The sequence below is a fragment of the Paenibacillus beijingensis genome (assembly GCF_000961095.1).
In the GTDB taxonomy this organism is placed as follows: domain Bacteria; phylum Bacillota; class Bacilli; order Paenibacillales; family Paenibacillaceae; genus Paenibacillus_O; species Paenibacillus_O beijingensis.
On record NZ_CP011058.1, the window covers coordinates 765,172 to 880,514 of the forward strand.

At 52.4% G+C, this 115,343-nt stretch carries 104 protein-coding genes, 2 pseudogenes and 2 riboswitches (2 of these 108 only partly in view); of the genes and pseudogenes, 27 read left to right on the forward strand and 79 right to left on the reverse strand.

From position 1 onward, the window contains the following. The 8 genes from VN24_RS03630 to VN24_RS03670 form a co-directional block, all read right to left on the reverse strand. A protein-coding gene (locus tag VN24_RS03630) for a GH32 C-terminal domain-containing protein (RefSeq protein ID WP_052702766.1) crosses the window boundary here: on the reverse strand, positions 1-1,735 show its start. 2,084 nt of this gene lie to the left of the window's left edge; 1,735 of the gene's 3,819 nt are visible here — the first part of the coding sequence; it begins with the start codon at positions 1,733-1,735; its stop codon lies beyond the left edge, outside the window. 1,380 nt (positions 1,736-3,115) lie between these two features. Further along, the gene (locus VN24_RS03640) at positions 3,116-3,955 is read right to left on the reverse strand and encodes a carbohydrate ABC transporter permease (RefSeq protein WP_045669304.1); all 840 of its coding nucleotides are present in this window, start codon (positions 3,953-3,955) and stop codon (positions 3,116-3,118) included. A 12-nt stretch (positions 3,956-3,967) separates the two neighbouring features. Continuing rightward, positions 3,968-4,900, reverse strand: a complete 933-nt coding sequence (locus VN24_RS03645; RefSeq protein WP_082083601.1) for a carbohydrate ABC transporter permease — start codon at positions 4,898-4,900, stop codon at positions 3,968-3,970. 33 nt (positions 4,901-4,933) lie between these two features. Then, a complete protein-coding gene (locus VN24_RS03650) occupies positions 4,934-6,790 on the reverse strand; it encodes a GH32 C-terminal domain-containing protein (RefSeq protein ID WP_045669305.1) in 1,857 nt (618 codons plus the stop codon). Then, complete coding sequence (locus VN24_RS03655) at positions 6,787-8,265, reverse strand: glycoside hydrolase family 32 protein (protein WP_045669306.1); 1,479 nt, start codon at positions 8,263-8,265, stop codon at positions 6,787-6,789. Before VN24_RS03655 ends, VN24_RS03650 begins: the two co-directional genes overlap by 4 nt. Before the next feature lie 194 nt (positions 8,266-8,459). Further along, positions 8,460-10,088, reverse strand: coding sequence for a response regulator transcription factor (locus VN24_RS03660; protein ID WP_045669307.1), 1,629 nt, complete (start codon positions 10,086-10,088; stop codon positions 8,460-8,462). Between the two features lie 4 nt (positions 10,089-10,092). Beyond that, complete coding sequence (locus VN24_RS03665; protein ID WP_045669308.1) at positions 10,093-11,874, reverse strand: cache domain-containing sensor histidine kinase; 1,782 nt, start codon at positions 11,872-11,874, stop codon at positions 10,093-10,095. Between the two features lie 161 nt (positions 11,875-12,035). After that, positions 12,036-13,373: an ABC transporter substrate-binding protein gene (locus VN24_RS03670; RefSeq protein WP_238590819.1), complete on the reverse strand. Its 1,338-nt coding sequence runs from the start codon at positions 13,371-13,373 to the stop codon at positions 12,036-12,038. 234 nt (positions 13,374-13,607) lie between these two features. Between VN24_RS03670 and VN24_RS03675 the strand changes: the two genes are divergently transcribed. The 3 genes from VN24_RS03675 to VN24_RS03685 are packed head-to-tail and all read left to right on the forward strand — an operon-like array spanning position 13,608 to position 15,965. Next, positions 13,608-14,111, forward strand: a complete 504-nt coding sequence (locus VN24_RS03675; protein ID WP_045669309.1) for a copper amine oxidase N-terminal domain-containing protein — start codon at positions 13,608-13,610, stop codon at positions 14,109-14,111. A 49-nt stretch (positions 14,112-14,160) separates the two neighbouring features. Continuing rightward, a complete protein-coding gene (locus VN24_RS03680; RefSeq protein ID WP_045669310.1) occupies positions 14,161-14,919 on the forward strand; it encodes a response regulator transcription factor in 759 nt (252 codons plus the stop codon). Beyond that, on the forward strand, positions 14,916-15,965 hold the full coding sequence (locus VN24_RS03685; RefSeq protein ID WP_045669311.1) for a sensor histidine kinase: 1,050 nt from the start codon (positions 14,916-14,918) through the stop codon (positions 15,963-15,965). The genes VN24_RS03680 and VN24_RS03685 overlap by 4 nt, the downstream gene beginning before the upstream one ends. A gap of 37 nt (positions 15,966-16,002) precedes the next feature. On the opposite strand, the gene VN24_RS03690 is transcribed toward VN24_RS03685, so the two are convergent. The 6 genes from VN24_RS03690 to VN24_RS03710 form a co-directional block, all read right to left on the reverse strand. Further along, complete coding sequence (locus VN24_RS03690; protein ID WP_045669312.1) at positions 16,003-17,331, reverse strand: TrkH family potassium uptake protein; 1,329 nt, start codon at positions 17,329-17,331, stop codon at positions 16,003-16,005. Positions 17,332-18,119: 788 nt separating this feature from the next. Next, complete coding sequence (locus VN24_RS28670) at positions 18,120-18,266, reverse strand: hypothetical protein (protein WP_420798597.1); 147 nt, start codon at positions 18,264-18,266, stop codon at positions 18,120-18,122. A gap of 14 nt (positions 18,267-18,280) precedes the next feature. Continuing rightward, a complete protein-coding gene (locus tag VN24_RS03695; RefSeq protein ID WP_148505189.1) occupies positions 18,281-18,775 on the reverse strand; it encodes a hypothetical protein in 495 nt (164 codons plus the stop codon). Positions 18,776-18,937: 162 nt separating this feature from the next. Then, positions 18,938-19,267: a hypothetical protein gene (locus VN24_RS03700; RefSeq protein ID WP_148505190.1), complete on the reverse strand. Its 330-nt coding sequence runs from the start codon at positions 19,265-19,267 to the stop codon at positions 18,938-18,940. A 103-nt stretch (positions 19,268-19,370) separates the two neighbouring features. After that, positions 19,371-19,595, reverse strand: a complete 225-nt coding sequence (locus VN24_RS03705; RefSeq protein WP_045669314.1) for a CorA family divalent cation transporter — start codon at positions 19,593-19,595, stop codon at positions 19,371-19,373. Next, positions 19,592-20,236, reverse strand: a complete 645-nt coding sequence (locus VN24_RS03710; protein WP_148505191.1) for a magnesium transporter CorA family protein — start codon at positions 20,234-20,236, stop codon at positions 19,592-19,594. The genes VN24_RS03705 and VN24_RS03710 overlap by 4 nt, the downstream gene beginning before the upstream one ends. Before the next feature lie 233 nt (positions 20,237-20,469). Here VN24_RS03710 and VN24_RS03720 point away from each other — a divergent pair, with 233 nt between their 5' ends. Further along, entirely contained in the window at positions 20,470-21,282 is an 813-nt protein-coding gene (locus tag VN24_RS03720) for an SDR family oxidoreductase (protein WP_238590820.1), read from the forward strand. Positions 21,283-21,373: 91 nt separating this feature from the next. Here the strand turns inward: VN24_RS03720 and VN24_RS28675 are convergent, their stop codons facing one another. From VN24_RS28675 to VN24_RS03750, 6 genes are all read right to left on the reverse strand, one after another. Next, the gene (locus tag VN24_RS28675; RefSeq protein WP_082083602.1) at positions 21,374-23,701 is read right to left on the reverse strand and encodes a response regulator; all 2,328 of its coding nucleotides are present in this window, start codon (positions 23,699-23,701) and stop codon (positions 21,374-21,376) included. Positions 23,702-23,752: 51 nt separating this feature from the next. Continuing rightward, positions 23,753-24,553 (reverse strand): CheR family methyltransferase, encoded by an 801-nt coding sequence (locus VN24_RS03730; RefSeq protein WP_338012221.1) that lies wholly within the window; start codon positions 24,551-24,553, stop codon positions 23,753-23,755. A gap of 40 nt (positions 24,554-24,593) precedes the next feature. Further along, the gene (locus VN24_RS03735) at positions 24,594-28,289 is read right to left on the reverse strand and encodes a response regulator (protein WP_045669318.1); all 3,696 of its coding nucleotides are present in this window, start codon (positions 28,287-28,289) and stop codon (positions 24,594-24,596) included. A gap of 902 nt (positions 28,290-29,191) precedes the next feature. After that, the gene (locus VN24_RS03740; protein ID WP_045669319.1) at positions 29,192-29,803 is read right to left on the reverse strand and encodes a hypothetical protein; all 612 of its coding nucleotides are present in this window, start codon (positions 29,801-29,803) and stop codon (positions 29,192-29,194) included. A gap of 238 nt (positions 29,804-30,041) precedes the next feature. Then, positions 30,042-31,244 carry a GTP-binding protein gene (locus VN24_RS03745; protein WP_045669320.1) on the reverse strand — a complete coding sequence of 401 codons (1,203 nt, stop codon included), beginning with the start codon at positions 31,242-31,244 and terminating at the stop codon, positions 30,042-30,044. Positions 31,245-31,690: 446 nt separating this feature from the next. After that, positions 31,691-32,017: a YflT domain-containing protein gene (locus VN24_RS03750; RefSeq protein ID WP_045669321.1), complete on the reverse strand. Its 327-nt coding sequence runs from the start codon at positions 32,015-32,017 to the stop codon at positions 31,691-31,693. A gap of 225 nt (positions 32,018-32,242) precedes the next feature. Here VN24_RS03750 and VN24_RS03755 point away from each other — a divergent pair, with 225 nt between their 5' ends. Further along, the gene (locus VN24_RS03755) at positions 32,243-33,451 is read left to right on the forward strand and encodes a glucose-1-phosphate adenylyltransferase (RefSeq protein ID WP_045669322.1); all 1,209 of its coding nucleotides are present in this window, start codon (positions 32,243-32,245) and stop codon (positions 33,449-33,451) included. Between the two features lie 183 nt (positions 33,452-33,634). On the opposite strand, the gene VN24_RS03760 is transcribed toward VN24_RS03755, so the two are convergent. The 16 genes from VN24_RS03760 to VN24_RS03835 form a co-directional block, all read right to left on the reverse strand. Then, positions 33,635-34,177 (reverse strand): nitroreductase family protein, encoded by a 543-nt coding sequence (locus VN24_RS03760; protein ID WP_052702769.1) that lies wholly within the window; start codon positions 34,175-34,177, stop codon positions 33,635-33,637. Between the two features lie 106 nt (positions 34,178-34,283). Then, the gene (locus VN24_RS03765) at positions 34,284-35,363 is read right to left on the reverse strand and encodes an ABC transporter substrate-binding protein (RefSeq protein WP_045669323.1); all 1,080 of its coding nucleotides are present in this window, start codon (positions 35,361-35,363) and stop codon (positions 34,284-34,286) included. 75 nt (positions 35,364-35,438) lie between these two features. Then, positions 35,439-35,771, reverse strand: a complete 333-nt coding sequence (locus VN24_RS03770) for a 4Fe-4S dicluster domain-containing protein (RefSeq protein ID WP_045669324.1) — start codon at positions 35,769-35,771, stop codon at positions 35,439-35,441. Further along, positions 35,768-37,375: an FAD-dependent oxidoreductase gene (locus VN24_RS03775; RefSeq protein WP_045669325.1), complete on the reverse strand. Its 1,608-nt coding sequence runs from the start codon at positions 37,373-37,375 to the stop codon at positions 35,768-35,770. The genes VN24_RS03770 and VN24_RS03775 overlap by 4 nt, the downstream gene beginning before the upstream one ends. A 40-nt stretch (positions 37,376-37,415) precedes the next feature. Beyond that, the gene (locus VN24_RS03780; protein ID WP_045669326.1) at positions 37,416-38,294 is read right to left on the reverse strand and encodes an ABC transporter permease; all 879 of its coding nucleotides are present in this window, start codon (positions 38,292-38,294) and stop codon (positions 37,416-37,418) included. A 15-nt stretch (positions 38,295-38,309) separates the two neighbouring features. Next, entirely contained in the window at positions 38,310-39,110 is an 801-nt protein-coding gene (locus tag VN24_RS03785) for an ABC transporter permease (RefSeq protein WP_045669327.1), read from the reverse strand. A 323-nt stretch (positions 39,111-39,433) separates the two neighbouring features. After that, positions 39,434-40,378, reverse strand: coding sequence for a cysteine synthase A (gene cysK / locus VN24_RS03790; RefSeq protein WP_045669328.1), 945 nt, complete (start codon positions 40,376-40,378; stop codon positions 39,434-39,436). A 128-nt stretch (positions 40,379-40,506) separates the two neighbouring features. Then, positions 40,507-41,283, reverse strand: coding sequence for an ABC transporter ATP-binding protein (locus tag VN24_RS03795; RefSeq protein ID WP_045669329.1), 777 nt, complete (start codon positions 41,281-41,283; stop codon positions 40,507-40,509). A gap of 179 nt (positions 41,284-41,462) precedes the next feature. Next, positions 41,463-42,428: an agmatinase gene (gene speB / locus VN24_RS03800; protein ID WP_338012222.1), complete on the reverse strand. Its 966-nt coding sequence runs from the start codon at positions 42,426-42,428 to the stop codon at positions 41,463-41,465. 28 nt (positions 42,429-42,456) lie between these two features. Next, positions 42,457-43,056, reverse strand: a complete 600-nt coding sequence (locus VN24_RS03805) for a DUF1989 domain-containing protein (RefSeq protein WP_045669330.1) — start codon at positions 43,054-43,056, stop codon at positions 42,457-42,459. Positions 43,057-43,079: 23 nt separating this feature from the next. Next, entirely contained in the window at positions 43,080-44,054 is a 975-nt protein-coding gene (gene speB / locus VN24_RS03810; protein WP_148505192.1) for an agmatinase, read from the reverse strand. A 19-nt stretch (positions 44,055-44,073) separates the two neighbouring features. Then, on the reverse strand, positions 44,074-44,868 hold the full coding sequence (locus VN24_RS03815; protein WP_274520416.1) for an amino acid ABC transporter ATP-binding protein: 795 nt from the start codon (positions 44,866-44,868) through the stop codon (positions 44,074-44,076). Continuing rightward, positions 44,865-45,569 (reverse strand): amino acid ABC transporter permease, encoded by a 705-nt coding sequence (locus tag VN24_RS03820; protein WP_045669332.1) that lies wholly within the window; start codon positions 45,567-45,569, stop codon positions 44,865-44,867. Before VN24_RS03820 ends, VN24_RS03815 begins: the two co-directional genes overlap by 4 nt. 13 nt (positions 45,570-45,582) lie before the next feature. Next, positions 45,583-46,239 (reverse strand): amino acid ABC transporter permease, encoded by a 657-nt coding sequence (locus VN24_RS03825; protein ID WP_045669333.1) that lies wholly within the window; start codon positions 46,237-46,239, stop codon positions 45,583-45,585. Positions 46,240-46,275: 36 nt separating this feature from the next. Continuing rightward, a complete protein-coding gene (locus tag VN24_RS03830; RefSeq protein ID WP_202967410.1) occupies positions 46,276-47,139 on the reverse strand; it encodes a transporter substrate-binding domain-containing protein in 864 nt (287 codons plus the stop codon). Between the two features lie 239 nt (positions 47,140-47,378). Then, positions 47,379-49,067, reverse strand: coding sequence for a sigma 54-interacting transcriptional regulator (locus VN24_RS03835; protein ID WP_045669334.1), 1,689 nt, complete (start codon positions 49,065-49,067; stop codon positions 47,379-47,381). A 222-nt stretch (positions 49,068-49,289) separates the two neighbouring features. Here VN24_RS03835 and VN24_RS03840 point away from each other — a divergent pair, with 222 nt between their 5' ends. The 3 genes from VN24_RS03840 to VN24_RS03850 all read left to right on the forward strand — a co-directional run bounded on the left by VN24_RS03840 (position 49,290) and on the right by VN24_RS03850 (position 51,998). Continuing rightward, the gene (locus VN24_RS03840; RefSeq protein WP_045669335.1) at positions 49,290-49,907 is read left to right on the forward strand and encodes a methyltransferase domain-containing protein; all 618 of its coding nucleotides are present in this window, start codon (positions 49,290-49,292) and stop codon (positions 49,905-49,907) included. Positions 49,908-50,461: 554 nt separating this feature from the next. Next, positions 50,462-51,364, forward strand: a complete 903-nt coding sequence (locus VN24_RS03845) for an SDR family oxidoreductase (protein ID WP_420798598.1) — start codon at positions 50,462-50,464, stop codon at positions 51,362-51,364. Positions 51,365-51,404: 40 nt separating this feature from the next. Continuing rightward, complete coding sequence (locus VN24_RS03850; protein ID WP_045669337.1) at positions 51,405-51,998, forward strand: TetR/AcrR family transcriptional regulator; 594 nt, start codon at positions 51,405-51,407, stop codon at positions 51,996-51,998. Between the two features lie 8 nt (positions 51,999-52,006). Here the strand turns inward: VN24_RS03850 and VN24_RS03855 are convergent, their stop codons facing one another. From VN24_RS03855 to VN24_RS03865, 3 genes are all read right to left on the reverse strand, one after another. Beyond that, positions 52,007-52,528, reverse strand: a complete 522-nt coding sequence (locus VN24_RS03855) for a 5' nucleotidase, NT5C type (protein ID WP_045669338.1) — start codon at positions 52,526-52,528, stop codon at positions 52,007-52,009. Positions 52,529-52,547: 19 nt separating this feature from the next. Further along, the gene (locus VN24_RS03860) at positions 52,548-53,597 is read right to left on the reverse strand and encodes a M42 family metallopeptidase (RefSeq protein ID WP_045669339.1); all 1,050 of its coding nucleotides are present in this window, start codon (positions 53,595-53,597) and stop codon (positions 52,548-52,550) included. 85 nt (positions 53,598-53,682) lie between these two features. Continuing rightward, a complete protein-coding gene (locus VN24_RS03865; RefSeq protein ID WP_045669340.1) occupies positions 53,683-53,862 on the reverse strand; it encodes a YvrJ family protein in 180 nt (59 codons plus the stop codon). A gap of 318 nt (positions 53,863-54,180) precedes the next feature. Here VN24_RS03865 and VN24_RS03870 point away from each other — a divergent pair, with 318 nt between their 5' ends. The 4 genes from VN24_RS03870 to VN24_RS03885 all read left to right on the forward strand — a co-directional run bounded on the left by VN24_RS03870 (position 54,181) and on the right by VN24_RS03885 (position 56,233). Beyond that, positions 54,181-54,600, forward strand: coding sequence for a helix-turn-helix domain-containing protein (locus VN24_RS03870; protein ID WP_045669341.1), 420 nt, complete (start codon positions 54,181-54,183; stop codon positions 54,598-54,600). 25 nt (positions 54,601-54,625) lie between these two features. Beyond that, entirely contained in the window at positions 54,626-55,045 is a 420-nt protein-coding gene (locus VN24_RS03875) for an ImmA/IrrE family metallo-endopeptidase (RefSeq protein WP_082083603.1), read from the forward strand. A gap of 106 nt (positions 55,046-55,151) precedes the next feature. Next, entirely contained in the window at positions 55,152-55,838 is a 687-nt protein-coding gene (locus VN24_RS03880; protein WP_045669343.1) for an HAD family hydrolase, read from the forward strand. 74 nt (positions 55,839-55,912) lie between these two features. Beyond that, positions 55,913-56,233 (forward strand): hypothetical protein, encoded by a 321-nt coding sequence (locus tag VN24_RS03885; RefSeq protein ID WP_045669344.1) that lies wholly within the window; start codon positions 55,913-55,915, stop codon positions 56,231-56,233. Positions 56,234-56,307: 74 nt separating this feature from the next. On the opposite strand, the gene VN24_RS03890 is transcribed toward VN24_RS03885, so the two are convergent. Next, positions 56,308-56,517, reverse strand: coding sequence for a hypothetical protein (locus tag VN24_RS03890; RefSeq protein ID WP_045669345.1), 210 nt, complete (start codon positions 56,515-56,517; stop codon positions 56,308-56,310). A gap of 253 nt (positions 56,518-56,770) precedes the next feature. Between VN24_RS03890 and VN24_RS03895 the strand changes: the two genes are divergently transcribed. Then, positions 56,771-57,190, forward strand: a complete 420-nt coding sequence (locus VN24_RS03895) for a LysM peptidoglycan-binding domain-containing protein (protein ID WP_148505193.1) — start codon at positions 56,771-56,773, stop codon at positions 57,188-57,190. Between the two features lie 104 nt (positions 57,191-57,294). Here VN24_RS03895 and VN24_RS03900 read toward each other — a convergent pair whose 3' ends face one another. The 9 genes from VN24_RS03900 to VN24_RS03940 all read right to left on the reverse strand — a co-directional run bounded on the left by VN24_RS03900 (position 57,295) and on the right by VN24_RS03940 (position 68,751). Further along, positions 57,295-58,713: an NAD(P)-binding domain-containing protein gene (locus tag VN24_RS03900; protein WP_045672941.1), complete on the reverse strand. Its 1,419-nt coding sequence runs from the start codon at positions 58,711-58,713 to the stop codon at positions 57,295-57,297. 314 nt (positions 58,714-59,027) lie between these two features. Continuing rightward, entirely contained in the window at positions 59,028-59,525 is a 498-nt protein-coding gene (locus VN24_RS03905; RefSeq protein WP_045669346.1) for a C40 family peptidase, read from the reverse strand. Beyond that, positions 59,524-59,658, reverse strand: a riboswitch (cyclic di-AMP (ydaO/yuaA leader). It overlaps the preceding gene by 2 nt. Before the next feature lie 175 nt (positions 59,659-59,833). Then, on the reverse strand, positions 59,834-61,438 hold the full coding sequence (locus VN24_RS03910) for an ABC transporter substrate-binding protein (RefSeq protein ID WP_045669347.1): 1,605 nt from the start codon (positions 61,436-61,438) through the stop codon (positions 59,834-59,836). A gap of 51 nt (positions 61,439-61,489) precedes the next feature. Next, entirely contained in the window at positions 61,490-62,377 is an 888-nt protein-coding gene (locus tag VN24_RS03915) for a carbohydrate ABC transporter permease (protein ID WP_045669348.1), read from the reverse strand. 11 nt (positions 62,378-62,388) lie between these two features. Beyond that, a complete protein-coding gene (locus VN24_RS03920) occupies positions 62,389-63,264 on the reverse strand; it encodes an ABC transporter permease (RefSeq protein ID WP_045672942.1) in 876 nt (291 codons plus the stop codon). Between the two features lie 217 nt (positions 63,265-63,481). Beyond that, positions 63,482-64,774, reverse strand: coding sequence for a response regulator (locus tag VN24_RS03925; RefSeq protein WP_045669349.1), 1,293 nt, complete (start codon positions 64,772-64,774; stop codon positions 63,482-63,484). Then, entirely contained in the window at positions 64,746-66,524 is a 1,779-nt protein-coding gene (locus VN24_RS03930) for a sensor histidine kinase (RefSeq protein WP_045669350.1), read from the reverse strand. Before VN24_RS03930 ends, VN24_RS03925 begins: the two co-directional genes overlap by 29 nt. A gap of 443 nt (positions 66,525-66,967) precedes the next feature. Then, a complete protein-coding gene (locus VN24_RS03935) occupies positions 66,968-67,732 on the reverse strand; it encodes an SDR family oxidoreductase (RefSeq protein ID WP_045669351.1) in 765 nt (254 codons plus the stop codon). After that, on the reverse strand, positions 67,732-68,751 hold the full coding sequence (locus VN24_RS03940; RefSeq protein ID WP_238590821.1) for a WD40/YVTN/BNR-like repeat-containing protein: 1,020 nt from the start codon (positions 68,749-68,751) through the stop codon (positions 67,732-67,734). Before VN24_RS03940 ends, VN24_RS03935 begins: the two co-directional genes overlap by 1 nt. Positions 68,752-68,946: 195 nt before the next feature. Here VN24_RS03940 and VN24_RS03945 point away from each other — a divergent pair, with 195 nt between their 5' ends. Continuing rightward, positions 68,947-69,408, forward strand: coding sequence for a MarR family winged helix-turn-helix transcriptional regulator (locus VN24_RS03945; RefSeq protein ID WP_045669353.1), 462 nt, complete (start codon positions 68,947-68,949; stop codon positions 69,406-69,408). Positions 69,409-69,709: 301 nt separating this feature from the next. Here the strand turns inward: VN24_RS03945 and groL are convergent, their stop codons facing one another. The 9 genes from groL to VN24_RS03990 form a co-directional block, all read right to left on the reverse strand. Next, entirely contained in the window at positions 69,710-71,338 is a 1,629-nt protein-coding gene (gene groL / locus VN24_RS03950; RefSeq protein ID WP_045669354.1) for a chaperonin GroEL, read from the reverse strand. 101 nt (positions 71,339-71,439) lie between these two features. Beyond that, positions 71,440-71,721 carry a co-chaperone GroES gene (gene groES / locus VN24_RS03955; RefSeq protein WP_045669355.1) on the reverse strand — a complete coding sequence of 94 codons (282 nt, stop codon included), beginning with the start codon at positions 71,719-71,721 and terminating at the stop codon, positions 71,440-71,442. Between the two features lie 329 nt (positions 71,722-72,050). Next, on the reverse strand, positions 72,051-72,329 hold the full coding sequence (locus VN24_RS03960; RefSeq protein WP_420798599.1) for a death domain-containing protein: 279 nt from the start codon (positions 72,327-72,329) through the stop codon (positions 72,051-72,053). A 709-nt stretch (positions 72,330-73,038) separates the two neighbouring features. Continuing rightward, on the reverse strand, positions 73,039-73,854 hold the full coding sequence (gene tatC / locus VN24_RS03965; protein ID WP_052702770.1) for a twin-arginine translocase subunit TatC: 816 nt from the start codon (positions 73,852-73,854) through the stop codon (positions 73,039-73,041). A 59-nt stretch (positions 73,855-73,913) separates the two neighbouring features. Next, entirely contained in the window at positions 73,914-74,141 is a 228-nt protein-coding gene (gene tatA, locus VN24_RS03970) for a twin-arginine translocase TatA/TatE family subunit (RefSeq protein WP_045669356.1), read from the reverse strand. A gap of 50 nt (positions 74,142-74,191) precedes the next feature. Next, positions 74,192-75,250, reverse strand: coding sequence for a molybdopterin-binding protein (locus VN24_RS03975; RefSeq protein ID WP_045669357.1), 1,059 nt, complete (start codon positions 75,248-75,250; stop codon positions 74,192-74,194). Then, positions 75,247-75,741 (reverse strand): MogA/MoaB family molybdenum cofactor biosynthesis protein, encoded by a 495-nt coding sequence (locus tag VN24_RS03980; RefSeq protein ID WP_045672945.1) that lies wholly within the window; start codon positions 75,739-75,741, stop codon positions 75,247-75,249. The genes VN24_RS03975 and VN24_RS03980 overlap by 4 nt, the downstream gene beginning before the upstream one ends. A gap of 76 nt (positions 75,742-75,817) precedes the next feature. Further along, positions 75,818-76,288, reverse strand: a complete 471-nt coding sequence (moaC, locus tag VN24_RS03985) for a cyclic pyranopterin monophosphate synthase MoaC (RefSeq protein ID WP_045669358.1) — start codon at positions 76,286-76,288, stop codon at positions 75,818-75,820. Between the two features lie 80 nt (positions 76,289-76,368). After that, positions 76,369-77,004 carry a 5-formyltetrahydrofolate cyclo-ligase gene (locus VN24_RS03990; protein ID WP_082083607.1) on the reverse strand — a complete coding sequence of 212 codons (636 nt, stop codon included), beginning with the start codon at positions 77,002-77,004 and terminating at the stop codon, positions 76,369-76,371. A gap of 260 nt (positions 77,005-77,264) precedes the next feature. Here VN24_RS03990 and VN24_RS03995 point away from each other — a divergent pair, with 260 nt between their 5' ends. Then, positions 77,265-79,205 (forward strand): ABC-F family ATP-binding cassette domain-containing protein, encoded by a 1,941-nt coding sequence (locus VN24_RS03995; protein WP_045669360.1) that lies wholly within the window; start codon positions 77,265-77,267, stop codon positions 79,203-79,205. Positions 79,206-80,032: 827 nt separating this feature from the next. On the opposite strand, the pseudogene VN24_RS04000 reads toward VN24_RS03995, so the two are convergent. Further along, positions 80,033-80,155 (reverse strand): annotated as a pseudogene (locus tag VN24_RS04000) (tRNA-binding protein); the annotation flags it as partial. A gap of 208 nt (positions 80,156-80,363) precedes the next feature. Between VN24_RS04000 and VN24_RS04005 the strand changes: the two are divergent. Next, positions 80,364-81,359, forward strand: a complete 996-nt coding sequence (locus VN24_RS04005) for an aldo/keto reductase (RefSeq protein ID WP_045669362.1) — start codon at positions 80,364-80,366, stop codon at positions 81,357-81,359. A 1,348-nt stretch (positions 81,360-82,707) separates the two neighbouring features. On the opposite strand, the gene VN24_RS04010 is transcribed toward VN24_RS04005, so the two are convergent. Further along, entirely contained in the window at positions 82,708-84,264 is a 1,557-nt protein-coding gene (locus VN24_RS04010; RefSeq protein ID WP_045669363.1) for a 2-isopropylmalate synthase, read from the reverse strand. A 1,312-nt stretch (positions 84,265-85,576) separates the two neighbouring features. Between VN24_RS04010 and VN24_RS04020 the strand changes: the two genes are divergently transcribed. From VN24_RS04020 to VN24_RS04030, 3 genes are all read left to right on the forward strand, one after another. Then, positions 85,577-86,002, forward strand: a complete 426-nt coding sequence (locus tag VN24_RS04020; protein WP_052702772.1) for a hypothetical protein — start codon at positions 85,577-85,579, stop codon at positions 86,000-86,002. Then, entirely contained in the window at positions 85,999-87,078 is a 1,080-nt protein-coding gene (locus VN24_RS04025; RefSeq protein WP_045669365.1) for a phosphodiester glycosidase family protein, read from the forward strand. Before VN24_RS04020 ends, VN24_RS04025 begins: the two co-directional genes overlap by 4 nt. Positions 87,079-87,373: 295 nt before the next feature. Beyond that, positions 87,374-87,531, forward strand: a riboswitch (cyclic di-AMP (ydaO/yuaA leader). Positions 87,532-87,674: 143 nt separating this feature from the next. Further along, entirely contained in the window at positions 87,675-89,528 is a 1,854-nt protein-coding gene (locus VN24_RS04030; protein WP_045669366.1) for an APC family permease, read from the forward strand. A gap of 83 nt (positions 89,529-89,611) precedes the next feature. Here VN24_RS04030 and VN24_RS04035 read toward each other — a convergent pair whose 3' ends face one another. The 8 genes from VN24_RS04035 to VN24_RS04070 form a co-directional block, all read right to left on the reverse strand. After that, positions 89,612-89,863, reverse strand: coding sequence for a hypothetical protein (locus VN24_RS04035; protein ID WP_045669367.1), 252 nt, complete (start codon positions 89,861-89,863; stop codon positions 89,612-89,614). Between the two features lie 245 nt (positions 89,864-90,108). Further along, on the reverse strand, positions 90,109-91,173 hold the full coding sequence (gene tsaD / locus VN24_RS04040) for a tRNA (adenosine(37)-N6)-threonylcarbamoyltransferase complex transferase subunit TsaD (RefSeq protein WP_045672947.1): 1,065 nt from the start codon (positions 91,171-91,173) through the stop codon (positions 90,109-90,111). A gap of 32 nt (positions 91,174-91,205) precedes the next feature. Beyond that, a complete protein-coding gene (gene rimI, locus VN24_RS04045; protein WP_045669368.1) occupies positions 91,206-91,721 on the reverse strand; it encodes a ribosomal protein S18-alanine N-acetyltransferase in 516 nt (171 codons plus the stop codon). 4 nt (positions 91,722-91,725) lie between these two features. Further along, entirely contained in the window at positions 91,726-92,754 is a 1,029-nt protein-coding gene (gene tsaB, locus VN24_RS04050) for a tRNA (adenosine(37)-N6)-threonylcarbamoyltransferase complex dimerization subunit type 1 TsaB (protein WP_045669369.1), read from the reverse strand. Then, entirely contained in the window at positions 92,747-93,241 is a 495-nt protein-coding gene (gene tsaE / locus VN24_RS04055) for a tRNA (adenosine(37)-N6)-threonylcarbamoyltransferase complex ATPase subunit type 1 TsaE (RefSeq protein WP_045669370.1), read from the reverse strand. Before tsaE ends, tsaB begins: the two co-directional genes overlap by 8 nt. A 259-nt stretch (positions 93,242-93,500) precedes the next feature. Beyond that, the gene (locus VN24_RS04060) at positions 93,501-94,370 is read right to left on the reverse strand and encodes a YitT family protein (RefSeq protein WP_045669371.1); all 870 of its coding nucleotides are present in this window, start codon (positions 94,368-94,370) and stop codon (positions 93,501-93,503) included. A gap of 796 nt (positions 94,371-95,166) precedes the next feature. Then, a complete protein-coding gene (locus tag VN24_RS04065) occupies positions 95,167-95,370 on the reverse strand; it encodes an H-type small acid-soluble spore protein (protein ID WP_045669372.1) in 204 nt (67 codons plus the stop codon). Between the two features lie 17 nt (positions 95,371-95,387). Beyond that, the gene (locus tag VN24_RS04070; RefSeq protein WP_045669373.1) at positions 95,388-95,588 is read right to left on the reverse strand and encodes a hypothetical protein; all 201 of its coding nucleotides are present in this window, start codon (positions 95,586-95,588) and stop codon (positions 95,388-95,390) included. Between the two features lie 124 nt (positions 95,589-95,712). On the opposite strand from VN24_RS04070, the gene ku reads away from it, so the two are divergent. Continuing rightward, a complete protein-coding gene (gene ku, locus VN24_RS04075; protein WP_045669374.1) occupies positions 95,713-96,624 on the forward strand; it encodes a non-homologous end joining protein Ku in 912 nt (303 codons plus the stop codon). A gap of 41 nt (positions 96,625-96,665) precedes the next feature. On the opposite strand, the gene VN24_RS27270 is transcribed toward ku, so the two are convergent. Next, positions 96,666-97,034 carry a hypothetical protein gene (locus VN24_RS27270; RefSeq protein WP_158453640.1) on the reverse strand — a complete coding sequence of 123 codons (369 nt, stop codon included), beginning with the start codon at positions 97,032-97,034 and terminating at the stop codon, positions 96,666-96,668. Positions 97,035-97,447: 413 nt separating this feature from the next. Here VN24_RS27270 and VN24_RS04085 point away from each other — a divergent pair, with 413 nt between their 5' ends. From VN24_RS04085 to ligD, 4 genes are all read left to right on the forward strand, one after another. Then, the gene (locus tag VN24_RS04085) at positions 97,448-97,777 is read left to right on the forward strand and encodes an ArsR/SmtB family transcription factor (RefSeq protein ID WP_045669375.1); all 330 of its coding nucleotides are present in this window, start codon (positions 97,448-97,450) and stop codon (positions 97,775-97,777) included. 132 nt (positions 97,778-97,909) lie between these two features. Then, a complete protein-coding gene (locus VN24_RS04090; protein ID WP_045669376.1) occupies positions 97,910-99,625 on the forward strand; it encodes a SulP family inorganic anion transporter in 1,716 nt (571 codons plus the stop codon). A gap of 124 nt (positions 99,626-99,749) precedes the next feature. Then, positions 99,750-100,703 (forward strand): ATP-dependent DNA ligase, encoded by a 954-nt coding sequence (locus VN24_RS04095; RefSeq protein WP_045669377.1) that lies wholly within the window; start codon positions 99,750-99,752, stop codon positions 100,701-100,703. Positions 100,704-100,791: 88 nt separating this feature from the next. After that, the gene (gene ligD, locus VN24_RS04100) at positions 100,792-101,697 is read left to right on the forward strand and encodes a non-homologous end-joining DNA ligase (protein ID WP_045669378.1); all 906 of its coding nucleotides are present in this window, start codon (positions 100,792-100,794) and stop codon (positions 101,695-101,697) included. Between the two features lie 411 nt (positions 101,698-102,108). Here the strand turns inward: ligD and VN24_RS04105 are convergent, their stop codons facing one another. Next, on the reverse strand, positions 102,109-103,287 hold the full coding sequence (locus VN24_RS04105; RefSeq protein ID WP_045669379.1) for an MFS transporter: 1,179 nt from the start codon (positions 103,285-103,287) through the stop codon (positions 102,109-102,111). Then, positions 103,278-104,456 carry a serine hydrolase domain-containing protein gene (locus tag VN24_RS04110; RefSeq protein ID WP_045669380.1) on the reverse strand — a complete coding sequence of 393 codons (1,179 nt, stop codon included), beginning with the start codon at positions 104,454-104,456 and terminating at the stop codon, positions 103,278-103,280. The genes VN24_RS04105 and VN24_RS04110 overlap by 10 nt, the downstream gene beginning before the upstream one ends. Before the next feature lie 172 nt (positions 104,457-104,628). On the opposite strand from VN24_RS04110, the gene VN24_RS04115 reads away from it, so the two are divergent. Further along, positions 104,629-105,090, forward strand: coding sequence for an Lrp/AsnC family transcriptional regulator (locus VN24_RS04115; RefSeq protein WP_045669381.1), 462 nt, complete (start codon positions 104,629-104,631; stop codon positions 105,088-105,090). A gap of 98 nt (positions 105,091-105,188) precedes the next feature. Here the strand turns inward: VN24_RS04115 and VN24_RS04120 are convergent, their stop codons facing one another. From VN24_RS04120 to VN24_RS04135, 4 genes are all read right to left on the reverse strand, one after another. Beyond that, positions 105,189-105,644 carry a GNAT family N-acetyltransferase gene (locus VN24_RS04120; RefSeq protein ID WP_045669382.1) on the reverse strand — a complete coding sequence of 152 codons (456 nt, stop codon included), beginning with the start codon at positions 105,642-105,644 and terminating at the stop codon, positions 105,189-105,191. 68 nt (positions 105,645-105,712) lie between these two features. Next, positions 105,713-106,447, reverse strand: a complete 735-nt coding sequence (locus tag VN24_RS04125) for a class I SAM-dependent methyltransferase (protein ID WP_045669383.1) — start codon at positions 106,445-106,447, stop codon at positions 105,713-105,715. 67 nt (positions 106,448-106,514) lie between these two features. Next, complete coding sequence (locus tag VN24_RS04130) at positions 106,515-107,576, reverse strand: LacI family DNA-binding transcriptional regulator (protein ID WP_045669384.1); 1,062 nt, start codon at positions 107,574-107,576, stop codon at positions 106,515-106,517. 386 nt (positions 107,577-107,962) lie between these two features. After that, the gene (locus VN24_RS04135) at positions 107,963-109,240 is read right to left on the reverse strand and encodes a sugar ABC transporter substrate-binding protein (protein ID WP_045669385.1); all 1,278 of its coding nucleotides are present in this window, start codon (positions 109,238-109,240) and stop codon (positions 107,963-107,965) included. Positions 109,241-109,661: 421 nt separating this feature from the next. Between VN24_RS04135 and add the strand changes: the two genes are divergently transcribed. Both add and VN24_RS28040 read left to right on the forward strand, forming a co-directional pair. Continuing rightward, positions 109,662-110,687 carry an adenosine deaminase gene (gene add, locus VN24_RS04140; protein ID WP_045669386.1) on the forward strand — a complete coding sequence of 342 codons (1,026 nt, stop codon included), beginning with the start codon at positions 109,662-109,664 and terminating at the stop codon, positions 110,685-110,687. Between the two features lie 103 nt (positions 110,688-110,790). Then, a pseudogene (locus tag VN24_RS28040) lies at positions 110,791-110,916 on the forward strand (transcriptional regulator); the annotation flags it as partial. Between the two features lie 418 nt (positions 110,917-111,334). Here the strand turns inward: VN24_RS28040 and map are convergent. From map to cls, 4 genes are all read right to left on the reverse strand, one after another. Beyond that, the gene (gene map / locus VN24_RS04145; RefSeq protein ID WP_045669387.1) at positions 111,335-112,087 is read right to left on the reverse strand and encodes a type I methionyl aminopeptidase; all 753 of its coding nucleotides are present in this window, start codon (positions 112,085-112,087) and stop codon (positions 111,335-111,337) included. Further along, on the reverse strand, positions 112,084-112,656 hold the full coding sequence (locus VN24_RS04150) for a TetR/AcrR family transcriptional regulator (protein WP_274520417.1): 573 nt from the start codon (positions 112,654-112,656) through the stop codon (positions 112,084-112,086). The genes map and VN24_RS04150 overlap by 4 nt, the downstream gene beginning before the upstream one ends. 51 nt (positions 112,657-112,707) lie before the next feature. Beyond that, entirely contained in the window at positions 112,708-114,777 is a 2,070-nt protein-coding gene (locus tag VN24_RS04155) for a transglycosylase domain-containing protein (RefSeq protein WP_045669388.1), read from the reverse strand. Positions 114,778-115,203: 426 nt separating this feature from the next. After that, positions 115,204-115,343 carry the 3' end of a cardiolipin synthase gene (cls, locus tag VN24_RS04160; RefSeq protein WP_045669389.1) on the reverse strand. Its footprint extends 1,288 nt past the window's final position, so 140 of the gene's 1,428 nt are visible here — the last part of the coding sequence; its start codon lies beyond the right edge, outside the window — the gene reads right to left on this strand; the stop codon is at positions 115,204-115,206.

Genomic DNA, 115,343 nt, shown 5'->3' on the forward strand with positions numbered 1-115,343 from the left:
AATCGGTACTGACCGCATGCGCCCATCGGCCGGCATCCTGGTGAAAAAAGTGATATTCGCCGTTGAAATAAACGAGTCCGTTCGGATCGCTCGCATAGCTGCGCTGCTGCGTATAATGATACTGCGGACGGTACATTTCATTGTCATATTCGCTCAGCGCGGTAACGTACACATTTTGAAAATAAGCGGTACCGTTGTAAGCGTTCAGGCCGACTGCTCCGCTCGTATAGGCCGTATCGGCAGCCGATATGACCGGTGTCGCATATCCGTCCAAGTAGACGACGATTTGCGAGCCTTTGGCGACGATTTCCACGTGATACGGTTTGCCGGGCGTAATCGTCTTGCTCGCGGAGGCGATGGTTCGTCCGCCATTAATATCGAACAGCCGCACCTGCCCCTGAGTCGGGTCGATGTTGAACACATAACCGGCCGTAGCGCCCGCATTGCTGCGAAACACAAGCGCCGCCGTGCCTTGAGGCGTTGCGGCATCGACCGTCAAAATGCCTTCCAGCACAAAATCGGAAGCGGTATTCAGCGACATCCGGAACGTATCGTTCGCGCCGGTGCTGGCCGCTTTAATCCCCTTCAAATCGGGCTTCCACGTTCCTCCCGCAGCGGTCCAGCCCTGCAAATTCGTATCCAGGCTGCTGATCGTCATATTTTGAAACAGCACCGTGCCGTTATAAACGCCAAGTCCGGCATAACCGCCCGCGTAGGACGTATCCGTTACGCTGATGACCGGATCGTAGCCCTTTGCATTCAAATAGCTGGGCTGCCAGTAAACCTTGATGGACGAGCCTTCGGCTTTTACCTTAAAATGATACGCCGCGCCGGAGACGATCGGCACGGTTTTCGTGCCCAACGTCACATTGCCGTTCGTCTTGTAAAGCCGCAGCTGCTGCGAATTGGGATCGACCTGCAAGGCGTAGGCATTCGTTCCGGCTGCGTCGGAACGGAACAGCAGCGTACCGATGGCATACGTATCCTGCACAAGGATGTCCGCCTCATAGGTGAAGTTGTCCGCCTGCGTCGCCGACATCGCATACCCGTTCTGATTCGCGGGCGCCGTCCCCTTCCAGCCGACCGAAGTCGGAGTCCAGTCCGCTCCGGCCGTTGTCCATCCCGTCAAATTCGTTTTGATTTCATACACGTAAACATGCTGAAAAAACGCCTTGCCGTTATAAACATGAAAGCCGGTGCTGCCGCTTGCGTATTTGTTGTCGTTTGCCGAAATCGCCAATTGATTATTGAAATAGACGTTGATTGCCGGCCCGTCCGCCGTAATTTTCAGATGATAAAACGTCCCGGGCTGCAGCGCGGTTTGGTAAGGCTGGCCAATTGTGGAACCGGTTGCATAATCGAACAGTCGCACGCTGTCCTGATTCGGATCCAGACTGAGCACATACCCTTTGGAACCGCTCTCATTTGCACGAAACACAAGCGAACCGACACCGTAAGCAGTCGATGCGTCCACTTTTACATCCGCTTCGTACACAAAGTTCGTCCCGGCAGTCGTCGTCGACATATAAAACGCGTTTTGATCCGCCGCGCTTTCCCCCTTCAGCCCGTCTCCCTGCTGGATGCTCCAGCTTCCCGACATCGGGGTGCCGCTGGGCGTATTGGTCTGGAAATCCGGGTTGTAAGCATGCACGATACCAGGCAAAATCGATGAGGCCATGATGAACAAACTTAAGATCAAACCTGTCTTGCTTGACCAAAAACTTCTTCGTTTCATTCAGACACTCTCCTCATTTTGGGTGTAAGCGCTTACTATTTGAAAAAGAGAGCTGAGCGGACAATTTGATCTTCCGACCGCTGCAGCAGCCGTATTGTTTCAATTGTATAAGCCCCTAACAGGGCTACAATCGGTCTAAACGTAAGCTTCCGAAGCGGCTTTCGTTCAGAAAGCCTTTAGGCGAGTGCTCCGCTTTACGCAGATTCAAATGGTCCGCTCCGCTTTCCTATTTCCGAGGGTGAACAAACAAAGGCTGCGCAAAAATCCCGCTTGCCGGTTGAACTATAATCAACAGCTCTATTTATTCTCAAACTTGGGGCAAGAGCTTGGCTCCTAATCGAACTGGGCGGCTTGGAATCGACATGAGCGGACACAGAAGCCGTTATCTCCCGCTTATCACTCATTTTTTGCCTAGAAGCGGACTATGGGAGCTTGTCGATTAACTGTTCATAACTTCGGAAATCTGCGGGAGACCACAAAATGTATGCGAAAAATCATACATAATGAGTGCCACACACACCGAATCAATCGATTCTAATCGAAAATTCATATACAAAACGTGATTTGAGCCCTGATTCTGTATATGTATCCGAAAAATCATATACATTCTCTGCATGTGTCCGTTCACATTAAAACGGTCCACAATGAATCGACAGCCTCTATGGATCCGTTAATGGCGATGAATCCTCACAAATTGGCTTTATCAATGAACGAATAACGGCTTCTCTGTCCGCGAATGTTGCAGATGAGCGATTACAGCAGAAAATAACGGCCTGACGGTCCATCCGCCGGCCTAACACCACTGTCCCCACACTACTGTCCAGCAACTGCTATTCTTCTCTGGTTCACCCTGTATGTTTTCGTCAAGCATTGATTTCGGTATTGGACCCATTTTTTGCTGAAATGCAGCGGGAATCCTTTACGCCCCACAACTGTAAGCGCAATCAAAATAGTCTTTAATATTTGGACTCCAAATCTTATAAAAGATTTGAAGAAGATATAATTTGGAAGCGATGACGATCCGCTTGATCAAACTCACACGCTGCGGGCTTCTGCCCATCTCGGCAAGCGAGGCTTTCGCGCAGCGAATCCTTTTGCCTTTTCCCGGTTCAGGCAGCGCAGCCGCGTCTGCTGCCCTCCCCGTAGAAAAAGGCAAGCGGAGCGCGCGGGTTTGAATCTGGAGAAGCGGTAGCGTTCGCTTAAAGGCTTTCTGCAAGAAAGCCGCTTCGGAAGCATACGCTTGTCCACGGATTCATCTGCCAATTCAGATGAATCCGTGGACGGTGGCGATCGGAAGATCAAACCCGCGCGAGGAGCGGCTCCTTTTCACCAAGATCAAACCCGCGCGCGCAGCGGATCCTTTTCAACATGCACTTTTTCCTACCCCTTAATTCCCGACATTGTAATCCCTTGAATATAATAGCGCTGCAGGAACAGGAACAAGAGGAGAATCGGGATCGTCGACAGCGTGCTGGCCGCCAAAATTTTGGACCAGTCCGTCCCTTCCATCGAGGAGAAGGAAGCGATCGCGACCTGGATCATCTGTCTTTTGCTGTCGTTAATGACGATGAGCGGCCACAGGTACGAATCCCAGTTGCCGAGGAACGTCATCAGTCCGAGCGTGATCAGCGCCGGGACGGCTGCGGGCATGATGATGCTGACGAAGGTGCGTGCCGTCGTGGCGCCGTCGATTTTGGCCGCCTCCATAATTTCGTTCGGAATTTCCGCGAAAAACTGGCGGAGCAGAAAGATGCCGAAAACCGATAACACCGACGGCACGATCAGCGCCATGTACGAGTTCAGCCAGCCGAGGTCGTGCATGAGCAAATAGTTCGGCACAAGCGTTACTTCCGCCGGAATAATCATCGCCGACATGAACATCGCAAACAGAATGGTTTTACCGCGGAAACGAAGCTTGGCAAACGCAAACGCCGCCATTGAGTTGACGATCAACACGAAGGCCGTAACGATTGAAGCGACGAGCAGCGTGTTTCCGATAAACCGCATGAACGGGTTTTTATCGTCAACGATCACCTCTTTGTAGTTGGCAAAGGTGAATTCAACCGGAACGAACAGATGAAGATTAAGACTGGACGAATATTTAAACAGCTCCTGATACGGGCGCAAAGATCCGGAGATCATCCACAAAATCGGAACGATGGAAATGAGCGCGATCAGCACCAGCACAGCCAGCCTTGATACCGAAACAACCGTTTTCACTGCTGATACCCCCTAGTACTCCACGTCATTTTTAAACAGTCTCATTTGAATCAGCGAGATGACAAGCACGATGCCAAACAGAATGAACGCGGCTGCGGTCGCATACCCCATCTGCATTTGCTGGAAGGCGAGCTTGTAAATATAGAACACGACCGTTTCCGTCGAGCCATTCGGACCGCCGTTGGTCAAGACGAATACGAGGCCGGACAGCTTGATTGCGTCAATCGTCGTAATGATGACGACGAACGCCATCGTCCGGTTGAGCAGCGGCAGCGTAATTTTGAAAAATTGCTGGATTTTCGATGCCCCGTCCACCCGCGACGCTTCATACAAGTCGTTCGGAATGTTGTTCAGCCCCGCCAGAAAAATAATCATGAAAAATCCGGCCGCTTTCCAAATGCCGAGCGTGATAACGCCGTACATCGCCGTTTCGGGATTGGACAGAAAGTTGGTGAGCGGCAGATGAAGCGATTTCAATACGTTGTTGAGAATGCCGAACTCTTTGTTATAGATCAGTTTGAAAACGACGGCCGCCACCGCAGTGGAGACGACGACCGGGATAAATAACAGGGTCCGAAACAAGCCGGATGACCGGCCTGGCTTCTGGATCAGCATCGCCATCCCGAGCGCGATGCTCGTTTGAATCGGGATAACGACGATTGCGAAGAAAAACGAATTTTTCAAACTGCTCAAAAACGATTGGTCCTTGAGCAGCCCCAAGTAGTTGTCGAGACCGACAAAGCTTTTCGTTGCGCTGACCAGCGAATAGTTTTGGAAGCTGATGATGAACGCCTGCACCATCGGGTAAAAAACGAACACGAGCAGCAGAAGCACGGCCGGGAGCACGAACCAAAGGGCGGTCAGCTGCTCCTTCCTGAGGCTGCGGTCTGCCTTTCTTTTGCCGGCAGCGATTGTTTTCGCGCCGTTCAGCACTGTATTGGCCATGTCAATCCATCTCCAATTAACCGAATTAATTGCTTAAGGCTTAAAAACGAACACATTCAGCACGGCGGATACCGCCCCGTCCGGAGTGGACGCTTTAATCTCGACGCTGCCTTCCTTTTTGCCGGTTACAACCGCCCCGTTCTCTCCTTCGGCGCGAACCTCCGCCACCGACGCATCGCTCGATTCCCACGTCAGCTGCTGCGGGGAAATAAGCGGCTCAACGGCCGTTCGGATTGCACCCGTACCGTTCAGCGGCACATCGAGACTGTATTTGTCGAGAACGATGCGCAGCGGCTTGCTGCTGCTTGGATCTTCATTCCGCCAAACCGGACGCATCGGATAAAAATCGGCGCGATTCAGCGTAATTCCGTCGCCCGCCGCGAACAATTCCAGCCCGTTGCTCGTCGCTGCCGGGAATATAAGACTGGTCAGAACGGCTTTCCCGTCATTGCCGAACACTTCGAGCGTGGACTCGTCCACGAATATGCGCAGCTTGATCTTGCCGTCTTCCGGCTTCAGCGGAGCGGCAAACGACTCCGCGAATCCTTTCTCAAACGAGGCTTCGCCGGATTTCGACCGGTCGACCGTCAGCTCGGCCGCTTTCGGATCGTAGCGGACGACCGTTTCCTGGCCTTCGCCGGTTCTGAGCTTGATGCCGAACTGCGACTGAGAAGCGACCGTAAATTCGGTATCCAGCTCGTAGGAATTTCCTTTCAGGCTGCTCAGCAAATTGCTGCCAGGCGCCACGTTCTGGCCGGTTACCGATACGGCGCTGCCCCGGAGCGATTCCAGCTCCTTGACCGGCTGCTGGAAGAGGCGGATCCCTTCTCCGGGAACGTCCTTCAGCGTCAATGCGCGCGGAACCGACATGTTTCCTTTCCACGGCTCCGTCGGCATCGAGAACGGATAGCGCCAGTTCGACATCCACCCGAGCCATATCCGGCGGCCGTCGCCTGCGGGAATATCCGAATACGAAATCGCGGCGTAGAAATCCTTGGCGTAATCGGTCCAGAGCACATTGGAAGGCTCGTTCTCGTTCGTAAACGTTTTGCCGTCGAAGCTGCCGATGAAATATTGGGCCGTCGAGCCTTTCGTCTGCTCGTTGTTGCCGATGCTGACGGTGAGCACCCACTTCTTCTGGTCCGTGCCTTCCACCGGAAGCTCGAACAGATCGGGGCATTCCCAGACGGCGGCATGCGAGCCTTGGCCAGAGCCGAATTCGCCCGTTTGCTCCCATGTCTTCAAATCTTTCGAGCTGTAAAACAGCACCTTGTTGTCGGCCGAAACGACCATCACCCACGACTTGGACGGCTCATGCCAGATCACTTTCGGATCGCGGAAATCTTTCAGGCCGGGATTCGGGATGACCGGATTGCCTTCGTATTTCGTCCAGGTGCGCCCTTTATCCGAGCTGTAAGCGATGCTCTGCGACTGGGTTCCGTTCTGGAAATGGGTGAAGATGGCGACGAGTCCCGCCTTGCCTCCGAAGAAGCCGCTCGTATCGTTCTTGTCCACGACGGCGCTTCCCGACCAGATTTCGCCGAGCGGGTCGCGGACGAGCGCGACCGGCAGATGTGTCCAGTGCAGCAGATCGGTGCTGACCGCATGCCCCCATTGGCCGCTGTTTTGATAAAACTGGTGATACTCTCCTTCAAAATAGACCATTCCGTTCGGGTCGCTCATATTGCCGCTTTCCGGCGATAAATGATACTGCGGACGGTACAGCTCTGTGTAATAGTTCGGGTCGGTACTGTACTGGAAAGCGGGCGGCTTCTGCTGATTCTGTTCCTCTGCCGTCTTCTCTTCCCCGATCTTGCAGCCTTGCAGGGCAGCGGTCACGAGCGGCAGAAGCAGCAGCAGAGAAAGCGGTTTGCGTTTCCCGTACCTCATGGCAGCATCCCGCTCAGCTTCCAAATTTGCAGCGATTGCAGCTGAGCGGAGCCTCCGTCAGCAGAAATTTGGAGCCGGGCTTCCGCCCCGCCCGGGTAAATGCGGTTGCTCAGCACCTTCCGCCCATCACCGGCGAACAGCTCAATCGACGATTGATCGATGAATAGTTGAAGCTTGAGCCGCCCGGCATCAATCCCCGCCACGCTTGCCGTGCAGACCCCTGTATCCCCGGCGCCCGAGCGGTCGCGGTCGACAGATAAGGTGTGCGCATTTGCGTCATACCGGATGACCGTTTCTTCCGCCTCGTCCTCGGAGGTGATCCATTTCAGCTCGATCCGCTCGGGGCGATCTCCCGTCAGATCGAACTCCGCGATGACCTCGAGGCTGCTGCCGCCGGGAAGATCCGGCAGAAATGCTTTTCCGCTCTCAAGGACGACATTTTCGTATGAGCGCCCGTCTTCCCGCAGCGTCTCCAGCTCCGGAACCGGTACCGAGGCAACGGACCCTTCCGGCGTCAGCACAAGCTGCCTCGGAATTGTCATGGCGCCGTACCAGCCGCGCCGCGCCGCAATCATTTTTGAGCCCCACATATCCATCCAGCCGATGACGATTCTTCTGCCGTCCGCATCCTCTAAAGTCTGGGCCGCGTAAAAATCGAAGCCCTCGTCCAGCTTCTCGCACGTTTCCGGCGTGAATACGCCGCTCTCGTAATCCATCTCGCCGACCATAACCAAATTTTTCGTACCCGGCATGTTCATCGGCGAAATGATCAGCACATGCTTGCCGCCGAGCGGAAACAGGTCGGGACATTCCCACATGTCGCCCTGTGTGCCGTCGCTTTCGGCCGCCACGCCGACGTACTGCCAGTCCGTCAGCTCGCGGGCGCGGTACAGCAGCGCTCGGCCCTTGCCGTCTTTGCCGGAACCGACGACCATATACCACCAGTCGCCATGCTTCCACACCTTCGGGTCGCGGAAGCCGAACAGGCCGCTCTCCGGCGGGCCGGCCACGACCGGGTTGCCGGCATGCTTCTCAAACGTAACGCCGTCTTCGCTTACAGCCATGCACTGCACTTCGACCGGGTCTCTGCCGTCCACATGACCGGTATAAAACAGCACCAGCTTGCCGTCGTGCTCGACCGCACTGCCGGACCAGCATCCATGCCCGTTTTGCTCCCCGCGGTCGTAATCTTCCGAAGGAGCAAGCGCAACCGGCAGATGCTGCCAACGGACCAGGTCTTTGCTCTTCGCATGGCCCCAGTACATCGGCCCCCATTGGTCGGCGTACGGATAATGCTGGTAGAAGAGGTGATACTCGCCTTTATAATGAATGAGCCCGTTCGGATCGTTCATCCAGTTTGCCGGGGGCATAAAGTGGTAGTGGAGCCGGTATTGTTCCTTGGCCGCTTCCTTCGCTTGCGCGGCTACCGTCTCGCTTGCCTGCTGAATTCGTTCACGGTGTTCCAATTGATTCATGATGTTCTGCTCCCCCATCTCTAATATGGCTGATTTCATTGTAACGAAGCCCCTCTCAAAAATATTTCAATATTCTCAGATGAAGACTTTAAATCTTATTGCAGCCTTAAGTTGTACAATTGTTTGCGCGCACGCCAAAAAGACCCCGGGAAGCCGCACTGTGCCTCGCCGGGGCCTCTTGCTATTGACGCTCGTTATGCCGTTCCGCTCGTTGCCATCAGTTCGTCCCGGTATTCTTTCGGGCTCTTGCCGTAATATTTTTTGAACGACGTGCTGAAATAGCTCGAGCTGGAATAACCGACCAGCGTCGCGATATCCGTCAGCTTTAATTCATATTCTTCCAGCAGCCGCCTCGCTTTATGCATCCGCTGCTTCGTCACGTATTCACTGAACGTAATGCCGGCATTTTGCTTGAACAGCCCGGACAAATACGTTTCATTGATATGAAACATCTCCGCGAGCGAAGCGAGGGTCAGATCGTAAGTGTAATTGTCGTCCACATATTTGCGCACGGCGGCAGCCATATGCTGCCCGTTGGAAAACCGGGTTCTCTTCACCTCGTTCATCACGAGCTGCGCCAGCTCCTGAAGCTGCTCCAGCACCTGCTCCCGCGACCTGCCGTCGCGGACGGTCATTTGCGTATTCCACAAATACGTCTGCAGCGACGAATCGCCGAGCTCAAATTTTTTGGCGACCGCCATGAACAACAGAATAACGCGCAGGGCGAGAAACGTAAAAGCGAACATCGGCGTATCCTGATCGGCCGGGAATATCTGGTGCAGCTGACGGGTGAAAGCTTTCATATCCACATTTTCAATCGCCAGCGTCAGCTTGCGCTCGGATTCCGGCGAAAACGTATCGCTCATGTCCGCAATGCTCTCGCTGCCGCTGCGCTTGATGTGATGGATCGTGCTTTGGCTCCACGACCAAAGGGCTGAAGCGTACCCGTTCTTCAGCTGTCTTAATCCGGTGACCGGTTCGCCGATTCCGATGACGCTCTCCAGCTGCAGGAAACGGTTCATGTTGCGCTTCAGCTCTTGCGCGAAAGCGTCGGCCGGTTCGTGCCGGACTCCTTCATCACCGTTCACGTTAACTAAGAAAAACATCATCGAAGGATAATTGACGTCGTAAAAAGGGTAAACCTGCTTCCACCGGTCGGCCGTTTCCCGGCACAGCATTTGAAAGGCGAGCTGCAGCAAATCTTTGCGGCCGTTCCAGTCGCTGAGCCTCCCTGCCATTACCCGCATTTCGACGGCCGCAAACTGCGCCTGCAAATCGTCAACCGCAAGCGGCGTCAATTGCAGCTGCTGCAGCCGCTCTTTCAGCGCGGCCATGCTGAAGGTTTCCTCCTTCACAAGCTGCAAAATCGTTTGCTCCTGCAGCATTTGCAGCTGCCGCGTTTTCGCATGCTGCTCCAGCTGCGCCTCCATCGACTGCAGCCGCTCCGCTTTCAGCTCGTCGGCCAATTTCGCAAGAAGAGCCTGCAGCTCGCTGCGTACGACGGGCTTCAGCAGGTAATCTTTGACGCCTGATTGAATGGCCGCCTTCAAATATTCGAAATCGGAGTAGCCCGACAGAACGATCGTCCGCAGGTGCGGATACCTTTGTTTGCACTCGCGAATGAAGGCGATCCCGTCCATCTGCGGCATCCGGATATCGGTAATGACCAGATCCGGGTTCTCCCCCAAGTCCAATGCGTCAAGCGCCTCTTTTCCGTTCGAAGCTTCCACCGCGATCTCGAATCCGGCCGCTTCCCAGTCCATCTTCGCCTTAATGCTGTTCCGAACGCCGGCCTCATCGTCTACAAGCATGATTTTGTACATCATTTCATCTCCTTATGAGCGGAAGCTGCAGCGTGATTTCCGTTCCTTTGTCAGGCTCCGAGTTCAAAATCAGTTGAAAACGGCTCCCGTAGCTTAACCGGCACCTCGACAGCACATTGCGAAGACCGATGCTGTTGCCCTCGCTGCTGAGTATGTCCGTCACGTCGCTTTGCCGGGTTTCCGCCATCAAATCCGCCGTTAAACCGGGAGACATGCCGATTCCGTTATCTTTCACCGACAGCAGCAGCCGCTCCTCTTCCACCCGGGAAGCGATCGTCACTTCGGCCACGGCGCCTTTCTCCAAACTGTATTTGACCGCATTCTCGACCAACGGCTGAAGAATGAATTTCGAGATGAACAGTCCGTCCGCCGCCGGATCTTCCTCCATGTTCACGATCAGCCGGTCCTCGTGACGCAGCTTCAGAATGAACAAATAATCGCGTATATAATCCAGTTCCTCGCTCACTTTGACCCGGTCGGTATGGAGATTGAGCGAATAACGCATCATTTTCCCGAGCGCCTCGGTCGCATCCATCACGAGGTCGCCCCGCTTCAGCGCGGCCAGACCGCTGATGATCTCGAGCGAATTGTTGAAAAAGTGCGGGTTGATCTGCAGCAGCAGCGCTTTGTACTCCGCATTTTTGCGCCGCAGATTCGCTTCGAATTCGGTTTGAATCAAATATTTGAGCCGGTGAACCATCTGTTCGAAAAATCCGGTCACGTAACCGACTTCGCTGTGCCCCGATCGCGCCTTGGGCATCAGCTTCAGCGCCCGCTCGAACTCCCCGTTTTTGACGTGCCGCATTGCCTTTGCCATTGCGCTGAGCGGCTTCGTGATGCCGGCGGACAGCCAGAACGCGACGGCGATGACGAGCAGCAGCAGCAGGAAGCTGACGAGCAGCATCGTTTGGCGGGTGCGGCTTATTTGTTCATAGAGCTCCCCTTCGGGAACTTCCCCGAGAATGACCCAATCCTGCAGGGGCAGCTTCCGGTAAAAGAGCAAATAGTCTTCCCGGTTTTGCCGGATCGAAAAAAATCCGCTCTCATCTAACTTTGGTTGCGCATTTAATTGCGTCAGTCCGCTCTGCAGCACACCCCTTTGCCCGCCAAGATCCTGATTCAGCACGCTGCTGCCGTTTGCGGTAAGGAGAAATACTTTTCCGGTACTTCCGATGCGGATTTTGTCGATCGCCCCCTGCAGCAGGCTCGTATCGTAATTGATTTTCACCAGCCCGACCGTCTTTAACGATTGAAGCTGCACGAGCGGCAAAATGAAGCTGTTGATCGTATGGGTGCGCATGCTTTCATCGGCCTGGTCGCTGTCGAGATGGGCTTCCGTCCACCGCCGGTCCTCGGCTTTGAACTGCTTGTACCATTTGCTGTCGACGTAGCTCCGGTCCTGGGTCCAGATGCCGCCGGCATCGTCGGTGAACACGCTCATCGATATGCCGTTCGAATTGTTGACGGCGTAAGATGAAAAATATTCGCGCAGCCTCTGCTTCGCCAGAAGCAGCTCCCCCACCCTGCTGTCTTTATTCATATGAACCGTCAGCCAGTCCTGCGTCACCCGGTTGCTCATCACCTGAGTGCCGACGTCCTCCACCTGCGTGAGCAGCGTCGAGACGTGGGATGCGAATTGATCGACGGTCTGCGACGTCGACGTTTCGATCGATTGCTGAATCAGCTTCGCGGACTGTTCGCTGAGCAAATAGACAAGGGCGACAAACGGGATAATGAGCAGAATGGAGAACGCCAGCATGAGCCGGCTGCGTAACGAGTAAAACATAGCTGTGCCTCCCGATGTCGCGATACTTCAAAACACCACACTTTAATGATGTCTCACTTCACAAAAAATGTAAAGTGGAAACGGATACATAAACGGGGAGAAACGAGCAGCAAAGAGGCGGCCCGTTAAGGGCACGCCTCTAATGCTTTAAGCGAAAACGGTTATTTGGCCGGCAGATCGCTGTAAGCCTTGTCGATCTTCTGGATCGCATCCGTAACCGCGGCGTCGATGTTCCGCTTGCCGATGGTCACTTCCTCGAACAATTTATTGACCGCCTCGGACATTTGCGGGAAGATCGGCGTAATCGGACGCGAGCGTCCGAATTTTTGATCCTGTACGACAAAGATGTTTTTCGGATATTCGTTCAGCTCCGGGAATTCCTTCGCAGCGGAATAGCGGACCGGAATGTCCTTCGTGATGCCGACATACGTTTTTTGCCCTTCGGCACTCGTTACCCAGTTCACGAACTTCCACGCTTCGTCCGGATTTTTGCTTTTGGCCGAGATTCCGAGCGCCCAGCTTCCGTTGGCGACGGCTTGGCGGGTTCCTTTTGGCAGCGGCGCAATATCGTAGTCGACTCCCAACTTGAAATTCGGGAATTTTTCGGTCAGGTACGAGAGCGACCACGAGCCGTCAACCGTAATGCCCAGCTTGCCGTTCGGGAACGGATCCGGCGGATACTCGAGCGCCGATACTTTCTCTGTGTTGTACAGATCGGAGAAGAACTGCAGCGCCTTCTTCGTTTCAGGCGAATCCAGGTAGCCCTTCGAAGTCGTTCCATCCGGGCTCATCACTTCGCCGCCGAACTGCCAAACGATCGGGTATTTAAAGTAAGCCGTTGCACCAGCATTATTGAATCCTTGCGCAGGGTCGATGCCGAAGATGCCTTTGCCCGGATCATTGATTTTTTTGGCAGCGTCAAGCACTTGATCCCATGTCCACGGCTCTTCCGGATTTTTCGACGGAAGCGGAATGCCTTTCTCTTCAAACAGCTTTTTGTTGTAAAACAACGCGATCGACGATTCGGTCAGCGGCGACATGTAGATTTCTTTATTGTAAGTGTACGTATTGATCGTCGATTCCGGAATGTCCTGCAAATCGCCGTCCGCCTGGAAGTAAGACGTCAGCGGCTTAAGCGCTCCGGCGTGGGCGTAAGAGGCCATGTTCGGCGCGTCGATCGCCATAATGTCGGGCGGATTGCCGGAAGCGATCGACGTTCTCAGCTTGGTGTCATAGTCCGAATAAGGGATCGGGCTCATCTCGACTTTAATGTTCGGATATTTCTCCATGAACGAAGCGACCAGCTTGTCGTAAGCCGAGTTTTCCGCGTCGTTGCCGGAGTTCCGCCAGAAGGTCAGGGTCACCTTTTTCTCGGCCTTTTCTCCGCTTGCGCCCTCCGTCCCGCCTGACGCACCCGAATTGTTACCGTTTCCAGAACATCCGGCCAAAAGGCCGCCGACCAACGCAAGGCTGACAAACATCTTTGTTTTATTTTGCAACTGCTTTACCCCTCTCTGTCATCAATCTAGAAGCTTCATGTCTGTATCTTAACAAACTTCATCACGGGAGAAATTCATTATTCTCTGATTCCTGCTTTAAAAATGTTCGGGATCGGTTTCCGCTTCCCTTCTATAAATATAATACTTTTGTAAGAAATCCGTTAGTTCCCCGTAAGAGAGAACCGTTACTGTTTGACATGTGGAAAATATCATTCGAACAGGAGCGTGGAATGGATGAACAAATGGAAAAAAACAGCAGGCGTAACGGTGTTATCAATGGCTCTCGGGTTTCCGGCCGCCGTCTCGGCCGCAGGCATGTCCGCTGGCAGCATGACCGGCAAAGAAATGACGATGCAAGACATGACCATGAAGGACATGACGATGAAGGACATGACGATGAAGGACATGTCTGCAAGCGACAAGTATAAAGGCGCCTCCATGATGACGTTGAACGGCATGAGCTACGTTTCTCTCCGTCAGGTCGCTATGAATTTAGGATATACGGTCATGTGGGACCCGATGGATAAATCGGTCACGCTTTCCTGTACGGTCAAGGCGAAAGAGATGATGGACAAAAAATATACGATCAAGCTGATGGCAGGCAGCACAAAAATATGGGTGAACGGCAAGGAAATGATGCTGAATGCCGCGCCGATGGAGAAAATGGGCACAACGTATGTGTCGAAAGGATTCGTTGAAATTTATCTCGTGAAGATGATGTCGATGATGTCCAAGTAATCGGCCGAAGCGGCGGGAGAAGCGGACAGGCTCCGTTTTTTCCGCCGTCATGTTATACTTTGCGTACAACGCATCGACTCCGGGAGGACTTGTTTTGGGCATAAAAATCGTAGTGGCGGATGACGAAACGAATATTACCGACGTATGCAAGCGCTATTTGGAACGGGAAGGGTACGAGGTGCTGACCGCAGCCAACGGCGATGAGGCGTTGTCGCTCTGGAAGGCGCATGCCCCGATGCTGCTCATTCTCGATCTGATGATGCCGCAGAAGGACGGCTGGCAAGTATGCCAATCGGTTCGCGATGAGGACGATGTGCCGATCATCATATTAACCGCGCGGAGCGAGGAACCGGACCGGCTCGCCGGCCTTACGATGGGCGCAGACGATTATATGACGAAGCCGTTCAGTCCGCGGGAGCTGGTGCTGCGGGTAAAGGCCATTCTCCGCCGTTACCGCGTTCCTGCACGCGAACTTGCAGAGAAGCCTGAAGCCCCGCAGGCGCTGGATTTCGGGGGGCTGGTCATCAATCCGTCAACCCGGCTCGTGAACATCAGCGGGAAGACGATCGAATTGACCGTGAAGGAATTCGAGCTGCTATATTTGATGGCCCGGCATCCGGAACAAGTATTTTCGCGGACGCAATTGTTGAATAAAATTTGGGATATCAGCTTTGAAGGCGATACGACGACCGTTACCGTTCATGTCCGCAGATTGCGGGAAAAAATTGAACCGGTCCCCTCGGAACCGAAATATATTAAAACGGTCTGGGGCATCGGCTATAAATTTGAAGGCAGGGGATTGTCGTGAAGCTGCGCACCTACTTTGTTTTGGCCAATGCCGTCAGTATCGCAGTTCTGCTCATCTGCCTGTTTATCAGCTATTCCGAGATGCTGCTGACCCAAGCCCAGTTCGTCTGGTTGGCTTCGGTAACCGGCGTTGTCGGGCTGTTTTCGGTCTTTTTGCATTTTATACTGACGAAACCGATCGAGAAATCGCTTCGTCTCCTTACGGACGAAACGCGGCAAATCGCCGCCGGCACATTTAATGCGGAAGTTCCGCTGATCGGCCCTTCCGAGTTCCAAACGCTGGCGCGGCAGTTTAACGACATGAGCGCCAACTTGCAGGCAAGCTTCGAGAGGATCCGCAGTGCGGAGCAAAACCGGCGCGAGCTGGTCGCCAACGTTTCCCACGATTTGCGTACCCCGCTTGCGTCCATTCAGTCTTATGTGGAAGCGCTGCAGGATGAAGTGGTCGTAAAGGATGACTACACGTTTAAGCAATATTTAGCGACGATTCAACTCGAAACGGTGCGTCTGGCCGGCCTTATTCATGATTTATTCGAGCTTTCACGGCTGGAGGCCGGAGCGGAACCGTTTGAACCGGAGCCGTGCGATCTGGACAGCCTCATTCTCCAAAAGCTGCAAAGCGTTGCCTTGACGATCGAGCAAAAACGGCTGCACGTTGACGTGTCCATTCCGGACCGGATGCCTCCGGTCAACATTATGCCGTTCAAAATACAGCGGGTATTCGCCAATTTGCTGGAAAACGCCATTCGTCATTCCCCGGACGGCGGCAAACTGACGATTTGCGCAGAACCGCATCGGGAGCATTTTATTCAAGTGAGCATCAAGGATGAAGGGGAAGGAATCCCGCACGGGCAGCAGGCTGCGATCTTCGACCGCTTCTACCGGATCGATCCGTCCCGCAGCCGTCAGAGCGGCGGTGCAGGACTCGGCCTGGCGATCGCCAAATCGATTATTCGCCTGCATAGAGGGGACATAGGCGTCGAAAGCGAAGCGGGCGGGGGAAGCCGCTTCTGGTTCACGCTGCCCGTCTATTCGAAGCCTTCATGAATTATCCGATCGTAATCTTCATTTCGGGATACATGAATTAGCCGATCGTAATCTTCCCTTCGGGATAACGGAACAGTTCCTTGCGCGGCTTCGGCTGCAGCGCGAGGGCAAATGTAATCAGCCCGACACGTCCGGTAAACATCAGCACAATGACGACGATTTTGCCCGCTAACGATAGCTTAGGCGTCAATCCCATGCTGTAGCCGACCGTGCCAAAGGCCGATGCCGCCTCGAACAGCAGCATCAGAAAGTTCTCATGCTGAACGGCCGTCAAGATCAGCGTCGCCACGATCACGACAAATACGGAGAGCATCGTCACGGCGATCGCCCGGTAAATATCGCCCCGGTCAATGCGGCGCCGGAACAGGACGACATCCTCCCGTCCGCGGGTCATTGCAACCAAAGCGGCTAACAGCACCACAAAGGTCGTGATTTTAATGCCGCCGCCGGTCGACCCCGGAGCCGCCCCGACAAACATCATCAGGATCATGAAAAACTGCGTTGCGCTGCGCAGCTCGGCAATCGGCAGCGTGTTGATTCCCGCCGAACGGAGGCCGACCGACTGAAAGAGCGGAGCGAGCAGCTTGCCTTCCCAGTCGAGCGTGCCAAGCGTGCGGGCGTTGGTAAATTCGAATACCGCCAAGACGATGGCACCGGCCCCGATCAGAATTCCGCTGGCGGTCAGAACCACCTTGCTGTGCAGCGACAAGCTGCGGGTCTTCGGATATTCGATCAGCTCGGACAGCACGATAAAGCCGAGACTGCCGAAAATGACCAGCACAATGGTTACGAGATTAATGAACGGATCTTCCGCATAATCCGTAAACCCGCCGAACAGTTCAAACCCTCCATTGTTAAAGATGGAGACCGCATGAAAAAATCCATGCCACACCGCTTGTCCGAGCGGCATCTCGGCCGCCCAGCGCAGCGCAAATCCGATCGTGCCGCAAAGCTCGATCACCGCCGAAAACAAAAAAACTTTTCCCGCAAGACGAACCAAACCTTCCATATTCGACTGGTTCATCGATTCTTTCAAAATGAGCTGGTCCCGCAGCGAGATGCGTCTGTTAAAAGCAATGGCAAACCACGTCGCCGTCGTCATAAACCCGAGTCCGCCGATCTGCATCAGGGCGAGCAGCACGATTTTGCCAAAATACGAGAACTGCGACGCCGTATCTACAACGGTCAGTCCTGTTACGCACGTGGCGGAAACGGCTGTGAACAATGCGTCTATGAACGGAAGCCCATTTCCGTTTACGGCGACAGGAAGCGACAGCAGCAGCGTTCCAATGGCGATAATAAGGGCGAAGCCGCCGGCAAGTGCGCGCGGCGGGGTCAACAGATGCGGTTTCATCATCGGACGCATCCCCGTCCTCCTTCACGTAGTCGTCTTCTCTGCGATAGCATTATCCCGTCATTTTACCATCTCTTACCGGCCGGAACAAAACAATATTCGGTTCGAGGCCAGCTTGAGCTCACACACAGCAAAGAAGCGCAAAAAGGTTTGCGCTTCATACCCGGCCTGCCTGAGAAACCTTGAGCAGGCTTTCAAAAGGCTGCCTCATGAATATTCACATGATGAGCCGGTCGCAAATTTGGCATAAGATGACCCCCAGTTCCGCTGAGAAGCCAGCTTGCTGTCTAGGAGCTTTTAATCATTTCCGCTATTTGGGGTCATGATTAATGTATCGTCACTGAGAGGTCTGTTCTCAATGTCCATTCTAGGGGGTGCACTTCAGCTGAGTGGGAGGTCGTTCTCGCAAAACCTGCGATAGTGCAGGCATTATCAACCGAAATCGCATGCCGAGAGTGAAAACCTGCGATAGTGCAGGAATTCCGGGCTTATATTGCCTGAACGTTAGATGGGGTCGGCAAAAAAATGTATTATTGCAGGAATTTTCACGTACCCGATAAATGAACAGAAAAAGGATGTACGATTGCATGTTTTTCAAATTTACACCCTTCGTGCAGAGCTATATATTGTAAGGCTGTCCACTGAAAAAGCAGGCAGCAGACTACCAAATAGAGTAGGCCCATGCTAAGTACATAGGCCTCTCACAGATCCGAACGTTCGGGTCGTTGCATCCGGCCCCTCCAGTGATTATCCCGGCAATGCTTACTGGACGTATTCACAGTTTGTACTGAACCACGCTGTCATGCGTAGACCGGGGTTTCTCGGCTCTTCCATCCTTTTCGTCGCATGTCCCAGTGAAGCTTTCTTACTTTCCTCCAACTGCGCAATTGTACCGCTCGAAGTCGCCTTCTTATCCACTTGTCCAACTCTCGAAATCGGGTCTGCACGTCTTCCCCGCTCCTCAGGCTGCCGATTTCGGCGCTGACGGCTGTTCCCCTTTATGCCGGCAAAGCGCGCGCAGCTCATTGCGCAGCTGCTGCTCCGTCTTGCCTTCGGTGGAAATGCCTTGACTGGCGGCAAATTGCTTTAATCGCTCAAACCGCTTCGCCTTCATCGACTTCTTGAACGCTTCCCATTTCGCGCTGTCTTTCGTTTTCATCGCCATAATTTCCGCCTTGAGCTGCTCCGCCGATTTGCCATCGGATTGGATGCCGAAGTAGGAGGCCGCTTCGCGCAGACGCTCCAGCCGCCATGCTTCATGCCGGTGCATATGGGGATGATGCCGGGAACCGTCCGCGTGCTGTTTGCCGCAGTCTCCATCCGGCATGCCATGGCCGACAACCGCAGCTTGCGCCGATTCGCCGTTCGGTTTTGCAGCATACGCCGATGCGCCGTGCGGAATTGCAGCCGCGAGCAGCAGCACGCCGAGCCCCAGTTTTATATCGATATTGCGCATGTTTTCCATCACCTGTCCTTTCCTTGCAACAGGTATATCATTCCCTTCCCTGCAATAATTATCCACCAGACCGAAAGCTACCAAGGCCAAAAATAAGCGCCCCGGTCATCGCCCGGAGCGCTGCGTGCCTTTTGTCCCATTAACGATTCCAACCGAGGCCGATTACTCAGCAAGCATCAGATCGAGCTCTTCGCCGGACAGATTGTTTTCCAGCACTTCACCGGCGGAAATATCGGGATGATCCGGCTTAACGAATACTTTGCCTTTTAAATAATACCCTTTCTCCCTTGCCTTGGCGTAAAAGCCGCACAGCTGTTCCGCCATTTTGACCGCCTTCTCTTCCGAATCGGCCACGGCCAGAGTGTTGCCGAAGCTGAGCGGATTTTTGGCGCTTTGCACGTTTACGCGATAAGGAGCAGCTGCGTCCGATGGTTCATATTTAACTAATATTTCGATATCAAAGCATGTGTTCCGATATTTGATCGTCATCATCAACACCGCCTCTAAAATACCTCATAGTGAGGTTAATTCGGCTCATGCACTAGTCCTGCCGTACTAGATATTACACATGCGATATCGGGTTGAAACAGCGCCGCTACACTTCCTCGCGCTTGTTGTCGCCCCGCAGCAAATCGCCCATCCAGCCTTTGGACCGCATCCAGAGATACACCCCGAGCGTGGACAACAAAATGACCGCAAGACCTGCCCCATAGCCCCAAGTCAAGTTCAGCTCCGGCATCACTTTGAAATTCATTCCCCATATCGCGCCAAGCACCGTCATCGGCGTGCACAACACGGTGAATACCGTCAGCGTCTTCATAATTTCATTGCCGCGGTAATTGGAAATGTTGTCGTCAAGCTGAGCGGGCTTTTGCCGAGCAGCTCGTGGAACGCTTCGTCCAGCGCGTAGCGGATTTCTCGGATCGGTCTTGTCAGGCCCGTCCAGTACAGCAGCGAATACCGCAATTCAAGCACTTGATGAAACAAATGTCCGCCGTTGCGGTCTTTCATTCTCATTTCCATCCGGTGCAGCTTTACTTCAAAATCATCCATCCCGGAAAAGAACGGCTCCATGATTCCGGAAGCAAGCTGAATGAATCCTTCCACGGGATTTGAACGGGTCGCGATGCGCTTAAAAAATTCGTCCGATCCCTCGCAGTCCTTTACGACATCCGACTCGTCGAATCCGATCGTAATGAGCGTTTCCACAGTCAAATAATAGTGAAAAATACAAGCGTCCTCCGGCTTCTCAATATCCCCGCAGATGACCAGCGACCCGTGAACGGCGTTTCGTCCATCATGATAAGAAACGGCGGATATGCGATTGCGTTTTTTGTCCGACGTTTTTATTAGCCACTTTTGTACGCTTTCGTTGTCCTTATAGAAGGAAGCGGCTTCCTCCTTGCTGTCAAACCGTTTCCATTGCCAATTCCCCACATTAAGGTATGGTGTGCTCTGCACTCCCTCAGCTCCTTTCCCTCATGCGTCATCTTTGCATCATTCGATACCCGCTGGGTCCGTTCGACGAATCAATGCAAGCGCTTTATGAAGATGCCAATTTCCGGTCGGTTTCCATTCAAGCGGGTTTTACCCATTTTGTTTCCGCCCCGTTAAACGATGCCGCCGGTTGGGTAATGAGGGTTATTCCGGCGCTGAAGCGGCCGGTTGCACATGAATAAAGGAGGGTTAATGCGATGTCAGCCTATACGTACGATATGCCCCGCCGGTTGGCGGGTAAGGCCGCATTCGTTACGGGCGCAGGCTCCGGAATCGGAAGAGCGGCGGCGCTGCTGTTTGCGCGTGAAGGGGCTAAGGTCGCGCTTGTCGATATTAACCGGCAGCGCATGCAGGAGGTTTGTTCGGAGATTTCCACATTAGGAGCTGAATATGCGCCGCTTCCGGCGGATATCGCCAATCCGCTGGAAGTCGAAGCGGCGTACCGGGGGTGCCTGGACCAATTCGGCAGACTCGATATCGTATTCGCCAATGCCGGCATTAACGGTACAATCTCCCCCTTGGAGCTGCTGACGCCCGAAGAATGGAAGCAGACGATCGATATCGACCTGACCGGAACCTTTTACACGCTAAAATACGCCATCCCCGCCTTAAAGGATAGCGGAGGCGGCAGCGTCATTATTACAAGCTCCATCAACGGCAACCGGGTCTTCACCAATTTCGGCATGGGCGCATACGGGACGGCCAAAGCGGGGCAGGTCGCACTGATGAAGATGGCGGCGCTTGAACTCGCCCGCTACAAAATCCGCGTCAACGCCGTCTGTCCGGGCGCGATCAGCACGGATATCGAAGCCAGCTCCAACCGCAAGCCGGAGGTGGACGGAATTACGATCCCGATCGTTTATCCCGAAGGCGGCCATCCGCTCGCCGGAGAATCGGGGCGGCCGGAGCAGGTAGCCAAACTCGTTCTGTTTCTCGCCTCAGACGATTCCGACCACATTACAGGCACCGAAATTTACATTGACGGCGCCGAATCGCTGCTGCGGGGGTGATCCGCTCCCCCTCCCTTCGTCGCTCAGGCGGCCGAAGGGAGGCTTGGACAGGTCCGAACGACAACCGCAGCGCAAAAAAAAAGCTGCCCGCTTAATGCGCAGGCAGCTTGCCTCGACCCGAAATCCCTTCCGCCAAATACCGCTGCAAAATATCGTCGAGCATTTCCAGCCGGACCGGCTTGCTGATATAATCCGTCATCCCGGCATCCAAGCAGCGCTGGCGGTCCGCCGGCAGCACGTTGGCCGTCATGGCGACAATGACCGGGCGGCTCCCCGTCTCTTTATTCTCGCCGATCCGGCGCGTCGCTTCCAGCCCATCCATGACCGGCATCTGCATATCCATCAGAATGAGGTCATACTCTTCGGCGGCTGCCATTTCAAGCGCCTGCCATCCGTTCTCGGCAATGTCGGCCGCATAGCCGAGACGGCCCAGCAGCCGCAGCGTCAGCTTCTGGTTCACTTCGTTGTCTTCCGCCACCAGAATTCGCGGCGGCGTTGACATTCCGTCGTTCCCGCCGATCACCGAGCGCGGGCCAAGCGGCAATGCGGCATCATCCCGTTCGCGCATGGCACCTTCCGCTTCTTCCCGTTCACGCTCGGAGGCGGCCCCGATCTCGCCGACCGTACCCTCCAGCATCGCGAGGAAAGAGAACGCCCCCTTGCGGCTTGGTTCCGCTTTCTCCTCCGGCGCAGGCAGCGCCGGCAACTCGCTCGGAGCGGCCTTGCCGCTTGCAAAACGCTTCAGAGCGATCGTGAACATAAACACGGCCCCTGTCGGCACATTATGCTCGACGCGGATTGTCCCGCCCATCATTTCGACAAGGTTGCTGCAGATGGCGAGCCCGAGTCCCGTTCCCCCGTACTTGCGGGTCATCGAAGAATCCAGCTGGGAGAACGGCTTGAAGAGTAGGGGCAGCTTGTCGTCCGGAATGCCGACGCCCGTATCCCGCACCTCGAACTCCAGCATCAAAAGCGGATTGACCGTTTCTTCCCCCGAAGCCGGGGCGCCCGTCTGCCAGACATCAAGCCCCGGTTTATTTTTCGCCGCTTTGTAAGGTTGACGATTCCCACCCTGATTCGATTGTTCCGCAGCACGGACGTAAATTTGGATGCTGCCCTCATTCGTGAATTTGATTGCGTTGCCCACCAGATTAATCAGAATTTGGCGCAGCTTGGTCGCATCTCCATACACAAATTCCGGTATCGCCGGGTCGATTGTACATGTGATGTCCAGGTTGCGTTCGCGGGATTTGGCGATAAACATATCAAGCGTCTCATCGAGACAGCTTTGCAGCTGGAACTGCACTTCCTCCAGCTCCATCTTCCCGGCTTCGATTTTGGCATAGTCGAGAATGTCGTTGATGACGTTCAGCAGCGTGTTCCCGCTCTTCTGGATAATCTCCGCATAATCGCGCTGCTCCTCGTTCAGTGCCGTTTCCATCAGCAGCGTCGTCATGCCGATCACTCCGTTCATCGGCGTGCGGATTTCATGGCTGACCATCGCCAGAAATTCCGTTTTCGCTCTGGCCGCAATTTCCGCCGCTTCCTTCGCCCGGACGAGCTCGCGCTCGGATTGCTTGCGCTCCGAAATATCGCTGATCGTACACGCATAGATCCGTTCGCCCTCGACCATCGTGCTGCCCAGCTTCATTTCGGCAAAAAACCAGCTTCCGTCTTTCCGGCGGGGAGTGACCTCTTCCGGCTTGATGCCAGGCTTGGAGCCATCCTCCGCCGTTTTGCCGCTAATATCCGGTTCAAGAAGCGGAATAAGAAGCGTAACCGGCTTGCCGATCACTTCCTCCTCCCCGTAGCCGAACATCGTCGTCAGCGCCTTGTTGACGGCCAGAATCGTACCCCGTTCGTCAAACGTGACCATCGTATCCATCGAAGTGCTGGTGACGACATTCGTCATCGCTTCCGCTTTCGACAGCTGATACGTCATGCGCAGCAGCTCATTGTTTATTTTTTCGAGCTCCTTCTTTTTCTGGTGAAGCAGGTCCGTTTGCAGCTGCAGTTTTTTATTGCTGACATACATACTGACGAAGCCTTCGATCTTTGAGCGGAAAATTTGCGGCACGAACGGTTTAAGCATATAGTCGATCGCTCCCACGGCATACCCGGTATATAAATGCTGGGTTTCCTTGCTCGTCGCAGAAACGAATATGATCGGAATTTCTTTCGTTTTATCGCGCGACTTAATCATTCTGGCTGTCTCGAAGCCATCCATGCCCGGCATCTGCACATCCAATACGATGACGGCAAAATCATCCTTCAGAAGAGCGCGCAGCGCTTCCTCCCCGGACAAACATTTGACCAGATTATAGTTTAAATCGCCGAGAACCGCTTCGATTGCAAGCAGATTTTCCGGATGGTCGTCAACCAGCAGTATATTGATAGGTCCATCATAGGAGATCACCATTGCTTCACCTGCCTAAAATAGAGTGAAACGGCACCGTTCATAAGCGGACATTCACTTCACCTTGCGGTATAACCGGTTGTGAATATCAAGCTCTTCATAACGATCGGCGTGCCTTGTGAAATTAATCGATTCCTTCGTGCCGAGACTGATCACACCGAACATACTGAGACTGTCGTACAGCAGAGAGTGAACGTGGTTTTGCAGTTCCTTGTTGAAATAAATCATTACGTTCCGGCACAGGATGACATGGAATTCGTTGAATGAACCGTCTGTGACGAGATTATGCTGGGCAAAGACGATATTTTTTTTCAAATCGCTTTGAAAAATAACCGAATCGTACTTGGCCGTGTAATAATCGGAGAACGACTCTCTGCCTCCCGCCTCCATGTAGTTGCGCGTATACTGTTGCATTCGCTCCAGCGGAAACACGCCTTCGCGCGCCACATCAAGCACATCCGCATTCATATCCGTTGCGTAGATGCGAGTGCGGTCGTACAGCCCTTCCTCCTGCAGCAGAATCGCCATCGAATACACCTCTTCGCCGGTCGAACAGCCTGCATGCCAAATCCGGATGAACGGATACGTCCGCAGCAGCGGCACCACAGCTTTACGGAACGACAGGAACGCTTCGGGATCGCGGAACATTTCCGTTACGTGAATGGTCATATCGGCGATCAGCCGCTTCAGACAGTCCCGGTCATGGAGGACGCGTTCGGTAAGCCCCGTCACGGTTGCAAGCCGCTCCGCATTCACACGGTGCCAAATCCGGCGCCGGATCGAGGCGTAAGCGTAATTGCGGAAATCGTAACCGTGCAGCCGGAATACCGCCTCCAGCAGCAGCTCGATTTCCACTTGTTCGCGCTCATCGTTTTGCGATGAAAATTTCTCACTGTTATTTATATAACCACACCCTCATCAATGAAAGCAGCTGATCAATATTTACCGGCTTGGCAAAGTAATCGGAAGCTCCCGCTTCGATACATTTATCACGGTCGCCCTTCATCGCTTTGGCGGTTATGGCGATAATAGGCAGCTTGTCGTACTTGGCATTTTCACGAATGAGACGCATCGCTTCGTAGCCGTCCATTTCCGGCATCATAATATCCATCAGCACAAGATCAAGGTCGGCGTTCTTCTCGATCATCTCAATCGCTTCGCGGCCGTTTTCAGCGTACAGCACGTTTATATGATAGCTTTCCAGCACGCTCCCGAGCGCGAACACGTTGCGGATGTCGTCATCGACGATGAGCACGTTTTTATGCTCGAAAATCGTTTCCACATTGTGCAGCTGGCGCAGCAAATTGCGTTTCTCCTCCGGCATCTGGGCTTCGATGCGGTGCAGGAACAGCGTCGTTTCGTCAAGAAGCCGCTCGGGCGATTTCACATCCTTAATGATGATCGTCTCCGCATACTTCTTCAGCATCATCTCTTCCCGCTTTTCCAGCTCGCGGCCGGTATAAATAATAATCGGCAGGTCGTGCAAATCTTCGTTTTTGCGGATTTGATCGAGCAGCTCGAAGCCGGTCATATCCGGCAGACCGAGGTCGAGCACCATGCAATCGTAGTGCTGGCCGCCCAGCTCCATCAGCGCTTCCCTGCCCGAGGAAACGCCCGTAATGGCGACGTCCTCATCGCCGATAAGCTCCTCGATCGAGCGGCGCTGAGCCTCGTCGTCCTCGACGATGAGCAGCCGCTTCAGATTCCGTTCCATAAACGATTCAATCTGCGAGAATACGGCGTCCAGGCTTTCTTTGGTCGTCGGCTTCTTCAAGTACGCGATCGCTCCAAGCGAGAGGCCCTGCTGAATTTCATCGAAGACGGATATGAGATGGACCGGTATATGCCGCGTATCCGAATGGTTCTTCAGCTGGTGAAGCACCGACCAGCCGTCCATGACGGGCAGCTGAATATCCAGCAATATCGCATCCGGCTTGTAATTGCGCGCATAGCTCAGCCCTTTGTCGCCCTGCAGCGCCACGATTCCTTTAAACCCGCGGGCTCTTGCGATGTCGAGCAGAATGCGGGCGAAGGCGATATCGTCTTCAACGATCAGCACCAGCTTGTCGCCCTGCTCCAGCGTCTCCAAATCGTCCGTCAAATCGACCGTCAGTTCCGGCTTTGAGCTTCTGGCGTTCTCCGGCTTGGGCGGCGCGGAGACTTCCGACCGAGATGCAGCCGTTTCGGCCATCTGCGGAAACAGCTGCGAATCGGATTGTCCGCCCTCTTCCTGCAGCTCCAGCCGGCTGCCGGAATGAAGCTCCGGAATGACCAGCGTAAATGCGCTGCCCCGCCCCTCTTCGCTCTCCAGTCTTAACGTGCCCCCGAGCAGCTTCGCCAAGTCGCGGCTGATCGCAAGCCCAAGGCCCGTGCCGCCGTATTTGCGGCTTGTCGTGCCGTCCGCCTGCTGGAACGCTTCGAATATGATCGACTGTTTATCCTCTTGAATGCCGATTCCGGTATCCCGCACTTCGAAAGCGATCCAACCGCCGCCGCTTCCACCGGCCGGCAGTTCATGTTCCCCGGCCCGGCGAATATGCAGCTTGACGGAGCCTTGATTCGTAAATTTAAACGCGTTGGAAAGCAGGTTGCGCAAAATCTGTTTTACCCGATGGCCGTCCGTAAAAATTTGCCGCGATACGTCTTCGTCCACCTTCGTTTCGAGAGCGACCCCTTTCTGCTGGCTGATCGGCCGGAAGTTGCGCATGACGTAATGCTCCAGCTCGGCAAGCGGCACATATTCGGTGACGAGGTCCATTTTGCCCGCTCCGATTTTGGACAAATCAAGAATTTCATCGATCAGCTTCAGCAGATCGCTGCCGGAGGCATGAATCGTCGTTGCGAATTCGACCTGCTTCTCCGTCAAATTTCCTTCCTTGTTGCCTGCGAGCATTTGCGACAAAATAAGAAGACTGTTCAGCGGCGTTCGCAGCTCATGCGACATATTGGCCAAAAACTCCGATTTATACTTGGACGCAAGCCCAAGCTGGATCGTCTGCTTCTCCAGCGCGTCGCGCGTCTTCTCGATGCGTTCATTTTGCTTCTTCGTTTCTTTCATTTGCAGCTCCAGCAGATGGGTCTTCTGCAGCAGCTCTTCATTCGTCTGCTCCAGCTGTTCCTGCTGGTTTTGCAGCGTCTCCTCGGATCGCTTGAGCGCTCTCGTCTGCTCTTCCAGACGGTCGTTGGAGCGGCGCAGCTCATCCTGCTGGCTCATCAGCTCCTCCGATTGCGACTGCAGCTCCTCGCTCATCGTCTGCGATTCGCGCAGCAGCTCTTCGATCCGGTTCCGGCCGAACGCATTATGCATCACCATGCCCATGTTCTCGCCAAGCTGCTGCAGCAGCTCGATGTGCGCCTGCGTAAACGACTTCAGAGTGGCCAATTCAAGGACGGCTACGACATGGCTCTGATAATGAACCGGAACGAGATAGATTTGCTTGGGGCTAGCCTCGCCAAAACCCGAGCGGATGCGCACATAAGAATCGGGCACCTGCTCCAGGAGCATCGGCTTCCGGTCTGCCGCACACTGGCCGACCAGTCCTTCGCCCCATGCGAAATGTTTCACGGCGATGGGCTGGTCTTCGCCAGCATAGACGCCCATCAAGTCGAGCTTTCTGCCTTCGCCCAGATTATCGCGCACATAAAGCGCTCCGTAGCTCGCCTCAACAAGCGGCGTCACGGCGTCAACAAATTTGCCGGCCAAGCTGTTCAAATTGTTTTCATTTTGAACCCCCACGATGACGCCCGCCAAATTCGTTTTGATCCAGGTCTGTACCTGCATCTGCCGGTTGTGTTCCTCCTCGCGCGCGGTCTTCTCGTCAAGATCGTCCGCCAGCGCAATGAACGTGTCGGCTACCGCGCCGAATTCGCCGCCCGGTCTTGTCCGCAGACGGGCCGTCCTGGCGGCCTCTCCCCCTTTGGCGAAGCCGTTGATCATGTGCGAGAGGGAGTTAAAGCCGCGGCTCATGCTCAGCAGGCTCCAGAACACGACGACAAGTCCGGCCAAAATTCCGATCGCCGTCACGATAATCATCAGATTCGTCGTATCCGTATTATCCTGCTCCGCCTGGGCAACGGCGTTCTGCATCGCCCGCTGATGGTAATTGGCCAATTTGTCAATTTGCGCGACAAGCTGCTCCTGGTAAGCCCGCCCTTCGCTTTCGCGAAGCTGGATGGCGGCCTCTCCCCGTCCCTGGCCGACCAGATTGATAACCTGCCTCATGTAGTTCTCGTACTCTTCAGTGTCGGCCGCAAGCTCGTCCACCATTTCGCCTTCATACTCCGAAAGGTAATTGAGCTGCAGCTTCTGGACCGCATCGTTCAGATTGGCGGCGGCCGCTTCCAGCGCCGGTTTGTTTTTGTCCAGCGTCTCCCGCGTCGGTACGGTAAGCACATTGACCAGAAAAGTGGCAATATCGTTTGCCTGGCTGCGGGCGTTCATCGCAACCGATACTTTCATATACCTTTGATCGTAGACTTCATTGGTTTGCGCGCCCAGATTATACAAATTGCGTATGCCGGCACTGCTGAGAAGCAGCAAAATCGTCATCAGAAATGAAAATCCGAGCAGCAGTTTCGTACGTATCTTCATCTGTCTGTCATCACCGCAATCCCCTCTCGCAATCCCCTCTAGTAAAATAATCGAAATAACAGAGGCTCAAACTTGGTATAAACTTGGTATAGACTTGGTGTAGACTTGGTATAAGAGCTTGACTTTTAAGTGAACTCAGCTGCATCAGCTGCATGGAATCGACGCGAGCGGACATAGAATCCGCTATTTCCCGCATATCACTCGTTTTTTGGGCTGAACGCGGACTTACGATCCGTTAATGGCTGTGAATCTTCGCAAATTGGACTCACAGCACTTGACTCACAGCACTAGCCCCGCAGCCACTAGTCTCACGCCGCCGGCCACTACTACTTAGAACTGTTGATCTGCACTTCTATAACGCAATACAGCCCTGCACCAAATCATCTGGTAGTTCGCTCCGAAAAACCTTTCGATGATCTAACGGAACTGAAGTAGCTTTTATTTTGCAGTTATGAACCGATTTGGATATCTAACGGAACTGACAGCTCTTATTTTACATTTATGAGCCCATTTGGGTATCTAACGGAACTGACAGCTCTTAATCGATTTAAAATGGGTTATTTTCAGACCGAAAAACAGAAATAAGGTCCGATACTTCCGTTAGATTTTCAAATTGAACAAAATGAGCAGAATAACGTCCACTGCTTCCGTTAGCATCCAAGAACAACCCGTAATGCAAAGCCCCACCATTCTACACAATAACAAGGAAGGCGTCACTCCTATACCGCAAATTGCACGATATTTACAAGGGAAATACCGGATTCCCATTGACGCTAAAGCAGCCGCCGCCCATTCGGGCAGCGGCTGCGGCGGATCTTCCATGCCGGCAGTTTCAATTAGAGTACCTTTACCCCCATCGAAAAAAACTGAATCAGCATCTCCGGAACGTTATTCGATTCGTATTACTCTGAGGTCATCGGCCAGAAGAAATCAATCGACGTCAGCTTTCCGCTGCTCCCGTCCACAAACAGTTTCGCCGCCATGCCATTCGCGTCCACATAGCCGAAACCGTCCTCCGCTTCGAAATCCGGCTTTCCGAATGCATTCTTCCAAGCTTCAATATCGACGGGAAGGGTCAACCCCCCGACTTTCACTTCGCCCGCTTCCTTCGGAATAAGAATATAATTCAGTTGGTCGCCGTCAAATCCGATCGTGATGCCGGGATAGATCCAGCTCGTCCTCGAGGAGAGCTGCTCGTCGGCCGGAGCCGCTGCGGGAAGGCCGAGCTTGCGCATCACATCCGCTTTGCCGTCGCTGAGGGAAACGCCGTTGATCATGCCGAAATCACGCTTTCCTCCCGCCAGATGAGGCTCCGCTTTGAAGAAAGCATTTTCCGCTTCCTGTTCCCCGCTTCCTGCGGACAACTCCAGCAGGGGCGTGCCGCTATTAATCGCACCAACGGGTGCTGACTGCACTTCCGGAGCTGCCGGCCGGCTGTCAAATTTTAACGTCAATCCCAATCCGGCAAACAGCAGCAGCGTGCAAGCGGCGGCAACTCCGATTATTGTGCGCATCAAATATACACCCTCTCCCGTTCAATTCAAGGACGATTGCCCTATTGTTTCCCATTACCACGACGAACAGCCTATCAAACAAGTCCGTATCCGAAATTTAGCCGTCCGATGACGGCGGCGGAAAACGTCATGCGCATTAAGCTGTCGGAGCTCGGGTTCAGCACTCTCGTTCGGGATTTGGATGGAGCGTGAAAAAAAAAAGGAACCGCTCCCGGTCCCTTTTCTACGCATGTTGCACTTAACGCGGCACGCCGTCCGATTTCACAATGAGCTGCTCAAGCGGCTGCACCACTTCGTCCCTAACGAAATGCTCGCCGATAAAGACGGCGACATCTTTAACGTCCCCTTGAGGCCGGATCGCCAAAAAGTCCACTTCGCGGTAGGCGTACTGGAACAGAAACCGGCTTGCGGTATCGGTAAACGTGACGATTCCTTTGGCTCGGTATACGTTGTCCGGAAGCTTCCGGAGAAACGCTTCGAACGCTTCGCTGTCCACAGGACCGTCCAAATAACAGGTAACCGCCATCACGTGGTCGTGCCCGCTGTGCGAATGAGCTCCGTGCTCGTGGCTATGCTCGTCGTGCGGATGAGCTCCGTGCTCGTGGCCGTGACCGCTGTACGAACGAGCTCCATGCTCGTGGTCGTGCTCGCTGTGCGAACGAGCTCCGTGCTCGTGGCTGTGCTCGCCGTGCGGATGAGCTCCGTGCTCGTGGCCGTGATCGTCATGCCCGCAGCCGCAACCGGGAGCGTGTTTCCCTTCGCCGGTGGAGCAGGAGCCGGCTGTCTTCATGTCCATTTTAAGATCGGCTTCTTCCGCTCCGGACTTCAGATGATCGTCCAGCCACCGTTCGTCCATATCGCAGCGGACCGCCGCGACGACCGGCGCATAGCGGTTCAGCTCCCGAAGCAGCTGTTCCGCCTCCACCCGCTCGTCCGGCTGCAGCAAATCGGTCTTATTCAGCACGAGAGAGGTCGCGCAAACGATTCCATCCCGCTGCAGCTTATACGTCCGGCCTTTGCCGCTGCGGCCAAGTCGCAGAAGCTCCGGTCCGTCGACGACCGTGACGATCGTTTCGAGCGAAATCCGCACCATCATCGCCGCTTCCGTTATACCGTCGATCATTTCCAGCGGGCTCGCTGCTCCGGTCGATTCGATCAGAATGACGTCGGGTTCATGCTGCTGCACAAGCGCCATTATTTCCATGCCCAGGTCGCCGCGGGAGGTGCAGCATATACAGCCGCCGAGCATTTCAGCCATCGGAACATCACGCTCGACAAGCATCCCGTCAAGATTCACTTCCCCCAGCTCGTTCACAATGACCGCCGGCTTCAGGCCGGACGTTTTGCACCGCTCCAGCAGCCGGGTCAGCAGCGTCGTTTTGCCGCTCCCAAGAAATCCGGCCAGCACAATGACCGGTATCGGCTTACGTGATTCTCTCATTCCACATTTCTCCTTTTGTTCATGCGACTAACGGTTTGCGTCATTCAAACGCCGCAAGCTTTATGCGGTTTTCGACATAAAAATCTAAAAAATGCAATCACCGTTCGACAGACTGTATAACGTTTTCATAGTATCATTTCTTTAGATATGTTGGGCTTTCCGTTATCGGCTGCAACCCGTGATCCGGACTGCCGAATCCATTGCCGATCATGAGCGCCGACATACTCTAATCCTGCGCATGTTCCGGCTGTGCGGACACAATAAATAACGGGAGGAGTTGATTTCATTCATAAGTTGCATTAATTATGCATTATAATCCATTATAACTCAAAACAAGGCTTGCTCGGGCGGCAGCGTCTGCGCGCGCGAACAAACCTTGTCGGTGACAGAGACTAAAGCGGTCGACCCGCCGGCTTCAATGCTGACGTCTGCCTGTTCTCTGCCGATCAATGAACTTTAGCGATAACCAAAATCTTGCCTTGGTCGAGCACTTCTTCATACCGCTCGGCTTCCATGTCATTCAGGCCGATCGCCCCCAGCTTGGAGCGAAGCTCGTCTCCCCGCGAGCGAAACATATTCGCCATGGAGTTGAACACGCCCTCCTCCGACAGGCCGATTTCATTGGCGTTGGAGTTGTCGGCCAGACGGTCCGTTTCATCCTTGTCATGAGTCAACACGTAAATTTCATCCCGGTTATAGCCGCGTCGATTCAATTCACGCACGGCTGACATCGCGTCCATACCATTCTCAACGACTTGAATGCTCGGTTTCATCGTAATCCCTCCATTTTTCGTAAAAGTTATTTTTTTGAGGTTATGAATGAATGTAAGCATATCCTCAAGTTACTTTTCGTTAACCGTCCCGATCACGGTTGAATCAACCATTAAGAAATGGTAATTAATGTTTATTTTTGCATTCCATTTCTTGATAGCGATTTCGTTTCAAACCGATGCGGGGCGTTTACAACTATAGTACACATTGGAAACGGAGGTAGACAGATGAAACAAACGAAATGTGTAGCGATGCTGCTTGCGGGCGGCGAAGGGAAACGACTGGCTCCGTTAACAAACCGTCTGGCAAAGCCGGCGGTGCACTTTGGTGGACGGTACCGGATCATCGATTTCCCTCTTAGCAATTGCGTGAACTCCGGTATCGATACGGTCGGCATTTTGACCCAATACATGAAAGACTCCATCGATACGCATATCGGAGAAGGCGATGCGTGGAGCAATCTTCAAGTTTCGCTGCTGTCTTCCAATGATGAAACCGGCGGATATGTCGGTACAGCCGATGCCATCTACCAGAACCTTGATTTTATCGAATCCAGCAATCCGGAGCACGTGCTTATTGTCTCCGGCGACCATATCTATCACATGGATTATAACGACATGCTTCAGTTTCATATTAATAAAGGCGCTTCCATGACGCTTGCCGTCAAGGACGTTCCGTGGGAAGAAGCGTCCCGGTTCGGAATTATGAATACGGACAAATCGTACAAAGTGCAGACGTTCGAAGAAAAACCGGCCAATCCGAAAAGCAACCTGGCTTCAATGGGCGTCTATATTTTCAAATGGGATGTGCTGCAAAAATATTTGCGGGAAGATGCCCTGAATCCGGAATCCTCGCACGACTTCGGCAAAGACGTTATTCCCGCCATGCTGTCGGCGGATCGTCATCATGTGTACGCTTACCGTTTTGAAGGATATTGGAGAGACGTGGGCACACCGGACAGCTTGTGGGAAGCCCACATGGACCTGCTTACCGGAGAGTTCGAAATTGAGCGTACCGATTGGCCGATGCATACTCCGGAATACATGGCTTCATCCGCCATCCAGGTGGCGCCTTATGCCGACGTCCAACAATCGATGATGAATCGCGGCTGCAGGATTGAAGGCGAGGTAAACCGTTCGATCCTGTTCCAGAGCGTACAAATCGGACAAGGCAGCCAAGTAAAGGAGAGCATTATTATGCCGGGCGCCCGGATCGGCCGCAACGTCACGATCCATCGCGCCATTATCGGTGAAGACGCTTATATCGCAGACGGTTCGTACATTTCCGGACAGGACGGCAAAATTATCGTAATCGGGGCAGGGGAGTTCCGATTTACCCGCGGACCGCTGCAGCGCCGCAAGGGACGCATCGTTACCGGTGCGGAAGAAGCGGCAAGCGGCGCCGCGGAATGGTATGAAGAACGTCTTTATTCCTAATCATACGGTAAAATGATGAGCGCGGACGACGCGGCGGTAACGAGAGGCCTGCTTGCCGACCGAAACGGCGCACGAACGCGCTCGCTTAAGCGAATTAAGCTTCGCTCGCGCAATACAAAGGGCTGCCTGAAGGTTGTTGACCTTCTCAGGCAGCCCTTATCTTTTGTCCTATTGCCGGAATGATCATTGTCTGCACCGCAGCCGTGCGCTCAAACCGGAGCGTCCCGTATCCGGCCGGTCAGGTTTCTGAAGCGCAATGACGGCATGAAGCACGATCGAATCTGGCACCTGCAGCAATTTGCGGGCGATAAAATGGTCAAAGCCGCCCGCCGCACGCGTCGATATCCCCATCAGCCTCGCCTGGCGCGCCAGTCTCGCCCATGCTCCCCCTGCGTCCTTGAGCGTGGCGGCACTGCTTTGTTCCTGAGCCGGCTGCCTGTGCGAAGAGAAAAGCAGCAGCGCCGCTGCGTTGTCCGTCCAGGTGCGGTCTTTCGCGCGGATAAAGGAACGGAACAGCACCTTCTCCTCCTCCGTCATCGCCGCGTAAAAGCTCCACTTCCTCTCATTTGCGGACGATGGTTCCGCATAGGCGGCCTTCACAATAGACAGCAGCGCTTCCTCATCGAGTCCGCTTTTCTCGGACGGGGACCGCTTGAGGCGGTTAACTATTGGAGAATCGGCCGGCTGCTCCGGCTTGAAAGAAAAAAACGCTTCTTGAATCGTCATTATGAATTCGCTCCCTTCATTTGTCACGGTATCGGTATCCGTCGGTGATCAGAGTACTTGCAAGAGTGGAAAAAAGGAGGCACCCGAGGGAGTGCCTCCAGTGCCCTTATCCGCCAATTATCAACTGCCAGTCGCTAATATTGAATTCTCTTTTGGCCAGCTTCTCTTCCACCAGGAAGTTCTTCGTGCCTTCCAGCAGCTTCAGGCCGTTATCGGTAAACGGAGTGTCCTTGATGTCGCTGATCGGATATACTTTTTCCGCCAATTCGACCGTTGTGTTGTACACCTGCGCAACGAATTGATAATATTCTTCCTCGTGCTGCTTCAAGTCTTCAAGCGCCTTCAGACGGGCTTCATTCCACACTTTCGGGAAATCAGGGAACTTCTGCAGGTAGTCTTCCGATACGACGGTTGCGCTTGTGCCAAGCAGGTCGGGATGCTTCGTGGCATCGTCGAGATAAGTGAAGCCTTCGTCGATCTGTTTCAGCGCGTTCACGCCGGTGTTGGTCATCGCGTCCACATCGCCGCGCGCGAGCGCCGCCTGCGCATCCGGGATGAGCATATGAACGAGCTTATAATCGGTTACACCTTCCTGCTTCAGCAGCCCGACGACATAACGGTGCATAAAAGAACCCTTTTGGATCGCGATCGTCTTGCCCTTCAGATCCTGAATCGTCTTCGGACCGTCTTTCTTGCCGATCACATAGCCGATCGTGCCCGTCGAGGACTGCGTAATGAGACGCGTTTTCGCGCCGGACGAATAGGCGATAATGGCGGGCGTGTCGCCGAGGCTGCCGAAATCAAGGCGTCCGCTGATCAGCGATTCCGTCTGGTCCGGTCCGTTCGGAAATCCGGTCGCTTTCACTTCGGAGATGCCGTACTTTTTCAGCTCCTCCTGGATAATCCCTTTATACAGCCCCCAGCCTTCCGCGCCGGCCGGCAGGTTCAGCTTATTGCTGCCGATAAACCCGTAGTTCAGTACGGCGGGCACATTGCTTGCCGCCTCTGAGGACGTACCCGCAGCTTCCGCTCCCGCTTCGGAGCCGGAAGATGACGTGCCGTTCGTACTTTGACCGGAAGATCCGCATGCCTGAATCAACACGATTGCCATCATAAAAGCTGCGATCAGCGCGAGCTTCAAGCTTCTCGCGCGCCCCCCTTTGTTCTCTCTGTAAAACTGCGCCATGTTTTGATGCTCCTCTCCGCCGATGCTCCTGCGCCGAACCGGCCTCTCGCTCATTTTCGCCAAGCGGCCGCCGGTTCAGAAGTTTGTTTGCAACGCTAACTGGTACATGTATTCGTGGCCGGCAACGGGCTTCCGGCCTTTGCCCCAGCCGACCTTCTCCCGGTAGCCGCCAAGCAGCCCCTGCCGCTCCAGCTCCTCTTCCGTCACGCCGGTCACCTCTTCCGAATTCGGCGCAACATAGAGCGCGTCGACCGGGCAGTACAGCTCGCACATGAAGCAGGTCTGGCAATCGCTCTGTCTGGCGATGACGGGCACGCCGCCTTCAACTTTGTCGAACACGTTTGTCGGGCAGACGGAAACGCACTGGTTGCACTCGACGCACCGGGTTTGGCTAATCACTTCAATCATAGCGGCACACTCTCCTTCGCAACTTCCTCCGTCCGCACCCAGACGTTATCGAGGCCGCCGGTAATGAGCCGGTGATGCTGCCCGCTGTCGGCTACGGGGAAATCTTCCCGCTTGTGCATGCCTCTCGTTTCCGTGCGGGCCAGAGCCGCATTGTACATCCAGCGCGCCGTTGCCGTCATCGCAGCCGCCTCGCGCGCTTTGACGCCTTCGGCCGTGCGTTCAACCGCTTCGCCGCGCTGGGAACTCCACAGACCATCCAGCCGCCCGAGCGAACCGGTAAGCCCCTTCTCCGTCCGGAACAGATTGCGGTCGTACGGCTTCACCTCGTCTTGAACGGCGCGCACGATCTGTTCCGACCTGGCCGCAGCGTCCGCTCTTGCTCCCTTCTCCACGAGCGGCGATGAGGACAACCCTTTCAGCGTGCGCGAAACCGCATGGCTTCCGAGCCGCTGCGCATAAACGGCCGCCCCTTCGCCCGCAAACGAGCCCGAAGACATCGCCCATGCCGCATTATGGCTGCCGCCGCCGGTAAAACCGCCGCAAATCAGCTCGCGGGTCGCCGCGTCTCCGGCCGCATAAAGGCCCGGCACTTTCGTCGCGCAGCTTTCATCCGTAATGCGGATGCCGCCTGTGCCGCGAACCGTTCCTTCCAGCCGGAGTGTGACCGGGAATTTATCCTTGAACGGATCGATTCCGCGGCGGTCGAACGGCAGGAAGAAGTTCGTCTGCCCGACGCGCAGCAGCGGCTTAAGATGCTCCGGCGCCTGATCCAGGCTGGCGTAAACTTGCCGTCCCTCAAGCAGATTACGGGCGATGATCGAGCGGCCCTTCTTGGAGCCTGCGCCCTCGACAACCGTTCCGTCCTCATAATAAAAGCTGGCGTAGGTGTAATAAGCGGTCTTCGTCACGGACGAGAAGGTCGGGCAGATCGCATACGCGTTCGAAAATTCCATGCCCGACAAATCCGCTCCCGCTTCGGCGGCAAACAGATACCCGTCTCCGGTGAGCACATTGCAGCCGAGCGCCTTGCTGAGAAACGCGCAGCCGCCGGTCGCAATGACGACGGCACCCGCCTGCACGGTCCACGTATCGCCCGTTTGCGTCTGCACGCCGCTCGCCCCGCCGACGCCGTGCTCATCGGCCAGCAGCTCCAGCGCCGGACTGTGATCGAGAATTTTGACGCCGGCCTTTTGCACCAGCTTGCGCATCAGGCGCATATATTCCGGCCCCTGCAGCCCCCGGCGGTGCTGGCTGCCGTGCTCGTCGAGCGGGAACGGATAGCCCCATGCGCCGAGCTTGTTCATATTTTCATACGTACGGTCCAGCACGCGGTCCATCCATTTATGCTCAGCGAGCTGACCGCCCATCGTGTACCGGCTCGCCTTGGCATTTTCCCGCAGCTCCCGCTCCGGCTTGACGTACCAGACTCCCGTTCCGGAAGGAGCGGTCGCGCCGCTCGAGCCGCAGTATCCTTTGTCCGCCAGCACAACTTTCGCGCCCTTCGCAGCCGCCGTAATGGCCGCCCACGTTCCGGCAGGCCCGCCTCCGATCACCAATACATCCGCCGTTAAGCGGAGTGCTCCTTTTGCCGCGTGCTCACCCATTTGTGAAAACCTCCCCATTGAAATTTGTTTTAACATCCGGTCAGCCTTTGTAGCCGTCCCGCCAGTGAAGCCATCTCCGCTCCAGCAAGCGGACGAACGAATCGATCAGCTTGCCCACAGCTGCAAAAATGAGAATGCCGACAAAAATCACTTCGGTATCGGAGTTTTGCTTCGCTTCATTAATAAGAAAGCCGATGCCGGACTGCGAGCCGATCAGCTCCGCCACGACGAGGCCGATCCACGATACCGCAAGCGACAAGCGCAAGCCGAGCAAAATATCGGGCAGCGCCGCCGGCAAAATTAGCCGGACGACCCGCTTGAACGGGCTGAACGCCAGCACCCGCGCCACTTCAAACAGCTTGCCGTCCACATTGCGGATGCCCGCGAACGTGTTGATATAAAGCGGAAAGAAAGCCCCGGTCATAATAATGACCGTTTTCGAAACTTCCCCGAAGCCGAACCAGAGAATAATAAGCGGCGCGATCGCCAGATGGGGAACGAGCCGCAGCACCTGCAGACTCGGATCGAGCAAATACTGCGCCTTGCGGAACAGCCCGGTCCATATGCCGAGCAGCAGCCCCGCCGAGCCGCCGGCCGCGAAGCCGATTCCCGCTCTGCCGACGCTGACACCCAAATGGTGAAAAATGTCGCCGGATACGGTCAACCCCGCCAGCGCCCCCGCAATGGTTAGCGGCGACGGCAAGAATGTCGGCGATACGAGACCGGCGCTCGCGGCCGCCTGCCAAACGACTAGCAGAACGACCGGAATAACGGCTGCCGCCGCAATGTCGGAGGCTGCCTTTTTCCAGGCTGCGACGGCATGTCTTGCCCTTCGCAGCGCCCCTCTCCGGGAAACGTCCGGATTCGCCTCCCGCTTGCTGCCCGCCGGCTGGACGACAGCTTCAGCCGCTTTGCTCATGTCAACACCTCCCTTTTATCCCCTGTAGCGGTCTTTCCACCTGAGCAGCCGGCTTTCGAGCAGACGGATCAGATAATCGGTCGTAAGTCCCGCGGCCGCAAATACGATAATGCCGACAAATACAACCGGCGTATCCGCGAACTGGCGCGCGTCCGACATCATATAGCCGATGCCCGAGGTGGAAGCGATCAGCTCCGCCACGACCAACCCGAGCCACGACAATCCGATCGACAGCCGCGCTCCGAGCAAAATGTTCGGCGCCGCCGCCGGAAGGACCAGCCTTACAACCTGTTTCAGCCGGCTGAAACCGAGCACCCGCGCCACTTCAAACCATTTGTTGTCCACATTGCGGATGCCGAGAAAGGTGTTGATATAAAGCGGAAAAAACGCGCTCTTGGCAATGAGCAGCACTTTCGATTCCTCGCCGATGCCGAACCATAATATAAATAGAGGAACGACCGCCAAGCTCGGCACCATGCGGATCATTTGCAGCGTAGGATCGAGCAGCTTCTCCGTCCGCCGGAACAATCCGACCGCAAGGCCAAGCAGCAGCCCAAGTCCGCCGCCAAGCGCAAATCCCGATAATACGCGGACGATGCTGATTTGCAGGTTGCTCCACAGATCGCCCGACGCGGCGAGCGCGGCAAACGAGAGGGCAATCGTAGAAGGCGTCGGAAAAAGCAGCTCCGATATATAACCGTTCGCCCCTAGCACCTGCCACACCAGTAAGACCGTAACCGGCAGTACGAGGGCCAGACCCGCCAATGTCCATTTGCCGGGCTCCTTTTCAGCCCCCGCCGCTAACCGTTTGCTCATGCCGCTTCCCTCCTTTCATTAAAGCCTCTTCAAAAACACAAAAAGACATCCTCTTCAAGCGAGAATGTCTCCGTTCATACGGTTGACACGTATAAGGACCGATAATAACAAAGAGACTTCCCCGATTTCGTTCATAAAGGAAGTCTCCAATGGTTTGGTAGATGAGCGCCAGCCTGCAAAGGACGGCGTCCGCAATATTCAAATTATATAATTCCTATTGATTAACTATGTTATTGAGTTTACATGTCCCGTTCCGTCCTGTCAAGAATAAATAACGGGCGGTGAAAACGATGCTTCCTACCCGCCCGCCTTGTCTTCCGCGATCAAAAAATGCCCATGCTTAAATAGCGTTCGCCCGAGTCGGGCGCGATGCAGACGACCCGCTTGCCTGGCCCGAGACGGCGCGCTTCCTGGAGCGCGGTCCATACGCTCGCGCCGCCGGAAGGGCCGATCAGGATGCCCTCCTGCGAGGCAAGCTCCCGGGTCGTCTCCAGCGCATCCTCGTCGGACACCTGCACGATTTCATCGTACACGCTCGTATTCAAAATCGGCGGTATAAATCCGGGGCTTGTGCCGACCAGCTTGTGCGGTCCGGGCTGGCCGCCGGACAGCACGGGCGATCCTTTCGGCTCCACAACGAGGATGCGGATATCCGGCAAATGCTCGCGCAGCACCTCTCCGGTGCCGGTAATCGTGCCTCCCGTTCCCGAGGAAGCGACGAATGCGTCCAATTGCCCATCCATCTGCTGCAATATTTCAAGCGCGGTCGTCTTGCGGTGAATATCCGGGTTCGCCTTATTTTCAAACTGCTGCGGAATAAAGCTCCCCTCGATTTCCCGGCCGAGCTCCAGCGCTTTGCGGATTGCGCCCGGCATCCGCTCATTGGCCGGCGTCAGCACGACTTCCGCTCCGTACGCCTTCAAAATATTGATCCGTTCCTTCGTCATGTTCGACGGCATGACCAGAATGGCGCGGTAGCCTTTCGCTGCCGCATTCATCGCTAGTCCGATACCCGTATTGCCGCTCGTTGGCTCGATAATCGTGCCTCCGGGTTTCAACGAACCGTCCTTTTCGGCCTCGGCAATCAGATTGAAAGCCGCGCGGTCCTTCACGCTGCCGCTCGGGTTGAACCGTTCGAGCTTCACATAAACGTCCGCATCCTGCGGGCCGGTAAGCCTATTCAAGCGAACGACCGGGGTGTTCCCGATCAGCTCCGTTATATTGTTGACGACTCTTGTCAATATCGAAGCACCTCCTGCATTCCCCATACTTTTATAACCGGTACGAATTGGCCGCACCATCCTATTATAAAAGCTATTCGGCCCGTATGCGAACCGCAATCTGCACTCCCGCCGCATAAGCACCTTAGACGCGCTTACTGTCCGTTTTCGCCTACCTAAATGCCCGCGCCGTCCGTGAGCTGCAGCTCTTCCACGCTTTCGAACTCGCTCAGCACCTTAAGACGCAAATCCTGAAACGACTGGGTCGCTTTTTTGCGGGGATAAGGCAAATCGACACGGATCACCTTGCGGATCTCTCCCGGCCGGGGCTTCAATATGACAACCCTGCCCGCCAAAAATACCGCCTCGTCAATATCGTGCGTCACAAATATCATCGTCGTTTTGTTCGTGCGCCAAATGTCCAGCAGCACATCCTGCATATGGGCTCTCGTGAACGCGTCGAGCGCGCCGAACGGTTCGTCGAGCAGCAAAATTTTCGGATTGCGCAGCAGCGCCCTGGCAATGGACACGCGCTGCGCCATGCCGCCGGACAGCTCGCGGGGGTACGCTTTTTCGAACCCTTTCAACCGCACAAGCTCGATCAGCGCATCCACTTTCCGCCTCACTTCCTTGCTGCCGAGCGGCAGGTCGGAGGCGATGTTTTTCTCGACGGTCAGCCACGGGAACAGACGGTGCTCCTGAAAAATAAACCCTTTGTCGATGCCCGGACCGTTAATTTCGGCCCCGCCAAGCCGCACACTCCCCGCGTACCCGCTGTCCAGTCCGGCAATGATGCGGAGCAGCGTGCTTTTGCCGCAGCCGCTCGGACCGATCACCGTCACGAACTCGCCTTCCTCTACGCTCAAACTGACGTTGTGCAGCGCCTGTACCGAACCTTTGGCTGTGTCGAACCGTTTATGAAGCTCCTTTATTTCCAGCAGTGCATCGCCCACTCCACGTCCTCCTTCCGTCCCGGCAAAAAAATTAGAGAGGCATCGCGGCTCTCACCAAGACCGCAATGCCTCTGTCTGTACAGTCGGCAAAATCGTTATATCCAACTAAAACGCTATGAATTATATACTTAACAATAACACCCTTATCGGCGGCTGTCAATAATGTCCTGTTTTCCCCGTCAACTTGTACGGGTACGCTTCTGAACTGCGAGCAGACTGATCATTTCAAATACGAGTGTGGCAGCAGTCAGCGCGGTCACTTCCGCTTGATCGAGGGCCGGAAGTACTTCGACCAAATCACAACCTACGATATTGATATCCGTTAATTGACGGAGCATATTCTGCGCTTCATAGCTTGCAAATCCGGCAATCTCCGGTGTTCCGGTTCCGGGAGCGTACACGGGATCAAGGAAGTCAATGTCAAAAGTAAGAAACACTTTCGACGATCCAAGCCGTTCCAGCACCCTGCGCATCGTTTCCTGCAGACCAATCGCTCTCATTTCATCTGCCGTGATGACAAGAAAACCGAGACTGCGCGCTTCCTCGATATCATCCGGATCATAGACGGTGCCTCTTATCCCGATTTGCACAGACCGGTTCGGATCAATGATTCCTTCCTCTACTGCTCTGCGAAAAGGCGTTCCGTGCGTATATTTCTCGCCCCAATATTCATCCCAAGTATCGCCATGCGCATCAAAATGAAGAAGAGCGAGCGGTCCATGGACGGCGCTTACCGCTCTCAGCTCCGGAAGCGAAATGGAGTGATCCCCTCCCAGCACAATCGGGACCGCCCCTTCTTGTACCCAAGCCTTCACATGGCTTGCGATATTGTGATGGCTCGCGGCCGTATTCCCGGGAACGGTCATGATGTCCCCTCCGTCCACACCGTCAAGATAATCCGACGGCTTGATCCGGTGAAATACATTCGCCGCTCTTAATAGGCTGGAGACGCGGCGGATCGATTCCGGACCAAACCTCGATCCTGCCCGATAGCTGGCGGAAGTATCAAACGGCGCCCCCAAAACGACAAAATCCCGAGGTTGAACTTCCGGATCGTAAGGCAGCCTCATAAAGGATCTGATGCCGCTGTATCGGGGCATGACCGCGGGGACGGGAAGCTGGAACCCCTTCTTGATTTCTGTCACGTATGTTCACCTTCTATCGTTATCTTCTTTATATTTCCCGCAATATCTCCGCTTTGATATCCGATACATTCCAACCGCACAGCGGATTCATGTCTTGGGGACATGCGGAGATGCCGACTACGACGTCCGCCAACGCCTGGAAGATCACATAATCCCCCGCGCTGGTCTTTGGTTCCTGCGGCTGCGCAAAACTTCCGTCCGCGTTCAACGGCGTATTTTGGAACAGATTGACCGGATCGGGCACCCGCCAGTAATCCACTTCATACTCCTTCAGACTTTCGAACAGATTGTTTCGGCAGTTCCGGTGATCTGCCACGCCGTAATCGATCAGGTAACGCATCGGATCACAGCAAGGATACATCAGATCGTGTACGCCAACAGTATCCTCTACAAGTCGAAGCAATGCGTTGCGGTAGTTGCTGTACAGACGGTCCTCTTTCTGCAGAAATACTCGATTCAGCATGATGCGGGTATGACTGGCTGAAACAAACTCATGGGTATTATGCATATTCAATGCGACAAAGTCAGCTACTTGTTTCCCGGCGACATCCGTAATTTTAATATATTCATCTCTATAAACCTTGAATGATCGGCCTTCCCCGCCCGGTATTAACACATTCCGCGTCAACTTCTCATATCCTCAGTATGAATTTACTTCCGGGCCTTTTTCTCGCGTTCTTTCAAAATAAAGCCGATCAAATCAAGCGTAAGACGAGCCGCAACCTGTCCGGTCATTCCGGAATGATCGTAAGCCGGAGCCACTTCCACAAAATCAAATCCGACGATCTCGCCTTTCTTCGCCAATGCCTCAAGAAGCTCGTTCACTTCATCATAGTATAAGCCGCCAGGAGACGGCGTCCCCGTTCCCGGTGCCACAGAGGGGTCGATACCATCGATATCGATCGTCAGGAAATAGCGTTCGGCGTCCGGAATCCGCTCCAAAACGCCTTCAATTCCGAGTTTACGCATTTCACGCGGACTGAGGATAACACTGCCGTACGCTCTGGCGTCGTCAAAATCCCCCTTGATGCTGCTTCCGATACCGCGGATGCCAAGCTGTGCCATGCCTTGAATATGATCCATTTCCGCCATCCGGCGCATCGGACTTCCATGGCCGAAACGCTGCCCCGAACGATGATCGGCCCAATCCAGATGGGCATCGATCTGAATCGCGCATACAGGGCCTAATGAATCCAACGCTTTGCTTACCGGGATCGTAATGGAGTGATCGCCGCCGAGCACAACCGGCATCGCTCCCTTGGAAATGATCTTCCTTACAGCCGCTTCGATATTTTCGAAACATTGCTGCAGATCGCCGTGCACCATATCCACGTCCCCGCAGTCAACGATCCGCCATGGCGGAGCAAGAAACATCTCGTCTCGTTCCGGATCGTATGACCCGTTCAGACCGAAGCTGTAAAGCGTTGAGGATTCTCGTATGCTGCGCGGACCGAATCGGGTTCCGGAACGGAATTGCGTCCCCATATCGTAAGGAACGCCGATAATGGCGACATCGGCATCCAATTGGTCCAGATCGGTGCAAATCGGGTATTTGGCAAAAGAGCAAATGCCGGTAAAAGGAAGGTTAAGGATCTGTTTTTCACTGTTTACTTGTGTTGTCATCATCAATTCCTCCAATTATGTTCTATGAATTAGCATCCAAAACTTTTGATAAAAACTGCTGCAACCGTTCGCTCTTCGGCTGCTTAAACAGCTCGTCGGGAGAGCCTTGCTCCACGACATTGCCATTATCCATAAAGACGATCCGGTCGGCGACATCTCTGGCAAAACCCATTTCATGAGTCACGATGATCATCGTCATTCCTTCGGACGCAAGCTCCTTCATGACACGGAGAACTTCACCGACGAGCTCGGGGTCCAACGCAGAAGTAGGCTCATCGAACAAAATGACTTGCGGATTCATGGCCAGCGCCCTTGCAATGGCGACCCTCTGCTGCTGACCGCCGGACAAGCTGATCGGATAGGCATTTCCTTTGTCAGACAGTCCGACTTTAGCAAGCAATTTTTCCGCATTGGCAAACGCTTTGCGCTTATCCTCGCGGTGAACCTTGACGGGAGCTTCAATAATATTTTGAAGAACCGTTTTATGAGGCCAAAGATTGAACTGCTGAAACACCATCCCTACTTGGGTGCGGATCCGTCTCAGGCTCTTATCGTGAAGGCGACTCTTGCGGCCACCCGAAAAAATGTGGTTCTCAAGAATCCGAATGTCACCGTCCGTCGGCATCTCCAGCAGATTCAGGCAGCGAAGGAACGTGCTCTTGCCCGAACCGCTGGGTCCGATGATGCAAACAACTTCTCCCTGTGCGACCTGTAAATCGATTCCGGTCAAAATCTCGGAGTGACCGAACGATTTGCGCAAGCCTTCTACCCGAATAATCGTCTCGCCTGCCGTCGTCCGGGCCAAGGTATTCGTCATTTCAAATCACCCTTTGCTGATAATGTAGATAGCCGGGAGGCTGCAGTGCGATGGCGGGTAAAAAAGCGTTCCAATCGAGCAGAACAAATCGTAAGACATGTAATTACGACCCAATAAAGCAGGGCAACGGCGGCGTAAACTTCCACATAACGGTACGTTTGGCCAATAACGCTTTGACCCGCAAAGCTCAGCTCCTGAACCGTGATGATGGAGAGGACGGCTGAATCCTTAATGAAACTGACGGAGTTGTTCGTCATAGGCGCAAGTATGAGCCCCATCATCTGCGGCAGCACGATCCGGAAGAACACCGCTGCATTTCCCATACCTAACGCACGAGCCGCCTCAATTTGCCCACGGGGTATCGATTGGATGCCGGAACGGTAATTCTCCGCAAAATAGGAACCCGAGTAAATACCCAAGCCGATGATCCCCGCGAGCGTAGCATCCAATTCCAAGCCGAAATTCGGTCCTACATAGTACAGAATGAACATTTGAATCAAAAAAGGGGTTCCGCGAAACCACTCGATATATACGTCCGCACATCGGCGCAGTAGAGAAGAGTGCGACATTTTGGCCGCGCACACGACGGCTCCGACCGCTAATCCGATGGTCAATCCTGCAGCGCATATATAGATCATTTTGACAAAACCGTCGATCAGGATTTGCCTGTATTCGAAAATGACGGAAAAATCGAGAGACATACGCTAATCCTCCTTATCGATAAGCAGCCGTGCGGCGTTCCCAATATCGCGATGCGCGTGAAATCAACAAGTTCATCAGGAAGTACAAAACGGCCACCGTGACATAAATTTCTGTCGGTCGATAAGTGGAACTGACAGCTTGTTGGCTGACCCGAGTCAGTTCAATGACGGAAATAACCGAGACGAGCGATGAATTTTTCAGTAATATGATAAACTCATTCGTCAAGGAAGGAATAACCTTCGTAAACGCCTGCGGAAGCACGATACGCAGCATCGTTTGCGTCCGCGACATTCCTAAAGCAATAGCGGACTCACGCTGACCTTTCGCAACGGATTCGATTCCCGCCCGAATGATTTCCGCTTGAAATGCGGCCGTATTTAATGCCATGGCCAACACAGCGCTGATAAAAGCCGGTAACTTGAGCCCAAAACTGGCCAAACCGTAATATACAATCAAAATTTGAATCAGGAACGGAACGCCGCGAACGAGATTGATAAACAGTTTTACAGGCCATTCCAACCATTTGAATCCGCTAAGAAGGAATAAGGCTGACAAAATTCCGAGTACAGCGCCCGCTGCGATGGCGAGCGCGGACATTTCCAGCGTTACGATTAACCCTCGCAGCAGATAGGGCATCTGATCAAGCACAATCGAAAAATCAAATTTCATTCCATCCCTCCTGCTGACATTATGATCGGACCGGCGTCATTGCGGAAGGTAATCCGATTCCGGAGTTTCCATCGTATACCCAAACCATTTGGTTTGCAGCTCGGCCAGCTTGCCGCTCGATTTCATCTCCAAAATTTTCTCATTAATAAAATCGAGCAATTCCTTATCCTCTTTACGGACGACCCATGAAATCCACATTTTGTTGCCGAACGTATCAACCATCTCAAATGTATCGGGCTGCTTCTTCAAAATCGAAGCGAGATTTGCTTTTGTATTGACAACGGCGTCTACGCGTCCGTTCGCTAAATCCTGATAGGCTTCCGGGTAAGCAACATATTCTTTGATTTCCTTCGTTCCTTTTCCTTTATCCTTTTTTAACGTCTCGTCATATTCCTTCAATGCTTTCAACTGTCCGGAACCCAATTGAGTGCCTACGATTTTACCTGCGATATCTTCCGGACTCTTAATCGAATCGTCGCCTTTGCGTTTCAAAACCGCAACCGTCCCGTCTGCAATTGGTACCGTCATGCCGTATTTCTCCGCCCGTTCCGGAGTGATGGATACTGCTGTTGCCACAAAATCAAACTGCTTCGCTTCCAATCCCGGCAGAATGCCTTGGAAAGGAAGATCTTTCTGTTCCACTTTGACCCCGAGCTGCTCAACGATGTAAGCAAGAATATCCGATCCGTATCCGACGATTTTGCCGTCCTGGATATATTCAAACGGCTCGTAAGCCGCTTCCGTTCCGACTGTCACCATGCCGCTTTGCTTGATTTTCTCGAGCAGATTGGCCGCAGACTCGGAATCGGCCGAGCCGGTTGATTTTGGGCTTGAGCCGCAACCGACGATCAGCATCAGAATTCCGACTACAATCATCGATTTCGTTATTGTTCTTTTCATAAAAAAATCGCTCCTCATGTAAATATTTGGATTTTAATCCATGTCAATAAACTTCATTATCGCTACCGATTCACAGCTATTATGTTATATTTTAGAACATGTATATTACACGCATCCTTTCTTTTCGAAAGATGTTTCTTGGGTGTTGTTAATATTAATAACATACAATCTTCTCAATCCACAATACGAGCAACAAAAAAACCTATGCATTTTTGCATAGGCCGAAAGCGGCGGCTTCGCTATTTCACGTTGTTTTTATTCATTTTTCTTACGATTGTCGATTGATTTACCCCTAAAACCTCGGCGATTTTTGTGGAAGATCCATATCGTTTCCGCGACATCTCCAGAAGCTCGATTTCCAATAATGCAGTAGCTTTTTTCAAAGGGATAATCTCGTTAACTTGAACGATCTTTTGTTTGGAGAATCCGGCTGGATATTGGTTTTGCATATGCTCGGTTTCAATCCAATCGTCCTCCGCAGTGACGAACAATCTTTCCACCACATTTTGCAGTTCACGTACATTGCCTGGCCATGAATACTGCTGCATTTTTTTCAATAAGGAAGGGCTGAATTTTTTGTTAACTCCGTAATTTTGATTTAACTGTCCGGTAAAGTAAACGATTAACGGAATGATATCTTCTCTCCGGTCTTTTAAAGACGGAATCGGAATGGATACTATATTTAGTTGAAAATAAAGATCCTTCCGGAATTGTCCAGACTGAATCGAATCTTCTAGATCAATCCGTGTTGATGCGACAATTCTTACATTTACTGGTATAGGTCTCTGACTGCCAATTCTGAATATCATCTTCTCATGGATAACCTGCATAAGCTTGGCTTGCAGCGTCAAGGGCATCGCTTCCACTTCATCCAAAAACAGCGTACCGTCGTTGGCCATTTCCAAGGCGCCAAACTTCCCCTCTCGCACGCCTGACGCATCTCTCTCCAATCCGAAGAGATCCGTTTCCAACACGGCTTCGGGCACGGCTCCGCAGTTCACCGAAATAAAAGGCTTTTCGCTCCTGGCGCTCCATTTATGAATAAGGGAAGCTACGAGCTCCTTACCGACGCCGAAATCACCAATAATAAGCACCCCGGAATCCACTTCCGATATTTTCCTTACGAGCACCATCACTTTCTCCATCTTGTCGCTTCGGAACACAAGCTTGTGCTCCAGTTCGTCCTTGGTGCGCAAATTCATAATTTCCTTGCGGTAACCTTCCGTTAATTGCTTTAATCGTTCAAGCTCCGTCTGAAGCTGACTTTCTTCCGTAATGTCACGGGAAGCGTTGACAACCCGAATAATTTGTCCTTGCTCATCTCTGATTGGTGTTGCGGCCACCATTAGTCGACGTCCCGATTTCGTTGTCTGGACCATAGAAACCTTCTCGTTTTTTTCTAATACTTGACGGGTCGCGGACGGATTAAACACACCTTCCTTCTCCAATTGATACACGCTTTTGCCGATCAATTCACTTTCCTTATGTCCCATCGATTCTGCGCAACCGGGACTGACCCTGAGCGTAATACCTCTTCCATCGGTAACGTGCAAGTCGTCATAAGAAGCATCGAATACGGCTTTCAAATCCAGATTCAAATCATTGTATACGTCCAGTTCCTTCGTCACTTCTTCCAAAAAAGGAACACAATTAAAAATGAACACGTGACCCTCTACCCGTTTATTAGAAGGGTACGGGACCTTTTGCACAATGTACTCTTCGCCGCCATATTCAAAACGAAAAACTGCTTTTGCGTCATTCATGATTTCTTCGGTTAACAGATCCGGAAATGCATCATTCCAATGGAGATTGACAATGGCGGTGGCTTCCCTCCGAAGCATATCCGCTGCATTTCGGTTGACCCCGACAATTTTCCAATTCAAATCGATGAATACAACGCCGAAAGGGAGCAAATCCAAAATCTCCATCTTATCCCTCCACAATTGTTTCCGATTTCTGTTTGCGTATACCTTCTCAAAGATGATCATATCATCTTTTTCATTTAGAAGTCGAAGCCCCTTTGCTGCTGAAGCACAAAACCTCATAGACGGATCTGTAACGTGAACAAGTACTCATTCTTTGGCACCGTATTGACCTTCTCGTAACGTCAAGCTTTATGATAAGAATATCTTAACGGGGAGGATACATTCATGGACAAAGAGCAGCTGCAGGAACTTTACTTGCAAGACGGATATTATTGGGGAAAAGAACCGAACGAACTGGCAAAACGCATATTAGCGTATATTTCCAATGAGCGAATCCCGGGCAAAAAAGTGATCGATTTAGGCGCGGGGGAAGGCCGGGACAGCGTCTTCCTCGCCAAGCAAGGGTTCGACGTCGCGGCGATGGATTTCGCTCCGGCCGGATTGGCGAAAGCCGAACGATTGGCTGCCGAGATGAACACTGCGATCGCTACCATTGAAGGCGACATTAACACCTTCGTCTTTCCTCATCGCGCCGATGTCGTATACTCAATCGGCGCCCTGCAGTACATTCACCCGGACAATCGGGCGCGGCAGTTCCGTCATTTCAAAGAGAGCACGCTGCCGGGCGGTCTCCATGTGCTGTTCGCATTTACGGAGCATCCCGACGTACCGGTCGCGCCCGATTGGGGAACAAACGAATATCTCTACAAGCAGGACGAGCTGCAAGCCTATTATTCAGACTGGGAAACGCTTCTATCCGAAGAATGGATCTTTGATTGCAGCTCCAGCGGCATTCCTCACCGTCATGCTTCGAGAATTGTCATTGCCAGAAAGCCGTCCTAGCTATACAGAACAAACATATATGCTTAAGAAGCCGCTCATTGCGGCTTCTTGTATATCGCAGCATACCGGACCCATACGCTCCGGCGCTCCGGCGCTCCGGCTTTCTGCCGCCGACGGAGCTAAAGGCTTCCATGTCGTGCAGCACGAGAAGTTATTTTCGAAAAAACATGCATCCATACATCCTTTTCCTTGTTTATTATCCAAATCGTAAAAATTCCTGCAAAATTACATTTTTTTCTGGACCAAACGTATGTTTGGGCAATAAAAGCTTGGAATACCTGCACAATTGCAGGAATTTCCTCTCGATAAGCGATTTCAATCGTTCAAAACTGCACAATTGCAGGTTTTGAACGGCTTGTCCGTACGGAGAGCCTCGGGATAGCCCTTCTGGAACTTGCCCAACAAAAAGGGTCACGACAATCGTGCCGCCCCACATTCCCGGATTCCCGGGCAAAGGTACGATTGACAGTTTCCATAAATTGAAATAAGATAAAAATGAATGAACCATTCATTCAATATACTGCGATAGAGGTTGAATAACGATGGAGAATGGAATGACAAATGCGAATCGTACCCTCCGGGGCAAATACGTCGTCATTACCGGGGCTACAAGCGGCATCGGGCTTGCCGCTGCCAAAGAGCTCGCCGCTCAAGGCGCAAATCTTGGCATCGTCGCCCGGAGTGAAGCGAAAGCAAATGAAGCGGCGGCTCAAATCAAGGCAGCATCCGGCGGCCGCGCAGCAGTGGACGTATTCCTGGCCGACATGGCTTCACAGCAGTCCGTGCGCCGCGCCGCAGCCGACATTTTGGCCCATTGCCCGAAAGTGGACGTCCTGATCAACAACGCCGGCGCCATGTTCGTCACGCGGCAGCTGACGGTCGACGGCTTGGAGATGACCTGGGCGGTCAATCATCTCGCCCCCTTCCTGCTGACGACACTGCTCCTGGACCGGCTGAAGGAAAGCGGGCATGCACGCGTGATCACGACCGCCTCCCACGGCCACAAGATGGCCAAGAAAGGAATCCACTTTGACGATCTCGGCGCCGAGCGTCTGTACAAATCCCCGCAAAAGCTGATGGGCGGTCCTACATTGCGCTATGGGGAGACCAAGCTCGCCAATATTTTGTTTACCACTGAGCTGGCGCGGCGGCTGGAAGGAACCGGAGTCACGGCCCACTGCTTCGATCCGGGGCTTGTCGCCACGAACTTCAACCAGGACAACGGACGATTGGCCCGCATGACGATGGCCGTGATGAGAATGTTTGCCCGCACTCCGGAGAAAGGCGCCGAAACGCTGGTATGGCTCGCCGGCTCCGATGAAATTGCCGCCGAAAGCGGCGGATATTACAGAGACATGCAAACGGCCATCCCTGCTGCGCCCGCCCGGAACGCGGAAGCGGCAAAACGATTGTGGGAAATAAGCGAGGAACAAACCGGCATCCGCAAGACCCGATAAAGAATCGTCCTAAATGACAAAACTGGAGAGTGAATAACCGTTGACGCCATTCAATGAACAGCAGCCCGATCGCATCCACGAGGAACGGCGGGAGCAGATTAAGAGCGCGGCTCTGAAAGTTTTTGCCCTTCGGGGAATCGCCGGAACCAAAATGAGCATGATTGCCGCTGAAGCCGGCATTAGCCAAGGTCTTTCCTACCGCTATTTCAATTCCAAGGAAGAGCTCTTCACCCTGCTCGTCGAGGAAGCGATGGAAAGAGCGCAGGAGGCGGTTCAAAACATCGCTCATCTGCCCGGCACCCCCGTTGAACAAATAAGAGCTTTAACGATAAGGATGCTGGACGCGAGCCACAAGCATTACTTCCTGTTGCTCCAGCAAGCTCAAGCGTCGGATGAGGTGCCGGCAAAAGCGAAACAGATTATCGCTGCGTATTCCCCCCAGGATACGATCGGCGGGCTGATCCCCTTATTCGTTAAAGGGCAGCAAACCGGCGATTTTTGCGCAGGCGATCCTTATCAGCTGCTGTTCCTCTACTTCTCCGTCATTACCGGCCTTATGCTGCAGGAGGCGCATAGCGCTGAAGGACATTGGCTGCAAGACGTTGATATCTTAATGAAAATGGTAACGAAATAGACCTTTTGTTATTGAAAATATTCCTTTACTTCCAGCCAGTTGTTGACGCGGACATACCCGGTTTCATTGCAGTTGTGCGGCGCTGAGAATAAGATGCCTTGGCCCGTGAACCGTTTGAAATGCCGCACATTGTCATCGATCAGGTAGTCCGCATGAATGATGCTTTTGTCGCCGCAAAACACGAAGTTCAGCTCGCTCAAGAAACCGAAATGTTCTTTCAACCATTCATATTTTGCTGTAAAAGAAGTCGGAAACTCCATCGCAGCCGTCGTAATAAACACTTCATAGCGTTCGCTTAGCCACTTGATGACTTCCTGGCTGTCTTTCATCACTTCCAAATCGCGGAAAAAAGCCGGTTCGTATAAGTAAGCTCGAATTTCATTTCTCAAATGGGGGCGCAAATCGCCGAGACTTGTTCCCATCAAATGCTCAACCGTAATTTGTTCTTTGTATTCTTCGTTAAAAAGCCGCAAATGTTTCGGGTTGAAATCGGCGATCACTTCATCCATATCTATCGCAATTCGTTTCATCGTACGCTTTTCGCTCCTTTTAGTCGATATTGGTCACATAAGCCGCAAGCAGACGCACCGTGCCGCAGACCGCGTCAATGTGCGTCCGCTCCATCGCATGCGAGGCGTGCACGCCCGGTCCGATCAGCGCGGCTCTGATGTTTGCCCCTCCGCGCAAAGCCGCCGACGCGTCCGAACCGTAATGCGGATAAATATCGACCGCATGGCGGATGCCGTGCCGCTTGGCCAGCCCGATCAGCTTCGACGTCATTTCATAGTCGTACGGCCCCGTCGAATCTTTGGCGCAGATCGACACATCCATCTCCGTGCAGGAAAGATCGTCGCCGATGCAGCCCATATCGACGGCGATCAGCTCCGTGATGTCGTCCGGAATGGAGGAAGCTCCGTGCCCGACCTCTTCATAGACGGAGATAAAAAGTTTGACCGTCGTGCGGGGAGCGATGTTTTCCCGCTTAAACCATTCCAGCAAGCCGAACAGTGCGGCCACGCTCGCCTTGTCGTCGAGGTGCCGGGACTTGATGTAGCCGTTCGGGAGCACGACCGTCCGCGGATCGAACGAAATATAGTCGCCCGGCCCGATTCCGAGCGCCTCCGTATCCTTCCGGCTGCGCACGGGCTCGTCCAGGCGCACCTCCATGACGGCTTCTTCGCGTTTGAAGTCGCGCGCATCCGCATAGACGTGAACCGAAGGGTGCGTAGACATAATCGTACCCGAATACGTGCGGCCGTCGCGCGTATGCACGGTGCAATATTCATTTTCGATGGAGCCCATCATGTAACCGCCGACGAGCGTCAGCCGCAAATTTCCGCTATCCTTGACCGAGCGCACCATCGCCCCGAGCGTATCGACGTGGGCCGACAGGCCGATGACTTCGCCTCCAGCCGATTCACGGCCGGGCACCGTAATGATGGCGCAGCCTTTACGGTTTCTCTCGACGGAATATCCGAGCCTTCCCGCTTCTTCCGAAATATGTTCCATAATACGGGCGTAAAAACCGCTCGGACTCGGAATAGCCAATATCGTTTGCAAAAAACCGGTAACGTAATCCTGGTCGACTGATCCTGTCATATCCGCTATTCCTCCCAATCATTGGATATCAAAATCGTATCACGGCAGAGAGGCTGGAGCAATGAGGCGTAATTGGCCGAGCAGCTCATTTTTCCTGGATCTCCTCGCTAATTTTATTCAAGTCATCCTTCAGCCGCGAAATCGACTCCGACAACGTTTCCAGCTTCTTTTCAAAACGAAAAAGCAAATAACCGGCAAGGAAAATAGGAAATCCAACCTGACTAATTGCGGACAGAAAGAAAGATAGATGTTCTGTGTTATCCATTGGAATCACCTCCGCTCTGGAATGGCCAAACTAACCCATGTAGACGCCCGCTCTTGACGCCTCCGGCATCATCATCCGATCGTTAAAGATAGATAATTAAATTATCCAACCACAGGTATGACCCCCCTCATTCCTCCCCCGATAAACGCAGGGTTAAAGCGCTCTTCACCTCCACAGGACTAATAAAATAATAATGCTTGCATTAAACTCAACCTTAAGGCATGATAGTTAAAACGGAACATGTGTTCGATGCGATCATTATATGGATAATTTTTTTATCCGTCAAGAGCAGGCGAAACCATTTTTGGAGGCATGAGCATGAAGAAGAGCATAGGCCAAATTCTGATCCGGTTAAGGGAAGAAAAAGGACTTTCCCAGTATGACGCCGCCAAGCAGCTCGGCATCAAGCGGGCGCGCTATAATTCGTGGGAGAACGGCATCGCGAGGCCGCGGGTCGATATGCTGAACAAGCTGGCTGAATTTTACGGTGTCAATCCCGATTATTTGCTCGGCTTCGATGCTGTCGTGGAAGCCCCTTCATGGGCAAGTGCGAAGGACAGGCGGGATATCAAAAAATTTATCGAACAGCCGGAGGTGCTGTATTATGACGGCATCGAATTTTCGGAGGAAGACCGGCAAAAGATGATCGGCGTCATGGAGACGATCGCCTGGGAAGCGAAACGACAAAATAAAGAAGCCTACAAAAAAGCCCGAGAGAATATGGACGACGGAAATTGACAGCGGCTGTGACCTGGGGGAAAGCATGATGGACATCAAACGGCGAACGCGAAATCTTTATACTAAATACGGCACGTCATGCCCTTTTCAACTGGCCAAAATGTTTCATATTACCGTGCTGATCCTGGATTTGCCGGGCGGCATTAAAGGCTACTGCCAGCGTGTGTTCCGCCGGAAATTCATCGTGATCAACCGGAATGCGCCGGAGGATGAGCAGCGGTTCATCTGCGCCCACGAGCTCGGCCATACGCTGCTGCACCGAGGCATGAACCATTATTTCATTACAAGGGAAACCTACTTTGCCGTCGGCAGGTACGAAAATCAGGCGAACGAATTTGCCGTCAAGCTGTTGACGTGCGCCGAGCCGATGGAGCATGGGGAACCGCTCGAATGGTATTTGCGACGCTGCGGCATCCCGCCGGAAATGGATAAGTTTTATTTTTAACAAATATCCGCTTCAGTTGCTTCCGGCAATGATACTTTGTACAATTTCGCCATAAGATGTTGATGAAGATTCCTTAACATGAATCCAAGAGAGCGGGTGGCCGCAGTTGAATACAAAGCGGATCAAATGGTTCTTTTTTGATGTCGGCGAAACGCTGGTGGATGAAAGCGAACCGATCAGAGACATTATCGGACAGTTCGTCGAACAGGCTTCGCTGCTCGGATGGCCGCTGCGGCACGAGGAAGCGCTGGACGCTTTTATGGAAGCGCACCGCAGCTTCAGTCCCTTTCCGATGCAGGATGTGATGAAGAAGTTCATCAAGTCGGATGCGGATATCGCGGCCGTCAGAAGCGCAATGAAATACCGCAAAGAGCTGGAGAAGCCGTTCCCGCAGGCGAAAGAGCTGCTGCGCAAGCTCGCGCAAAACTATCGCATCGGCATTATTGCCAACCAAAGCGCCGGAACAACGTCGAGACTGGAACGGTACGGCATGCTGGAGCATATCCATGCGGTGTTCTCTTCTTCCGAAGAAGGGCTTGCCAAGCCGGATCCCCGTTTTTTTGAGCTGGCCTTAAGCAAAACCGCCTGCCTCCCTGAGGAAGCCGTCATGGTTGGAGACCGCATCGATAACGACATCATTCCAGCCAAAAAGCTTGGCATGCGCGCGATTTGGGTCAGACAAGGCTTGGCCCGGCTTCAGGCCGTTCCCGGCAATCCACTGTTCGCCCCAGATTGGACGGTCGAACGGCTGGCCGATATGGAGTCGCTCGCCGACTTCAACAAATCGGATTAAAGAAAAAGTATTGATTTACCTATAAAACCGAGTATAATACTTGGTATATACCAAAATTCGAGGAGATAAGCAACATGACAAATTCTGCGGCCATTACGCAAATATGGATCGATGATTATTTGGATCTGTTGAACTATGCGGTGCAAATCGGCGATTCCGCCTGGAAAGAAGAAATTGTACAGACGTTGAAGCAGATGAACGTGCCCGATTACAATCCGGTACAGGAATTGAAAGTCCAGCTGTGGCAGCAGTACGATGCGGTTATTCATGAAATGCTGGCCGTTTATGAACGGCTGCGGAAGAGTACGGCGAATGAGGATCGGCAGGCGGAAGAGGCTCTGTGGAACTTGAAGCAGCGGCGGCTGTATATCGCCAGACAACTTAAACGTATTTGAAGCGGGTTTTTGGACAAAAAAAATAGGCATGCAGTTGACTGCTTTGCCCGTTGGATTAAGAGAGTCGTGAGACCTTAAGCCATCGGTTGTTTTTTGTCGCGCATCATTGCCATCATACCGGTCATCATTTCGTCGCATTCCTGCATTTTGGACATCATCATGTCCATATCCATGTCCATTTCGCCCGCTTCTTGCATGGAATCCATCATCATCTGCATACATTTCATCTTGCACATCATTTCTTCCATACACATCATCATCATCATGTTCATACTCATCGTCATGCTTGTACACCTCTCTTCCTTTTTTTACGTTCTCCTATATACTACTTCAATTTTTTCCATCGATCAAGCAAAAATATGTTGATTTTTGTCTGTTTGCTATGATATATTTATTTATTTAGTATTCTTATTAATCTGATTGGAATTACGTTAATCGACCAGGACGAGCCCATTTTTTTATAAGGGTAGGAACCTATTTTTTGTGTAGGCCATAGTGTATATAGTCAAATGACTATACTTCAACGGAGGTCTTATTATGCATCGTGCGTTTACACCGTTTGGCGGACCCGGATTCCGCCGTCCATTCCGCCCGTTCCCTCATCCATTTTTTCCCGGCCGCTTCTTGTTCCCGTTTTTCTTCTTCTTTCCGTTTTTCTTTCCTTTTTTCCGGGATGAAGACGGCGGAAACGAAATCTTCACTGTCCATCAAGCGCAAGCCGGGGATACGTTAGAAAAAATATCCCATATGTACAATATGCCCTATCCGATCATTGAGGAAGCGAACCCGCACATTGGAAATCCGAAACAAATGACACTGGGCGAATCCGTCTATATCCCGCGCATTTCGCATCTGTACTGTCACAAAACGTACATGGAAAGAGAAGATTCTCCTAACGTCATGTATCCGACCCAAACGATGCCGTTCCAAGCAGGGCCGAATCCGATGCATAAGTAGATATGGGGATTGGGATTGCATGGCCATACTGTAATTGAAAATAGAGCCGTCCCGCTCGTAGAATGTTTACTACTCGGGGACGGCTCTTTTCAGTTCAAGCTGGGTTATCCCTTTTGCGGCCATTCGCCGACAAATTCAAGCTCGTTATAAGCGAAGAAGTTTTTCAAAATTTCTTCACGGTCATCGAGGAACAGCTGATGCGCGACCGCCGAAGCGAGCTTTGGAATCGCATATTTCATGCCGGAAATCGCCGAAGCCGAAATCCCGCAGCTGATTAGCGCAGAATAGTTGAAAGCATAAAGTCCATGCAAAAGCTTTGCTCCCTCTTCATCGCGGCCTTCGAAAGCAAAGCCGGGGCTGAGGTAAGGATGGGAATCGAGCAGCGGATTGGCCACTTCTTCCGGCGCCGTATAACGGTCGCTCCAGCGGGCAATGTGGCTTTCGACAAGCTTCAGCTCCGGACGCAACGCCGGATCGGTAAGAAGACCGGTGCTGATGATGAGGAAATCAAAGGTGAATTTACCCTGAGGCGTGGTCACCACCGCACCGTCATCTGTCGCCTCCACATCAAGCCATGGTGCGCCCAAGTGCAGATTAAAGCCGGGCCAGGAAGCAGCCCGTCCAAACGTATCGTTCGTCGGCGGCTGATTGAACTTAAAGAAATGGGCGAATACTTTATATTTATCGGCGTCCGGCAAAGTCGGGAAATGCTCGATCATGCCGGAAACTTCCATCTGGCGGATCGGATTGATACGCGGCAGCTCCTTGCGGCGTACAAAGACGTGTGCCTCAGCCACACCTTCGTTCAAGGCGAAATTGGCATTATCAAAGGCCGACGCCCCGCCGCCCAAAACAGCAATTTTCTTGCCTTTAAGCGCTTCAAAATCAATATCTTTCGAAGTGTGAGCGTAGAGATGGTCCGGCAATTTGCCTGAGATCATCGGCGGTACGTGCCATTCGCCGCCGCCTTGAATGCCGTTGGCCAGAATGACTTTGCGAGCCAGCAGCAGGCCCCGCGGCGCCCCGGCCCCTTCGATATGAAGGCGGTGAATCCCATCTTCTGCAGGCTCGATCAGGTTCAGCTTCACTTCATTGATGACTGGCAAATTCAGAACCTTCCGATACCAGCGCAGGTAGTTCATCCAGTCGCCCCGCGGAATTTTATCCACCGCTTCCCAGCCTTCCGGCCCGAATTGCGCTTCCCACCATGAGCGGAAGGTCAAAGAAGGAACCCCAAGGTCGATGGAGGTCAAATGCTTGGGTGTTCGGAGCGTCACCATCCGGGCATAGGTTTCCCACGGCCCTTCCAAGCCTTCACGGTTTTCGTCGATCACGAGAATATTGGATACCCGCTCGCGCAAAAGTCCGAAAGCCGTGCCTAAGCCGCCTTGGCCGCCGCCGATAATGACGACATCGTAGACATGCCCTTCAGGATGGCTCAGAGGACGCACCCAGTCCGCGCCCCCGAAAGCGAGATAAGAAAGTTCGGTTTTCACTCGTTCGTTTAAAGCCTCTAAGCTCATCATTATTCATACCTTTCAGCGGTGTTCTTGTAAGCTATCATTTCGTGATTGCGATTCAATCGGGATAAATGGATGTTTCATTTAGCTCCTTTTGGAAAAAAGCAAGCCTTATCTCCATGGAATGTGAGAAAAGGTTACATTACGATCCATCTCATATATTATCTTTTCTACCCTGCATTTTAAAGGGCATCCATTGTTTTTTGTAATTGGCGCTAAATTTTCGATTGCGAATTGTTAATCGTCACAAGACAAAGAAAACTTTAGGCAAAAAAAAACCGGCCTGCCATCTGCTATGGCGGGCTGGTCCTTATCTTTTACGCACGAGCATCATCTGACTCATGGATGTCTTCGATCATTGCTGCATAATGTTCTCCCGTTACAATACGCCGGGCAGTGACATAACGTTTCTTATAATAAGAGTCCGACAATTTGCTGATGCTGACACCTTTGCTGCTGGATGAATGAGCAAATTTTCCCTCACCTATGTAGATACCGGCATGAGAAATCCCGATGCCATTTGTGTTAAAGAAAACAAGGTCTCCAGGACGCAGTTCCTCTTTCTCCACTTTCATGCCAACCTTTGCTTGTGACCTGGATGTCCGCGGAAGCTTCGTTTCGAATTGATTAAACACGTAACGGATGAATCCGGAACAATCAAATCCTTGGACCGTAGTTCCTCCCCACTTATAAGGAGTCCCTACGACTTCATTAACGGTTTCATTTAACTCTGATTCATTTGCAAAAGCATTCCCTGCACCTGCAAACAACATTGTGGCTCCCAACAACAAAACTGCGGCTCGCTTCTTCAACATATACTCCCTTCGCTGCCTACGAGGTTAGCTAAGGGTTCGGTTGAAGGTGCCCTATAATCCTTTAATTGCAAGATTAATTCACCCAAGATGGTTCCCCCGTTTTCCATGTACGGAAATTCGACAATTATGTAGTTATTATTACATTGAGTAGTACAATTCGATTTTTTCTCTGAAATCCCTCCTGCAGCGAAATTAGAATCCTTTCATCTTTCCCGCTACATTTCGTCATTCTTTTTCATTTTTCTCATCTATTCTTCATTTATGGCAGTCAAAAGGGGTATTGCGCTAGGCAATACCCCTTTTCATCCTTATTTTCCGTTAGCTGCGCGCCAAGCGTCTACTTGCTTCTGAGCTTCGGCAATGATTTTTTCAAGACCTGCGGCTTTCAATTTATCGATCATCTTCGGCAATTCTGCCGGGTCCAGTTGGCCCGATTGAAGGCCCGGATCGTAGGTGCTTTGAATTTTGCCGATGGCGATCAATTCATTCTTCACCGGCTCCGGATCGAACACGAATCCGAATAGCGGAGAAGGCTGGCTTTGAACGATTTCGTTGAATTGCTCATAGTTCTTGTACTTGTCCGGATCTTCGCCTATGCGGGTGTAGTTGAGCATTTGGTTGCCGAGCTGCCACTGGTTGTCGTGATAGAACCCGACATTGTCCTTCGTTTTGCCGTCCGGCAAAGCGATTTGCCCGTTATTCAGGACGTAATGCTTACCTTCTACGCCGTAGTTGAACAAGGTCAGTAAATTTTTATCCTTGTATAACAAATTCAAGAGCATCATCGCACGAGCCGGATCTTTAGAAGTTTGGGAAATGGCTTGCATCGTCGCGGACAGCTTGGTCGTATGCAGCCTGTCAATGTTCATCGGAATCTGAATGAGCTCAATGCCGATTTGCGTGCTCTTGTTCGGCATAGGCGCCGGCTTTCCGATTTCCATATCCTTCACGATTTCCAGATCGGATCCGATGGACGCAAACGCCGTTTTGGCTTGGAACTTTTTCCAAATATCCACTCCAGGGGTCGTTGCATCCTTGTTGAGATAACCCGCTTTATACCATTCACGCGTCAAATTCGCCAATTCCATATAGCGGGAAGTTTCATACATATTGACGACTTTAAATTTATTGTCCGCATTTGGATCCCGCTGATCCAGCCCGGCAGGGCCAATGATGCTCTCCATGCTGCCCGATCCAAAATAAGCGCCTAGCGGGAAGGCCGGTCCAACGGCAGGTGTTATGTTCGGCTCGTTATCCTTAATCGTCTTCAGCAGCGGTTCAAGGTCTTTGAATTCCCCTGATTTAAGGGGGCTCAGGTCCATATTATATTTGTCGACCAGATCTTTTCTGAGCACGATTCCTTGGGGATTGCCCAGCTCCTGGTGAACATGGAGGCCGTACAGCTTACCCCCGCGGCGAGCTCCTTCCAGCAGGTCACCTTCAACCGCTTTAATATCGGCTCCATATTTCGCAAGCAGATCATCGAGCGGAAGCAGGGCGCCTTTAACCACTTGCGATTCAAACCCCATCCAATTGGCCGTCCACAGCAGATCGAATTTTCCCCCTGAGGACATCATGAGGTTCGTCTTGTCGCTGTAAGCGCTCCAATCGATCGGATTAAGCTTAACCTTCATATTTAGCTCCGGATAGGTTTTGTTCAAATAATCGTTCATGGCGCTTTGGACGGTTGACAGATCATTCTGTTTGCCGTCCGGATAGACCATGACGACTTCGTACGGATCCAATTTTTCGGCACCTTGGTCTGAACTTTGCGAAGCCTGCGAAGATTGAGGCTCCTGTGCCGGCTCCGTATTCTGGTTGCCTGCGCTATTGCCTGTACAGCCCGCCGCGGCAAGAGAAAGCGATAGAAGAAGCGACGTAAGAATGATCGACCTTTTATTATAACGTTTCATTTCCGTAACCCCCCATAGGATGTTTTTATACTAAATCGGCCGGAACCGAACTTAGCCTTTGACTGAACCGATCGTCAAGCCTTTAACAAAATATTTTTGCAGGAAAGGAAATACAAGCGCGACCGGCAATACCGCAATAACCGCCATTGCCATTCGAAGCTCCTCCAGCGGCTGAACCTGCATAGACGACGCGTCAATATGCGCTTTATCCGCAATGGACTGAAGATATTGAGCATTCATTAAAGTGTTGTATAAGAAATATTGCAAATTGTAGAGCTTATCGTTACTGATAAAGACCAGGCTCGTAAACCAATCGTTCCAATAGCCCACAATTGTGAAAAGACCAACCGTTGCCAGAACCGGCAACGATAGCGGAAGAATAATGCTGAAATACGTACGGTATTCACTCGCTCCGTCGATTTGCGCCGAATCAATCAGGGACGGAGGGATGCTGGTCGTAAAGAACGTGCGGATAATGAATACGTTAAACCCGCCCAGCAGTCCGGGAATAATCAAGGCGAGCAGGGAGTCCTGCAAATGGAGGAACTTCGTATAGACCAAGTACCAAGGAAGCAATCCGCCGCCGAACAACATCGTAATCAGCACATAGAAACTTAAAAATCCGCGGTACGGAAAGTCCTTTCTGGAGAGCGAGAAGGCCATGGCCGATGTCACGAACAGGCTGACGATTGTTCCGACAGCGGTTACAAAAATGGAAACGCCGAACGCTCTCAAGATCGGCTCCGCATCATGGAGCAGATAGCGGTAGGCAACAAAGTCGAATTCTCGCGGCCAAAAGCTGTATCCGTATTTGGTCAACGCATCCTGACTGGTCAATGAAACCATCAAGATCAGCCAGAACGGAATTAAACAGGCCAGGCAGGCAAGGATAAAAAACAGATTAATCACCAGGTCCGTCCGATTATGTTTTTTTGGCACGGGTCTCCCTCCTAAAATAACGCCTTCTCTTTGCTTATTTTTTTCACGATCATATTCACCGACACCACTAAAATAAAGCCGACGACAGACTGCAATAGACCGGCCGACGAAGCGAGATTTGAATCTCCCGATACAAGCAGCGCGTTATAGACATACGTGTCGATGACTTCTGTTGTACTCTTGAGCATTCCGGCGTTTAAGGTCACCTGGTAGAACAAGCCAAAATCGGCATTAAAGATGCGGCCGAGCGAAAGGAGCGTTAAAATAATGATGACCGGAACGAGAAACGGAAGGGTTATACGGGTCATTTGCTTCCACTTGCCAGCTCCGTCGATCATCGCAGCTTCGTAATATTCTTTGTCGATCCCTACAATCGTCGCTAAATAAATAATGGAGCCAAAGCCTACAGATTTCCAAATATTAACTATCGCTAAAATGTACGGCCAATATTGCGGAGACATGTACCAAGATATCGCTTCATGGCCCATCGGCTCTAAAATCGATTTATTGATAAAACCGAGATCGGGATTCAGGAAGCCGAATACGAGGAAAGCAACGACGACCATAGAGATAAAATTGGGCAAAATCAGCGTGCTTTGATAAAATTTGGATAAAATCCGGCTTCTGACCTCATTTAACAACAGAGCGAGTAACACCGATAAGACCGTGTTAATAACGAGAAAAGCGAGGTTATACACGATCGTATGGGCGACAATCTTCCAGATATCTCCTGTGGCGAACAGAAATTTAAAATTATCGAAACCTGCCCAGTCGCTGCCCCAGATTCCCTTCGAAAAATTCAAATCCTTAAATGCGAGAAAAATACCGAACATAGGCAGATAATTGTTTATCAGCAGAAACAAAAAGCCGGGTAACGCCAAAATCATCAACGCCCGGAATTTCCATAGTGTCCGAAACGGATTTCTGGATTTCCCGGTTGACTTTTCCCTAATTGACGCCAATTGTTTTTCTACATACATAGGGTCCACCTTCCTGTTGCTGTTTATGTTATTATCTTACAGGCAATCGAACGGGTCCCCCACTGTTTTTGTTACCCGGCTCTAGTCATTTTGTTACTTCGTCGATTCGAAAAAAAAGCACAGCTCATCGATAGCTGAGCCGTGCATATTGCTTTCGATATTGTTGGGGGTTAACTCCGCAGTGCTTCTTGAACATTCGGGTAAAGTGGGAAAAGTTGCAGTATCCAACCTGCTGGGCGATTGCGCTTACGGTCATATCCGTCGAGTCGAGTAATAGCTTCGCCCTGTCCATTTTGATTTCAATCAGGTAATCGATCAGGTTGTTGCCGGTTTCCTTCTTAAACAGCCGCGATAAATAAGTAGGATTGAGCCTGACATGAGCTGCAACATCTTCCCGGGAGATGTCTTCCTCCACATTCTCTTTCATATATTGAATCGATTTCCGGACGAGTCCGTCCGTTTCTTTCTCTTCGAATGCCGTAAAGACAAGAACAGACTGTGATTTGGCCACATTGTTTCGTTCCATTTCCTTCAAACCGAGGCACAATCTGGGCAAATCTTGAAAAGTCGCAAAATAACCGACATAACAGGACGCCTTGCAATAGAAATAATTTTGGCAGACTTCAAGAAATTGTCTTCCTGCCTGAACCCATCTGTCTGTTGAAGATGCGCCCTGAATTGTCCTCGACCCGTAGACGATGACAAATAGGATACCATTTTTGTCTATAATGGCCTGCCCGGGATGATCGGCAAGCAGAAGCTCCTCTGCCGCCTTCTTTACCGCATATTCCATCATTTCCTTCTCCCGTTCCTGAAGCGGCTTCTTCCAATCCTCAATACTGATCAGGAACGGCAAAACATAATCCTCCGGCGACAGCTGGATCTGTGCATCCTTAAGTGCCCTTTCCAGGAAATCGCCAAACGGCAAAATGCGGCGGGACAACAAATCTTGCCAGAATCGCTCCGCGAGCAGCGGCTGCTGTTTTTTCCATAGCGAGTAGTATTTCTGATACATCTCATTATAGCGCGACTGTTTTTCCTTCTCCTCGATGGCATGTATCATTCGCCCAACCACTTGCGCCAATTCTTCACTGTCCACGGGTTTCAATAAATAATCGAAACTTCCGAGGTGAAGAGCCCGCTTCGCATACGCAAACTCGTCGTGGCAGCTCAGAAACACCCATTCCGTGTGAGGAGAACGATCATTGACCCATTGGACCAAGGAAAACCCTTCCTCGTCAGGCATCTCTATATCGCAGATCAAGATATCGATCCGTTTCTCCAACATAATTTTTCTGGCATCGTCCGCGTTATAAGCCACATCCACCGTATCGATGCCGTGCATCTGCCAATCATTGCATTTACGGATGCCTTCCACGGCGAATTTTTCATCGTCCACGATCAGCATGTTGTACATCTTTAGTTCCCTCCTCCGCATACTCAATCGGCAGCAACAGCCGTATCCGAACGCCTTTAGGCTCATTATGATGAAAGACCAGCTGCGCCTTGCCCCCATACCGCATCGCCAGACGTCTTTTTACATTCCATATCCCGATGTGGCTGTCTTCTGAATCCGGAGCGTACCCTTCCGAGTTGAATTCCATACGTTGTTCTGATGTCATCCCTTTTCCGTTATCACGCAATTCGATCGCGATCATATCCTCGGTTCCACCCGGCCGTTCAACCGAAATTTGCATCATAAAAGGGGTCGTCTTTACGCTCATGCCATGAATCATCGCATTTTCCACAAAGGGCTGGATAAGCAGGGACGGAATCTGAACGTGATGCAAATCATCCGGCAACCGGATATCAAACATGAATGAATCCTGATAGCGCATTTTTTGGATTTCCAAGTAATGAATAATATGATCCATTTCCTGGGAAATGGTGATCATATCTCTCTTTGAACGAAGCATAAACCTGAAATATTGCATCAGATGGCGCACGGTCTTTTTCACCAATTCATAGCGCTTCAAGTCCGCCAACTGAAAGATGATATTCATCGTATTCAGAAAAAAATGAGGATTAATTTGCAGTTGAAGATGCTTCAGTTCTGCTTGCTGGGAGCGCAGTCTCTCTTCATAAACGTTTATTTTCAAATCCGTGATCTCTGCGACCATTCGGTTAAAGGAATGATTGATCAAAGCAAATTCGGTAATGCTCGAATCGGGCAATCTCGTATTCATATCTCCTTCTTTAATCCGCCTTATCGCTTTCAGCAATTGACGAATGGGATTGAAAATGATGCTTCGAAAAATGGATATATATAAAATTAAAGTGACAACGACAAACAGCGGAAGCAAATTGATCATGATTTGAAAACCGCTTAAGCCCCGCAGCAGCTCTGAATTCGGAAGGAGAACAGCCATACTGATTCCGCTGTTTGCCGAACGGCTGGTAACCGCCAACAGCTTTGATTTCCCGTTTGAGAGCGTGAACGATTGGCTCTTTTGCAGTTTATCCGCATCCAATCGTTGGATGGCCTTTAATGAAGATGAAGGATTGGACAATACCGTGCCGTCATCTCCAACAAACAATACATCCCCGCCCTCCCTCAGATCCAGGTTTCCAAGGGGGATCTTCAAACTGTTCATGCTGATGATGGCTCCGATATAGGCATTATTGGTTAAATCGTCGCTTACCAATCGGTATAAATAATGTTGATCCTGAATGCGAATGACAGACCACTTATACATCAGACCTTTAATGAGCTCCGGTTGGTGGAACGAATCGGCAATCCAAGCTCTTACCGCCTCTTTATCGTCGGAAGCGGCACCGAACATATCCGTAGAATATGCCCTGTCTTTCGGTTTGGAATAAATAAAAAACATGTCGACCGTATGGTAATAAGATTGATAAATCGTGTTCCGGTGAATTAACTGAAATTGCGTAAAATAATTCTCGGAGTCGGATAAACCGGGTTTCCCGAATTTTTGAAAGTCATCATCGTTATTAACAATATCCAGCATATACGTCGTAATATCTTCCAAGCTCTTGTCGATCATATGTAAATTGGAATTAACCAGGTTTTGATATGAATTCGCAACTTGAGTCAAGACGACGCTTTTAGCATAATTCCCGACGATAAAAAGAATCAAAAGGAGGGGAACCGTGATCGCACCGAAAAGCAGAAAGAAACGAGAACCAAGCGTATTCATTTTGTTCATGCTGCATCCCCCTCTTGAGCAGTCGTTCCGGCTCTTTACGCCATTTCAAAAATTAAGCGCTTTCATAAATGCTAACACCCCGGATAATCCGGAAACAAGGGGAATTTTCATCTGAAAAAGGTGCACTATTTACAGCAAAATAGAGGCTTCCCGCAAGTTGATGAACTCGCAAGAAACCTCTTTTTCACCTCATGTCGATCAATTGCACACCCTCTCAATTATATGGCAAGCTTATGCTTCCAAAACAAAAGCCCTTGAATACAAGGACTTCTCAAATGGCCATAACCGTTTCCTTTCCACAAACAGCGGCGACTCGGGACGATCCCAAAGATTAACGCGATGGTTTGGTCCGGAATTCGTAATTTGCTTGTAAGAACCATCTTTTCAAATTTCATAAGGGAAACAGAAAGTTTCTATGTTCGATGTTATCTCGGGGTGAACCACTATAAATGAGATCCTCCCGTAACATCAAGTAATTGGGCTGTGACGAAACGGCCGTCTTGGGATGCAAGGAACGCAACAACATCGGCAATATCGGAGGGTTCACCCATTCGGCCAAGAGCGACCATGTCAGCGAGTAGTTTTTGTGCTTCAGGAGAATCAAGAAAGTCCGCATTCATGTCGGTTCTAACCATGCCGGGTAAAACCGCATTTACCGTGATTCCTCGAGGACCAAGTAATTTTGCAAGATGGAGCGTGAAGGTATTGATTGCTCCTTTGGTTAAGTTGTAAGCCATAATCGGTGGATAAGCAACCCTTGTAACACCCGAAGAAATATTGACGATACGCCCTTCATTACGCAAGCGGGAGAGCGACTTTTGTACTAAAAAGAACGGTGCTTTGACATTCACTGCAAATATTTCATCAAATGCGCTTTCCGTCGTTTCTTCAAAAGATTCCGGTATTCCGATACCAGCATTATTGACCAGAATGTCAAAGTGGATTTCACCGGTTCGAAGCATTAGTTCCTTATCAAGTAATTGGATGAGTTGATTGACACCGGCGGCTGTGTTAAGATTCGCACCAATTGAAAATGCTTCACCCCCGTTCGCTTTTATCGTTTTCACCACATCTTCTGCGGCATCCTGCCCGCTTCCATAGTGAACGGCAATTAATGCACCTTCTCTTGCGAGCCGTAAAGCGATCCCTCGGCCGATCCCTCTGCTTCCCCCGGTAACCAGTGCTACTTTTCCATTGAGCCGGTTCATTATAATTCTCCTTTCCAATCCATAACTAATAAAGCGCTGCGATGTCTTCTTTGTGGGGCATGTTGTAAATGCCTTTTGTCCCAATCGACAGACAATGCATGCCAAGTTTTTCCTCTATCCGAAGACCGAAAAAGACCTCGATTATTCAACGCATAGAAAGTATTATAATCATTCGGGTCCGCTGCTAAATTGGAAATCATTGTACCTTTCGCAACGGGCAAGCCCTGTTCGACCTTTTTCCATGGCTGATCCTTTTCTTTACGATAGATATAAGATTCAGCAACGGAAGGGTCATAAGCATTTATCGCTCCGGCAGAAGCAGAAACGAGCATCATGTCCGGGTCATCCTTGCTGACCACCATACTAAGCATATAACGATGTTCTAATCCATCGCTAAAATGTACCCACGTCTCGCCGCCATCGTGACTCAGTAACACGCTTCTGCCTGGTTGATCTACACCGTCACTACACGCTGCATAGATTCGATTAGGTGCCTTTGGATGAGTTAATAGTATATGGGCGTCTAAAGGGTTTCCTTCTTTTGTATCCAGCCAGTGTTCGCCTCCGTTTTGAGTTCTAATCACTGCCCCTGCCTCGATGGAAGCATATATATTTCCATTCGACGAATCTTCAGCAATCATACGAACATTATGGGTTTGGGGATTTGGCGGGAAAGACCATCTCGAATAAGAAGGCAAGGCTTTGATCTCTTCCCATTCACTCCAACTTTGGCCGGCATCGATGGAATAAAACAAAGCACTTCGATCAGTTCCTGCGTAGACCGTTCCATAATCTCCGTTTTTTCGGGTCGGGCTAACAAACACAGAAGTAAAGATTGATTCGGGAATGTCTTCTCCAATCCTTTTCCAACTGTCGCCACCGTCATCACTCATCCATAAGCCATGCCCATCGGTTCCGCAATAGAGGCGGTTTGGCATGAAGGGATCGTTCGCAATACATACAGGATTTAAAACTTCTAAGTGAGACAGGAGTTTGTACTTCGTTTTCAGTTCATCCAAAACTATTAATTCTTCTGACATGCATAAAAAAAAATCGATTCATCTCATTCTCTCCTTACCGACAGATTTGTTTGCCACCTTTTCCTGATTAGGGTACACTACAGATACAGAACTTGATTATAATGACCATATCAATTATTGATATTTATATAGTGATTATGATCAGTAAGTTAAAAAATGTCAAGGAGAATATGTATGGGCAATTCAGAATTTCCATTTCCGGCTAATCCTGCTTCAGCCGCCTTTGTATTACAAACCTTAATTAAGACCACTCACCAAGTTCATCGTGAGTTTGAGAGGCTATTATCGACTTTGGGATTGCCATCATACTTAACTGGACCACGTTTGCGAGTCCTTTTGGATGTTTCACAATATGGCAGCATTCGTATGAGTGATTTAGCAAAAAATCTGGGGGTCGAAGCTCGGGTCGTGACACAATATGTAGATACGTTAGAGGGACAAAATTTACTTGTGCGGACGGCAGATCCAACTGATCGTCGGGCAACGCTTGTGAAATTGACTGATGAAGCACTCCCTATCATAGAACAAGCACGAATTGTAATGGAACAAGCTGCAGAAAAAATATTTGAAGGAATACCTATTGACTCACGCAAGCAATTGATTCAACAGCTTAATCAGCTTACCCATGGAAGTTAGAATGTGTGATTACGGAGGAAGCTTAAACCATCCTGCCCGGTAACTCAACGAATGATATTCGTTGGCAACAACCTTTAAATCAATAAAGCTTGCCGACTAATGGCAAGCTTTTAATTCCAAATAGAACCTATGGCAAACTTATAGGTTAATTCAAGTTTATCGAACAAATGAGCCCCTTGAGAGCTCAGACATCCTGAAGGGCACCAATCTGCAAGAAATGTGACTTTTTCTTGACCTTTATACAAAAACGGGACCCCGAAAGGTCCCGTTTTGCTTGTATATCAAGGTTTTGGAGGGGCGATTACATCATTCCGCCCATTCCGCCCATTCCGCCCATGTCTGGCATAGCCGGTTTGTCTTTTTCAGGTTTGTCAACGACAACCGCTTCGGTCGTCAGAACGACTGCCGCTACGGAAGCCGCGTTTTGCAGCGCGGAGCGCGTTACTTTGGTCGGGTCAACGATACCTGCATCGATCATGTTCACCCAGTCGCCGGTAGCGGCGTTGTAGCCGATGCCGAGCTCTTCTTTTTTCAAGCGTTCCACGATGATGGAGCCTTCAACGCCAGCGTTCGCAGCGATCGTGCGAACCGGCTCTTCCAGAGCGCGCAGGATGATGTTAACGCCGGTTTTTTCTTCGCCGCTAACTTCAAGTGCCGCTACTTTGTTGTATACGTTCACGAGTGCCGTACCGCCGCCGGAAACGATACCTTCTTCAACCGCAGCGCGGGTGGAGTTCAGGGCGTCTTCGATGCGCAGCTTGCGCTCTTTCAGTTCGGTTTCGGTTGCAGCGCCGACTTTGATTACCGCTACGCCGCCGGCCAGTTTAGCCAGACGCTCTTGCAGTTTCTCGCGGTCGAAGTCGGAAGTTGTTTCTTCCAGCTGCGAACGGATTTGGGTGACGCGGGATTGGATGTCGGCCGGGTTGCCTTTGCCGTCGACGATGATCGTGTTTTCTTTCGTTACACGAACTTGGCGCGCGGAACCGAGCTGCTCCGGAGTCGTCGATTTCAGGTCGAGACCGAGCTCTTCCGTAATGACTTGGCCGCCGGTCAGAGCGGCGATATCGCCCAGCATCGCTTTGCGGCGGTCGCCAAAGCCAGGAGCTTTAACGGCCACGCAAGTGAACGTGCCGCGAAGACGGTTGACGATCAAGGTAGCTTGCGCTTCGCCTTCCACGTCTTCCGCGATAATCAGCAGCTGCTTGCCGGATTGAACGACTTTCTCGAGAACCGGAAGGATCTCTTGAATGTTCGTAATTTTTTTGTCAGTGATCAAGATGTACGGCTCGTCAAGAATCGCTTCCATCTTGTCGGTATTCGTAACCATGTAAGGGGAAGTGTAGCCGCGGTCGAACTGCATGCCTTCAACCACTTCCAGCTCCGTAGCGAAACCTTTGGATTCTTCAACGGTAATGACGCCGTCGTTGCCCACTTTTTCCATCGCTTCCGCGATCAGTTGGCCGACTTCTTCGTCACCGGAGGAGATTGCCGCAACCTGTGCGATCGACTGTTTGCCTGCGATCGGCTTGGAGATTGCTTTCAGCTCCTCAACAGCGGCTCTAACCGCTTTTTCGATGCCTTTGCGGATGACAACCGGGTTAGCGCCGGCTGTTACGTTTTTCAGGCCTTCGCGGATGATCGCTTGCGCCAGAACGGTTGCCGTCGTCGTGCCGTCGCCCGCAACGTCGTTCGTTTTGGTCGCAACTTCTTTAACCAGCTGCGCGCCGGCGTTTTCGAACGCATCTTCGAGCTCGATTTCTTTGGCGATGGAAACGCCGTCATTCGTGATGAGCGGGCTTCCGAATTTTTTCTCCAGTACAACGTTGCGGCCTTTCGGACCGAGCGTTACTTTAACCGTATTTGCAAGAGCGTCAACTCCGCGCAGCATGCCGCGGCGGGCTTCTTCGCTGAACTTGATTTCTTTTGCCATCGTCAGTTACCTCCCGGGTAATGTGTTGGGTGTGGGCTTATAAGCCGTAAGTAATTCTTCCTTGCGCTTGTTGCCCTGTATGTGGGGATCTCCGGCTTGTCTTAACCGAAAATCGCGTGAATGTCGCTTTCTTTCATAATCAAATACTCTTTGCCTTCGTATTTGATTTCCGTGCCCGCATATTTGGAGAACAGAACGCGGTCGCCTTCTTTCACTTCCAGAGCAACGCGAACGCCGTCTTTCAGTGTTCCACTTCCGACAGCTACCACTTTGCCTTCTTGCGGCTTTTCTTTCGCCGTGTCCGGCAGTACGATACCGCTGGCGGTCGTTTCTTCTTTCGCGATCGGTTCGATCAATACGCGTTCACCCAAAGGTCTGATCATGAAAAATAGCCTCCTTAAATTGAATTTGTCGCAATTTGATGATTGTTAGCACTCGTGAGAGCTTAGTGCTAATAACATTTTTAATCATACTCAACTTAGGGAATGATTTCAAGTGGTTCGGCTTAAAATCGGTGCAATTTACGAAATTTTTGCTTCTCTGCGCGAACGGCCCTTGTTAGCGCCGCCTCACCTGGCTCCCAAGCGGGTTCGCCTATCCTAGGAATGATGCGGGGCGCCGCCCAAAAAAGACGATGGCCGCAAACCGGGCCAAGCGCGGTTTGCGGCCATCGTCTTACAGCTTCATTAATACGGCTGCGGCGCAGCGACCGTTACAGATCATCCGTCCGGTCCGCGTCCCGCTCTTTCTCCTCTTCCCGGTGCACCAAATAAATGGAGGCGCCGGCGGTGTAAATAAAGACGCTGCCGATCAGAAAACCGATGCCGACCATCAGGCTCAGATTTTCGTCGCTGAAGTGGCTCAACCTCCACAAGCACAATACCACCCCGGTCACCAGACATGCCCATGCCGCAAAATTCATAAAAGTAAAGAGACGTTTGACATCATGTTTGTCCAGATCCGGCTTTTTCATCGACACCATTTTGCTCACGTCTATCACATCCTATTCGGTTTAATGTAAGGGCTTTCTTAATTAGAATATACCACATTTACGAATTTTATGTCACATAATTTTCATTTTTTTATCAAATTTCAGTCACTTTTATATATTGACTATGCAGGTGGTTTAGGTTAAATGACGGATTGCGAGAAACGGAGGCATGACAGAAGGTGAAAAAGCTGAGGAAAACTCCTGTCGGAGTCATTTAATGATGAGCGACCCATGCCGGTCAAAAAGTTCATGCGCTGTTCAACCATCCCCCTTGGCTGAACATCTGCGGATCACAAACCAGCCTCGTATGGCTTACGAACTGAGTCATCGTTATTTGTACAGATTGAACCTGTTCCAAGCTCTAACGAATCGTAGAGTCACTATTCTATTCCTATCGACTCGGTTGGTTTGTTTTTTGATGCAATAATGATGGTAGGGTTCGTTATCGCTCAAGAAGTCTAATTATTCCTGAAATAACGGTTTTACGATTCTTTAGCCAGTTTCATAAGTCGTTCGCTGCCGTCCACTGCTCGAAGATTCCCCCAACGTCAAGATTGTCCTATAACGAAAAACAAAACAAAAACGAGGCGGAAGACTACCCTCACCCCGTAATTTTATAAGTCTATAATCTCAAAAAAAACCGCCGCAGACAGAGCTGCAGCGGATATTACGGCAGGTAATACAAGCATTATTCAATGTTCAGCTGTCGTTAAATTCGCTGTACGCCGTAGTCTTCCTCGAAGCGGGCGTCCGCCCGCTGCTGGCGGCGGTATATCCGGGCGGACAAAAACACGCTCACTTCATACAGCACCACCAGCGGAATGGACACCAAAATATCCGAAACGACGTCCGGCGGCGTAATCGTAACTCCGATCACAATCATAATAAAGTAGGCGACGCGGCGCATTTTGCGCAGCGTGGCCGGCGTTACGATGCGCAGCATCGTCAGAAACATAATGAGAAGCGGAAGCTCAAACAGCAGCGAAATCGGAATGATGATGTTGAACATAAACGTGAAATACTGCGTAATCCCGTACGTTTCTTCGAGCCCGAGATGCCGCGACACTTTCGTCGTGAAGGAGAATGCCATCGGCAGCACGATAAAATACGAAAATGAAAGCCCGATCAGAAACATAACGACGGCGTAGGGCACATAACGAAGCGCGGCCCGCTGCTCTTGCGGCTTCAACGCCGGCTTTACGAACGACCACAGCTGGTAGAAAGCGAATGGAACGACAGGAATAAGCGCGATGACAAAAGCGAATTTCATGTAGATCCCGATGCCGTCCCATAGCGAAAAAGCATGAAGCGCCATTTCGTTCACGGGCGGCTGCTCCATCAAGTAGCGGTATACCGGATCGGCGCAAATCAAACCGGCAACAAGGCCGAGCGCGAGCACAACGAGCACCGCAATGATCCGCTTGCGCAGCTCCCCCAAATGCTCAAACAGCGGCATCAGCCCTTCTTCGCGAATGCGGGCGCGCGCCGCTTCCGCTTCGCTTTCCGCTCGCATACTGTCCGTCATCGTCTACCCCTCCTTGCTTGTCAATCACCATCTGGGCCGGAAAAAAAAACAGGCTTCCGTCAATCCGGAAGCCGTTTGTTGTCTTGTTCGTCCGCGCGGGTGACATCTACCTGCGATGCATTGCTTTTGCCCGAATCGTCCTCTATCAAGTCGCGTGTGCCCGCTTTAAACTCCCGCAGCGTGCGGCCGAACGCCCGCCCCAGCTCGGGCAGCTTATTCGGCCCAAAGAGCAAAAGCGCAATGATTGCCAGCAGCAAAAAACCAGTCGCGCCAATTCCGCCAAACATGGAGTCCCCTCCTCAAACGTGGATGATGAAGGCCTGCCGCGCCCAAAACGTCAGCAGTTATGCAAGCCTCCGTAGCCGAGCGTCGTAATATCTTCCTTCACGATCCGGTCCCCCGCAAGGATGCGCGGGAGCAGCACGTCAAACGACGTATACGGGTCATGCATGACACATCCCGGCAAACCCATAATAGGCACGCCATCCAGATAACCCATCAGCAGCATCGAGCCCGGCAGCATCGGCGTGCCGTAGCTGACGATGTCGGCTCCGGCAGCTTTGATCGCTCCCGGCGTCCGGTCGTCGGGGTCGACGGACATCCCGCCCGTTACCAGTATCATATCATAACCCGCTTGACGCATGGAAGCGATTTCTTCGACGATCTTCTCCTTGTCGTCCGGGACGTAACGCTGTTCCGCCACTTCCGATCCGAACGCTTCCAGCTTCGCACGGACGACCGGACCGAACTTGTCGACAATCCGCCCGGTGTACACCTCGCCGCCCGTCGTCAGCAGCCCCACCCGGAACCGTGAAAAAGGTTGCACCGCAACCGGCCCGGAACCGCCGCTGCGCTCGCGGTATTCGCGTGCAAGCCGCTCCACTTCTTCGACTTTGGAGGCGGGCACAACAAGCGGGATGGCGCGCGTCGCCGCAAGCTGCTGGCCCGGCTTGACGACCACGTTCGTCTTCACCGTCGCCAGCGCGACTTCGCCCAGTGCGTTGACCGCCGCTACATACTCCGGGTCGACGCGGGCTATGCCCAGCAGCTCGGACTTCAGTCCGACTTTGCCCTCGTGCGGCTCCGTCAGCACCGTCCCTTCGCCCTGCAGTGCAAGCGCCATCCGCAGCGCAGCTTCGTCCTCATGGAGCTCGCCTTCGCCCAGCTCCATAATATAGATATGCGCTTTGCCGATATCAAGAAGACGGGGCAGATCCTCTTCCGTAATGACGTGGCCTTTTTTGAACAGCCGCCCTTTAAACGTCCCCGGTACAATTTGCGTTAGATCGTGCGCAAGCCGCAGGCCGACAGCCTGCTCCACCGGAACCTCCTTCAATATCGTCGAGCCTGCGCCGGATTCGCTCAGAGCTTGTTTGTTTGCCGTTTCATCCGTCATGATGTGTGTTCTCCTTCCCGTCCGGATATAATGCCAAGAGCGTGCGGAAGCTGATCCATCACTTCAACCAGACATTCATGGACGCCCTTCGGGTTGCCGGGCAAATTGATAATTAATGTGCGCCCTCTGATGCCGCTGATGCCCCGGGATAGCATTGCCCGGCGCGTCTTCGACATCGTCCCGCTCCGCATTGCCTCCGATAGGCCCGGAACGAGCCGTTCCACAACCTTGAGCGTCGCCTCGGGCGTAATATCTCTCGGCCCAAGACCCGTGCCGCCCGTCGTAAGCACCAGATCCGCCTGAAAATAATCGGTCATCTCAATCATGGCCGCCATAATTTCGTCCTGTTCGTCGGGGACGATGCGGTAGTCTACAATTTCGCCTCCAAGCTCTTCTTCCACCAATTCACGAATGACTTGAGCGCTTGTATCTTCCCGTTCCCCCTTGGAGCCTTTGTCGCTCGCTGTCAGAATTGCCACCTTCCACCGCATCATCGATTCCTCCCGTCCCTGCAACATTAACTTTCCTCCGGCGGGTGCTTCCCGCAGGTATCTGCTGCTTCTACAATCAGACCGGTCCGAAATCGCCGCTCTTGCCTCCGGTTTTGGAAACAAGCTTCGTCGGTCCGATCACCATATCTTTCTGCAGCGCTTTGCACATATCGTACACGGTCAACGCGGCCGCCGAAACGGCTGTCAGCGCCTCCATCTCCACACCGGTGCGCCCCGTTATTTTAACGGTCGCTTCAATATAGAGCTCGTCTGCCCCGTTATCGCTGAACGTCAGATTGACTCCGCTGAGCGCAAGCGGGTGGCACATCGGAATCCAGTCCGACGTTTTTTTCGCTCCCATAATACCGGCGATCTGGGCGACTCCAAGCACATCACCCTTGGCGATCTCGCCCGCTTTAATGCGTGCAAGCGTACCTTCATGCATCTTGACCGTCGTAGAGGCTACCGCTGTCCGGTCCGTGCTTTCCTTCCCCGAAACATCGACCATCTTCGCTCTTCCCTGCTCATTGAAATGCGTCAGTTCCATTATGTCTCTCCTTTAGATCGAAAAGTGAGCATCCGCCTTGCGGTCAGTGTCAGGGCGCCGCTTTCCTTATCCAATGATGTTCACTCCCGCCGCGCCAATTCAATACCGTGCTCCGTAATCGTTCCGTCCAGCCGTTCATCATGGTCCTCCATCAGAACGCCGGAGACGATCTGTTCCGTGTAAGCCAGTCCGAACCGAAGCGGACGGTCGATTCCCCTTGATGCGCATTCGGCATCCAATTCTTGCAAAAAACGGTCGTAGTAGCCCCCTCCATATCCGAGTCTTCCGCCTTTGCCGTCAAACCCGAGTCCCGGCAGCAAAATGACCGCCGGTACGTACGGTCTCGGAAGCGGCGTCAAGCGGGATGGGTCCGGTTCCATAATGCCGTAGGCTCCCGCCGCCAAATCGTCGGGGGACTGGATCCGGTAAAGCGTCAGCTGTCTTGCAGAGGGGTCGCAGCGCGGAATGATGACGCCGATTCCGTTTTCCCACCCCCACTGCATGAGCGAGTGGGTGTCGAGCTCGGACCGGAATGGAACGTATGCCATAAATTCCGGCAGCGCCGAGCGGGCGATCCAATCGGCCGCATAATCGCACACCGCATGCGACTGCCGCGCGCGCGACCGCGGCTCAATCCCGCTGCGGATTGCGGCAAGCCGGGACCGTTCCGCTTTCTTCGCCGCTGCAATTTCGTCAGGAGTTGCCTTTGCCATCATCGATCAACCCTTTATGAACGCTTCTGCTGCATGTCATTCAACTGTTAGCTAATTTTGCTTCTAGTGTACCATTGAAACCGTTATTCCGCCAATTCGCCTATGCAGCGGATCCGATATAAATTTCGCGCCCGGCCTCCCGGAAGCTTCGGACTGAGAGCTTCTTGGAACAGTGCCGCTGCCGGCATACAGCAAGTCGCTTCATCGAGCTATTTCATGTAAACTAGACTTATTATTCAACGTTAATGGAGGAATATAGAGTCATGCTTTTGCAAGTTTCCGATATTTCCAAAAGCTACGGCGTGAGCACCGTGCTGTCGCGGATTTCGCTGCAGGTTCAGCCGCGCGAGCGCATCGGACTCGTCGGCGTCAACGGCGCCGGCAAATCGACGCTGCTCAAAATCATCGCGGGCGAACTGTCCGCCGACAGCGGCACGGTTCATTGCGCCAAAGAAACGCGGATCGGCTACTTGGCGCAAAACAGCGGCCTGCAGTCGGACGGCACGATCGAGTCGGAGATGCAGGCGGTGTTCGCCCCTTTAATAGATGCGGAACGGGAGCTCCGGACGCTGGAGCGGGACATCGCCGATCCGGAGCTGCAGCGCGACGCCCGCCGCTACGAAGAAACGCTGGAACGTTATGCGAGACGCTCGGACTGGTTCCGCGAACACGGCGGCTTCGAGATGGACACGCGCATCAAGAGCGTGCTGCACGGGATGGGATTCGGCAGCTTTGATCCCGCAACGCCTGTCTCGACATTAAGCGGCGGGCAGAAAACGCGGCTGGCGCTCGCGCGCATCCTGCTGCAGGCGCCGGATCTGCTTATGCTCGACGAACCGACCAACTATTTGGACATTGAGACGCTGACCTGGCTCGAAGACTATCTCCGCGGTTATTCCGGCGCGATTCTCGTCGTTTCCCACGACCGTTATTTTCTTGATTCGCTCGCGCAAACGATTATTGAAATCGAGCGTCATGCCGCAAAACGCTACACCGGCAATTATACCCGTTACCTAGAATTGAAAGAAGCGGAATACGAGGCCGATCTGAAGCAGTTCGAGAAGCAGCAGGACGAAATTGCGCGCACCGAAGCGTTCATCCAGCGCAACATCGTACGCGCCTCCACCACGAAGCGGGCCCAAAGCCGCCGTAAAATGCTGGAGAAGATGGAGCGTCTCGACCGCCCCGCAGGCGAGCTGAAAAAAGCTCGCTTCCGCTTTGAAATCGGTAAGATGACCGGCAAGGACGTGCTCGACGCGAGCGGCTTATCCGTCACGTTCGAGGGCCGCGACCGGCCGTTATTCCAAGACGTTTCGATCTGTCTGGAGCGGGGAGAAATGGTGGCGCTGACCGGTCCGAACGGCACCGGAAAGTCCACCCTGCTGAAAGCGCTCGTCGGGCAGCAGCCGCTGTCCGCAGGCACGGTCCACTGGGGCTCCAACGTGCAGCTTGGCTATTACGACCAGGAGCAAACCGGACTGAACGCGGCCAATACGGTGCTCGAAGAAGTTTGGAGCGCATACCCGCATATTGAAGAGGCGAGAATCCGCACCGTACTCGGCAATTTTTTGTTCAGCGGCGAGGACGTTCTAAAGCGGATCTCTGCGCTGAGCGGCGGCGAGAAAGCGCGCGTATCGCTTGCGAAGCTAATGCTGAAGGAAGCGAACGTGCTCATTCTGGACGAACCGACCAACCATTTGGACTTATTCAGCAAAGAAGTGCTGGAGTCGGCGCTGCTTGAATTTGAAGGCACGCTGCTTTTTATTTCCCATGACCGCTATTTCCTGAACAAAATGTCGGAGCGGATCGTCGAGCTTACAGCGGAAGGAACGCTTCATTTCCTAGGAAATTACGATGATATGGTGGAAAAAAAGCGCGAAATCGAAGAACTTCGTCTCGAATCGCTGGCTGCAGCGGCGGCCAAAAACGCTTCGGCTGCCGCCGAGCCGCAGCAGGCCGGGGTCACTTCCTATGAAGCCGAGAAGCAGGCGAAGCGGGATGAGCGCAACCGGCAGCGCAAGCTGGAGCAGCTTGAAGCCGACATCGCCCGTTTGGAAGCCGAAACGGCGGAGCTTGAAAGCCGGCTGACGGATCCCGCCGTTTACAACAATTATGTCAAAGTCCAGGAAATTCAAACGGAGCTTGACGCCGCCAAGGGCGCCCTGCAGACCGCTTACGATGCGTGGGAGGAGCTGCTCGCGTAATGGACGGCTTCGGCCGTCCACTTTTTCCACAGCTTTATCCACAGTTCGATTGAAATTGTGGAACAATTCAGTCGACAATTCCCGACACGAACCGGCTTTCCGATGCCGTTTTGCACCGTTTTTACGTAGACGGTCCTTCGGTTCGCCCGTTCGCCCTTCATTTGTCCACATTATCCACAATCAATTGCTGCTTGCATGTCTAATGCCGTCGTGCTATACTAACAAGGTTGATTTCCCCTTTTTTTCCCTTCTCTTGATGAAATCCATCGTTTATCTTCGGATTTCTCCGGTTTCACTTGTTCCCATGACATGGAATTATTTCCGACTCGCACTGGCGCGGTCATCGGAGCCGCAAGGACGGAAGAGAGGCAGGGCTTTCGTTGTTTTGGAATAGCAGCACATTTGTTGGACTACAAACGATTCGTTTGGTAAAGCGTCTAAAAGCCGTCATCACGACGCGGCGAAGGCGCACAGAACCGTTTATGAAAAGGCAATCCGCAGTTACCGTGAACTTGCGACATGCAAGACACGCCCCGGATTGATTATTGTAGAGAGACAAGGGAACGCTCGGAAGGCGCGGGTGCCAACCGATGCGGGGCGATCAATATATGGCGCGGTCAAGCAGCTTTAAGCAGGCTGCTTATACCGGACGCATCCGCCAACGGCCCATAACGTTGGCGCTTTAACCGCACGGCCGGGATTCCCGGCACGCCTTCTTGGGCCTCAAGGCCGGGAGGGAAGCCGCTGGAGCGGCCTTGACAAACCGAAGAAGCCTTTCATCGCCGCCGCGCGCGGCTTGATGAAAGGCTTCTTTTTTGACAAGAGTCTCAAGCGACCGGAGTGCCGTTTGCTACAGTCTCGTCCGGCTTCAGCAGGATAACGTCGCCTTCTTCCGGCATTCCGCCCAGAACCAGCACTTCCGATTTAAATCCGGCGATCCGTCTCGATCTTCCATTCAACAGAACCACCTGCCAAGCAGGCTTATTTGACTTGCGGCCAACCGAACCAGGTATAATAATAGAACAGGAAAAAACTAGCATTCATCAAACCGTTTCTTCATCCAGAATAGCGATCTTCAGCTCGGCATCAACGTTTACGTATCGTGACGAATGAACGCAAGGAGCACACGTACTTATTTCGGACAAGGGAGATGTTAGCATGGAAACGAGGAATTTGGGAAAAACGGGCCTAAAGGTCAGCAGCCTCTGTCTCGGGACGATGACGTTTGGCGTCCAAGCCGACCACGAAACCTCTTTCGCCATTATGGACAAAGCGCTCGACGCCGGCGTCACGTTCATCGACACCGCCGACGGTTATCCGCTTGGCGCGGTATGGAGCCAAACCGGAAAGACGGAAGAAATTATCGGCCAGTGGCTGCAGGGGAAACGGAGTCAGGTCGTGCTGGCGACCAAATGCCACCTCCAAGTCGGTCCGGGAGCGAACGACCGGGGATTGAGCCGCAAGCATATTATGGATGCCGTCGAAGGCAGCCTGCGGCGGTTGAAAACGGATTATATCGATCTGTACCAGGCGCATATGTTCGATCCGCAGACGCCGGTCGAGGAAACGATGCGTGCGTTCGACGATCTCGTGACGCAGGGCAAAGTTCGCTACATCGGCGTGTCCAATTGGCGGGCATGGCAAATCGCCAAGGCGAACGGCATCGCCGACCGCCGCGATTTGGAGCCGATCGTAAGCGTGCAGCCGCGCTACAACCTGCTGTTCCGGATGATCGAGGAGGAACTGGTGCCGATGGCCGACCAGGAAGGGATCGGCATCATCAGCTACAACCCGCTCGCCGGCGGCCTGCTTACCGGCCGTTACCAATGGGGTGATGAGGCCCAAAGCGGCACCCGCTTCGGCCTTGAGCGCGCCGGAAGCTTTTATCAGGAGCGCTATTGGCACGAAGCCCAGTTTAACGCCGTTCAAGCTTACGGCAGCTGGTGCAAGGAGCGGGAGCTGAACATGACGACGACTGCCGTCCGCTGGGTGACGCAGCAGCCGGGCATTACTTCGGCCATCATCGGCGCCAGCCGTCCGGAACAGCTCGACGACAGTCTGCACGCCGCACATGCCGCCCCTTTGGCGGAAGATGAGCTCGCCTGGCTGAACGGGCTCTGGTATTCGCTGCCCCGCAAGAAGGAAGACCGATAAGGCGGAGGTGAAAAAGGGACGCTGCGCAGATTCATTTGATCTTCCGATCGCTGTTGTAGCCGGAATTACTGTGTGTGGTGACCGCTGCGAGGCTGACTTGTGCTTTCGATCGCTGTTGTGGCCGGATTGTCGGGAATTTTAACCCTTACAGGGTAACAATCCGTCCACAAAGGCGACCGCTGACGCTTCCACAGTCACAAGTCAGCCTCTCCGCTTAGATACCACCATTTTTCTGTATCCGGGGACAAAAGCTAACGCTTCGCTTCTCCAGATCAAATGATCCGCTCCGCTCTCTTTTTCATGAGGTGAAGGCAGTAGACGCGGCTGCGCGAGTAGCGCGCTTGCCGCTTGAACCGGGGAAAAGCTAAAAAAGAGGCGCTGCGCGGGCGGGTTTGATCTTCCGATCGCCACCTAAAATTGGGAATTGAAAAAAGCACAAAAAACGGGGCTGTCCCATAAGCAGGTTTTTAGTCGTATCAATCATTCTCTTCAGCTTCAAAAGCGAAAAACGAACCGATCAAGGGGCTAACCTTGGCCGGTTCGTTCGTTTTTGTCGCTCTGCACGAAGGGGGGATTGTTGAAAAAGATGCGTTCGTACATCCATTTTTTTATTATTTTTCGACTACGTTAAAATTCCTGCGAAAATGCTTTTTTTTGTCGACCCCATCTCTCGTTCAGGCGATAGCAGCTGGGAATTCCTGCACCATCGCAGGTTTTCTCTCCAGACATGGGATTTCGATCGATAATACCTGCACATTCGCAGGTTTTGAAAGCTTATCCCGTGAAGCGAGGAAAGGACCTCCAAATTCCGCTTTGCCAGTGAAATTGGAGGTCCTTTTGCCTCCGATTTAAGACTCGCTCATTCATGTGAATACTTATGAGACAGCCTCAATTCTTCAATATTCGGATGATCCCATTGGAACAATCCTGGGGAGCAGCTAACGACGTTTGTAACGGCATCTCGGGTGGGCTCGGCATAGTTTCGCAACGCCGGCAGTTCTCAGCGCGGGCCGCGTGCGCTGGATGATGACGATCGAATCACATGATCGGGCTTGTGAGCGCCAGTCTGAACGCGCCGTTAATCCAGTTTCCGCTATCAATTAACTGTCCACAATGTTATCCACACCTTCGGGATAATTGTGCGTCAATTCTGACAGCATTCCAGAGATTCAAATGGCTGTTTAGTTAGGTTTTAATGAAAATCAAGGGTTTTGAAATTTTATTTCGCCATTTATCCCCTGTTATCCACATTACCCACAGATCACCTGTGAAAAATGAATCCCCGTTTTCTCCACAACGAGGATCCGCGCCAAGACTGAAATTGACCCGCTTTTCCACACCATTTGCCTCAACTGTGGACAACCTTATCCACAGTGCCTTTACGCGCGCTTAATATTAATTGGTTGCACGCCGCCACATAAGCTTCCGCCGCCGCCAGTACGATATCGCTCTGGATCGACGTGCCGCGATACCGTTGGCCGTCCCTTACAACGGTGACGACGGCTTCGCCGCGGGCATCTTCGCCTGTGGAGAGCGAATGCAGCTCCAAATCCTCGAATTCCGCAGCCTCTGGAATCGCCTGCCGGATGCAGCTGATGACCGCTTCGAGCGGCCCGTTACCCGATCCGGTATATGTCCGCTCCCCGCTGCCGCTCTTTCTTACGGTTATGGATGCGACGCGGGAGCGCTGGGTTCCGGCCAGCACCTGCAAATCGACCAGCACGTAAGGGTCGTGCTGGGTGTCGGTTTTGTCGCCGGCGATCCGGATGAGCTGATCGTCCGTGACGATCTTTTGCTTGTCGGCTTGATCCTTGAACGCCCCATATACTTCCTCCAGCTGCGCGGGATCGAGCTCGATCCCGAACTCCGCCAAACGATGCTTGATGGCGTGGCGGCCGGAATGCTTGCCGAGCACGATCATGCTGCGCGGAATGCCCATCGCTTCGGGGTCCATAATTTCGTAGGTGCTGCGGTTCTTCAGCAGCCCGTCCTGATGGATGCCCGATTCGTGCTGAAACGCGTTGCGGCCGACAACCGGCTTGTTGTATGCAATCGGAAAATGCATCATCCGGCTTACGAGACGCGACGTCTCGAAAATTTCGGCCGGGTTGATGCGCGTTTCCGCTTCCAGCGCCGCCTTGCGCGTATCGAGCACCATCGCCAGCTCCTCCAGCGAGCAGTTGCCGGCACGCTCGCCGATGCCGTTGACCGTCACTTCGATCTGCGTCGCTCCGGCCTGAACGGCCGCGATGCTGTTGGCCACCGCCATGCCCAGGTCATTGTGGCAGTGGGCGCTGTAGCGGACCTTGTCGCCGCCGCGCGCCTGTTGCCGAACCGCTGTGAACAGCTCCGTAATTTCGCCGGGCAGCGCGTAACCGAGCGTATCGGGCAGGTTGATGATCGTCGCCCCTTCGGCGATAACGGCTTCAACCAGTTCAATGACGAACTCGCGGTCCGAACGGGTCGAATCCATTGCCGAAAATTCGATTTCATTCACGAACTGTTTGCCGTACGCGACCATCTCCCTCGCAATCTGAATGACATCGGCGCGCGACTTGCGCAGCTGGTAATTCAAATGGATGTCCGAGGATGAAATGAACAGGTGCAGCCGCCGCCTTGCCGCATCCTGCGTCGCCCGGACGGCTGCATCGATGTCGCCCTTGACCGCGCGCGCGAAGCCGGCGATTTCAACGTTTTGCAGCTCTCTGGAAATTTGCTGCACTGCGGCGAACTCGCCGCTGCTCGATACCGGAAAGCCGGGCTCGATGACGTCGACACCCAATTTCGCCAGCTGGCGGGCGATGAGGATTTTGCGCTCGGGATCGATGGAAGCGCCCGGAGACTGCTCCCCGTCGCGCAGCGTCGTATCGAAAATTTGAATATGCCGTTTGTTCGTATCTGTCATTATGGTGACCTCCATTTAGTAGGGTTTGAAAATGCAAAAAAGCCTGTCGTCTCTCCGTTAGAAAGAGACGACAGGCTGCTGCAGACTGCCGCGGTACCACTCTTGTTGCCGGAACCGTAAGGGAGACAGGTTGCGAGACGCCGATCCAAGTTCAGGCGCGCGCCCTCGTCATGAGTTGCAGCGTTTTGCACGGCGGCGAATCAGACCGCATGCTTCGGCGGCGGCATACTCAAGTTCCCGCGGGTTCCAGCCCGCTTAAGTTCCGATGACGGAGGATCCCCGTAACGGTGTAATGACGAACAAACCTATACGCTCCATTTGCAGAGCGCACTGCCAGGCGCCGCTTTCCACCGTTCCGCTCCCAGGCGAGTTTCCAAGCATCCTTCGGCTGCGTCGCACCGCCCCGCAGCTCTCTGCCCGCAGGCGGCGTCCGCCCGCGTTTTTGGTCCAGGTATCGCTTGTACTGCTCCTGTTCATTGCGTTTGAATCTATGAAATGGATTTCTTTTAAGCTGATCGTTGATCGTTGATCGTTGATCGTTGAAGTTGACTGTTGACTGTTGACTGTTGACTGTTACTACTTCCTGAAACTATTGCCTGACGGTTCCCGGCTGCATGCTGTGGAATCGTTATTGTTCCGGGCTGCCGGTCAGGATCAGATCTCGCCTTCGAAGCTTTGCAGGCGTGCGCACCGCCGCAAAGCGCCGCGTCAGGGAACATAAAAAAACCCGCCGCCTCTTGAATCAAGAGACGACAGGTTATTAGCCCGCGCGGTACCACTCTCGTTGACGCCGCCATTTGTCCGGCAGCATCCCCTTACAACCTTCCCGTCACATGTCCGGAACATGGGCAGGAAGATCACCCGCTGACGGAGGTTAGCCGTAACGATGTACACAAGGCGTTCAACCTCCGCCTCTTTCCAACGTTCCGCTCCCAGGCGAGCTTCAGATGACCTTCGGCTGCGTTGCACCTTCCCGCAGCTCTCTAGCGCGTCATGCACGGAACTTCCTCCCTCGAAAGGCCTGCTCCCCTGCACCCGCAATCCCGGTTCACCTTACTGTTCCTGTTCAAAGCGTTTACGAATGGTATGAATGAATCTGTTGCCAATAGTATATGCATACCCGATATCGGTTGTCAAACGAAAAATAGCGGAGCAAAAAATCAGTTTCGCCCGTTCCCTCCCCGAATCTCTATGATAGAATAATAGATATCGCTAATCTTACCGCTTCCTGCAACTTTTTCCAGCTGTCAGTCGTCATGGACAAGCGGGCGGAAACGTGCCGCTATCAAAATAAGAGGTGAATAATTACATCATGGATTCCGACACATCACTGCTGCAAGCCGGCGCCGGACAGACCCCTGCCAGGCGCAGCAGGCGAAGGTCGCCTGTGCCTTTTCTGATCGCATGGATCGTGATAATTATGATGGGTACGGCAGGAGCATGGCTGTACTCTGAGCATATGAAGCAGCAAATCACAGCCCAGATTGAAGCGCAGACCGCGCGGCAGATCGCCGCGATGGAAAACAACTACGAGCAGCGGATCAAGGAACTGGACGCCGGCTATTCCTCCCAGATCGCCAAGCTGCAAAGCGAGGTGGACAGCCTGAATGAGCTGCTTACGTTTACGAAGGACAACGCCAGCAATAAGACCGATAACAGCAACAAGCTGTACACCCAGCTCAGTCAGGTGCAGAAGCAGCTTGACGAGCTGAAAAGAAAGCTGGACATGCTGAAATGATAAATATGACCGTCCAGCAAGTGAACCGTTTCTTTCTGCTTGCGCTCGCGCCGTTTATCGGCATGATGCTGTGGCTGTTGGCTGCGGACATGTCCATCACGATTCCGCAGCTTCATACGCCCAAGCCGAACACCGCCGCCGTCGGTCCATCCGCGCAAACGACGGGAGAAGCGGTTAAAGGGCTGCAGCAGGCCGCCAAGACGGCGGCGGCGACCGCAAACACAATCAACAGGCAGACAAGGCTTTATGAACAGACGAACCGGAGCATGTCCGCTATAGCACGGACTGCCGCCGTTCAGGCGGTGCGGCCGGAATTCATCTATAACCGCCGCATTACGGCCAAGCTTGGCGCGCCGGCCCGTTCCATCCAGTCGGACAAGCTGACGGCGCAGCTTTACGTTGTGCGGGCGCAGAATTTTTCGGGATATGCTCTGAAAGTGAGGCTGAAGAGCGACAAGGCGATGAAGCTCGCGCTTGGCAAAGACAAGTTTGGCGGCGCGGAAACGACGCTGGCTGCGGCAAGCCGCTACGGCGCGGTCGCCGGCGTCAATGCCGGCGGCTTCGCCGACGGGAGAGGCGGGCGTTACCCGCTCAGCACAACCGTTCTCGACGGCCGGTACGTTGGCGGCTTCGAGCCTACCTATGCGGATTTGTTTTTTGTCGGATTAAACGATGACCGGAAGCTGATCGGAGGCCAATATTCCAGCAAATCCGAGCTCGACCGCGAAAACCCGCAGTTCGGCGTTTCGTTCGTGCCGGTTCTGCTCAAGAACGGCCGGATGACACCTATTCCGGAAAAGTGGCAAACGAGCCCGTACCGCGCCCCCCGCACCGTTATGGCCAACTACAAGGACGACCAGCTGCTGTTTCTCGTCGTGGACGGCCGCAACGAGAACGGCAGCTCCGGCGCGACGCTGGCCGAAATGCAAATTCTGGCGTCGCGGCTCGGCGCGGTGGACGCCTATAACCTCGACGGCGGCGGATCGTCGTCGCTCATCTTTGACGGCCGGGTCGTCAATCACCCGTCCGACGGCCGGCTGCGCCCGCTTGCGACGAACTTTTTGTTTTTCAAGTGAGATGGCAAACGGCTGTTCAGGGAATGGCCCGTTCAGCAAGGACGTCCCGCCTCTTCGAACGAAGGCATAAGAAGCTTCTGTTCGATGGGCGGGTAAAGTTTCCAACAGATTTGTCACACGCTTCGCTGTTAAGGCGCTTATCGAACGGCAGCGCAGCGTAATGCCGCTTAAGCCACGGATAATTAGAGATTTAGGTGCGTTTCCCGATTCCCGTATGGAATAAAACGGATTTTTATTGATTTTCAATCGAAAATGAAGCTTTACTTGATGTTCCGGAAGGAATATGATCGTTTCATTGAAACAATCGCTGAATTTTCCAATAACGGGAAAACGGGGGAACCAACTGCGGTGAAGATTTTTCATCGCTTGGGGTGAATCGGCACACAATGCCGTAGGGCGATCTAGACGCCCGAATCCGTCAGCTAACCTCGTAAGCGTCTTTAGAGAGGGTGAAACGGCCATGGTCGGATTTTGACCACAGGGGAAACCTCTGTGGTTTTTTGTGTGCAGAAAACCACAGAATGGAGATATTATGGGCAGGCGTGTTCGCTTGCTCACTATGATTTTCACGTATTGGCAACTGAGTATCCATCGGTATGAATTCAGAATCGGCGGTGACAATTAATTTGGCTTCCTTAAAGAGACTTTTAATCGGACGACCTTTAAAATCGACGGAATTAGGCGAGCAAAAATTGACCAAGACGAAGGCCCTTGCCATCCTCTCTTCGGATGCTTTGTCCTCCGTTGCTTATGGTCCGGAACAAATCTTGTTAGTTTTAATGACGATCGGCATGGCTGCATTTTGGTATTCCATCCCGATTGGCATTGGCGTATTGATTTTGCTGCTAGCCCTTATTTTATCTTACCGGCAAATTATATTTGCTTATCCTCACGGCGGGGGAGCTTATGTCGTATCGAAGGAAAATTTGGGCTTGTTTCCCGGCTTGGTAGCCGGCGGTTCATTATTAGTGGATTATATTTTGACCGTAGCCGTAAGCGTTTCGGCGGGCACAGATGCGATCACCTCCGCTTTTCCAAGTTTACATGAACATACGGTTATCATTGCCGTAGCCTTTGTCGTATTTATCACGATTCTTAACTTAAGGGGGGTAACGGAATCCGCCTCCATTCTAGCCTATCCGGTGTATCTATTTGTTTTGGCGTTATTCATCTTGATCGGAGTCGGCCTCTACAATGTCGTTACCGGTAAACTTTCACCGGATTTGCATGCACCTGTCGGTACGCCGATTGCCGGAATCAGCTTGTTTTTGCTGCTTAGAGCGTTTGCCTCAGGGAGCTCCGCTTTAACCGGTGTCGAGGCCATTTCGAATGCGATACCGAACTTTAAAGATCCGGCTCCGAATAATGCGGTTAAAACATTGATGGCCATGGGTACTTTACTCGCTGTTTTGTTTTCAGGCATTGTTTATTTGGTTTACTACTACGGGATTGCCCCGGGACCGGAAGTTACCGTTCTCTCCCAGCTCGCAGAGCAGGTTTTCGGCCGGAACTTGATGTATTTCTTCGTTCAAGGAACGACGGCATTGATCTTAATCCTTGCGGCGAATACCGGATACTCGGCGTTCCCATTGCTTGCCGTAAACCTTGCGAAAGATAAATTTATCCCGCGAATGTTCACCGTTAGAGGGGACCGGTTAGGTTACTCCAACGGAATCATTTTTCTCGGGGTGTTATCCATCGTTTTGATTATTGCCTTTAAGGGAAAAACCGAGCATCTGATTCCGCTTTATGCCGTCGGCGTATTCATTCCGTTTACCCTTGCTCAGACAGGAATGATTGTAAAATGGGTGCGTGAGAAACCGCAAGGCTGGATGTTAAAACTTTTCATTAACGCAACGGGCGCCCTTATCAGCTTTATCGTTACCTGCATGTTCTTTTTAACAAAGTTCAACCAGGTTTGGCCCGTGCTCGTTTTCTTGCCGCTGATCATTATTTGGTTTTACCGGATTCGAAAACACTATGATGCGGTGGGAGAGCAGCTCAGCCTGGCAACCTGCGAGCCGGCATTACCTGTTGAAGGGAATGTATTCATTCTGCCTGTTTCCGGCATTACCCATGTGGTTGAGAACTCCATCAACTATGCCCGATCGCTTGATGCCGGACAAATCATCGCCGTATACGTCCCTTTCGAAAGAGAAGATGAAGAGCGATTTGAACAGAAATGGAAAAAGTGGATGCCCGAGATTAGACTCGTGACTCTTCACTCTCCATACCGAAGCATTATTCAGCCATTGAGCAAGTTTATTGATTCGGTGCAGCGCAAAGCGAGCCAATCCAACTATAACGTTACGGTTATCGTCCCGCAGTTCATCCCGAAGAAAGGCTGGCACAATATCCTTCACAATCAAACAAGCTTACTCATGCGCGCTCACTTGCTGTATCGGAAAGATGTCATTGTCACGACCGTTCCGTTTCATTTAAAGAAATAAACAGCATCGCCCGGAAACGTTTAGGGAATAAAAAAGCGGCAGTCCAGGACTGACATTTTACATGTCCAAGGCTGCCGCTTATTTTATGATTTGTCGAAGCTAACGTCTTCGAGCACAAGCGATTCGAAATAATTCTTCGTACGCCGTACCGCCTCGACCTCGCCCACTTTGTCCTGCTGGTAGAAGGAAGGATAGTGGGTATCGATCGTCATCATCGCACCGGAGTCGTGATACGCGATCGCCTGCATGATGGGGGCATGGTTGAAATCGTCCTCGCCGGCAATCGCAAAATTGCCGACGCGAAGCGGAACCATGGCAGCGAGCCAGTCGAACACATGGCGGCGACGCGGTGCGGACCCTGAATCCGCTATTTCCCTCTAATCGCTCATTTTTTGCATATAAGTGGACATGAGATCCGTTATTGGCTGTGAATCATCACAAATTGGCTTATTTCTGAACGAATAACGGCCTGACGGTCCGTTCGTTTCTCCACACCACATAAAAACGGCAGCAAACAAGCCGCTCTCCGATTGGAAAACAACTTGCTTGCTGCCGTTTTGTCGTTGGAGCCCAGGCTCAGCTAGTCGATGCTGCCCGCCCCGACCGACCAGTCCTCCAAAGACAGGCCCGGATCCGCCTTCATGTCGAGCGTCGTACATTCTCCGCTCTTCCACTTCAAGTGGGCGGCGGCAGCGATCATCGCCGCATTGTCGGTGCACAGGGACAGCGGCGGAATAAGCAGCGGCACGCCTTCGGCTTCGCAGCGGGCGGTGAGCGCCGCGCGCAAACCGCCGTTGGCCGCTACGCCGCCGCACAGCAGCAGCTGCCGCGCTCCGAACTGCTTCGCGGCGCGGATCGCTTTTTCCATCAGCACGTCGATGACCGACTCCTGGAAGCCGCGGGCGAGTGCGGAGCGGTCCAGCTCTTCGCCCTTCATCTTCGCCTGATTGATCGCCGCCAGCACGGCGGACTTGAGGCCGCTGAAGCTGAAATCGTACGAGTCCGGCTCCAGCCAGGCGCGCGGCAGCGTAATCGCTTCCTCCGCCGACTGGGCCAGCCGGTCGATATGCGGTCCGCCGGGGTAAGGAAACTGCAGCGCGCGCGCCACTTTGTCGTACGCTTCGCCAACCGCGTCGTCGCGCGTGCGTCCGATAATGCGAAAGCTCCCTTCCCGCTCCAGCACGACCAGCTCCGTATGCCCGCCCGACACGACGAGCGCCAGGCAAGGATACTGCAGCTCATAAATGAGCGCGTTGGCATAAATATGCCCGGCGATATGATGGGTGCCGATCAGCGGCACATCGAGCGCCATCGCCAAGCTTTTGGCCGCGACGATGCCGACCAGCAGCGCACCCACCAGGCCCGGCCCTTGCGTAACCGCAATAGCGGACATCTCGTCCAAGCGGTGACCCGACTCCTGGACAGCCTGTTCCATCATGAGCGTAATCGTCTCGACGTGCTTGCGCGAGGCGATCTCCGGCACGACGCCGCCAAAGCGCTTATGCGTTTCAATCTGGCTTGAGACGACGTTGGACAAAATGTGACGGCCGCCCTTGACGACGGCGACCGACGTTTCGTCGCAGCTGGTCTCGATCGCCAGAATCAGCTCATGATCCGCCGCCCCGCCGGACGGCCCCTCTTGCATTTTCCGCTCCAAATGTTGATTCAAATGTATGGTCATTGCGCCCAATCCCCTGTCTTCGCCTGCTGCAATTCCGCCCACATGATGAGTGCGTCCTCTCCGTTATCGGTATAGTAGCCGGGACGGATTCCCGACGGCTCGAACCCGAACTTGCGGTACAAGCGCTGGGCGCGCTCGTTCGAGACGCGAACCTCCAGCGTCATTTTGCGGGCGCCGCAAAAAACGGCCACCTTCTGCAGCTCGCTCATAAGCCGCTGTCCCAGCTTCTGCCCCTGGTAGTCGCTGCGGACGGCGATGTTGGTTACGTGCGCTTCGTCGATAATGACCCACATGCCGCTGTAGCCGATAATCTCTCCATCCTTAACCATGACCAGATAACGGGCAAAATGGTTGTTCGTCAGCTCGTTGACGAAAGCTTCCTTCGTCCATGGGGATTCGAAGGCTTCCTGTTCGATCGCCGCGATCGCCGCCACATCTTCCAGCTTCATGCCGCGGAACTCCAGCGTGTCGCCGGATTCCGGCAGCGGTCTGGCTTGCTCGTACTCCGACATCGTTTTAAGCCTCCCGGATTTTCCCCAGTAGCTTCGCTTCCGCTTCAGCCAACTGCGTGTAATTTGGAACAAACGTATGGGCATGATCCGTATCCCCCCCGATTATCCGCTTCATGCCGAGCCACGCGGTCCAGCGGCCTTCCAGTTCGTAAGGGTACAGCCTGACTTCCGGCCCCGCTCCCGCCGGGCCGAATGCATCCCGCACAGATGCCGCAAAGCGGCCGGCCGCTTCCTCGTGCTTGGACAAATCGCCGGTCAGCCATATAATTCTCGGACGCCTGCCGGCACTGTCCGATGGAGCCTGCGCTTGTTCCGCCCGCTCCAGCAGCGAGGCCGTCCAGACGTCCATCAAGCGGACGCCGTCTTCCGCGAAGCGCTCAAAGCGACCGTCCGGATGCATGGCGTAGCCCCCCGTATAAACCTGGCCCCGACGGGCGTCCATCAGCGGCACGACCCAGTCGGTCCAGCTTTCTTCAGCGTCTCCAGGCGCGTCCGATTGCCCGGAACCGGCGGCGCCAGAGCGGCCGAAGCCGGAGTCGCTGCCGGAGCTGCTCCCGCTGACACCTGCGCTGCTGGCATCTCCTTCGGCAGCTGCTCCCTCCGGCGCTGCGGCACCATCTACCGCCGCAGCGCCGGAAGCTTCCTGCTGCAGACCGAAGCCGCTGTGCCACGCGCCGTAAGCGATCGCCTCCAGGCTGGAGACGCCGGCGAGCGGCTTGTCCCATACCCAGGCGAGCGTCTTCGCCACGCTGGCGGCGATGCGCATCCCCGTATAGGAACCCGGCCCCCGGCCGACCGCGATGCCGTCCAGCTCGCGCGCCGATACGCCGGCCGCCGCAAGCATGGCTTTCAGCTGCGACACGATTTGCACGGAGTGGTTCCGCTCCGCCATATATTGCACTTCCTGCAGGACGGTACCGCCACTGACGAGCGCGGCTGCAAGCGCCGCCGTCGACGTGTCGAAGGCCAGCACAAGCGGTTGTTTTTCATCTTCCAATAAGTCGATTCCGTTCGTTTGTTCGTTGTTAGCCATTATTATTTCCGCTCCTGTCCTGCCGAAGCTGTGTGCACCAGCTCGCATAGCGCTCCCCGATGCCGTGCAGCTTAATCCGTCTCTTGTCTCCGCCGAGATGCTCGATATACAGATGCAGACGCTGCGGCGGCAGCAAATCGCCGATCAGGCTTCCCCATTCCACAATCGTCACGCCTTCGCCGAAGAAATAGTCGTCGAGGCCAAGCTCGTCCGCCTCCTCCTGCGACAAGCGGTACACATCCATATGATAAAAAGGCATCGACCTGCCCGCATATTCCTTAATGATCGTAAACGTGGGACTGTTGACGACGCCCTGCACCCCGATTGCCGCGGCAAACGCCTGGGAAAACCGCGTTTTGCCGGCGCCAAGGTCCCCGTCCAATATGAGCACCGTGCCCGGGACAGCCCATGAAGCAAGCAGCCCGGCAAGCTCCACCGTATCTTGCTCTCTGTCCGCCATCCATTCCGATTGCGCTTCTGCAACCATATCGTCACATCCGTTCATCGTTCAAAATCGTCAATTCAATGTAAACACTACGCCCTGCCCCACTGCTCGCGCAGCAAACTTTTCAAGTCCAAAAGTTTAGTTCAACTGATATAGCTTGGAAGGGCGGATTAACTGCTATTATTATATCGGTCCCTATCCATACCCGCAACAAAACGGCGGAAGCAGACCCTTCTGCCGGGTACGCTTCCGCCGTCTTTGAGCAACGCGCGCGGCGGCTGCCGACCGCCCGCTCCGTTCGTTAATGAATTTCCCGTTTCTTGAAGCGGCCGCCCTTCACATCGTGAATATTTCCAACGGCCAAAAATGCCGACGGATCCTGTTCCATGACGATCGATTTCAGCTTCGCTTCCTCCAGGCGCGTCACTACGACGAATATGACCGTCTTGTTGCCGCCTGTAAACCCGCCTTCGCCGGCCAAATACGTCACGCCCCGGCCGAGACGGCTCATAATCGTTTCGCCGACCGCCTTATACTCGTCGCTTATAATCCAGACGGATTTGGATTCGTCGATGCCTTCAATGACAACATCCATCACTTTGTAAGCGATGAAATAAGCGATTATTGAATACATCGCGCGGTCCCACGAGAAGACGAAGCCGGCGCTGGTAAGGATGAATAGATTAATAAACATGATGATTTCGCCGACCGAGAACGGAAGCCGCTTATTGAAGAGGATCGCGACAATTTCCGTTCCGTCCAGAGAGCCGCCGAAACGGATGACAAGTCCTACGCCCGCTCCGAGTATGATGCCTCCGAATACGGAAGCGAGGAACAGTTCGTCCGTGAATGCATGCACATGATGCAAAAGCTGCGTGCCAATAGACATGATCGCAACGCCGTAAAGCGTTGACATCGCGAACGTCTTCCCGATCTGCTTGTAACCGATAATGAGGAAGGGAACGTTAAGAATGAACAGAAATATGCCGAGCGGCACGTCCGTTATGGCGGAAAGCATAATGGAAATACCCGTTATGCCGCCGTCGATAATGTTGTTCGGAACGAGAAAAATTTCCAGGGCAACAGCCATCAGGCTGGCTCCGATCGTAATGAATATAATTCTCTGAATGACTTCAAGCGTGGTCAGCTTCGTATGCTGATTGGTGACCATCATCTGCACCTCCCCTTTCGAAAATCCCTTTTTTTCTATTATAGCGCAAAAAAAGACCTTTTTCCAGCAAATTCAGCTGATTTATTGATTATTTACAACTCTTTCATTCATTATCATTCATTTATCTTCAATTCTCATAGGCTTGTGAAACCTTTCATTTTTTTGTCGAACAACGTGGTTAGGGCACTCCCGGTTTGGCAACTTTATTCGTCGATTCAACGGCTGTCTCGTTGCAGTCAGCAGCAGGCGCCATGTGAATGCTTCCGGCGGCAGAGGCAGAGAAACCTCCGCTAGCGACGTGTGTCTCCCAGCCCCTCGTACGGCTTACGAACCTAGTCATCGTTATTTGTGATAAAGGTACCAGTTTCAAGCTTTAACGAATCCCAAAGTCTCTATTGTATTCCGATTGACTCGATTGGGCTGCATATGAAAGAAATAACGATTGCTCGGTTCGTTAACGCCAGAAAAGTCTCGTAATCCCCGAAATAACGGGTTTACGGTTCTTTAGGCCCGGTCCATTAGCCGTCCGCTGACGCTTTCTGTCCGCAGACTTTCATAAAGCGAGAGAAACGTCCCGATTCGTACGGCCATAACAAAAACGAGGCGGAAGACAGCTCCCGCCCCATGTATCCTATTGAGCTAAAGCGGCTTTCGCCGTCTTGACCGCTGAACCAAGGTCGCCACATGACGAATCATGCGGAGATTGTCACGAGACGATGCGTTTGCGGATGCCGATCTGATTCGTCTCCGGCCGGTAATTTAGCCGTTCTTCAATCATGTACGTTGTTCGCGGACCTCAGTTCACCTGACGGCTGTCCGCTTTCCCTTCATGGAGCCGCTCGACTGAAACGGTTTTCGTGTTTTGCGGAGTGCCGCCTACCTGCACCGTTGCCATTCCGTTCGGTTCATCGATATTTTCGATCCAGACGGACTGCCCTTCCAGATGAACCGCGAACGTATCCGGCGATTCGTAGATTTGCTTCGCTCGTTCCATATTCATAAGCTGCGCTTTCCTCCTTAAGGTTGCTGTAAGTCTTTTCCCGCCCCGATCGTGTCGGTTGTCGTTTCCTCTATCAGGCCGTTATCGTACGTGACCTGTCCGCCGCCCAAGCCTTCGTTGACCATACGGTCAATATCGAGCTCGTACTGTTCTCGTCCTTCGTTCTTCATATCATCCAGGCAGCCTTCCCTGCCCGGGTTGTCGCACCGCTCGCTCATCGCTCATTTCTCCCCTTTGTCAGCTTGTTCACACACGAAAAATATGCCCTCTCCGTTTGCATTTCATGCATTCGGGGAACGCTATTGATAACGATCCGCGTGCGAATGAAAGGAGACGATACAGATGCATACCGTCTGGAAAGGCGCCATCAGCTTCGGCCTGGTGCATGTGCCCGTCAAAATGTTTTCCGCCACCGAAGACAAAGATATTTCCCTGCGTATGCTGCATAAGAAATGCGGCAGCAACATCGCCTACGTCCGGCAGTGTCCCGTCTGCGAAACCGATGTCGAATGGGACGAAATCATCAAAGGATATGAATACGAAAAAGGGCATTACGTCACCTTTGAAAAGGAAGAGCTGGAGGCGCTCGGCGGCGAACGGTCGAAAAGCATCGAAATTCTCGACTTTGTCGCCTTGGAGGAAATCGATCCGATTTATTTTCAAAAGACGTATTATCTTTCTCCCGACCAGGCCGGCGGCGGAGCTTATTTGCTGCTGCTCGAAGCGATGAAGCAGACCGGCAAAATCGGCATCGCCAAAGTGTCGATCCGTTCCAAGAGCTCGCTGGCCGCCATCCGCGTCATCGAAGGCTGCCTGGCGATGGAGACGATTTTTTATCCCGATGAGATCCGACCGGTGACGCAGGTTCCGAATTTGCCGGAGAAGATGCAGACGAGCGACAAGGAACTGACGATGGCCAAAATGCTGATCGAACAGCTGTCCACCCCATTTGAGCCGGAAAAATATACCGACGATTACCGGGAGCGGATGCTCGAGACGATCCAGCATAAAGTGGCCGGCGAGGAAGTGCGTGTCGCGCCGAAGCACGAGCAGGCGCAGGTGCTCGATCTGATGGCCGCGCTGCAGGCCAGCCTCGAAGCGGCGAAAATCCCGCCTTCGGCAGCCGACAAGACACCGTCCCCGGCGAAGCCGAGAGGAAAGCGCGCCGCCGCTGCCGCCGCCGCGGATGCAGAACCGGCGGTAAAGAAACCGGCCAAGCCGCGCGCGAAGAAGCCGAAGGAAACCGTGTCCTAGGTGAGGTGAACAATAAGGCAGCTTGACTTCCGGGACCGAAGTCAGGCGATCGGTTGTCTATGGCGGTATTTACTTAATGCATCATGAAAACGATGGAACGGGCCCGAAAGCATTTTAATGTTCCTTTTTATACGGGCTCGTTTCTGAAGGTCATAACCGCAATCAACGAATTGATCCACATTTTTATTTATTTTCTCTCTAAGGGTAATGATGAAACCGACAGCGATATGCGACCGGGCCAACTCTTGAAGATCGGAAGCAAGCGCCTCGCCAAGCTCCCTCATGCTTTCAATCGTTAATGCTTGCTGCACGACAATAGTCTCCGGGGTAAAATCCTCGCGATAATCCTGTCCGGGTACCTGCTCCCAGAAATCGTTCCATTCCTGCAACCGTTCCGTTTCGTACAGCAAATATTTTAGAAATCCGCATAACCAAGCGGTGCAGCTTGTATTACGAAGCTGACATCCGATTCCATTCGTCAGATTCCGGCAGCCGCTGCAGCAGGAACCGCCGTTTACGATACAAACTTTACAAATCGCGTCGGAACCGGACTCCTGCAAATATTTGACACCCATCTCTATGACTGACTGTCTGCTTACTTTTTCCATATGATTTAATATGGGGTAACGAATTTTTTTCGCGCCCGCTCCTTTTTTTGTTTTATTTATTCAAATATTCAAAAGTTCAAATATAAGCGTAGTATAGCCCACATGACTACAAATAACAACTTGCAAGCGCATCGGCACCCATTTTTACCACATCTCTTGATATGTGCTATGATATTCATAAATTCAAACCTTCATCCGGTAAGGGGCATATACCCATGAATCAAAATATTCAACAGTTTAAAGCCGATTTTTTTAAAGCTCTAGCTCATCCGATGCGCATCCGAATTCTTGAAGTGCTAAGCGAAGGGGATAAAAACGTAAACGAACTGCAAAGTATATTGGGCTCGGAAGGCTCCGCCGTATCGCAGCAGCTGTCTGTTCTACGAAATAAAAACGTCGTCTATGGCCTAAAAGAGGGAACCTCCGTCATTTACTCGCTGCGGGATCCTTTAATTAAGGACTTATTATCGGTAGCGAAGCAGATTTTTGATAATCATCTCGTCGATGCCATTTCATTACTGAAGGACATCAGAAAAGAGACGTAAAGAAATAAGAACAGGGGGGTCCGTGAGCAACTTGGATCTCCTTTTTTTTCGGGTTTGACAGCGATATTTTGCAGGCGTATCATTTCTTTATATTCAAATAATCAGATATTCAAAGAAAAGAAGGTAAAGCAGATGAGATGGACGGGAAGATTTGCCGGATACAATACATCCTCCTTTCGTAAAGATCTCATATCCGGTCTGATTGTCGGCATTATCTCGATTCCGCTCGGCATGGCATTTGCAATCGCTTCGGGCGTCAAACCCGAATCCGGATTGTATACGACCATCGCAGCCGGCATTATCATTTCGCTGTTCGGGGGTTCCAAATTTCAGATCGGCGGACCGACGGGCGCCTTTATTCCGATCCTCTTCGCGATTGTGATGCAGTATGGATACGAGAATTTATTGATTGCCGGTTTCCTGGCCGGGATCATGCTCGTTCTAATGGGCCTGTTTAAACTTGGGGCGCTCATTCGGTTTATCCCGCAGCCGGTTACCATCGGATTTACCGCCGGTATTGCCGTTCTTATTTTCAGCGGACAAATCGCGAACTTTTTGGGACTGGGTGGCATCAAGAAGCATGAAAATTTCTTGCCTAACATGTATGAAATCGTGCTCCACATCACTACCCTGAATATCTACAGCATCATAACAGCAGGGATCAGTCTGGCGGTGATCCTGCTCACGCCGAAGGTTCTGCCGAAAATCCCAGGATCATTATTGGGACTTATCGTATCGAGTGTTGTCGCGGCCTTGTTCTTCAAAGGAGACGTAGCCACGATCGGATCTTCCTTCGGGTCCATTCCGAATACATTGCCCCAGTTTCATTTTCCCGATATCACCTGGGATCGAGTCGAAACGCTGTTACGTCCCGCTTTAATTATCGCTATGCTGGGCGGGATCGAGTCCTTGCTTTCGGCCGTTGTTGCCGACGGAATGACCGGCAGCCGTCATAACAGCAACCGTGAGCTGATCGGGCAAGGCATTGCCAATATGGCGGCGCCTTTATTAGGGGGCATTCCGGCAACAGGCGCCATCGCGCGGACGGCAACCAACATCAAGAACGGCGCCGTATCCCCGCTATCCGGTATTATCCACGGCGCAGTTGTTTTTCTTATTCTCATTCTGTTTGCCCCTTACGCATCCCATATCCCGCTTGCAAGCATGGCTCCCATCTTGATGTTTGTTGCGTGGAATATGAGCGAGCGAAAAAAATTCATCCGCATCCTGAAATTAAAAACGACCGATTCCGCCGTACTCTTGATCACTTTTTTGCTCACCGTATTTACGAATTTAACGACTGCGGTAGTCATCGGCTTAATATCAGCTGTCATTTTCTTCGTGAAGCGGATGGGTGAAATGATGACCGTCTCCAAAGTGCTGCCCGATCCTCACCATAAGCATGAAAAAGTGAAATCTAACATGGTTTCCGAAGGTCACGATTGTCCTCAAATAAGCATTTATACGATAGAAGGACCCTTGTTCTTCGGTGCCGCGAATACGTTTGAGAAATCGATCATGGACACGGATCAACCAAGACCGAACATTTTGCTGCTGCGCATGGGAAAAGTCCCCTTTATCGATACGACAGGCGAATCCAATTTGGCGGGATTGGTGAAACGCTTCAAACAATCGGGCGGAACCATCCTTATTTCGGGCATCAAGCCGCAGCCTTTGGACGTCCTGAAGAAAAGCGGCTTGTACGCGCAAATTGGGGCCGATCACTTATTTGAACATACCGGTGAAGCGATCAATTACGCCCTAACGCTTTTGGATCGCACCAAATGTCTGGGATGCAAACAGTTTGCATTTCGCGAATGTACCGGCTTATCGAACTCGGAAGCTTAACGCTCATCGGCACAATCCGCCTCTTCCTTGCGACTGGCATGATGCCTGCCCTTGCAGTATCGGAATGATCTTCTTTGTCCAAACTATAGATAAGATATTGAGCTATACAGGGGAGATCGAAACGATGAAGCTTACGCCCATATTCCCTTTTGAGCCGATATCGACGAGCAGCTTCCCCATCGGCGAACAATGGACGGCGCAAATCAAGTGGGACGGCGTTCGCATACTCAGTTATTACGACGGAACTGAGTCTCGTTTATTTAACCGGAAGCAAAACGAGCGGACGCTGCAGTATCCCGAGCTGACGAATCCGAAGCTGTACTGCAAGGCCGACTCCTTCATCCTCGACGGCGAAGTGATCGCGCTCGAGAACGGGAAGCCGTCTTTTCATCAAGTCATGAAGCGCGACAGCTTGAAACATCTCTCCCGGATCCAGGAGGCGAAACAGAGGATTCCGATTGCCTACATGGTTTTTGATATTCTTTATTGCAATGGATCGTGGGTTATCGATGAGCCGTTAAGCAAGCGGCAGTCACTGCTTGAACAAGTGCTGATGCCGGGCGATGTCGTTCAAACCGTTCCAAGCTACCGTACGATTCCGGAGTTATTCCAAACGGCACAGCAGCACCAATTGGAAGGCATTGTCATCAAGGATTTGACCAGCAGCTACCCGCTGAACGGAAAAGATAAACGATGGCAAAAGAGGAAAATCGTTCAGGACCTGATCGCCGTCGTCGGCGGAGTCACGCACCGCGACGGTGTCGTCAATGCCCTTCTGCTCGGACTTTACGACGAAAACCGGCGATTGTGGTATATCGGCCATGCAGGCACGGGGAAAGTAAAGGTAAGCGACTGGAATACACTGACGGAAATCGCCCGCCATCTGAAGCGGGATGCAATGCCGTTTGTCAATCGGCCCGACCGGAGCCGGGATGCGACATGGATCGAACCTCAGCTGACGGTGAAAATTCAATTCCTGGAATGGACAAAGTACCGGACGCTGCGGCAGCCCTCGATTCAGGCTTTCGTCGATACGCCCCCTCTTGAATGCACATGGCCGGCGGGGAACGACGTTTAAGCCAATTTTTAATAGTGCGCAATACTAACACTTACTCGGGGACATTTTTACCGGTGCATAAGGCGGCCGCCAGAAAGGAGCAGAGCAGATGGGCGCGAAGCACAAAGGCGTATTGAACGTAGAAGGGCAGCAAATCGCGGTCAGCAATCCGGACAAAGTGCTGTGGCCGGAGCTCGGCATTACGAAGCTGATGTATTTGCAGGTGCTGGCGGGTTTGGCGCCTTATCTGCTGAAGCACTGCGCGGACCGGTACTTGACAACAATCCGCTATCCGAACGGCATTCACGGCAAATCGTTTTACCAGAAAAATGCCCCCGAGCCGACGCCCGACTTCGTCCGGATCGCCCATCAGGGTGATATCGGCTACGTCGTGCTCGATTCGCTGCCTACCCTCATTTGGCTTGCCAACCTCGCCTGCCTCGAATTTCACGCTTCCTTCGACCGGATCGGCCGTCCGCTCCATCCGACGGAGTGGGTCATCGACATTGACCCGTCGCGCGAAGAAGAGCCGCGTATTATGGAGGCCGCGGCTCTCGTCGGCGCGCTGCTGGAATCGCTCGGCATCCCCTCCATTCCGAAGACAAGCGGTGCGACCGGCGTGCAAATTATCGTACCGGTTACCGGGGATATGACGTTCGACGAGCTGCGGGGCATCGGCCAATTCGTCGGCGAATATTTGGCGCGCAAGCATCCGCGGCTATTCACGATCGAGAGGCTGAAGAAGAACCGCGGCGAGCTCATCTACTTCGACTACCTTCAGCATTACGGCGGCAAAACGATCGCCGCCCCCTACACGCCCCGCGCGCGCAAAGGAGCGACCGTGTCGACGCCGCTCACCTGGGACGAGGTGCGCGGCGGCGCGCAGCCAGGCGATTTCCACCTGCTCAACATCGGTGAGCGGCTGCGCCGGACCGGCGATCTGCTGCAGAGCGTACCGCCGCAAAATTTGCGGCCGATTCTCGCCTTTTTGAAGCAGCCGCAGCCGATGCGTTAGCAGATCAGATAAGACTGCCAGTCCGGCTGGCAGCTTGAATTAAGAAAAATTAAGCTGACGCACCCAAAAAAAAGCTGACGCAAAGCTGTTACACGATATTCCGTAATCGAATTTTAGAAAAAGATGCAAACGTACATCTTTTTTCTTTTATATTTATCCATCACATTAAAATTCCTGCAAAAATACATTTTTTTTGGTCCATTCTCATGTTTAGTAAATAAAAGCTTTGAATTACCTGTATATTTGCAGCTTTTTCCTTCCGACAAGCGATTTCGGTTGATAAAAACTGCACATTTGCAGGTTTAGAGAAGCTTCTGTCCGCGTGGACCGAAATCCGGGGTTCGCTCCCTTCCGCGGGCTCCACCCAAGCAGAAACGGCAAAAAATAACGTTATTACTCAAAGCTCCATCATCAATGGCAGCGAAATTTCGAACCACAATTAAGGACTCCCGCTCTACCGTAAACCATCTTTACGGCAATACATACGAATGCAAACCCGATAAAAAGCAACCCGCTCCATATTGTCCCCTTGATGCCTGCAGCCGCAATAAACGCCCCGCCTGCCGCAGAGCCTATCGATACTCCAAGGTTAATGAAGGAAATATAAAGTGCATTAGCAAATTCAGGGGCTTCCGGAGCCTCGGATGTTAGCCATGTCTGGGTCACGATAAGCCCGCTCGTATGAGCGGCTCCCCACAAAATCATCATACCAATGACAGGCACAAACGATATTTCTCCAAAATAAAGCAGCAAGAACGAAATCGCTAATACGAGCGGTTGGAATATTGTCGTTCGCATCCTGTGTACTCCAAGCAATCTCCCGGCAACAAGGTTACCGGCAACACCACCCAGTCCGAAAATGACAAGCATCACACTCACGATTTCATCGCTCATCCCCATCACTTGTCCCAGGAATTCAGCAGAATAGCTATAGACCGAAAACATGGCGGCAAAAATGAACGTTGCGCCTCCAATACTTATCCAAAGAGGAGCTTTGCGCAAGATCCCCAGCTGCTCCTTATACGTCACCTTCTGTGCTGCATCTGTTTTCGGAAGAAAGAAGGCGATCCCGACAGCAGCAATGCTATTTACAAAGGCCGTAAATATAAAAGATGCCTCATAAGAGAATTGATCGGCTATATAGGATGTTAAGGGCACCCCAAGTACCATTCCCATACTGGTACCGACAAATGCTTTTGCAGAAGCTTGTGTCGCTTTATCTTTTGCATACAGTGAAACCGCAGCAACAAAAGCCAAGGAAAAAAATACGGGATGGAATAACGCCGGGAGAATACGAAGCGCCAGCAAAACATAAAAATTTGGCGTATAGGCGGACAAGAAGCTGCTCCCCGTGAAAATAAGCAAAGACGTGATCAAAACGTTTTTACGGTTGAATTTCGAAAGAAGCAGTACCATAAAGGGGCCTAACAGCGCGATGACAAGCGCAAACAGACCAACGAGCATTCCCGCCTGGGACGTACTGACGCTGAAACGCTCCATAATAGCCGGCAATATGCCAACAACGCCAAACTCAATCGTATACAAGCCGAATAAGCCCAGAGCAATAAAAAATATTGGCTTCAAAAACACTCTCTCCCATCATATACGGCTTTACAGAGATCTGCCGTAAACTGGCCCGACATGCCTTCCAGAGCGGTATTGGTAAACGCCACAACGCTGAGCTGCTCCGCTGGATCAACGAACCACGAATGACCATAGGTGCCGCCCATGCGCCAGGTTCCCGGTGATTCCGGTGTATCTGCGGCAGCAGGGTCTTTGAGCAGTGTAAAACCTAGACCGAAGCCTCTCCCTGGCCAATAAGCCATTGGAAGATCTCCAATCTGGTTTGTTGTCATCTGACGGACCAGACTCTCCGGCAAGAGAGGGGCTCCTCCCTTGCGCAATGTTTCCAAGAGCCGCAAAAAATCCCCGGCACTGCCGACCATGCCGGCTCCGCCAGACGGATAGGCGGTATCGTCAAGCGCCCTGCCAGGGGCAAGCCGGAAGCCAGCCGTGCCCTCCATAAATTCCATGCGATGCGGGTCGTGCATACGCCGCGGCTCAGGAGCATCGTTCGCATATACGGTGGTCAGCCGCTCCTGATCGACTGCCATAAACCCGGTATCGCTCATGCCTAGTGGTTGTGTTACCAGAGAACGTACGGCTTCGCTGAGCGGAACATCCGCAACGCTCTCAATTACTGCGCCCAGCACATCTGTAGCGATCGAATATTTCCACTGGGTGCCTGGCGTATAGAGAAGCGGTACGGAGGCAATTCGACGCACATTTTCCACTAATGTAATGCCTGTCTGGTCCATGCCATCCGATACGCCGGCTTGCTCATATGAACCATTTTCCTCTTGAAAGAAGCGGTAAGTCAGCCCGGCCGTGTGCGTTAACAAATGCCGAATTGTCAATGCGGCGAATTGACCGTTTGGCAGACGCGGCCTAAACTCCGGCAACCAGCGGTCAACGCGATCATCGAGCTGCATGCGGCCTTGCGACACGAGTACCACTGCTGCCGTTGAAACGATTGGTTTGGACACGGATGCCAGCCGGAATAACGCATTTTCTTGCATCGCCCGGTTCTGCTCACGGTCGGCGAAACCGGCAGCCCGGCTATAAACGAGTTCACCTTGGGCCGCCACTTTAACAACCGCACCAACCAGCCGCTTATCGGCAAGGGTACGATCAATGACATCATCGATACGTGCCTGTAAACCATCTGTACTTGCTTTGTTTGAATATAATTTACTCAACGGTCTTCATCCTCTCTGAACAGTAAAGTATTGATTACTTTACTTTTGTGAGTATATTATATTAACAAAGAAACCCCGTTTACAGAAGACGATTAAGTTAAATCAGCATCATGACGAAGGAAAACAAGTTAGTTTGCAGAGAAGTCCTTAATTTTAAAGGAGGGCCAAATCGATGGACCATGTTGATAAGCAAATCCTCTTTTATCTTCAAAACCAGGCGAGGATTTCAATGACGGAGCTGGGCAAATGTGTCGGGCTGTCCCAACCTGCTGTAACGGAGAGAGTAAGACGGCTGGAGGAGAAAGGAATTATTGAGGAGTACCGTACGATTATTTCTTCGGAGAAAATCGGGAAAAAAGCTGCAGCCTACATCTTGTTTCGTACAAGGGATTGTCATGCATTCCTTGATTTTTGCCGCTCATCTCCCGATGTCGTCGAATGTTATCGGATAAGCGGGGAACATAACTACTTATTGAAAGTCATAACCGACTCAACACGGTCTCTCGAACAATTTGGAAATCAGTGCGATAAATACGGGACGTACACGATTCTTATCGTGATGTCATCGCCCATCGATCATAAATTCCTCATACCGGCGCTCGAAGAAGCAAATGTACTTACCGAGCTGGAATAGTTCAGACAGCCCGTAAACGCAGCAAAGGCTGCCAGTCGGGCTGGCAGCCTCTTTTTAACATTATTAAATCGTTTTATTTGTGTGCCGCAATTGTGCATTCAAAGCTTTCTTTTTTCGAAAAAAGAAAGCGAAAGTCCCGGTGCAACCTCTTGCTCCTTCACTTGCAGAAAGCCGTTTTTCAAATAAAGGTTTTTGGCCGGATTATTTCTCGCAGCGGTGGCCACCACGAATTTTGCTGCCGATTGTTCCAGCCGCTCCACGAACCGAAGCAGCGCTTGCGCAATCCCTCTGCGGAAATAAGCGGGATGGACGATTAACCGGTGAATATCTACAGTATCGTCTTCCTTTTTGTAGGAGATCACTCCCGCCAGCTCACCTTGCTCAAAAAAGCCATAAAAGCTTTCTCCGCATGCCGTTAACGATCCAATCGTCTCCTTAAGCGGAGGGAGATCATGAAATTGAATGAGCTCCGCCTCCACTTCGTAGGCAGGGATTTGAACGGCAAGAACTTGCCGGGCCGTCTCTTCTTTGGCAATCCAAAGTTTGGCAATCATTAGCTTCACCCCCGAGGTCTTGCACTGCTGTGCTGCTCACCAACCTCCGGCTGTTTCTGACCCACTCCCTAATTCTTCACCGCAGCGATCAAGAGGAAAATGGGCCGACGGGTTTCGTCCCGCATTTCGGCGTATTTGGCCAGCATTTCTGGCGTCGGTTGCGGCTCGGATAATTTCGTTAAGCTGAAGCCGGAATCAAGGAGCGCATTGACATAAGCGGCAACGGTCCGATGATATTTGACGACATCATGGTCCAGAAAGCTTGTCAGCCGTGCACCTTCATTCTGGTAGTCGTCGACAGGCCAATGCAGCCGCTCTCCTTGCGGACCGTAATGCCAGTCTTGGGCAGCGAGTGCGGTAAAGACCGGATGTTCGACCGAGAGTATGAATGCGCCCCCCGGTACGAGACCATGATGAACCTTCCGGCAGACGTTGTCGAAGCGCTCGACATAATGAAGGGCAAGCGAACTGATCGCCAAATCGAATTCCCCGGCGGCAAAATCGATGTCTTCAATCGCGAGACGACGATACTCAATCGCGGAATCGTTGGTGTTCTCTCTGGCACGCTCCAGCATTTTCTCCGAGAGATCTACTCCGACCACCGACCGCGCCTGCTGTTCGCGCGCATACCGGCAATGCCAGCCATAACCGCAGCCAAGATCGAGAACTCTTTTGCCGCGAAGCTCGGGAAGCAACGCACGAAATGCGGGCCATTCCCCGGCCGCATTCAATCCGCCGGTCGAACGTGGCATCTGACTGTATTTTTCGAAAAATCCGAGATCATCATATTTATTCTGTTTCATCAAATATGCGACTCCTAACTTGATCTTGTTCTTTCAAGAGGAAATTGCTGCTCCAATCGATTTTCACTTATACTTTACCATCACAATATGAAAAGGATCTATTCATAATGGCGGCCACCGATTCCCGCTCAATAATTTTATACGGGAGGTAAAAATTACCTCTTTCCACAACACTTCCAGGTTCCGTGAGAAGCTTCGTCATATATTTGACGCCTTCCGCTCCGATATCTTCGAAAGGCTGAGCGACCGTCGTCAGCTTGGGCGACGATATGTTGGCAATCGATAAATTACCGAAACCGATGACCGATATATCCTGCGGAACTCGAAGTCCCGCATCCTGAATGCAGCGCATAGCTCCGATCGCGACCTCGTCTGCAGCTGTAAAGACCGCTGTTATGCCGGTCTTCTCTCTCGCTGCTAGCAATTGCTTCATGGCGGAATACCCGTCATCGAAGCCTAACTTTCCGTAAGCGACCATTTCTTCAGAAAAAGGAAGCTTGTAAAAATCGAGCCCCTGTTTATAACCCATGAAACGCGATACGATATCATTGGCCGGATCCGTCAGGGGCAGCGAAATCATTCCGATGTTTCGGTGACCGCGGGATACCAGAAATGAAATCGCATCAAAAGCCGCCCGAATATCATCCACCTTATAGGCCGACATTTTAGCGGATTCATGCGTACCGAGCAGGAGAACGACAGGAATATCGAGACTTTCAAAAATCTCGTCATAAACAGACGGGACATATCCGGCTAACATGATGCCGTCTACCAGATGCCGTCTCGCAAACGATAATGCATCTTCAAGCCCTTCCTTGGACATGTTTTCACTTCTAAGCTCGTAAAGCACCAAATCAATGTCATGAAGCTTTGCTGCTTTGCTGATACCGCTATATAATTCGCTGAAGTAGTAAGCGGTAATATAAGGAAAAATAACGCCGATTGATAATTTGTTGCTTTTTACGTTAAGAATTTTCAATGTCTCGTTTTTGAAATAATTTAATTTTCTCGCGGCATACATGACGCGTTCACGGGTTTCAGCGTTTACCAATTCAGGCTTGTTCAGCGCCCTGGATACGGTTGCGATCGAAATTCCGGCATATTTTGCGATGTCATTTATGGTAGCCACAACAACCCTCCGTTTCTATCCTTTGACCGGGAGCCGGCTAGCGGCACCGTTACTAGCAGATCGCTCCGACAAACCTTTCGATGATCTAACGGAACTGAAGTAGCTCTTATTTTGCATTTATGAGCCCCGAACAACCCGTAAACGGGCGGCGAGCAGGTACGATCCAATTGCTATCATTATACCCAATGCGCACACTGTACGATAGAGCGTGCTTGTCCCCTCGCCGCTTCTACGTACGCTCCGGGCGTCAGAATCCAAGAGGCCAGCCGTTATAAACGGCCAGCCTCACTTGGATTCCTTTATAGCACCCTGCAAAAGTTATCGGTTCACCATCGATCACAACGCTGATGATATTAGCGGACGGGTCAGCCTGTCCCTTTGCCGGATTACTTGTTGGCGATGCTCGTCTTCAAATTGTCGGCCGCCTTGTCCAGCACCTGCTTGACATTGCCGCCATCCCAAATGCTTACCAGCGCAGGCGTCAAAACTTGCGAATACTGGCTCATTTCCGGAACATTCGGCATCACCTGGCTGTGCTCCAGCTGCTTCATGAACCCTTGCACAATTTCGTCATTTTTGAATTTCTCGTTATCTTCAAGACCTTTAACCGCCGGAATGAAACCGTTCGTTTCATAGTCTTTGGCCAGCATTTCCTTGGACGTCAGGAAGTTTGCAAACAGCTTCGCTGCGTTCGGATATTTCGAATAGGCGGACACATAGAACGAGTGGGTCCCGATTAAGGAAAGCGGATATTGGCCGCCCGGCATTGCCGGAAGCGGGATGACGCCGACTTCAAACGGCAGCTTCCGGAAGCTTGACGCAGCCCAGCTGCCGTCAAAGTTGATCGCCACTTTGCCTTGCTCGAACAGCCCCGACTTGAGGTCGCCGGTAAGGTCGGCCGCTTTAAACGGCAACGTTGCTTTCAGTGTTTGCAGGAACTCCAGTCCTTTGACCGCGCCTTCGTTGTTCATGCCGATGTCGCTCGTATCCGTGCCGTTCTTTCCGAAAATGTACCCGCCGTAACCGAGCATAAACGAAGAATTCAGATACCAGTGGGACGGGTCGAACATAAAGCCGAACTTGTTGCTTGGAATGTCGTTGAACTTCTTCGCAAACGCGACGATGTCGTCCCACGTTTCGAATTTCGTGTCTTTCACCAACTCTTTATTGACAAACAGCGCATACGTATAAATGTCGCGCGGATACCCGTACAGAATGCCGTTGTAGGTCGAGGAGTCAATCGACAATTGGCTCATGCTGCTGCGGGTTTCCTCTTCAAAATAATCGTTCGGCAGCACAATCCCGGAATTCACCGACGTTCCCAGCGCGTCGGATACGATCTCCACCACGTCTCCGCCGGTTCCGGCCGGCCCGTCCGTGCTCAGCCTTCCCGGGCTATCCCAGCTGTTCACTTCTTCGATCTTCACCTTGATGTTGTATTTCTTCTCGAATTCTTGAGCCGCATACTCCGTATAGGCGCTTTTGCCCGCCCAGAGGACCAGTTCCGCGCCCGGTTCGGGCTGCAGCTCGTCCGACGCCTCGGCTTCATTTGCCGCCGGTTGCTCCGGTTGTTGCTCCGCTTGTTGTTGCGGCTTCCCGCCGCAAGCGGCCACCGTCAACATCATGACTGCGGATAATACCAGAAGTGCAAGTTTCTTTTTCATCTGCCTCACTGCTCCTTTGTTGTTTGTACCCGGTACCACTGCATAAGCATGAATCATATCGTGATCGGCAACGCCAATAGGCAGCCTGCCGCAAACACCGAAAATGCGGTTGAAGCATGAAACAGAACAAATGATGAAATAAATTTTCATATATAAGATTTGTTTTTACATTGAGATAAACCTATCAGAATTATAATTTGTGATCAATAGACAGAGTGTCAAAAAAATATTCGCCCTATTTAAGCCCTATTAAATGCATGATTGATTTTAAACTGATCAAAAACTTATTTATTTTCCAGTTCAGACTCCTTATTTGAGGACAAATCCACTTTTCAAAATAATGACTCGTTTTTTCAATTCGATTAAGATAAAATTCTCTTTATAATCGTTTTGCAAACTTTCTGTCAGGAGGCCGCACACAATGAATGAATTGATCAACCGACTGCCCAAGATTGAACTGCACTGCCACTTAGACGGCTGCGTAAGACCGCAGACGCTCGCGGATATCGCGAGGCGCGAAGGCATTGAGCTTCCCGCCGGCAGTTTGGAGGAGCTGACCACTTTGATGAAAGTTCCGCCTTCCTGCAGCAGTCTGGTCGAAGCTTTGAAATGCTTTGAGCTGCCGCTTAAGTGCATGCAGACCCCTTATGCGCTGGAGAGGATCGCCATGGAATTGGCGGAGGACGCCGCCCGTGAAAATGTAAAATATATCGAAGTCCGATTCGCTCCCCATCTCCACACCGAGCAGGGCATGACAGTTGAAGATGCCATTGTGAGCGTAGGCGCGGGCCTTGCGGCTGCCGAGAAAAAAACCGATATTATCGCGCGGATGATCGTCACCTGCATGCGCAATCATTCGGTCGAGGTCAACATAGAAGCGGTTCGCGCCGCTGCGAAATTTTTGGGGAAAGGCGTCGTCGGCGTCGACTTGGCCGGCGATGAAGAGAACTTTCCGCCGGAGCTGCACGAGAAGGTGTTCCAGCTTGCCGATGAGCTCGGAATTCCCGTTACGATTCATGCCGGAGAAGCGGGAGGGGCGAACAATATCCGCACCGCTGTCGAACGGCTGCATGCGCGGCGGATCGGCCACGGCGTCCGTCTCTACGAGGATGCAGGGGCCCAGCAGCTGCTTCACGACCGGAACATTCCGCTGGAAATGTGCGTCACCAGCAACGTACAATCGAAGGCCGTTGACTCGCTCGAGAAGCACCCGATCCGCTCGTATTTGGAGCGGGGAATCGGCGTAACAGTTAACTCGGACAACCGCACCGTGAGCGATACCGATTTGACCAAGGAGTATCAGTTGCTCGCGGACCATTTTCAATTTAAGGCAGCCGACTTTAAAAAAGTAGCCGTACAGGCGATCGAAGCCGCCTTCGTAGAGCCCGAACTGAAGCCGGAGCTGCTTCGGAAGTTTCAAGAAGAATGGGACAAGCTTGGCATTTAGAAAATTTCATAAGCTACGAAGAGGTGCCATCCATACGGTTGGCATCTTTTTCATGTTAAGGGCGTCATTTGACAAATCTCATGAAAAAGTGGGAATGTCATAAAAAACATTGGTACAAATAGAAAAAGGCAGGGTGCTTGCAGGTTGGACACATGCGGTTGCGTTATGTGCATTGTTTCGGGACAGCGAGGTGATTCAATCTTTGTTTGGCGGGGACCCGCTCGAGGTATGATCGTCTAAAGTATCCATTTTGGTGTTGCGATCAGGATTGGACTTACTTTAGATTGGTTTGTCAAGAAGATTTCGTACAGCTGAATTGTTACGGGCAAGCCCCATTTTTCGACTCCAATCCCTACTTCTATAGGTTATTCTTGAGATATAAGTACTCATAGCTACATCAAGAGGGAAACTACCAAAAAAACCAATAATTGGAAATAATGATGTGAAAAATGGCCACTTCAGATCAAAAAACGTTTGAGAAAGCGCCAACAAGTCTCTGTCCCTCTTGCAAGAAGGGAACGCTTTGGAAATATTGGATTGTCGGTTCCCTTGATCTTGTGAAATGCGATCATTGTGATTATACGTTTTATCCCGAATTGCAGGACAGGAAATAGATGGAATCTATTTCTCCAGCCTATAAGCAATGATCAGTTATACTGCTCCGTCAAAATAACGGGTTCATCTTCTGTGATCGCGACGGTATGTTCATACTGAGTCGACCATTTGCCATCCGCCGTTCGTGCCGTCCATCCATCCGGATCTACGGTCATCCGGTAAGTTCCTTCATTGATCATCGGCTCAATGGTGATCACCATGCCCGCTTTGAGCCGAAATCCTTTTCCCGGGCTTCCAACATGCGCATAGCTAGGCTCCACATGCAAGTCTCTCCCTACTCCGTGCGCCATCAAATCGCGGACGACGGAAAAGCCGTGTGATTCCGCATGGCTTTGGATTGCATGGGTGACATCCCCGATCCGATTGCCTACGACGGCCTGCCTGATCGCAAGATACAGACACTCCTTCGTTACATTCATCAGTTTTCGGGCTTGTGCCGACACTTCTCCTACCGCATAGCTCCAGGTGGAATCGCCCACCCAGCCGTTGTATTTGGCAACGATATCGATGGTGACAATATCTCCATTTTTCAAGGGAGTACCGCTCGGAAAGCCGTGGGCAATGACATCATTGACCGCAGCGCAAGTGGCGTATTCATACCCGTTGTATCCGATCGTGTATGGCTCCGCTCCCCTGTTCGCAATAAACTTTTCCACGTAGTTATTAATCTCCAGCGTCGTTACACCCGGCTTGATCATGTTGGCGATTTCCTTATGGCATGCCGCCACTATTTGCCCCGCCGCTTTCATCTGTTGAATTTCATCCATTGTTTTGATAATGATCACCTGTTATCCCCCTTTCCCTCTCTCAGCCCTCTAAGCAGAAGTTCGGTGATAATCGAAGGATCCGGCGGCATTTCCTGATGGTAAAGATAGATTCCATAGCTGCCGATCAATGACCCCAATAAACCGTTCGAAAGCGATTCAGCTTTAAGCTGTACACCGATTTCCTTCGCTTCCATCGCTCGCTCGACACACTCCGCCAGCGGCTTGTAAAGCTCATGCTGAAATTGGACACTGAGCTGCTGACGGAACATTTCGTCCAAATTGCAGTAGTTTTCGGAAGCCGCTTTATAGACAAGATAGACAGACGTATGCAGCATCCACGTTTGCAGCAAGGCGTTACAGTAGCTTTCAAGCTGCTGAACAGGGCTTTCATGCGAGGCAAAAATCTGGCCCGTAACTTCTGCGGCAATTGCCAAGCCCGCTTCCATGACTTCCCGGAGCAAGATCTCCTTGTTGCTGTAATAATGGTACACCGTACCATAACCTAATCCCGCTTCTTTGGCCACATCACGAATGTCATATTGGTTTCCCTTCGCCACCATGACTTTTTCGGCAGCCTTCCTGTCCAACGTTAATTATTCAAGCATATCTCTTGCTTATCGTCCTATGGACTGAAACGCTCAGTCGTCTTCGTTTCGGTGGTCCTTCCCTTTTCTCTTCTCATCATCTTTGTCTCTGCCTTTGCCTTTATCCTCATGTTTATCTTTGTCTTTGTGCTTGTCAGTTGACTCTCTTTCCTCACTTTTAGGCTTGATGCGTTCTTTATCTTCGCGCTTCTCTTTCTTCTGATCCACGCTCACAGCGGGAAATGGCTGCACGGGCTCGTCTTGCAGCGCCTCGCTCATGATCGCATGGAACACTGCGGCGGCGGCCTTCGACGTCGTCGTTAAAAAATGGCTGGAGTCGGACTGATCGTAACCGAGCCAAACGGCGCAGACAAGCTGAGGGGTATAGCCGACAAACCAGTTGTCTTTGGCCCCTTCCCCGTTCGTCCCCGGCATTTGGGTTGTGCCGGTCTTGCCCGCAACAGGGCGGTCTGCGAGCGCTGCCGCTTCACCGGTGCCCTCCCTCACGACACCCTCCAGCATCGCGGTCATCGTTCTGGCCACCAATTGCTCCGTCGTTTTCACGCCCGATGGACTCCCTGCTTCCGCCAATACCGCGCCATCCGCCGTTTCGATGCGCTTGATGGTGTGTGCCGGCATCCGTACGCCGTCGCTTGCGAAAACGCCGAACGCTTCGGCCATCTCGAGCGGCGATACGCCCTCCTGCAGACCGCCAAGAGCCAGACCGAGCGTCCGGTCAGCGTCTGTAAGCTTCAGTCCGAAACGGGCAGCCGCATCCATGCCGGCATCGATGCCGATTTCATCGAGCAGCCGAACCGCCGGGACGTTATAGGAATGAATGAGCGCTTCGTAGAGCGTCACTTCACCGTGATAAGACCCGCCTGCGTTTTTCGGCTGATAGCCGCCGAAATCGACCGGTTCGTCCAGCAGGGTGTCCTCGGGACTGTACCCGCGCTCCAGGGCCGGCGTATAAACTGCAATCGGCTTCATCGTGGACCCGGGCTGGCGCTTCAGCTGGACGGCGCGGTTAAAGCCTCGAAATGGCTGGTCGCCTCTTCCGCCTACAAGCGCCCGGATGCCTCCGTCCCGCGGATCGACCAAGACGGAACCGCTTTGTATGAGCTGATCAGAGCTGCTTTCGGGAAAAAGCGAGTCGTTTGCGTAGACACGTTCGGCCGTCTGCTGCATATGCGGGTCCATTTCCGTATAAATGCGCAGCCCGCCGTGCAGGACGTCGTTTTCGCTTAGTCCGTACAGGTTGGAAGCCTCGCGAATGATTTGGTCCACATAATAAGGATGCTTGATGCCGTTTGTTCGGTCCGGTTTTGCACCCTTTAGCATCACCGGTATGCGGCTCGCCTGCTTGCAGGTTTGCTCATCGATGAATCCCTGTTCTCTCATCGTCTCAAGCACGAGATTACGGCGTTCTTTCGCTTTCTCGGGATGCTTATACGGCGTAAGGGCGGACGGCGCTTTAATCAGCCCGGCAAGCAGAGCGGATTCCGACAGCGTCAGCCGGCTGACCGGCTTGCCGAAATAGGTTTCGGCGGCGCGTTTAATACCCCAAGCCCCTTCACCGAAATAAATCTTATTCAGATACATTTCCATAATTTTCGGTTTATCGTAGTTTTCTTCGATCTTGCGTGCGAGGAGAACCTCGCTCCACTTTCGTTTCCAGGTCCTCTCGTGAGACAAGAAAACGTTTTTCGCCAGCTGCTGCGTGATTGTGCTGCCGCCTTGCACAGTTCCTCCCGCGGTAATATTGGTGAAGAGCGCCCGCATAATCCCCCGCAAATCCATGCCGTCATGCTCGAAGAAGCGTTTGTCCTCAATCGCTACGACGGCTTCAATTAAATGTTTCGGCATAGCGTCATAGCCTACCGGCTCAATGACATTTTGAGCGATTCGGCTTGCTTCATTGCCTGTATGGTCATAAATAATCGTCGCCGACGGAAGCGGCTTATCGAGCAGCGACACATCCTGCACCGCGACAAGCATCCGAAAAACGCCCCATCCCGCCGCGCATCCGACCACGATTAAACCGGCGGCGATCAGTAACGCCCATCTGAAGATTGTTCTTTTACTTTTACTTTTACTTTTTCTCGCTGCGTTTTCCGCTTTCATACGAATTCCTCCATATACCATGCCCGAACTTATTGCCTAGTGTACAGGTATTCGCACGAATGAGCTTTTTTAGGTACGTACGTCCTGATTATCCGGGCAGACGACTTCATGGCGAGGATTGAAGTGTATCGGGATATGAAAAAAACACCTAACGAATACGGAATTCGCAGGCGCTTCGGACGTAATACATGCCATTGCGTCAGCGTTCGCTCGTCTCCGGGTACCGGAACAAAGGTGGTGAAAACGAGCGGAGAGGCTGACTTGTGGCTGGTGAAGCGTCAGCGTTCGCCTAAAGGCTTTCTGGAAAGAAAGCCACTTTGGAAGCATACGCTTAGACGGATCGTTCCCTTAATTAAAAATACAAATGAAAACGATCCGTTTACAACAGCGATCGTAAGAATGATCCACCCGCGCAGCGGCTTCCCTTTACAACAAGGGCGAAAGCATATGCGCCACAACCTCGTACGCGCGCTGCCGGCGGGAACGCGAGGCGTAGGTGTGCAGATTCAGCTCGTAGCTGTCGTCCAAATCCTGTATGAAATCCTGCTCCAGCCGGCGGATCGCGC

What these genes read in the sequence shown, in the direction of transcription:
- VN24_RS03820 (WP_045669332.1), bottom strand. Translation starts at nt 45,569, where the DNA reads ATGTCTCTCGATTTTTCCGTCATTTTCGAATACAGGCAAATCCTGATC.
- VN24_RS03755 (WP_045669322.1), top strand. Translation starts at nt 32,243, where the DNA reads ATGAAACAAACGAAATGTGTAGCGATGCTGCTTGCGGGCGGCGAAGGG.
- VN24_RS03910 (WP_045669347.1), bottom strand. Translation starts at nt 61,438, where the DNA reads ATGAAACGTTATAATAAAAGGTCGATCATTCTTACGTCGCTTCTTCTA.
- VN24_RS03645 (WP_082083601.1), bottom strand. Translation starts at nt 4,900, where the DNA reads ATGGCCAATACAGTGCTGAACGGCGCGAAAACAATCGCTGCCGGCAAA.
- tsaE (WP_045669370.1), bottom strand. Translation starts at nt 93,241, where the DNA reads ATGGTTGCAGAAGCGCAATCGGAATGGATGGCGGACAGAGAGCAAGAT.
- rimI (WP_045669368.1), bottom strand. Translation starts at nt 91,721, where the DNA reads ATGTCGGAGTACGAGCAAGCCAGACCGCTGCCGGAATCCGGCGACACG.
- VN24_RS03705 (WP_045669314.1), bottom strand. Translation starts at nt 19,595, where the DNA reads ATGAAGACGCTGACGGTATTCACCGTGTTGTGCACGCCGATGACGGTG.
- VN24_RS03760 (WP_052702769.1), bottom strand. Translation starts at nt 34,177, where the DNA reads ATGACGATTCAAGAAGCGTTTTTTTCTTTCAAGCCGGAGCAGCCGGCC.
- VN24_RS04020 (WP_052702772.1), top strand. Translation starts at nt 85,577, where the DNA reads ATGGATTCCGACACATCACTGCTGCAAGCCGGCGCCGGACAGACCCCT.
- VN24_RS03780 (WP_045669326.1), bottom strand. Translation starts at nt 38,294, where the DNA reads ATGAGCAAAGCGGCTGAAGCTGTCGTCCAGCCGGCGGGCAGCAAGCGG.
- groES (WP_045669355.1), bottom strand. Translation starts at nt 71,721, where the DNA reads ATGATCAGACCTTTGGGTGAACGCGTATTGATCGAACCGATCGCGAAA.
- VN24_RS28675 (WP_082083602.1), bottom strand. Translation starts at nt 23,701, where the DNA reads ATGGTGATCTCCTATGATGGACCTATCAATATACTGCTGGTTGACGAC.
- VN24_RS03750 (WP_045669321.1), bottom strand. Translation starts at nt 32,017, where the DNA reads ATGAAACCGAGCATTCAAGTCGTTGAGAATGGTATGGACGCGATGTCA.
- VN24_RS03855 (WP_045669338.1), bottom strand. Translation starts at nt 52,528, where the DNA reads ATGAAACGAATTGCGATAGATATGGATGAAGTGATCGCCGATTTCAAC.
- VN24_RS03700 (WP_148505190.1), bottom strand. Translation starts at nt 19,267, where the DNA reads ATGATGACGATCAAATATCGGAACACATGCTTTGATATCGAAATATTA.
- VN24_RS03835 (WP_045669334.1), bottom strand. Translation starts at nt 49,067, where the DNA reads ATGGAGATTTTGGATTTGCTCCCTTTCGGCGTTGTATTCATCGATTTG.
- VN24_RS03740 (WP_045669319.1), bottom strand. Translation starts at nt 29,803, where the DNA reads ATGCGCACAATAATCGGAGTTGCCGCCGCTTGCACGCTGCTGCTGTTT.
- add (WP_045669386.1), top strand. Translation starts at nt 109,662, where the DNA reads ATGAATGAATTGATCAACCGACTGCCCAAGATTGAACTGCACTGCCAC.
- VN24_RS04135 (WP_045669385.1), bottom strand. Translation starts at nt 109,240, where the DNA reads ATGAAAAAGAAACTTGCACTTCTGGTATTATCCGCAGTCATGATGTTG.
- VN24_RS04090 (WP_045669376.1), top strand. Translation starts at nt 97,910, where the DNA reads ATGAGATGGACGGGAAGATTTGCCGGATACAATACATCCTCCTTTCGT.
- VN24_RS03660 (WP_045669307.1), bottom strand. Translation starts at nt 10,088, where the DNA reads ATGTACAAAATCATGCTTGTAGACGATGAGGCCGGCGTTCGGAACAGC.
- VN24_RS03990 (WP_082083607.1), bottom strand. Translation starts at nt 77,004, where the DNA reads ATGATGGCAAAGGCAACTCCTGACGAAATTGCAGCGGCGAAGAAAGCG.
- VN24_RS03690 (WP_045669312.1), bottom strand. Translation starts at nt 17,331, where the DNA reads ATGCGTCCGATGATGAAACCGCATCTGTTGACCCCGCCGCGCGCACTT.
- VN24_RS03775 (WP_045669325.1), bottom strand. Translation starts at nt 37,375, where the DNA reads ATGGGTGAGCACGCGGCAAAAGGAGCACTCCGCTTAACGGCGGATGTA.
- VN24_RS04085 (WP_045669375.1), top strand. Translation starts at nt 97,448, where the DNA reads ATGAATCAAAATATTCAACAGTTTAAAGCCGATTTTTTTAAAGCTCTA.
- VN24_RS04060 (WP_045669371.1), bottom strand. Translation starts at nt 94,370, where the DNA reads ATGGTCACCAATCAGCATACGAAGCTGACCACGCTTGAAGTCATTCAG.
- VN24_RS03655 (WP_045669306.1), bottom strand. Translation starts at nt 8,265, where the DNA reads ATGAATCAATTGGAACACCGTGAACGAATTCAGCAGGCAAGCGAGACG.
- VN24_RS03930 (WP_045669350.1), bottom strand. Translation starts at nt 66,524, where the DNA reads ATGAACAAAATGAATACGCTTGGTTCTCGTTTCTTTCTGCTTTTCGGT.
- VN24_RS04030 (WP_045669366.1), top strand. Translation starts at nt 87,675, where the DNA reads ATGAATTCAGAATCGGCGGTGACAATTAATTTGGCTTCCTTAAAGAGA.
- VN24_RS03900 (WP_045672941.1), bottom strand. Translation starts at nt 58,713, where the DNA reads ATGAGCTTAGAGGCTTTAAACGAACGAGTGAAAACCGAACTTTCTTAT.
- VN24_RS03885 (WP_045669344.1), top strand. Translation starts at nt 55,913, where the DNA reads ATGACAAATTCTGCGGCCATTACGCAAATATGGATCGATGATTATTTG.
- VN24_RS03860 (WP_045669339.1), bottom strand. Translation starts at nt 53,597, where the DNA reads ATGACAGGATCAGTCGACCAGGATTACGTTACCGGTTTTTTGCAAACG.
- VN24_RS03745 (WP_045669320.1), bottom strand. Translation starts at nt 31,244, where the DNA reads ATGAGAGAATCACGTAAGCCGATACCGGTCATTGTGCTGGCCGGATTT.
- tatA (WP_045669356.1), bottom strand. Translation starts at nt 74,141, where the DNA reads ATGTTTGGCGGAATTGGCGCGACTGGTTTTTTGCTGCTGGCAATCATT.
- VN24_RS03995 (WP_045669360.1), top strand. Translation starts at nt 77,265, where the DNA reads ATGCTTTTGCAAGTTTCCGATATTTCCAAAAGCTACGGCGTGAGCACC.
- VN24_RS03980 (WP_045672945.1), bottom strand. Translation starts at nt 75,741, where the DNA reads ATGCGGTGGAAGGTGGCAATTCTGACAGCGAGCGACAAAGGCTCCAAG.
- VN24_RS03825 (WP_045669333.1), bottom strand. Translation starts at nt 46,239, where the DNA reads ATGAAATTTGATTTTTCGATTGTGCTTGATCAGATGCCCTATCTGCTG.
- VN24_RS04010 (WP_045669363.1), bottom strand. Translation starts at nt 84,264, where the DNA reads ATGACAGATACGAACAAACGGCATATTCAAATTTTCGATACGACGCTG.
- VN24_RS03680 (WP_045669310.1), top strand. Translation starts at nt 14,161, where the DNA reads ATGTTATACTTTGCGTACAACGCATCGACTCCGGGAGGACTTGTTTTG.
- tsaD (WP_045672947.1), bottom strand. Translation starts at nt 91,173, where the DNA reads ATGCAAGAGGGGCCGTCCGGCGGGGCGGCGGATCATGAGCTGATTCTG.
- VN24_RS03890 (WP_045669345.1), bottom strand. Translation starts at nt 56,517, where the DNA reads ATGACGATGAGTATGAACATGATGATGATGATGTGTATGGAAGAAATG.
- VN24_RS03845 (WP_420798598.1), top strand. Translation starts at nt 50,462, where the DNA reads ATGACAAATGCGAATCGTACCCTCCGGGGCAAATACGTCGTCATTACC.
- VN24_RS03905 (WP_045669346.1), bottom strand. Translation starts at nt 59,525, where the DNA reads ATGTTGAAGAAGCGAGCCGCAGTTTTGTTGTTGGGAGCCACAATGTTG.
- VN24_RS04125 (WP_045669383.1), bottom strand. Translation starts at nt 106,447, where the DNA reads ATGAAACAGAATAAATATGATGATCTCGGATTTTTCGAAAAATACAGT.
- cysK (WP_045669328.1), bottom strand. Translation starts at nt 40,378, where the DNA reads ATGGGGAATGCAGGAGGTGCTTCGATATTGACAAGAGTCGTCAACAAT.
- VN24_RS03770 (WP_045669324.1), bottom strand. Translation starts at nt 35,771, where the DNA reads ATGATTGAAGTGATTAGCCAAACCCGGTGCGTCGAGTGCAACCAGTGC.
- VN24_RS03870 (WP_045669341.1), top strand. Translation starts at nt 54,181, where the DNA reads ATGAAGAAGAGCATAGGCCAAATTCTGATCCGGTTAAGGGAAGAAAAA.
- VN24_RS04120 (WP_045669382.1), bottom strand. Translation starts at nt 105,644, where the DNA reads ATGATTGCCAAACTTTGGATTGCCAAAGAAGAGACGGCCCGGCAAGTT.
- moaC (WP_045669358.1), bottom strand. Translation starts at nt 76,288, where the DNA reads ATGGAACTGACGCATTTCAATGAGCAGGGAAGAGCGAAGATGGTCGAT.
- VN24_RS03840 (WP_045669335.1), top strand. Translation starts at nt 49,290, where the DNA reads ATGGACAAAGAGCAGCTGCAGGAACTTTACTTGCAAGACGGATATTAT.
- VN24_RS03720 (WP_238590820.1), top strand. Translation starts at nt 20,470, where the DNA reads ATGTCAGCCTATACGTACGATATGCCCCGCCGGTTGGCGGGTAAGGCC.
- VN24_RS03865 (WP_045669340.1), bottom strand. Translation starts at nt 53,862, where the DNA reads ATGGATAACACAGAACATCTATCTTTCTTTCTGTCCGCAATTAGTCAG.
- VN24_RS03815 (WP_274520416.1), bottom strand. Translation starts at nt 44,868, where the DNA reads ATGACGAATACCTTGGCCCGGACGACGGCAGGCGAGACGATTATTCGG.
- VN24_RS04065 (WP_045669372.1), bottom strand. Translation starts at nt 95,370, where the DNA reads ATGAATATGGAACGAGCGAAGCAAATCTACGAATCGCCGGATACGTTC.
- VN24_RS04005 (WP_045669362.1), top strand. Translation starts at nt 80,364, where the DNA reads ATGGAAACGAGGAATTTGGGAAAAACGGGCCTAAAGGTCAGCAGCCTC.
- ligD (WP_045669378.1), top strand. Translation starts at nt 100,792, where the DNA reads ATGGGCGCGAAGCACAAAGGCGTATTGAACGTAGAAGGGCAGCAAATC.
- VN24_RS03935 (WP_045669351.1), bottom strand. Translation starts at nt 67,732, where the DNA reads ATGAACCGGCTCAATGGAAAAGTAGCACTGGTTACCGGGGGAAGCAGA.
- VN24_RS03650 (WP_045669305.1), bottom strand. Translation starts at nt 6,790, where the DNA reads ATGAGGTACGGGAAACGCAAACCGCTTTCTCTGCTGCTGCTTCTGCCG.
- tsaB (WP_045669369.1), bottom strand. Translation starts at nt 92,754, where the DNA reads ATGGCTAACAACGAACAAACGAACGGAATCGACTTATTGGAAGATGAA.
- VN24_RS03920 (WP_045672942.1), bottom strand. Translation starts at nt 63,264, where the DNA reads ATGATTTTGGCGTTACCCGGCTTTTTGTTTCTGCTGATAAACAATTAT.
- VN24_RS03830 (WP_202967410.1), bottom strand. Translation starts at nt 47,139, where the DNA reads ATGAAAAGAACAATAACGAAATCGATGATTGTAGTCGGAATTCTGATG.
- VN24_RS03925 (WP_045669349.1), bottom strand. Translation starts at nt 64,774, where the DNA reads ATGTACAACATGCTGATCGTGGACGATGAAAAATTCGCCGTGGAAGGC.
- VN24_RS03785 (WP_045669327.1), bottom strand. Translation starts at nt 39,110, where the DNA reads ATGAGCAAACGGTTAGCGGCGGGGGCTGAAAAGGAGCCCGGCAAATGG.
- ku (WP_045669374.1), top strand. Translation starts at nt 95,713, where the DNA reads ATGCATACCGTCTGGAAAGGCGCCATCAGCTTCGGCCTGGTGCATGTG.
- VN24_RS03665 (WP_045669308.1), bottom strand. Translation starts at nt 11,874, where the DNA reads ATGTTTTACTCGTTACGCAGCCGGCTCATGCTGGCGTTCTCCATTCTG.
- VN24_RS03945 (WP_045669353.1), top strand. Translation starts at nt 68,947, where the DNA reads ATGGGCAATTCAGAATTTCCATTTCCGGCTAATCCTGCTTCAGCCGCC.
- tatC (WP_052702770.1), bottom strand. Translation starts at nt 73,854, where the DNA reads ATGACGGACAGTATGCGAGCGGAAAGCGAAGCGGAAGCGGCGCGCGCC.
- VN24_RS03875 (WP_082083603.1), top strand. Translation starts at nt 54,626, where the DNA reads ATGATGGACATCAAACGGCGAACGCGAAATCTTTATACTAAATACGGC.
- VN24_RS03975 (WP_045669357.1), bottom strand. Translation starts at nt 75,250, where the DNA reads ATGACGGATGAAACGGCAAACAAACAAGCTCTGAGCGAATCCGGCGCA.
- VN24_RS03735 (WP_045669318.1), bottom strand. Translation starts at nt 28,289, where the DNA reads ATGAAGATACGTACGAAACTGCTGCTCGGATTTTCATTTCTGATGACG.
- VN24_RS04155 (WP_045669388.1), bottom strand. Translation starts at nt 114,777, where the DNA reads ATGAAAGCGGAAAACGCAGCGAGAAAAAGTAAAAGTAAAAGTAAAAGA.
- groL (WP_045669354.1), bottom strand. Translation starts at nt 71,338, where the DNA reads ATGGCAAAAGAAATCAAGTTCAGCGAAGAAGCCCGCCGCGGCATGCTG.
- VN24_RS04070 (WP_045669373.1), bottom strand. Translation starts at nt 95,588, where the DNA reads ATGAGCGAGCGGTGCGACAACCCGGGCAGGGAAGGCTGCCTGGATGAT.
- VN24_RS03675 (WP_045669309.1), top strand. Translation starts at nt 13,608, where the DNA reads ATGAACAAATGGAAAAAAACAGCAGGCGTAACGGTGTTATCAATGGCT.
- VN24_RS04025 (WP_045669365.1), top strand. Translation starts at nt 85,999, where the DNA reads ATGATAAATATGACCGTCCAGCAAGTGAACCGTTTCTTTCTGCTTGCG.
- VN24_RS03895 (WP_148505193.1), top strand. Translation starts at nt 56,771, where the DNA reads ATGCATCGTGCGTTTACACCGTTTGGCGGACCCGGATTCCGCCGTCCA.
- speB (WP_148505192.1), bottom strand. Translation starts at nt 44,054, where the DNA reads ATGATGACAACACAAGTAAACAGTGAAAAACAGATCCTTAACCTTCCT.
- VN24_RS03765 (WP_045669323.1), bottom strand. Translation starts at nt 35,363, where the DNA reads ATGGCGCAGTTTTACAGAGAGAACAAAGGGGGGCGCGCGAGAAGCTTG.
- VN24_RS04115 (WP_045669381.1), top strand. Translation starts at nt 104,629, where the DNA reads ATGGACCATGTTGATAAGCAAATCCTCTTTTATCTTCAAAACCAGGCG.
- VN24_RS04095 (WP_045669377.1), top strand. Translation starts at nt 99,750, where the DNA reads ATGAAGCTTACGCCCATATTCCCTTTTGAGCCGATATCGACGAGCAGC.
- VN24_RS03695 (WP_148505189.1), bottom strand. Translation starts at nt 18,775, where the DNA reads ATGCGCAATATCGATATAAAACTGGGGCTCGGCGTGCTGCTGCTCGCG.